Below are 110,421 nucleotides of genomic sequence, written 5' to 3' on the forward strand. Positions count from 1 at the left end.
CGATCGCGCCGATCCTGACGCTGTATGTGCGCGATCTGGCCGGCGCCACCCACAATCTGGCGTTTATCAGCGGGCTTATCGCCTCGGTGCCCGGCGTCGCGGCGTTGATGAGCGCCCCGCGGCTGGGCAAGCTGGGCGATCGCATCGGCCCTGAACGCATACTGGTATTCATGCTGATCGTCTCAGTGCTATTGCTGATCCCGATGGCGTTCGTGCAAACGCCGTGGCAGCTCGGGGTGCTGCGTTTTCTGCTGGGGGCGGCCGACGGCGCGTTGCTGCCGGCGGTACAGACGTTGTTAATTTATAACTGCACCAATCAGGTGGCCGGCCGTATTTTCAGCTATAACCAGTCGTTCCGCGACGTCGGCAACGTCAGCGGTCCGCTGCTCGGCGCCGCAGTCTCCGCCGGTTACGGTTTTCGCGCGGTCTTCGCCGTCACCGCTTTAGTGGTGCTGTTCAACGCGGGTTATTCCTGGTGGTGTCTGCGGCGGCGGCCGAGCTATTTGCGTGAAGACACGCTGCAGGAAGAGCAATAGCTGCATTTATCGCCAGTTGCCTCCGTTGGCCAGATCAATGGCGCATTTCCCCCACTTTTAATAATGCCTCCTTCGGGCTGGCGTATTTTCGCCCCACCCAGAACATTCTTATTCCAACGCTTTGTTTATCAACAATTAATTAACTTTCAGCGCATAAAACCCGCTGTCAATCATATTCCTGTCATAACCAACAGAAAAACCAGAAAAGGAGATGCTTGTCGACTTTTCGTCTAAAAAATGGGATACAGGTACTAGACAAAACCAACGACCAGTTATCAAATGGTTAAATAATATCACGCCAGATGTGAAACATCGGCCAAGTGAAGAAAAGGTCAGCACGCTTTCCACGGTTTATCAGCGTTGCAGCCGCGGTGTTTGTCGGGTAATCCGCATTGGGCGGATCGCCTTCATTAAATACACATACATACCACAGTACGGGCTGCAGCCTTGCAGCGCCTTTTATTGGGAAATCGTTATGCAATCCTCTGTCAATAAGTCAGAAAGCCGGACCTTCTTCGGCCATCCCTATCCGCTGGGTTCTCTGTTCTTCACCGAAATGTGGGAGCGTTTCTCGTTCTACGGCATCCGTCCGCTGCTGATCCTGTTTATGGCCGCCACCGTGTACGATGGCGGTCTGGGTCTCGCGCGCGAGAACGCGTCGGCGATCGTCGGCATCTTCGCCGGCAGCATGTACCTGGCGGCACTGCCGGGCGGCTGGCTGGCGGACAACTGGCTCGGCCAACGCAAGGCCGTCTGGTACGGTTCGATCCTGATCGCGCTCGGCCACCTGTCGATCGCCCTGTCCGCGGTGATGGGCACCAATCTGTTCTTCATCGGCCTGATGTTCATCGTGCTCGGTTCCGGCCTGTTCAAAACCTGTATCTCGGTGATGGTCGGTACGCTGTACAAAAAAGGCGATGCGCGTCGTGACGGCGGTTTCTCGCTGTTCTACATGGGCATCAACATCGGCTCGTTCATTGCCCCGCTGATCTCCGGCTGGTTGATCAAGTCACACGGCTGGCACTGGGGCTTCGGCATCGGCGGTATCGGGATGCTGGTGGCGCTGGTGATCTTCCGGGTATTCGCCGTACCGGCGATGAAACGTTATGACCACGAAGTGGGCCTGGACTCCACCTGGAACAGCCCGGTCGCGAAGAAAGAAGGCGTCGGCGTCTGGTTGCTGGCGCTGGCGGCCATCCTGGTGGCGGTCATCGTGCTGATCGCTCAGGGTACCATCGTCATCAATCCGGTCGAGGTGGCCAGCGTGCTGGTATACGTCATCGCCGCGTCGGTCACCCTGTACTTCATCTATCTGTTCGCCTTTGCCGGCCTGAGCCGCAAAGAGCGTGCGCGCCTGCTGGTGTGCTTCATCCTGCTGATCTCCGCTGCGTTCTTCTGGTCGGCGTTTGAACAGAAACCGACCTCGTTCAACCTGTTCGCCAACGATTACACCAATCGCATGATCGGCGGCTTCGAGATCCCGGCGGTGTGGTTCCAGTCGATCAACGCCCTGTTCATCATCCTGCTGGCGCCAGTGTTCAGCTGGGCCTGGCCTGCGCTGGCACGCAATAACGTGCGTCCGAGCAGCATCACCAAGTTCGTGATCGGTATCCTGTGCGCCGCCGGCGGTTTCGGCCTGATGATGTTGGCCGCGCAGAATGTGCTGAGCAACGGCGGCGCCGGCGTATCGCCGATGTGGCTGGTGGGCAGTATCCTGATGCTGACGCTGGGTGAGCTGTGCCTGAGCCCGATCGGGCTGGCCACCATGACGCTGCTGGCGCCGGAGAGAATGCGCGGGCAAATGATGGGGCTGTGGTTCTGCGCCAGTGCGCTGGGCAACCTGGCGGCCGGTCTGATCGGCGGCCACGTCAAGGCCGACCAACTGGATATGCTGCCGAATCTGTTCGCTCGCTGTTCAGTCGCGTTGCTGATCTGCGCCGCCGTGCTTATCGTGCTGATCGTGCCGATTCGCCGCATGCTGGAAAATACCCAGTCCAAGAGCGCGCAAAAACCGGCGACCAACGTCTGACGGATAACCCGTTTTTCTCTCGCAAACCGGCGCTCGATGCGCCGGTTTTTTTATGCTTGCCAGGCCTGATGTTGTAAGACCACCCGGTAGCCGTCAGGATCTTCAAAGGTTTGCCCCGCGCGATCCCAATAGGGATTATAGGCGGCGACCGCCAAGAACCCCGCCGCCCGCATCCGCTCACACGCGGCCCGCCATTCGTTCTCATCCGGCAGATAAAATACCAGCAGATGATCCTGCGTCGGCGCCTGCCCGACCCGCACCCCGCGGTGCTGCGTGAACTCCAGATGGTAGGCATGCTGCGGATGCCCAATCATCATGCCATCGAACCCCTGATGATCGACAAACTCGCCCAGTTTTTCGAAACCCAGCCCGCGGCAATACAACGCGGCAATTTCCTGCAACCGATCGGTGGGGCGCCCGATGCGCAACACCGCTTTGGCTATCGACATGTACGCCTCCGCCTCATGATAATGTCATACAGCGCCATGCCCGCCAGCATCGCCAGCAGGAACGGCCATACCCGGCCTATCGCCACCCCGGCCAACACCCAGGCCGGGCCGGGGCAAATGCCTGCGATACCCCAGCCGATGCCGAACAGCGCGCTGCCGGCCAGCAAACGGCGATCCACACGCCCGGCGGCCGGGATCTGCAGCGGCTCGCCCAACAGGCTCCGCTCGCGTCGCCGCGCCCACAGGAAGGCCGGCGCTGCCACCGCGATCGCCCCTGCCATCACCAACGCCAGCGAGGGATCCCACATGCCGGTAACGTCGAGAAACGCCAACACCTTGGCCGGATTGGCCATGCCGGCGATAATTAACCCCAGACCGAAAATCACGCCGCTCAGCAGCGCCAACAGCGTTTTAAGCATTTTCAACCTCCCAACGTGTGGCGCATCAGCCACACGGTCATAAAGCCCAGCAGCATAAACACCGCCGTGGCGGCCAGTGAACGCGGCGCCAACCGCGCGACGCCGCACACGCCGTGCCCGCTGGTGCAACCGCTGCCCAATCGAGTGCCCAAGCCCACCAACAGCCCTGCGGCCGCCAGCCAGCCGTTGCCAACCGAGATCTCACCGGGCGGCAACGCCGCAGCGGCAGCATACAGCCAGGGAGAGAGCAGCAACCCGCCAATAAATGCGGCGCGCCAGCCCCCCTCCCGGCCGCCCACGCTCAATAAACCGCCGGTAATGCCGCTGATACCGGCGATCCGGCCATTGAACAGCAGCAGCAGCGCTACCGCGCCGCCGATAATGGCCCCGCCCGCCAACGCGGAATACGGCGTGAAGTGCTGCCAGTCAATGGTCATCGCGGTTCTCCGGCTGTGGGCAATACAGTTGATACAGGGTCGTGAGCAGCGCCAGCGCTTTGGCATCGGCCACCGCATAGTAAATCTGCTTGCCGGCTCGCCGGGTGGAGACCAACCCCTCCTCGCGCAGCACGCCAAGCTGTTGGGACAGCGTCGGCTGGCGGATATCCAGCGCCTGCGCCAGCTCGCTCACCGCCATCTCGCCCTGACTGAGCCTGCACAGTAACAGCAGCCGATCTTCGTTGCCCAAGGTACGCAGCATCGCACCGGCCTGCGCCGCCGCCTTGCGCATCGCATCAATATCCATTGCCTCTCCATCAGTTTATAAAATTATATAATATAATTTTATAAACCATTTTGCCGTGCCGCGCCACAGACTGGTGTGAAACAACGCCGCATGGCATGCTGTCTTCCCCCTTTTGCCGCGCGGAGCCTGCTTACGATGCTGTTGTTTCACGACGTTCTGCCGCCCGATCGGCCTGTACGGCCATTAGCCAGAGATTATCGCCACGGCGACAGCGAGCCGGACCACTACCATAACTGCGCGCAGCTGATTCACAGCCTCAGCGGCGTGGTGCAGGTCACGACCCGGCTCGGCAGTTGGGTGGTGCCGCCCGGCCGCGGCGTCTGGGTGCCGGCGAAAGTGGTGCACAGCCTGCGTATCACCGGCCAGGTGGCCGCCAGGACGTTGTTCGTCGATCCGTTGGCGCGCGCCGATCTGCCGGCCCAATGCCAGGTAGTGCAGGTTTCCCCGCTGCTGCGCGAGTTGATTATCTGTGCGATGGAAATTGCGCCCGGCTATCCAAGCGGCGGGCGCGATGAGCGCGTGATGGAACTGATTCTGGATGAGTTGCGAATGCTGCCGATTCTGCCGCTGCACCTGCCGGAACCTCGCGAAGCCTCGCTGCTCGCCCTGTGCCGCCATATCCAGGCCACGCTGGCGCAACCCTGGACGCTGGAACAGGCTGCCGCTCATCTCAGCGTCAGCGGACGCACTCTGTCGCGGCGCTTCCAGCGAGAAACCGGGCTGCATTTTAGCGATTGGGTGCGACGCGCCCGTTTGCTGGCGGCATTAAACGCGCTGGCGACCGGCCGCTCGGTGTTGGAAGTGGCGCTGGATCTCGGCTATGACAGCCCCAGCGCGTTCAGCGCCATGTTCCGCCGGCTGCTGGGAGTAGCGCCCAGCGACTATTTCAGCCGGACTGCGCCGACGTTGGCGCCAGATAGCGCCCGGCGACGTTGAACAGCGCCTGCAGCGAAGCGCTGGCGGAGTCGGCGTCGATGCCAACGCCGTAAGTCGCCTCACCTTGCGGCAGCGTACAGCGAATATAGGCCACCGCTCGGCTATCGCTCTGATGTCCCAACGTATGCTCGTGATAATCCTCGATCGCCAGCGACAAGCCGAAGCGCTGACGCAGCGCATCCACCGCGCTGGAAAGCAGACCGTTGCCGGCCCCCTGCAGGCGCAGTGGCTCTCCCTCGCAGGCAACTCGCGCGTTGAAGCTGTAGGCCTCTACCCCATGGCTTTCCGTTTGGTAGCTTAACAGCTGCAAACGCGGCTGCTCCACCAGCCCGTAAGTATCGCGGAATAAACGCCACAGCTGCGCGCCGCTCATTTCTTTGCCGCTGCCGTCGGTCGCGCGCTGCACCACTTGGCTGAAATCAATCTGCAAACCGCGCGGCAACGCCAACCCATGATTCTGTTCCAACAACCAGGCGGCGCCGCTTTTGCCGGACTGGCTGTTGACCCGGATCACCGCTTCATAGCTGCAACCGACATCGGCGGGATCGAGCGGCAGGTATGGCACCTGCCAGCGGCCATCTTGCCGCTGCCGTTGCGCGGCGAAACCTTTCTTGATCGCATCCTGATGCGAACCGGAAAAGGCGGTAAACACCAACTCGCCGGCATAAGGATGGCGAGGATGCACCGGCAGCTGATTGCACTGCTCCACCACCTCCACCACCTGCTTCAGGCGGCTGAAGTCCAGACCCGGCGCTACGCCCTGGGTATAGAGATTCAACGCCAGCGTGACCAGATCGACGTTGCCGGTGCGCTCTCCGTTGCCGAACAGGCAGCCTTCGACCCGATCGGCGCCGGCCAGCAAGGCCAGCTCCGCACAGGCCACGCCGGTGCCGCGATCGTTATGCGGATGCACGCTGATCGCCACATCGGCGCGACGGCTGAAGTGCCGGCAAAACCATTCGATCTGATCGGCATACACGTTGGGCGTGCTCACTTCCACCGTCGCCGGCAGGTTGATGATCATCGGCCGCTGCGGCCCCGGCTGCCAAACCTCCGCCACCGCTTCGCAGATCTCCAGCGCGAACTCTAACTCAGTAAAACAGAAGGTTTCCGGTGAATACTCGAAGCACCAGGCGGTATCGGGCTGTGCCTCGCACTGCCGGCGGATGCGCCGCGCGCCGTTCACCGCCAGCGCCACGGTGGCGGCCTTATCCTGGCGGAACACGATATCGCGAAACATCGGCGCCGTGGCGTTATACAGATGCACGATAGCCCGCGGCGCCCCCTGCAGCGCCTCGAAGGTGCGATCGATCAGATCGTCGCGCGACTGCGTCAGCACCTGGATCGTGACGTCGTCCGGGATCAGCCGCTCGTCGATCAGCGCGCGTACAAAGTCGAAATCCGTTTGCGACGCCGAAGGGAAAGCCACCTCGATCTCCTTGAAACCGCACTGCAACAACAATTGATAGAATTCGCGCTTGCGCGCGTTATCCATCGGCTCCGCCAGCGCCTGGTTGCCGTCGCGCAGATCGCTGGAGCACCAGCGCGGCGCCTGCCTCAGCGTACGCGCAGGCCATTGGCGGTCCGGCAACGCCACCGGCGGGAACGGTCGGTATTTGCTTGAAGGGTCGATTAACATGGGCTTCTCCTGACGCCAGAATGAACGATGCGTCATTATTTCCCGCCATCGCCTCCTCTTCTCCCGCTTTGCGGACAACCATCGTCGCAAAGCGGACAACAAAAAAATTTGCATCCTGCGCCAGTGAGACAACAATTAGTTTTGACGTTTCCCCCACCGCACCGGCAGTGCGCCGGACGCTTTACTCTCATTGTCAACGGAGGCGAACATGAGCCTGTATGCAACCCTGGAAGAAGCCATCGAGGCCGCACGCGAAGAGTTTATCGACACCGCCGAAGGCGGCAGCGGTGACGAGCCGCCGGTGCCCCAGCAGTTCAACCTGCAAAAGTACGTGATGCAGGATGGGGACACGATGTGGCAGGCGGAGTTCTTCGAAGAAGAAGGAGAGGCGGTGGAATGCATGACGCTGCGCAGCGGTGCGGCGGCGCAGGCGATCTTCGACGGTGACTACGACGAGGTGGAAATTACCGCCGAGTGGATAGATGAAAACACCCTGTACGAATGGGAAGAAGGCGACTTTCAGCTCGAACCGCCGCTGGATACCGAAGAAGGCCAGGCCGCAGCCGATGAGTGGGATGAACGTTAACCCGCGCCGCGCTTTCATCGCCAAGGAGGCCGCATGATTATTCGCCGGGCCCGCCCTACCGACTACCCCGCCATTTTGCAGCTACAGGGGGAAAACGTGCCGGAAGCGCTCGACGAGAGCCAAAAACGGCAGGGATTTATCGTATCGCGCATGAATGAGGCGCAGCTGGCGACGATCAACCGCGGCATCGGCATATGGGTGGCCGAACAGGAGAACCAACTGGCGGGGTTTGTTTGCCTGATGCCCGCCGACGCGCAACCGCGGCCGCCGGTGGTGGATGCGATGCTGGCGACGCTCGCCACGCAATCCTTCGCCGGACGGCCGCTGAGTGAGCAGCGGGTGTTTCTCTACGGCCCCGTTTGCCTCGCCGCCGCCTGGCGCGGCAAAGGCGTGCTGAAGCGCCTCTACGCCGCGGTCAAAGCGCACACCCGCGATGATTACGACGTGGGCGCGTTGTTTATCGACGACGACAATCCGCATTCGTTGGCCGCTCACGTGCAAGGGCTGGGGATGACGGCGCTGGCGCCTTTCCATTGCGGGCAGAAAGGCTATCAGCTGGTGGTGTTCGCCACCCGCTGAACGAAATTACTCGTAGGGGCCATGCTGCGCATCAAACGGCAGCATAAAGGTGTCCACCACCATCGACAGCGGCACGTCTATCACCGTGACATAGCGCCAGGGCGTATCGCGCAGATCCCACTGCACGCCGGGATAATACTGGTGACCATGCCCGGCGCCGGGCACGGTGCGGCTGATAATGCTGCCGCAGCCGGTGAGTGCCATCACACCGGCCGCCACGCAGGCCAGCCGAAGGTAGGAAGAGAGCTTCACGACATTGACTCTGAGCAAGGGGTTGTTTCGCGAGTGAACAACGCATCGGCCGCAGTCTACCACAGTTCCCGTTCTCCACCGGCGTCGGCGCACGTAAGCAAAAGGTAAAAAAAAAACGGGGAATGCGCCATGCGCATTCCCCGTCTGAGCGTTGCCGTTAAGCGATTAACGCCGGCCCGTAGGGTGCGCCAGCGGGTTGTGCGGCAACTGCTGATAGTGCTCACGCCAGGCGGCGCCTTCCGGCAACAGCCAGACGCGCTGATGCAAACGAGCCAGCGTGACCGGATCGCTCAGCAGCTCCAGACGTTTGCCCTTCACCAGCTTCTCAGGTCCCAACTGCAGCGCTTCGTTCACCCGCTCCTCACGGTTGCGATCGAGCGTCGCGCGCAGATGGTGACGCGCCGTCGCCAACGCCGTCGCCAGCGCGTTGAAGGATGGGTTGACCACCGCATGCATAAAGCCGTTGGTCAGCGCGCGGTTACGGTTGAGATGCAGATATTCTTCCGTCGCCAACAGCTCACGCGGCGGATTGTACTCTTCCGGGATCAGGAACAGCTTGGCGCGTTTGCTTTTCATGCCCAGCGTTGCGCGGCTCGACAGCACCGACACGAACGGCGACAGGATCAGCGAAAACACGATCGGCGCCAACCACCACAGGAAGCGCAGATCCAGCCACGCCATGCCGCCGGCCCACACCAGGCCCAGCAACATCTGCGAGCCATGGCGGCGGAACGCTTCGCCCCACGGCGTATCGTCATCGTCACGCTGCGGCGAATTCCACACCACTTCCCAACCGAGGAAGGCGCTCACCACGAATACGGTATGGAACAGCATGCGCACCGGCGCCAGCAGCACCGAGAACAGCATTTCCATCAGCATCGAAATGAACAGACGGAACGCCCCGCCGTACTCTTTCGCGCCCTTGGCCCAGATCAGCACAATACTGAGCAACTTCGGCAGGAACAGCAGCACCAGCGTGGTGGAGAACAGCGCTATCGCCAGTTCGGGCCGCCACTGCGGCCAGACCGGGAACAGCTGCCGTGGCTGCAGGAAGTATTGCGGCTCCATCAGCGTATGCACCACCTGCAATGCGGTGGAGAGCGCCAGGAACATAAACCACAGCGGCGCCGACAGGTAGGACATGACACCGGTCAGGAACACCGCGCGGTGCACCGGGTGCATGCCTTTCACCAGGAACAGGCGGAAGTTCATCAGGTTGCCGTGACACCAGCGACGGTCGCGCTTCAGCTCGTCCAGCAGGTTTGGCGGCAGCTCTTCATAACTGCCCGGCAGATCGTAAGCGATCCACACGCCCCAGCCGGCGCGGCGCATCAGCGCCGCTTCAACGAAGTCGTGCGACAGGATAGACCCGGCGAAAGAGCCCTCGCCCGGCAGCGGCGCCAGCGCACAGTGCTCGATAAACGGCTTCACGCGGATGATAGCGTTGTGCCCCCAGTAGTGCGACTCGCCCAGCTGCCAGAAATGCAGGCCGGCGGTGAACAACGGTCCGTAAACGCGGGTGGCGAACTGCTGCACGCGCGCATACAGGGTATCCATACCGGACGCCTTCGGCGCCGACTGGATGATGCCGGCGTTCGGGTTGGCTTCCATCAGACGCACCAGCCCGGTGAGGCATTCGCCGCTCATCACGCTGTCGGCATCCAGGATCACCATGTAGCTGTACTCACCGCCCCAGCGACGGCAGAAGTCGTCGATGTTGCCGCTCTTGCGTTTTACGCGGCGACGGCGGCGGCGATAGAAAATGCGGCCGTGGCCATCGACATCGCGGCACAGCTCCATCCACGCCTTTTGCTCGGCCACGCAGATGTCCGGATCGTAGCTGTCGCTCAGCACGTAGATATCGAAGTGTTCCAACTGACCGGTCGCGGCGACGGACTCATAGGTCGCACGCAGGCCGGCGAACACGCGTTCGACGTCTTCGTTGCAGATCGGCATGATCAGCGCAGTGCGGTGCGCCGGGTTGATCGGCTCATCGCCCTTGATGGTGGAGGAAATGCTGTATTTGTCCTTGCCGATCAGCAGCTGCAGGAAGCCCATCAGCGCGGTCCAAAAACCGGCCGAGACCCAGCAGAACAGCACGGCGAACAGGATCAGAATGCCGGTTTGCAACACATACGGCAGCAGCTGCAGCACCGACTGCATCAGATCCTGATCCAGCATGGCGATAGGATCGATCAGCGCCCAGCCCTGATAAGGCAAGATGGTTTTCATATACCAGGTAGCGATGCCGGTTTGCACCAGCATCAGCACCAGCAGCACATAGCGGCGCATGGAGCCGACGGTACGCCAGCGGTTTTCAGCCTCGGCCTCCTCTTTGGTGGCGTGCCGATTGTGCGGCGAACGCCCCAGCAGAGAATCCCAGAAGCGCGCCACCGGGTTGGTGCGCCAGGCTTCCGGGAACATGGTGGTCCGTTTGATCGGCGGCGTCGCCTTCAGAATGGCGCGCCCTTCGGCGTCGGTGTCGAAGTCGTCATCGCTGACCGCATCCGGCCAGGCGTTTTCGATGCGCGGTTTGACCGAGGCCAGCGCCACGTCATCCGCCGACAGGCTATTGACGTTGGCGTCAGCGGCGCCCATCTGCCGATGGAGCGCCTCCAGTGCCTGAGCGTCATCCGCCGTTTGAGGGTTGAGCGCCTCCGACCGCTCGGCGGTCAGAGGCAGCGCCGCAAGATAATCCTGGGCGGGTTGAGTAGGCTTATTCATTGGCAGGTAGCTGATAGCTCCAGGTTTCCGACAGAGTCTTATCGCCATTGACCAGTGCCGCACGCATTTCTACCGGCTTCTTGTCGTCTTTCACTTTCAGACGCACCGTCAGGCGCCAGCCTTTGGTCACTGGGTTATAGCGGACGTTGTTTTCTACCATCTCACCGTTGTCGCCGATGCTGATCTGAGAGGCGACCGGAGTATTGGCATCCAGCCCTTTCAGCACCGGGCCAACGAAGTCGACCAGGAAGGCCACGCTGCCGTCTGGCTCGCGAATCAGGTTGGACTGCTTCACGTCGCCGGTCGAGCGCATGGTACGAGCCACATAGGCGATATCTTGCGAATGCAGTTTGTCTTCATCGCGGGTGAAGTTCAAACGGTAGCTCAGCGTCAGCGGCTTTTTGGCCTCCGGCAAGGTATCCGGCGTCCAGAACGCGACGATGTTGTCGTTGGTTTCATCCGCCGTCGGGATCTCCACCAGCTCGACCTTGCCTTTGCCCCAGTCGCCCTTCGGTTCGATCCAGGCGCTCGGACGCAGATCGTAACGATCGTCCAGATCTTCATATTCTTTGAAGTTGCGACCGCGCTGCAGCAGACCGAAGCCTTTCGGATTCTCGACGGTATAGGTGCTGACGGACAGGTGTTTAGGATTGTTCAGCGGACGCCAGATCCACTCGCCGTTGCCGGCATGGATAGACAGACCGTTGGAATCGTGCAACGCCGGGCGGTAGTTCAGCGTCGGCGACGGCTGGTTCGGCCCGAACAGGTACATGCTGGTCAACGGCGCCAGGCCCAGTTTGCCCACCTTGTCGCGCAGGAACACTTTGGACTCGACGTCCACGGTGGTGTCGCGGCCCGGGATCACCGTAAAACGGTAAGCGCCGGTGGCGCGCGGGGAATCCAGCAGCGCATAGATCACCAGGTGCTTGTCGCCCTGCTTCGGACGCTCAACCCAGAATTCGCGGAAACGCGGGAACTCTTCGCCGGACGGCAAAGCGGTATCGATAGCCAGGCCGCGAGCGGAAAGCCCGTAAACCTGCCCTTTACCCACCACGCGGAAATAGCTCGCGCCCAGCAGGCTCATGATCTCATCGTTTTTGTCGGCGCTGTTGATCGGGTAGAGCACCTTGAAGCCGGCAAAACCGAGATTTTTCACCGATTCAGGGTCGTGTTTGACCGAACCGAAGTTGAAGTAATCCGGGCTGTACTTGATCTGTTTTACGCTGGTGGAGGTGACTTCGTTGATTTTCACCGGCGTGTCGAAGTACATCCCCTGATGATAAAACTCAAGCTTGAAAGGGGTTTTCAGCTTGCTCCAATAGGCTTTATCGTGATTGAACTGAATCTGCTGATAGTCTGCGAACTTCATCTCGCGGAACTGAGAAGGAAGGTTGCTCTTCGGGGCTTCGAAACCTTTCGCCGCCAGATCCTGCGCCTGCTTGGCGACATCATCAATAGAAAAGGCCCAAGCCGGCGAACTGAACAGCGTGAACAATACGGTCGCACCTAACCAACGAACGCTCGCGGCGCGTGGTTGTCCGGATAATATATTAACTAGCACATCCCCCCCTATTCGTGTGCTCAAATCATTTAAATCCATATTAATGGATTACTCAGCTTTCCGACAACATGATAAATGGATGGTTCATGTTTACGGCTCATTGTTTAAGCAGCTGATGGAACACCAGCGTAGCAAGCCGCGCAACAAGACGCTATGGAAAAATGCGGGGGGCTATAGTAGGGTTCCGGATAACAATTTAACGTTTGACGACTTATTAAGCGTGTTAATGAACTCTCGATTAAATCACCAGCGGTAATCTATGACTAAAGGCAGCAAACAGCGCGAGTTTTTCCTCGACTCCATCAGAGCCTATTTGATGTTGCTCGGCATTCCGTTTCACCTCTCCCTGATTTATTCCAGCCACGCCTGGGCGGTGAACAGCGCGTCGCCCTCCTTCTCGCTCACGGTGCTGAACGACTTTATCCACGCCTTCCGCATGCAGGTGTTCTTCGTGATATCCGGCTACTTCTCCTACATGCTTTACGAGCGCTACGAGCGCCACCAGTGGCTGAAGGTCAGGCTGGAGCGGGTGGCGATCCCGCTGTTGAGCTCCATCCCGCTGATCACGGTGCCGCAGTTTTTCATGCTGAAATATTTCACCGATAAATTAAACGGCTGGGATGAATTTTCTCTCTATCAGAAAATAAATGTAACAGTTTGGGAATTGGTTTCTCATCTGTGGTTCTTATTGACGCTGTCATTGTTAACCTGCGCCTGTTTTTATCTGTTCCGTAAAATCAAGCGTCAACCCCGTGAACATATTCCAACGATAATAAACAGAATGCGCGGATTAGGAAACATCTCACTGTATTTCTTTATTTATGCGGTATGCTATTCGGCCGCGCACCGTATTATTTTAATTTTCGCCCCGCAGCTATTATCCAACGGCCTGTTCAATTTCGTGGTGATGGAGACGATGTTCTACCTGCCGTTCTTCCTCCTCGGCGCCTATGCGTTTAAGTACGTGTGGCTTAAGGAGATTTTTCTGCGCCGCTCGCCGCTGGCGCTGCTCGGTTCGCTGCTGCTGTTTATCGCATATATGCTGAACCAAAAGATGTTGGCGCACAGCAGCTATATGTTCGAGCTGGAAGTGGTGATCAAAACCCTAATGGGGATCCTGATGACCAACGTAGTGTTCTCTTTCGGGCATAACCTGCTGAATTATCACTCGCCGCGCATCACCTATCTGGTCAACGCCTCGCTGTTTATATATCTGGTGCACCATCCGTTGACCCTGATATATGGCGCTTTCGTGACGCCGTATATCGGCAACAACCTGTTGGGATTCTTGCTGGGCCTGCTGTTTGTGTTCTCTCTGGCCTTCGCGCTATATGAACTGCACAAGCGCATTCCGGTGCTGCGCTTCCTGTTCTCCGGCAAGCCGCAATAGGCTTCCCACCCCATTTCTGGGTGATGATTTATCATCCAGAAATTAACCTCACCAATGATAAAGCGCCTCACTACCTCGGCGCAGCGATAGCTGCCCTGAGCATTTTCCTAATATTAATCCTAATCCCCGGGATACATTGCAAAACGGCAACTGCCTGTTACGCTCATTATTCATACTTATAAATCAGTTGCGTTACTTTCTGGGCTAGGTACACATATGAGAGAAGCATGGGTCGATTATGCCAAGGGAATCGGCATCATTCTCGTGGTTTTTGGCCACGTCAATCGGGGTCTATACAGCGCGGGCATTCAGCTTTCCGGTTCATCCTATCTACTGACAGACAGCATCCTCTACAGTTTTCATATGCCACTGTTTTTCTTCCTTTCCGGCCTGTTTTTTACGCAGTCCTTGGATAAAAAGGGAAAAACACGCTTTGTGATCAGCAAGATAGACACCATCGTTTATCCCTATGTCATCTGGTCGCTGCTGCAAGGCATGGTGGAAGTGCTGTTGTCGCGCTATACCAATAACCCTGCCAGCCTGGGCGATATCCTGTCGCTGTTTACGCATCCGCGCGCGCAGTTTTGGTTCCTGTATGCCTTGTTCATGGTCTTTATTTTGGCCACCTTGCTGTATAGAAAAGAAACATACCGCTATCTCCTGCCGGTATTGATCGTTATCAGCGCGGGGCTGTATGTCTACCAAGACAGCCTCACCAAAGCCTTCCATTTTGATTACATTACCCGATTCTTGATCTTCTTCCTGCTGGGCGTTTTTGCCATTCGCTACGCTTCGCTCATCGCCCATCTGGGTTTCGGTTCGCTGCTGGCCTCCCTGATCGCGTTTATCGCGTTGCAGTGGGGATTCCACGGCTATTCAGGCTTGCTGTATACCGATACCGGAAGTTTCTCCCTATTACTGGCGATTGAAGCCATCTTCTTGATCGTCAACCTGTCGGTTCTGTTGGCCAAAACAAATCTTTCCTGGCTGCGCCGACTCGGCGAATTGAGCATGGTCATCTATTTGATGCATATCCTCGCGGCCAGCGGCTTACGCATCGTACTGACCAAGTTTATGCATATCAGCCATTGGCCAACACAAGCGATCGCCGGCACGCTGTTCGGGCTAATCGCCCCTGTTGTCGCCTATGCGCTGATACAACGCCTGCATCTTACTTTTCTGTTGGAGCGTCCTCGTTTCAATAGCCGTCTGCGAAAAGAAAAAATCTCCTGAAGGCGGTTCAACCGCCTTCACGTTTTCTCCCCGTCGCTATACTTGATGGCGCAACCTATCGGTTGCGTCATCTCTCTCTTGCCATGCAGAGCACACATTGCTCAGCCTGGCGTCGCCCGTTAGGGCAAAGTGATACGGCTGCATAGATAACCTAGCCGTTATAACTGCAATGCATAAGTAGAAATCCGGATCCCTGCCTTACGGTAGTGATTGGGCTCAACACCCCCGAAGGGCTGCGCGATCGTTTAATTTATTCGATGGCGTTAGCTGCATCTCCCTTCCGTCACGACAGAGAGGATTTTGAATGACCGATAAGACCCCCCCGGCTCAAGAAGCCATAGCGGAAAACGCCACCCTGCTGAAGATCCTCGGCAGGTTGCTGTCCGCGCTGGACGCTTCGATCAGCGGCAAAGAACGCAGCGTTTTGGTCGCTGAGCTTTCCAACTTCAATCTCGACGGTATTTCTGAGGCGGAAAGCAAGCTGGCCACCGAACTGATCAAACGGGCGCTGGAATCGCTCGATCATTAATCCTACCGCGCCTGCAAACCATTAAGCCTGCCTGCGCGGGCTTAATGGTTTTTCCTCCGCCGAATGGGACATTATTGCCGAAACAGAAATACAGCAGCCTGATAATGTTAGATAAAAGGCAGAATTTCCCCTCTTCTCCTCACTTTCGTAGTTCAAACGTGCCAACAGGCAATAATTGATCGGTTGTTTTCACAATCAGCCTTGGCGTTTTACCCACTAAACACGTTATCATCGGCACACGCGCAGTGCCCCCCCTATTCCCAGCCTCAGGAGAGCAATATTTTGGATGCCAGCACCATTAACAGTTTGTTCGTCATCGGTGCCGTGCTGGTGGGGGCAAGCATTCTGCTCAGCTCATTTTCTTCCCGGCTCGGCATTCCGATCCTGGTGATCTTCCTGGCGATCGGCATGCTGGCCGGCGTCGATGGCCCCGGCGGCATCGTCTTCAGCAATTACCCGGTCGCTTATCTGGTCAGCAACCTCGCGTTGGCAGTGATCCTGCTCGACGGCGGCATGCGTACCCGGGTCAGCTCTTTCCGCGTCGCCCTGTGGCCGGCACTCTCTCTCGCCACCGTCGGTGTAGTGATCACCGCCGGTCTGACCGGCATGGCCGCCGCCTGGCTGTTCAATCTCGATCTGCTGCAGGGGCTGCTGATCGGCGCCATCATCGGTTCCACCGACGCCGCCGCGGTCTTCTCCCTTTTGGGGGGCAAAGGTTTGAACGAACGCGTCAGCGCCACGCTGGAGATCGAATCCGGCAGCAACGATCCGATGGCGGTGTTTCTCACCATCACGCTGATTGCGATGATCGCCGCCGGGGAAACCGCACTGAGCTGGACCTTCCCGCTGCATCTGATGCAGCAGTTCGGCATGGGCATCGTCTTCGGTCTGGGCGGCGGCTGGCTGCTACTGACGCTGATCAACCACATCAAACTGGCGGACGGCCTCTATCCGCTGCTGGCGGTAAGCGGCGGTATTCTTATTTTCGCACTGACCACCGCGCTGGACGGCAGCGGCATTCTGGCGGTGTATTTGTGCGGCCTGCTGCTGGGCAACCGGCCGATCCGCAACCGTCACGGCATCGTACAAACCTTCGATGGCCTGGCCTGGCTCAGCCAGATCGGCATGTTCCTGGTGCTCGGGCTGCTGCTCAACCCGCACGAGCTGCTGCCGATCGCCATCCCTGCTCTGCTGCTGTCGCTGTGGATGATCCTGTTCGCCCGCCCGCTGTCGGTGTTTATCGGCCTGCTGCCGTTCCGCAGCTTTACCCTGCGCGAGCGCGGCTTTATTTCCTGGGTCGGCCTGCGCGGCGCGGTGCCGGTGATTCTGGCGGTGTTCCCGATGATGGCCGGGCTGCCCAACGCCCAGCTGTTCTTCAACGTGGCGTTCTTCGTGGTGCTGGTCTCCCTGCTGCTACAGGGCACCACACTGTCGTTCGCCGCTAAAAAAGCCAAGGTGATCGTGCCGCCGGCGCTGACGCCGATCTCCCGCGTTGGGCTGGATGTACACCCGGAAAACCAGTGGGAACAGTTCGTGTATCAGCTTTCGGCGGAAAACTGGTGCGTCGGCGCGGCGCTGCGTGAGCTGAAAATGCCGCCCAATACCCGCATCGCCGCCCTGTTCCGCGGCAAAGAGCTGCTGCATCCTAGCGGCAGTACCCGGCTGCGGGAGAACGATATTCTGTGCGTCATCGGCCATGAGCACGATCTGCCGATCCTCGGCAAGCTGTTCAGCCAGGCGCCGGCCGTGACGCTCGACGAACGCTTCTTCGGCGACTTTATCCTGCAATCCGACGCCCGTTTAAGCGACATCTCGCAGGTTTATGGCCTCAATCTGCAAGACGACGTCGACGAGCAGCAGACGCTGGGGCAGTTCGTCATTCAGCTGATCGGCGGTGAACCGGTGATCGGCGACCAGGTGGAATGGGACGGCCTGACCTGGACCATAGCCGAAATGGACGGCAATCAAGTCAGTAAGATAGGCGTCCGAATCGTAACCGACTGACGCTACCGCGGGCGGCGTTACCCGATGAGGGAACTTCTGGCCTTAAGAACGTTCTTAATCACTATCATGATGCATGAAATAGAGCGTCGCTGAATGATATCCCTTTGATATAAAAACTAACAGCGGCGTCCACAGGGATTAAGGATGTGAACGGCAAGACTCGATTTCTTTCGGTGATGATGCTCATGGCGCTGGGCGTAGCGGCAGCCGATCTCAGCATCGCCGGTTTGGTCCATAGACTTTTAATTGGATAATTTCAACGTGACGCAGCAGGAACAAGAAAAAGACATTCTGGGGAAAATACTGGTGACGGTGTCCGCGCTTTGCCTGATTCTGGTGGCGGCGTTCCTGATCTGGGGATTCGTGCTGGATTGATAATACCCAGCGACGCTCAGACATAAAAAAAACCGCCGCGGCGGTTTTTTTTATGGGGCAGGCGATCAGATCTTGCAACCTTCGCAGTCCGCTTCGTCTTCGAGGAACTCGGGGACCTCTTTTACCTTCTGCGCCGCTTTTTCTTCGGCTTTCGCCAGTTCGGCATCGATATCAAAATCGAAAATATCATCACTCATCGCTTGGTCCTCATTCTGCTTCGCGTTCAAACGCTGAGTATAATCGACAAGCCGCCGGCCGGAAACCTTTCAGTTTGCCGCCGCCAACTGAGGTGTCTCATCCTGCGGCTTTTTTCCGTAGGCCATGTCGTACACGTCGTAGAAGTCGATTTCGCCTTTGTTGCCGATGATCACGCGCATCTTCTGTTTCAGCGCGGCACCGATAGATGGCTCATCCAGCAGCTGCTGCACCGCATAAGGCGACAGCGCGCGGGTGAAGTACCACTCGCCGTTGTAGCAAACTCGCAGATCCAGCACCCCGATGTCCTCGAAGCGGTACACCGGCCGGATCTCGATCAGCAGCATGGCGAACATGAACAGCACGAAAGCGGTGAAGCCCAGGAAGGCATATATCCCCATGTACGGCACCTGATACATCACGGCGATCACCGCGAAATAACCGGCGAACATGGCAAGGCACAGATAGCGGTGAGTGCGGGCGAATTCGCTGTTGAAGCGCGGCTTGCCGTCCCGCCCTTCACGCCGATTGATCTGTTCAATCTCTTTTACCAAGATGCTTTTAATCGCGTCCATCGTTACAACCTTATGCTGGAAACAGCATTGCCATCAAATCTCACCGCTAAAAGTAACACAAGTACAGTTTCGCCAGGTAGATCAGTTAGCCAACTTAATGGCGGCAACTGTTATAGTTCGGCTTCAGCGCGGCTGGGCGGCCTTGCCTTGTGCAAACATGAACATACGCTGGGCCACATCGTCGGCCTGTTTGATCTTCTGCTTTTGCGGTTCGTTGCTGCGTTGAATGGCGCGGGCGTAAGCGATTTCATGAGCCTGATCGATCATCGCGATGATCCGGTCACGTTCGGTCTTCTCCATATTGCCCAACATGGTGGTGATAATCGCCTGATAAGCGTTGGACGCGGCGCTCAGCGCTTTCTCTCTCGCCTCGAGGGCGACGACGCGTTGCAAGAGTTCTTGCAGTTGCTCGGAGTGAGACATATCGACCTCCTGTTGCCGGGCAGCAAGCCTGCCTGATTACAGTTTAGCAAAGGATCGAAAGAGAAAGAGGAAGGAAAGCCAGCGGTTACGGTAAAGCACACCCGAAAATCCCAACGAGGAGCCGATAGTGCAAATCAACCCGGGTGCGCTTTACGATAAGCGCGGTGAGATGAAGGAAAGAAAGCTGGCGCGCTATGCAGGACTCGAACCCGCGTCTATCAATTTTCAAGCCAAAACAAGCCATTATAAAACCAATCACTCTGCCAACTGAGTTAATAGCGCATTCCTTCGCTTCGGGGCGCCATTATCCATAACAACATTATGGACTCAAGCTTTTTTAGCATAATGCCCTGACTTTACGGATAAGTCTTAGGTTATCGATAGCGTTATGGCATTACGGCAGCTCAATAATCCGATAATCGCCGGCCATGAGTGGCTTGCACAAAATCTTGTAGCCATCGCTATCAAAATGGCTGGCCGCGCTCTGGAGCCGCTGCGCCTGCGCCAAGCTGTTGACCGACCCCAGATAAAACCAATTGTGAATCACATGGTACTGACGCAGCGTCTCGCCCTGTTCTTCCAACGCCACTCGCCCGGCGAACGGCCAACAGGCGATGCTCAGCTGTTCAAGCGCCGCGCCGAGCCGCAGCGCATGCTCCTGCGCCGACTCCACGCCACAGCAGGCGCCCGCGCACTTGCGCAGGCTGTAGCGGAAACAGGCTCGCCCCGCCGGCAGCTTGTCGATCCCCAGCTTGCCGTAACATAAACGATGCTCGTCAGCGATGGCGCGCAGCTTTTCCAGCGCGGCGTGGCGATTGGCAAACAGCCCGTAGAGATGGGGCGTAACGGCGAAATCGATCTCTTTGGCGTGAGCAATCGTCACCGTGTCGGCCTGCACGCGCAGCGCGCACAGCTGCTTCGAGCGCCGCAGGCGCTTGTTGAACAGCGGCTGTTGTTGTTTGATCAATTGCGCCTCCAGCAGCAGTGCCCCCAACTCGCCGGCGGTCTCGATAAAGCTGATGCGTCGGGTTTGCCGCAGCATTTTAGCCTCGTCCTGCGCGCGGAAATGCGCCATCACCCGGCTGCGTATATTGACGCTTTTACCGATGTAAAGCGGCAGGCTCTCGCTTTGACCGTGAAACATATACACACCCGGCCCTTTGGGCAACGGCGCCAGGCAGGCGCGCAGGTGCTCCGGGTATTGATAAATGTCGAGTTCCGGCTCGAGGCGGTTTGGCATCATGGCGGCGGTGTTGTCCTGCTGATGAATGAATACTGGTTTTTTAGCCAGTATAACGCGCCCTGCAGCCGGTTGCACACCCGAAAGATAATAACTCGCCGTGATCTTTAGCGGGAAAGCCTTTACCATCCCCTTTCCAGCGGGAAAGCGCCTCACGTTTAGCGCCAGTTCAAGCTGGCGCTGCCATGATGGCAGACTGGAACCGCCGCTTTTATCGTTATGGAAAACCTGGGTATGTCATCACTGAAACTCCCCTCCCGCCGTCTGGCGTTGCTCGCCGCCATCGTTTTCATCGCCGTCGCCGTCGCGCTGGCCATCTTTTGGCAACGCCCGCCGCAGCAGGATTACGTTACCGCGCCGGCCCGCCTGGGCAATATCGAAAACGCCGTGCTGGCCACCGGGCGGCTGGATGCCATCGAACGCGTCAACGTCGGCGCCCGCGTCTCCGGCGAAGTCAAATCGCTGAAGGTCAAGCTGGGCGATCGCGTCACCAAAGGGCAGCCGATCGCCGACATCGACGATCTGCAACAGCGCAACGATCTGCGCAACGCCGAGGCAGCGCTGAACGTCATCAAGGCCGAATTGCAGGCCAAACAGGCGCAGTTGAAGCAGGCGGAATCGCGTTTCAAACGCCAGCGCCGCATGCTGAGCGACGAGGCCAGCTCGCGTGAAGACTTCGAGACCGCCGAGGCCACGCTGGCCACCACCCGCGCCGAACAGCTTTCGCTCAATGCGCGCCTGGTGCAGGCGCAGATTGAAGTCGACAAGAAAAAAATCGATCTGGGCTATACCCGCGTGGTCGCGCCGATGGACGGCATCGTCATCGCCGTGGTGACGCAGCAGGGGCAAACGGTCAACTCCAGCCAAAGCGCGCCGACTATCGTCAAGCTGGCGCGGTTGGATATGATGACCATCAAGGCGCAGATCTCCGAAGCCGACATCACCCGCATTTCACCGGGGCAAAAGGCGTACTTCACTATTTTTTCCGATCCGGATAAACGGTACGACGCCACGCTACGCACCATCGAGCTGGCGCCGGAATCGGTGATGAAAGACGACTCGCTCGCCGGCACCAGCTCCGCGTCCGGTTCCGGCACCTCGAACGCCTCGGTCTATTACAACGCGCTGCTGGACGTGCCCAACCCGGAGAATCGCCTGCGCATCGCCATGACCGCGCAGGTTTCCTTACTGCTCGGCGACGCGAAGAACACCCTGCTGGTGCCGATCCAGGCGGTGCATAAAACCGAAGGAAAAGTGCAGCAGGTGCAGGTGCTGACTCAGGATCAGCGGCTGGAAACGCGCGAAGTGACCACAGGCATCACCAACAACGTCGATATTCAGATCCTCAGCGGCCTGAAAGCCGGTGAAACCGTGGTGCTGTCGCAGCCCGCCGCCAAGTCGGCTGAGGATGGCATTTTCCTGTGAACGCGATCATCGAGCTAAAAGGCATCAGTCGAACCTACACCAACGGCGGTCAGACGCTGACGGTGTTGAAAGACATCGATTTGACCATCGCCGCCGGCGAGCTGGTGGCGATCATCGGCGCCTCCGGTTCCGGCAAATCGACGCTGATGAACATCATGGGCTGCCTCGACGTGCCGGATCGCGGCGACTACTACATCAGCGGCCAGAACGCCGCCCACCTGTCGCCGGACGAACTGGCCCGCCTGCGCCGCGAGCATATCGGCTTTATCTTCCAGCGTTACCACCTGATGCCCGATCTCAGCGCGCTGGGCAACGTCGAAATTCCGGCTATCTACGCCAACGCCCGGCGCGATCAGCGGCGGCGGCGAGCGGCGCAACTGCTGGCGCGGTTGGGCCTTGAGGGACGCGAAGACCACAAGCCCGGCCAGCTTTCCGGCGGCCAGCAGCAGCGCGTCAGCATCGCCCGCTCGCTGATCAACGGCGGCGAAATCATCCTGGCGGACGAACCGACCGGCGCACTGGACACCCAATCCGGCCAGGAAGTGCTGGCGATCCTGAGCGAATTGAATCAGCGCGGCCACACCGTGGTGATCGTGACCCACGATATGAACGTGGCGCAGCATGCGCACCGCGTCATCGAGCTGCGAGACGGCGAGATCATCGCTGACAGCGGCCGCAAGTCGGCGTCCGGCCCATCGCTGCCGCCGCCGAACCGCAGTCGGCAAAGCGGCTGGCAAAGCCTGATTGACCGCACCCGCGAATCGCTACATATGGCGCTGAAAGCGATGAACGCCCATCGCCTGCGCACCGCGCTGACCATGACCGGCATTATCTTCGGCATCGCCGCCGTGGTGACGGTGGTGGCGCTGGGCGAAGGCGCCAAGCAGCGCACGCTGGAGAATATCAAGGGGCTCGGCACCAACGTGGTGAGCATCTATCCGGGGCGCGACTTCTTCGACGACGCCATCGACAGCATCCGCACCCTGGTGCCGGCCGACGCCGACGCGCTGGCGCAGCAAAGCTTCGTCGACAGCGTCAGCCCGGAGGTCAGCGCGTCCGACAGCATCCGTTTTCGCAGCAAATCCGCCACCGCCTCGATCACCGGCGTCGGGCGCGACTATTTCCGCGTCAACGGCATCACGCTGGTGCAAGGCGCCACCTTCCGCGACGATCGCAACGCGCTGCAGGAAGTGATCATCGACGATAACGCGCGCCAGGCGCTGTTCGGCGATTTTGGCGTCGAGCCGCTCGGCCAGATCGTATTTCTCGGCTCGGTGCCGGCGCGGGTAGTCGGCGTCGCCAAAAGCGAACGCAACTATGCGCCTAACCGCATCAGCGTCTGGATGCCCTACAGCACGGTGATGTACCGTATGGTCGGCAAGACCACGCTCAGCGGCATCACCGTGCGCCTGAAGGACGACGTCGCCAGCGAAGCCGCCGTCAGCGCCATCACGCAGTTGCTGACCCAACGCCATGGCGTCAAGGATTTCATGACGTTCAACCGCGATCAGTTCCGTAAATCGATCGAACGCACCTCGATGACGCTCAGCCTGCTGATCCTGATGGTGGCCTCGATCTCGCTGGTGATCGGCAGCCTGGGCGTGATGAACATCATGCTGGTCTCGGTCACCGAGCGCACCCACGAGATCGGCGTGCGCATGGCGGTCGGCGCGCGGCGCGGCGATATCATGCAACAGTTCATGATCGAGGCGGTGCTGGTCTGTCTGATCGGCGGCATTTTGGGCATTGCGCTGTCGTTCGCCGCCGGTTCGCTATTCACCTCGCTGGCGGGCGGCATGTTCACCGCCATCTATTCCTGGCAAGCCGCCGCGACGGCGTTTTTCTGTTCAACCTTAATCGGCATGATCTTCGGTTATCTCCCCGCCCGTAAAGCGGCAAGGATGGATCCGGTCGTTTCATTGGCCAGCGAGTAACCCATGAAAATTCTCTCTCCCCTGGCGTTAAGCCTCGCCGCTCTGCTCACCGCCGGCTGCGGCAACGCCCTGAAAAGCGACTACCGGGCGCCGCAGGTCAACTATCCTGCGGGGTGGCAATACGCCGCCGAAAACGCCACGCCGACGCCGTTCGACTGGCGTGATTTCCACGATCCTGAGCTCGATCGCTGGCTGCAACAGGTGATGGCGAGCAACAACGATCTGGCCGTCGCCGTGCTGCGCGTCTACCGCGCGCGGCTCGAGGCGGAACGCGTCGGCATCAGCACCGCGCCTGACGTCAGCGCCTCGTTAAGCAGCGGCATCAATCGCCCGTTGTCCGAGTCCTCCGCCTGGAATAAAACCAGCGGCGCGACTCTCTCTACGAGCTATGAAGTCGATCTGTGGGGCAAACTGGCGCGCCAGCGCGACGCCGCCGAGTGGGCCAGCCAGGCTTCCGAGCAGGATCTGCGAACGGCTCGGCTGACGCTGCTGGCCGACGCCGCCACCAACTACTGGCGCATCGGTTTTCTCAATCAGCAGATCGGCGTCAGCCAGGCGAGCATCGCGTATGCCAAAACGACGCTGCGGCTGGCCAACGCCCGTTATCAGGCCGGCAGCATCTCAGCGCTGGACGTGGTGAACGCGGAACAAAACCTACTGACGCAGGAAAGCCGGCTGTTGACGCTGCAACACGATCGTCAACAGGCGCTGAATGAACAGGCGGTGCTGCGGGGCGCGCCATCAGGCCAGGCCACTATCGCGCCCGCGCGTCTACCGACGACGGCGATGCCGCAGATCAACACCGGCATTCCCGCCAGCGTCTTGAGCCGTCGTCCGGATCTCAACGCTAAAGAACTGCGGTTGCGCGCCGCCCTGGCCAACGTCGACGAGAAACGTCTGCAATACTATCCCGCGTTCAGCCTGACTGGCTCGCTGGGCGCCAGCAGCAGCGCGCTGCTGGAATTCCTGCGCAACCCGACGGGCAGCCTCGGCGCCGGCCTGACGATGCCGTTCCTGCAATGGCGACAAATGGGCGTGGAGATCAAGATCGCCCGCAACGACTATGAACAGCTGGTGCTGGAGTTCAGGCAGGCGCTGTACAAGGCGATGGGCGATGTGAACAACGCCCTGTCGCTGCGCGCGCAACTGCTGGCGCAAGAGACACAGCTGCAGGCCTCGCTGGCGCTGGCGCGCAAATCGGAACGGCTGAACGAAGTGCGTTACCGGCAGGGCGCCGTCACCATAACCGACTGGTTAAACGCGCAGGAGCAACGCCGTCAGGCGGAACTGGCGGTGGACGAAAACCGCTTCGCGCAGTACCAGAATCTGGCGAAAATCTATCTGGAGTTCGGCGGTTCGTCGGCGCCCTAATCCAAACTGCCTGGCCAGTGGGTCAGGCGTTTTTTTAGCGGCGAACACATCAATTTTTCCGGTTTTATCTCCCGCACTCTCTATACTTGAAACATCACCAATTAGACGAAAAATCGTCAAATCGCACATTTATTAGACCATTCTCGCACCAAATCGGTGCAAATACTTAAGTTAAACTGCTGGATTTGATCGCCGCAAGATATAACGTTAAGCTATAGATGCAAAATAATTAGTCACCTAAATGACATAACCTTGGCATAAATGACGGTATTTTGTGATCCACATCCCAACTTAAATGTGGATAATGAATCGTCTTGAACCGCGATTCGATTAGCCTATTTGATAACTCGAAAACAACAGTGAACGGAGATTACGCTTTCACGAACAACGAATAATTCATTAAGGGATGATTATATGAAGTTAAGAAAAAAACGACATAAACCGATGCACATTAACGACATCACCATCATCGATGACAGCAAACTCAAGAAGGCGATCACCGCAGCGGCCCTGGGCAATGCGATGGAGTGGTTCGACTTCGGCGTATACGGCTTTGTCGCCTACGCACTTGGCCAGGTCTTCTTCCCCGGCGCCTCGCCCGGCGTACAAATGATCGCCGCGCTGGCGACCTTCTCCGTGCCCTTCCTGGTGCGTCCGCTCGGCGGCCTGTTCTTCGGCGCCATGGGCGACAAGTTCGGCCGGCAAAAAGTCCTCTCGGTCACCATTATCATCATGGCGGTCAGCACCTTCTGTATCGGCCTGATCCCGTCCTATGCGTCGATCGGCATCTGGGCCCCGATCCTGCTGCTGCTGGCCAAACTGGCGCAGGGCTTCTCCGTCGGCGGTGAATATTCCGGCGCGGCGATCTTCGTCGCCGAATACTCGCCGGACCGCAAACGCGGCTTTATGGGGAGCTGGCTGGATTTCGGCTCCATTGCCGGCTTTGTGATGGGTGCAGGCGTTGTGGTGCTGATCTCCAGCATCGTCGGCGAAGCTAACTTCCTCGACTGGGGCTGGCGCATTCCGTTCTTCATCGCCGCGCCGCTGGGCCTGATCGGTCTCTATTTGCGCCATGCGCTGGAAGAAACCCCGGCGTTCCAGCAGCACGTGGATAAGATGGAGAAAGAGGATCGCAACGCCATCGAAAATCCGCCGAAAACCTCGTTCAAAGAGATCGCGGCCAAACACTGGAAAAGTTTGCTGGTGTGCGTCGGTATCGTGATTTCCACCAACGTGACCTATTACATGCTGTTGACCTACATGCCGAGTTACCTGTCGCATAACCTGCACTACTCGGAGGATCACGGCGTTCTGATCATCATCGCCATCATGATCGGCATGCTGTTCGTGCAGCCGGTGATCGGCCTGACCAGCGACCGTATCGGCCGTAAGCCGTTCATCATCGGCGGCAGCATCGGCCTGTTGGCGCTGGCGATCCCGTGCTTCATTTTGATCAACAGCAACGTCATCGGCCTGATCTTCGTCGGTCTGCTGGTGCTGGCGGTGCTGCTCAACTCCTTCACCGGGGTGATGGCCTCGATTCTGCCGGCAATGTTCCCGACGCACATTCGCTACAGCGCGCTGGCGATTTCGTTCAACATTTCGGTACTGATCGCCGGTGCGACACCGACCGCCGCTGCCTGGCTGGTCGAAGCGACCGGCAACCTGTACATGCCGGCCTACTACCTGATGGTTGTGGCGGTGATCGGTCTTATCACCGGTCTGTACATGAAAGAGACCGCCAACAAGCCGCTGCGCGGCGCGACGCCGGCCGCTTCTGACCGTACCGAAGCGAAAGAACTGCTGCAGGAGACCTACGACAATATCGAACAGAAAGTCGAGGACATCAACGCGCAGATCGCCGAGCTGGAAAAGAAAAAGCAGATCCTGATAGACCAGCACCCCAAGCTGGACTGATCGCCGCTGAAAGACAAAAGCCACCCGTTTGGGTGGCTTTTTTACTTTGATTTCAAAAGAAATAATGCGCAGCGCATTTTTATGACAATCAGGATTGGTGGTACGCTTTGCCGCACACTCTTTATTGATGAAGAACATAATCATGAGCAAAATGGACCTTCCCATCATCATCGGCATCCTGGTGATGCTGACCCTGTGGCTCGGCGCGCTCTTCAACATTGGCGATATCACCTGCAGCATTTCACGTCTGTTTCACTGGATTGAAAGCCAACGCGGCTAACCCGACGCCGCCGCAGGCGGTGGAAAACTTCGGCTATGATTGATAGACGTTACGCTATTTTCCGAGACTGTCGCTCGCGATAAAGAGGACTGCATCATGACCGACTATGAGTTCTACAATCAGATCCTGACCCGGCTGGCCGCCAATCACCCCGGCACGCTGGATGAAAAAACCTACGAACTGTGGAAGCAGGACGCCACCAGCCCGCACGCCTTCGCCGATCCCTTCGCCTATCTCAAAACCAAGGGGCTGATACAAGCCTACGTGATGAGCGACATCGACGAGAACAACTATGATATCGATCCGCATCAAACGCGGATCACCACCGCCGGTCTTGAGTTCATGCGCAACGGCGGGTTTAAGTAAGCAAAAAAAACCGCCGGACGGCGGTTTTTTATCCTAAAAAGCCTGCGGACCGGTGGTTCAGGCGGGGAAAGGCCGATAAAAAATGCGCAGCACTTCGTTGTCGCCTTGGCGTAAAAAACCGCCTTCCGGCTGCCAGCGCAGATCGCGCGCCAGATTGAGATTTTCCCAACCGACCGCGCCCCCCACGCCGATGCAAAGATTTTTATTGCCCGCGGCAAATCCCGCGCCGGTGCCGATCATGGCATGCAGCAAACGGGGCGCCGCCGCGTCGCGCATGGAAAATATACCGATAAAACATCCCTGCGGCGCGCGCAGCATATCCGCCATGGTGCGGATCTCGGTATCATCAGGGCTGACGAAATGTTTGTATTGCTTATCGAACACCGTCAGCCACAGCTGCTTGTATTTCGCCTTGCTGAGCGCGCCTGAACGATGAGCGCAAAGCACCACCGCATCCCAGCACATCTCCCCGCTCAACGAAAGGTACTCTTCCGTATCGGCTTGCGGCTTGTCAGCGTAATGCCGCGCAAACTCAGCCGCATTCAAATGCGGCGGCACAGCCTGTTTGGCAACGTCACTCTTGTAGCGCTTGAAATTCAACCAATGCATGGGAAGTATCCTCTTCACCCGCGAGATTAATGAATCTGAAGCCGTGGATGAGACGAGCCATCAAATCCAGAGCGTCGTCGGCGATGGCGGTTTCGTCATCATCCAGCCCCTGCTCCACCGACCGCTCAATCGCGTTCATCACCGCCGGAGCGCTGGTTTCTTCCCCCTGCGCCACCACGTCTAATACGGCTTTGCCGATCGCCAGACAAAGCTCATGATCAAACTCAACCTCTTTATACGGCTGCATAATCACCCCGATAAATTTTCACCCAAGAATACTAGACCACAATGGCGTATCGCGCCTGCCATCGTAGCGCAGCAAGGTATGCAGCCAAAGATAAATGCATCAGGCTCCGGGTTGATAGCCCGAAGCCCGATAAAGAGCAGGTTATTGCGGTGCTTGTTCGGCGGGGCGAATAATAAAACAAGTGGCGGTTGCTGAAGCCAGCAGCTTCCCTTCCGCCGTTTTGAGCGTGCCTTCAGCGAAAGCGACGTTCTTCGCCGCATAGACCAAACGCCCCTCGGCGATCAGATCAGTTTCCTTCGGCACAGGGCGCAACATTTTAACCTGCAGATCGACGGTGCCATAGCCAATCCCCGCGCCCAGCGTACTGTGCACCGCGCAACCGGTCACCGAGTCCAAAACCGTGGCGGCGAAACCGCCATGTACGCCCCCCAGTGGATTCAGATGGCGCCCGTCGGCCCGCGCCGCGATGCGGATATACCCCTCTTCCACCGCGACCGGTTTCATGGGCACGGTTTCAGCGATCGAGGCCGGCGGGATCTTGCCAGCCATCGCAGCCTGTAATAACGCCAGCCCGGTCATTTTTGTCGGATCCATTGCTCTCTCCTCTGGTGGCAAACCGGTTATATAGGAGAGGTCTGACCTCTTGGCTTGTTTTTTCGTGCTGATGTCGTCAGCCGCCTGCTCTTCAGATTCTCTGAACGTGACCATCATCACTCTTTAGAGTCAATAACCACAATTTTTAAGAGCCTTTAGATTTAAAACAACTTTCTACTGTAAACACCGCCGGAAACTGAACGCAGTTAAGTTCAACATTTTAAGGCGTATCTATCATGGATTTCTTTCTGCAATTAGCGGTTATATTGGCATGCCTGCTGTATGGGGCGCGTAAGGGCGGCATTGCGCTGGGGTTACTGGGCGGCATCGGTTTGATGATCCTGGTGTTTGGCTTTCACCTGCAGCCCGGCAAACCGCCGGTAGACGTGATGCTGGTGATCATCGCGGTGGTGGCGGCCTCCGCCACCCTGCAGGCTTCAGGCGGGTTGGACGTCATGCTGCAGATCGCCGAGCGGATGCTGCGGCGCAACCCGCGTTATGTCTCGATCATCGCCCCCTTCGTCACCTGCATTCTCACTATCCTGTGCGGCACCGGCCATGTGGTGTACACCATCTTGCCGATCATCTATGACGTGGCGATCAAAAACAATATCCGCCCGGAACGGCCGATGGCGGCCAGTTCGATCGGCGCGCAGATGGGCATTATCGCCAGCCCGGTGTCGGTGGCGGTGGTGTCACTGGTGGCGATGCTCAGCAGCTACACCTTCAATGGCCGCCATCTGGAATTCCTCGATCTGCTGTCTATCACCATCCCTTCGACGCTGTGCGGCATTCTGGCGATCGGCATCTTCAGCTGGTTCCGCGGCAAAGACCTGGACAAAGACCCGGAGTTCCAGAAGTTCATCTCGGTGCCGGAAAACCATCGCTACGTCTACGGCGACGCCGCTACCCTGCTGGACCGGGTATTGCCGCGCAGCAACTGGATCGCCATGTGGATTTTCCTCGCCACCATCGCCCTGGTGGCGGTGCTGGGAGCCTTTTCCGGCCTGCGGCCCAGCTTCGGCGGCAAGCCGCTCTCCATGGTTCTGGTGATCCAGATGTGCATGCTGATGGCCGGGGCGTTGATCGTTATCATCACCCGCACCAACCCGGCGTCTATCTCTAAAAACGAGGTATTCCGTTCCGGCATGATCGCCATCGTGGCGGTGTATGGCGTCGCTTGGATGGCGGAAACCATGTTCGGCGCGCACCTGGCGCAGATCGAGGCCACACTGGGTGTGTTGGTGAAAGAGTACCCTTGGGCCTATGCGCTGATCCTGCTGCTGGTGTCGAAATTCGTCAACTCGCAGGCCGCCGCACTGGCGGCGCTGGTGCCGGTGGCGCTGGCGATCGGGGTTAACCCTGCCTATATCGTCGCTTCGGCGCCGGCCTGTTACGGTTATTACATTCTGCCAACCTACCCCAGCGATCTGGCGGCAATCCAGTTCGATCGCTCCGGCACCACCCGCATCGGCCGCTTCGTGATCAACCACAGCTTTATTCTGCCCGGCCTGATCGGCGTCAGCGTCTCCTGCGTCTTCGGCTGGATCCTCGCTGCGGCGTTCGGTTTCTTATGAGTTGTACTTTGGAGCCCTGCGGGGCTCCCTGCAAGCAGGATGACAATCCATGGGTATAAGGCATGACAAGACAGGGAGGAATGCAGGTGTAATGCGAATGACAGAAACAAAAAAACCGCCTCTGGGCGGTCTACGACATTACTACTTATTGCTTTGATTATTCGGAATTTTCGTTCCCTGGTACCCGGGGCGGGACTTGAACCCGCACAGCCAGAAGCCGAGGGATTTTAAATTCACCTTGTTAATCTTACATATCCATAATAATTCTGTTGTTCCGTTTGGGGCCCCCGCGCCGCTGGTCTGGAACGCGGTTTACGTTTGGATGTATGAGGGGGAGTAGTCCACGGCGACCTCATGATCACCATCTGATGACTGCCAATCTTCCCGCCTCTGAGCTGGTCGGTTTTCCGACCAATTTTCTCCGATGCGCACGGGCGTCTCGCTGTTAGCCCCGTCCCGGAATCGCTGAAGTCGTCCGGCTGGTTGGTTACCACCGGGTTGAAAACGCGCATTTGGTCATAGGCCGACCCGTCTAGCACGTCGCTATGCGCCCACAGAAAACAGGGCAACAGCGGCGCCTCAAATGCGTCGAGAATGCGTTTTTGTCTGTTGGTTATCGTGACTTCACGAACACCGCAACCGGTGCCTTTCAGCGCCTGACGCAGCAACTTGCCGGCGAAACTGCCGGGCCCGTTCACTTCAACCACCACCTGCGGTATCTGGTACCGGATCACCAGTTCGCGGATCTGCACTACCTGGCCGCCGATGATTTTGTCGCGCTCGTTGAACTCGGCCAGATCGCCGATCAGCTCCTGGCACACGTGCCAGTACAGGTGCCCCCGTGCGTCGGTCAGCACCAACGATCTGCTGGCTGCCCCGCCACATCGAGGCGGTGCGGTTCGCGCACCGGGTTTCCTGCTGCACGTTGTACTCGCGGATGCGCCCAGGATCGAGGCGGATTCTGCGTAGCAGTCCACCGTCGTTCTTGGCGGTTCAGCGAAATTGATGCCCGTTGCCGTCAACTGGCAATCGACGCCCTCTGCGAGCAGGCGCGCGCCCTTATGGATGCCAACAAAAACATACTCTGGCCCGAACGTCAGTCTATAGCTGCGCACCGTCGCCTTTTTTCATCGATGCGGTGCTCTTTCTCGAAAAGCTTGATCGTCAGGCAGTCGGCGCCCGGCCAGGTATCCGATTCGGCTTCCTTCAGCACGACGTCGGTTAACTTGTCACTCAACGCATTAAGGCGGGTTTTGTAATCGTTGTGCATAAAAAAGCCCCATGGTTGTCATGGGGCTATGATGTGGCGGGTGGTTGGTTTCCTGGCTATCGTAGAGACATCGAAATGTTAGATGCTCTTATGCCAGTTTTTGTGAAACTCGTTTTCCCAGACTCATCATTGGCTGCTCAATAAACTTAAACGTGCCCATTGATACAATTAGCGAGACAATTATTGATATAGGCACAAGCATTAAATATTCAAACCCAACATTAACTTCCAGCATTACAAAAAGATATAGAGAGAAGTAAATGACCAACATATGAACCATATACACAGAATAAGAAACCTTGCCAACAATCTGCATAATTCTATTATCAAACAATTTTGTTATGAGATTCCCACGTTCACTCTTCATACTTATCAGAACAGCAAAGAATGTCGCAAACCATATTACATAGCCGATGCAATCCTTCTTTAGCAACAACACCGATGACACAACAACAAAGAAAAAAATAACCTTAAGCTTAGCCAGAGTAATAATCGGGAAAATATCACGATAAAAGAAAAATGAAATAAACCCCATCAAGAAAGCAGCCATGCTTCCACCAGCAAACGCTTTATTATGAAGTACCTTACTCAAAAGAATCATGGCGACTAGGAAAGATAACGCAAGTAAAAACGCCCTGTTAGAAGGGGATGTCATTAACTTACTAAAAAAAACAAACAACATAGGAGCAATCAGATAGAACTGCCACTCAACGGAAGCGCTCCAAGCCTGGCCTACGATTGTTGTGCCAGCAAGTGGCAATACCCTCTCAGGAATTATCCCCTGGAGCAGGAAAAGATGCGGAATGAGATGAGAAAACTGGTTACTTAGATAGGTATCCACCTGATAAATTCTATGCTCCGTTGATGGTGAGAACGGAGCAATAGTTAATATATCCCTGTAGAAATACATGCTCGAGATTGATGCAGCCAGAACCACCAGATATATAGGGAAAAGCCTCATCCATCTTTGAGTTATATATTTCTTATAAGACACCTTGCTTTTATTTAATAGGTTAAAAATAACAAACCCGCTGAGAACTATAAAAACGTCAACTGCAAAATCATTCAACAACGTGATGGGTATTACTTTGTTCATTGTGGGAATGGCTTCATACGCGTGTCCTGCAACAACCCACAAAGCCATTAACCCTCTAAGCCCATCCAACTCTTTGATGTGTTTCATTTTTAAAAATGTCAACCGCAACAATCCTAAAGGTTTGCGAATTTTACATTTCTTTTGTAAAGATATCCATCAAAATGTTACTTCATGCCAGGGTCTACCTGATTAATAAGCGAAGCTATTCAGAACAGGTTATTGCCTGGTAAAAACGTGCAGGCATTGTGTATAACACGATCCCCGGCATCGCCGTTCAGCACGCCGGGGATGACGTCAGTCAGCGTACCCAACAGGCCGACCATGCCACCCGATGCCTTTTCCGCCATGTTGTTGTATTCCATCAGTGGCCCGAGAATACCCGACCGATCCAGACCTTCGAGCACCAGGTTTTGAGGCGTCATCTCCACCTCTTTGCCGTTGGCCGCCTGTTTCAATGCATATGTCATGGCGCTGGCTTATCTTTGCAGCCCCGGCAAGGCGAGCTGCTGACTCTGTCGAAATCTCAGCTGTTGCCGGAGGGGATTTTTATCAAGCAGGGAAAAACAGGCAAGAAACAGATCAAGGCATAACAGGCCGGCTTAAAGTGGCGATTGATCTCGCCGCCAGCCTGCCGCTAAAGGATGGTGTAGTGAGCATGTACGTTCTACAGCAGCCTCGGGGGCACCGGTATACGAGTGATGCCGCTGGCAGGCCGCCAGTGAGCGATCTGCCGCCGAGCTCCCAGAGCTGAGTTTTGATTTCACTTTCCATGCTCTTAAAGCCAACGGCATTTCTGATCTGGAAGGCTCACTCACCGAGAAACAGGCGATTTCAGGGCACAAGAGCATCAGCTAAACAGCAAGATACGACAGAAAAACCAAGATTGTGCCGGTGGTCGGCGGGCAGCAATTATTCAGTGCGCGCGCATAGAGTAAAATTGATGTTAGGAATGGGAGTGCAAAAACAAAAAAACCGCCTCTCGGCGGTCTACGACATTACTACTTATTGCTTTGATTATTCGGTATTTTCGTTCCCTGGTACCCGGGGCGGGACTTGAACCCGCACAGCCATAAGCCGAGGGATTTTAAATCCCTTGTGTCTACCGATTTCACCACCCGGGCTCGGGAAAGTTGGAGGCGCGTTCCGGAGTCGAACCGGACTGGACGGATTTGCAATCCGCTACATAACCGCTTTGTTAACGCGCCTTTATTCTGTTTGCCTTTTCAGGCCAAAGCCGGTGATTCACCCACTTCGTTTTGTTCTTTTTAACTGCGATGTTGAAATCGCATATCTTAATCATCTGATTCTTAAGTAATTTATTTCGTTACCGCCGAATCGATGGACTGCATTATGGACTAAACCCCCCACCTTGGCAACCCCCCGAAATAGCAAAAAGTTCTCTAACGCTTTCAACTGCTTATTTTGTGGGCGCACTGTTCACAATGCCAACGGAAAGGCAAGCGGAATGTTGATTTTATATGCATCGGCTCGGGGATTCACGGGCAAATCGGATCTTTTTTCTCGACATGAATCGCTTACGCACCTCTCTCCGGCTTTTCACCTGCTTATGATGATGGGATATCATGCAAAACATCATCATGGGAGACATCGCGCAATCTCCGCCGCCCTGAACGGCCAACGTAACTGCAAAGCTGGAGACTGACGTCAGGTTTTCCAGCGCACGATGGGTCGGCATCAATCCCCCCACAAAGCACCGGCACGATGCCCAATCAAATGTGCCTGTTTTCGCCGTTTAACGGGGCATCCTACGGCAGGAAAACGACAGGAGAGATAGGGACAATAGTCGATGCAGGAAGATGCAGACAGGTTTCGCCGGACGGCAAAGGAATAAAAAACGAAAAAGGGGCCGAAGCCCCTTTCTCTTACCTGCCGAATCGCGGGGATCCAACAGGCCAATATTTGGAGCGGGAAACGAGGCTCGAACTCGCGACCTCAACCTTGGCAAGGTTGCGCTCTACCAACTGAGCTATTCCCGCGTTACCAGAACTGACTGATTTCTTTGCCATCTTTCGGCAATTCATCGTTGTCGTCTGATGCGATGCATTCTACTTACCTGACGTGATGAGTCAATAAAATTGTTGGCTCACCACGATCGTTTGCCGATTTTTGCAGCGTATCGATCACGGTTCCAGCAGATCGTTGCGTGCCGCGTTCAAATATTGGAACATCGACCAGAAAGTCAGCACCGCTGCGATATACAATAAGCCAATCGCCACATACTCTACGGAGCGATCCGGCCGCCACAGCAAGCCCACCAGTGACATCATCTGCGCCATGGTTTTCACTTTGCCGATCCACGACACCGCCACGCTGCTGCGTTTGCCAATTTCCGCCATCCACTCGCGCAGCGACGAAATGATGATTTCACGGGCGATCATGGTGGCCGCCGGCAGCGTGATCCACCAGCTGTGGTAGTGCTCCGCCACCAGCACCAGCGCCACCGCCACCATCACTTTATCCGCGACCGGATCCAAAAACGCTCCGAAGCGCGTCGTTTGTTTCCAGCGACGTGCCAGGAAGCCGTCAAACCAGTCGGTGACGGCGGCAAACACAAAGATAACGGCGCAAACCATCGGAGCCCAGTTGAACGGCAGATAAAACGCCAGCACAAAGAATGGGATCAGAACTACGCGAAACAGGGTAAGCCAAGTCGGTATATTCAATTGCATAATGCTACGGTAACTATCTGGCTAGAGTGGAAATTAAGAGTATGTTGCTACATTGCCCTCAGTGTTTCAATGCATTGTAGATCTTTTCTGCCAATGCTTGTGAAATACCCGGCACTTTTGCAATTTCCTCCACGCTGGCGTTCAACAAAGGTTGCAGTCCGCCCATATACTTCAACAGCACCTGGCGCCGTTTCGGCCCTACGCCTTCAATCAGCTCCAATGCGCTGGTATTTCTGACTTTCGCCCTTCTCTGCCGGTGACCGGTAATGGCATGATTGTGCGAATCGTCGCGGATGTGTTGGATCACATGCAGCGCCGGCGAATCCGGCGGCAGAGAAATCCCTTCACCTTCCGGGACGAAGAACAACGTTTCCAACCCTGCCTTGCGGTCGGCACCTTTGGCGATGCCGATCAGCAGCGGCTTATTCTTGTCCCAGGTAACATTCAGCGATTTGAATACGTCGATCGCCATGCCGAGCTGCCCTTTACCGCCGTCGATAAAGATGACATCCGGGATCTTTTTCTCTTCCAGCGCTTTGCCGTAACGGCGCTTCAGCACCTGCGTCATCGCCGCGTAGTCATCGCCAGGAGTGATGCCGCTGATATTGTAACGCCGATACTCCGCTCGCACGGGGCCGTTTCCGTCGAACACCACGCACGAAGCCACGGTCTGCTCACCCATGGTATGGCTGATATCGAAGCACTCCATACGGTTGATTTCCGTCAGGTTCAGCACTTTGGCCAACTCCGCCAGCCGCTGATGGATCGTCGACTGTTGCGAAAGCTTGGTGGTCAACGCCGTTGCCGCGTTGGTGCGCGCCAGTTTCAGATAACGGGCACGATCGCCGCGCGGTTTGCTTTGGATTTGGATCTTGCGCCCCGCCAACTCGGAAAGCGATTCCGCAAGCAGGTCTTTTTCCGGCAGGCTGAAATCCAGCAGGATCTCGCCGGGCAGCGTACGCGCCTGGCTGCCTTGCAGATAGAACTGGCCGACAAAGGTCTGCACCACCTCGCCCATATCCGTGCCGCCCGGCACTTTAGGGAAATAGCTGCGGCTGCCCAGCACCTTGCCCTGACGGATGAACAGCACGTGCAGGCACGCCATACCGGCATCGAACGCCACGCCGATCACGTCCAGATCGTCGCTGTCGCCCGACACGAACTGCCGTTCGGTGACGCGGCGCACGGCCTGAATTTGATCGCGAATGCGCGCCGCCTCTTCGAAATTAAGCAGTTTGCTGGCTTCTTCCATACGCTCAATCAGCTGGTGCAATACCTGCTGATCTTTGCCAGAAAGAAACAGCCGCACGTAGTCCACCTGCTGCCGGTACTCTTCTTCGCTCACCAGGCCGGCAACACAAGGCCCCAGACAGCGGCCGATCTGATACTGCAGGCAAGGACGCGAACGGTTGCGATACACGCTGTTTTCGCACTGGCGGATTGGGAACAGCTTCTGCAGCAGCGCCAGCGTTTCGCGCACGGCGTAAGAGTTGGGGAAAGGCCCGAAGTATTCGCCTTTGGCGTGTTTGGCGCCGCGATGCACCGCCAAACGGGGATGGGTATCCGCACTGAGAAAAATCAGCGGATAAGATTTATCGTCTCGCAAAAGAACATTATATCGCGGTTGGTACAATTTAATGTAGTTATGTTCCAACAACAGCGCTTCTGTCTCAGTATGGGTAACCGTTACGTCTATTTGCGCGATATTTTTAACCAGCGTCTCGGTTTTACGGCTGCTGACCTGCTGCCGAAAATAGCTGGCGAGACGCTTTTTCAGGTCTTTGGCTTTACCGACGTAGATCACCGTACCCGTGGCGTCGTACATACGGTAGACGCCGGGCTGGCTGGTGACGGTACTCAGGAAGGCTTTGGCATCAAAACGGTCATTCACTGCTTAACAACGTCTCCGCATTGAACAATCCATGTCGGATGGCCAGGTGAGTCAATTCAACGTCGCCGCTGATATTCAGTTTGCTGAACATGCGGTAACGGTAGCTGTTCACCGTTTTCGGGCTGAGACTCAGTTGCTCCGAGATCTCATTCACTTTTTTGCCTTTGGTGATCATCAACATGATCTGTAACTCGCGTTCAGACAAGCAGCTGAACGGCGTTTCAGCCTGCGGTTCCAACTGACTCAGGGCCATCTGCTGGGCGATATCAGACGCGATATAGCGCTGCCCGGCATGCACGGAACGCAAGGCGTTAATCACTTCCTGCGGCGCGGCGCCCTTGCTCAGGTAACCGGCGGCACCCGCCTGCATCACCTTCGCGGGCAAAGGATTTTCAGTATGGATGGTCAACATGATGACTTTGACGTCGGGTGCATAACGCACAATCTTGCGCGTGGCTTCCAGCCCGCCAATGCCCGGCATATTCATGTCCATCAGCACGATATCGACAGCGTTGCCACGGCACCATTTTACGGCGTCTTCACCGCACTGAGCCTCACCGACAACTTTTATACCTTTGATATCTTCAAGAATGCGTCGTATCCCTGCGCGCACCAGTTCGTGGTCATCAACAAGAAGAACGCTAATCAAGGAAAAATCTCCAAAAAAAGGGAGTAACGCAATCGGCCTCTGTTTTCGCCAGAGATATTACTTGTTTTTCAGACAAGAATGAACACAGATTAATACATACTTCCGAATAACTTTGCGGAGCAGAGCTGATTTTTCAATTTTAGCCGTCTATGCCGCCGATAAATCGTCACGTCGGAAAAGATCGGGCGACGAAAATAATTTCGTCGCGCTGCGTCTGACACAGGATAGCGCGACAATCATGCCGCGAGGGAGAAATCTGTGTAAGCAATCACGACATGAATAATATTAACACGGCTGTTGGCTGTTTGTAATCATTTGATATTTAAAGGCGTAACAAAATCCGCGGCTGACGCGGGTCTGGCAACCCACGGTCGAAACTATTATTCCCGGCAAACGTCGGTAAAATCGGCGCCTCCGCCCCCAATAATTATAATAACCCCGATTGTTCAACAATAACGTACCGGAAAAATACTTGTTAACCACCTCGAAATAACTTGCCGAGAGTAGATGATTCAGACAGGCAATGAGCGAACGTTGCCCACCTGCGTGACCTGAGCAAGCCCGGTGCAGATGGCAGACTCATGCTATGCTATACTCCGCGCCCAGTTAAATTCGCCGCCGCGCCAGGGGCTAATTTTTAGCCCGCGCGCGGTGCGCCAAAGCAGCTTGTATCAGGCTACGGCCTCAGAAAATCAGGAGAGAAAATGAGCAACGTTGATTTCACTACGTCTGCAAACCCGGAAATCTTGGCGACCGAAGTTGCCTGCCTCAAAGCTACGCTGACGCTGATCTTGAAGTCGATCGGCCAGGCCGACGCCGGGAAAGTCATCATCAACATGGAACGTTTCATCGCGCAGATTGAAGATCCGACCCAGGCAGAAATCTTCAAGAACAGCATTCAGCAAATCAAGCACGCTTACCGTCAGTAAGCGTTGCGCCCCAGACCCGCACTTCTTGTGGGTCTGCTTTTCACCACGCTACGCCACACCCCATTGATCTTGCACGTGCTTTCGGGCAGTGTGTTGACTTTCTCCCCCACACCCGAGACCGTTATGGGCATCCTTGTCAAAGCGCTGATCGGCGCGCTGGTCGTGGTTCTGATCGGCCTGTTAGCCAAAACGCGCAACTATTATATCGCCGGTTTAGTCCCGCTCTTTCCCACTTTCGCCCTGATTGCGCATTACATTGTCGGCAGCGAACGTTCAATTGCGGCACTGAAAACGACGCTGATTTTCGGCATGTGGGCGGTATTGCCCTACCTGGTGTATTTGATTTCGCTGTATTTCCTGATTAACAGTCTGCGGCTGTCGTTAGCGCTGGGTGCGGCGGTACTGTGCTGGATTGCGGCGGCGTGGCTATTAATTACGCTGTGGGGATGGTGGCAAGGGCATTAACGCCCTTGCCTGAGCTGTTACGGCCGCCCTGCCTGCAACACGAAGCCTCGCTGCCGATCGCCGGCGATGCGCAGATAGCGGCTTTCACCGGCGCGCAGCGTCATCGGCACGCTGCCGCTGGTTTCACGCCAAATACATAGAGAGTTCTCGATCATATCTTGCCCGATACTGACCGAAATATTGCCTGGCGGCACGCGAAACTCTGCTTTTTCTTTCGCCTCGAGTGAAGCGGCAAACTCCCCATTCACATAGACGCCGGTACGGCAGCTGCCCGCCAGCATGCCGCTGTCGCGCACCACGACCACCGTAGCGTAAGGCGTATCCGGGATATTCTGATAGAGCATCAGACGGCTTGGGGGGGGCAACTCAGCCTGTTGCGGCGGTACGGCTTGAGTCGCACACCCCGTCAGCAGTGCAGAGGCAAATAACAACGCGGCGTAATGCTTCATCCTTGGCTCCTGAAGAAAATAATGCTTATCGTAACAAGAGAATAGCTGTCTCCAGTAGCATTCATACCGCAGAGACGAAAAAATCGGATAACTTCCCACTCCTCTCACGAACCTGCAGGGATAAGAAGATTCTGCATTAAAGCCATTGAAATAAAGGCGATTCTTGCAGATTTAAAACTTGATCATGCCACGTTGGATATCTGCCGCAAAAGCACCACTGACGTAACTGAAACCATCCTGCGTGACATAAACCCGGGTATGACCGGTCTCTGATAACACCGCCACCATATATCCCAGGCTGATCATTTCATGGGACGGAACGTTCATCGGGGTTAGAAAACCGCGCCCACGGCACCACTGATAAAAGCGGGTTCGCCCATATCCCAACACGGCGCCAACATCGGAGAGGTGCTTAAAAGTATCATAATCCTCTGATGGTGAAGGTAAACCGTCATGACTTTCAGGCGTTTTCTTTATCCCAGACAAAATAAACTCCTTTTTTGACTCTGTCGCCTACGGTTATCCTTCCTCTAAAATGAATTTAAAAAATCCAAATTTAAAATGCAAATGAATTCCCTGTAACTAAAAAGCCTTCCCCAGAAAAAACCTGAAAACAAAACCCCAATAAAAAACAGAAATAAAAAAATAAGGTATTAATACCGAGAATTAAATCCTTGGCATGGGTAAATATCCTAAATAAAAATAATATTCATACCAGATAAGAAAATGCTTAGCTTGCATATTATTTCCCTCATCAAAACGATGCAATTGCGGTCGGATCATTGCGGCATAAAGAGAATGAATAAAATCAATGCCACATCGTCCAGCCCTCGCCGTGATGTCGCGGATCCTTACAGACTGCCCTCAATGCGCCACATCCTCTCTCAACGCGGCACTTCCTCAATCATACCTAAACAATAACCATTATCATTTCCAATTGTTCCGCCAGTTTATTACACTTTCCTACCTCGTCAGTTAGGAACATTCCTAGGCTGCGAGCCTCAGGATAGAGAAAGAGTTAGGGACACCATGAAGAATTGCCGTTGTTTGATTGTTTTGCCGTTATTGATGTTGACCGCCTGCACCCAATGGGAGAGGCCTGGCGCGGTTGAGAGTACCCGGAACGCCGAATATGCCGAATGCCGCAGCCGCGGATACGATCGCTTCCCCCCGGACGTGGTGCGGGACGTGGAGTTCAGCTACGAAAACAAATACATTCCTTGCGAGAAGAATAAGAAAGACTGTCCATCGGGATACCGCTACGACAAGGAACCGTCGATTAAAACAGTGCAGACCGATCGCAATCAGTCCGCCCGAGACGCCACCATCGAAGCCTGTATGTACGGCAAAGGCTGGCGGGAGAAAACCTACTATTGGCCGCAATGGTGATGTGGCGGCGTTTGCCTGAGGCGAAATGCCCGCAAACCCATTCAACCGTCGTCATCACATCGGCTCAGCCCCAGCGCAACCAGCGTTTCCGTCCTGACCGGCGTTAAAGGCACACGCGGCGACGGTAAAGGCCAGCTCAAAAGCTGCCTCGCCGCCGTTGCGCAGACTTTACCCTGGCATGCCCCCATGCCACAGCGGCTGCTCATCTTTGCCGTGTTCCAATCCGGCTGATGGCGTACCTGTTCCAACGTAACGTCTTCGCAGCGGCACAGTAACGTTTGCGGATTGGCCAGCGAATTCAAGCGCTCATCGAGCGCAAAAGCGGCCGCTGTCGCCGTGGCGAAACGCCGCCACCGCCGCCGCTGCGCCGCCAGGCGCTCTGCCTTTTCCCGCTGCCCGGTGGCGGCATAACCGGCAATGGCGCCTTCGGTGAGCGCCAATTCACTGCCGCCGACGCCGGTACACTCCCCGGCGGCATAAATTTGCGCTTGGCAGGTTTGCTGCCAATGATTCACCGCCACGGCGTCATGTTCTATCCGACACCCCAGCAGCATCGCCAACTCAATGTTCGCCACCAGACCAAAACCGCAGGCCAACCTGTCGCAGGCGATCGTTCTTTCCCGCCCGCCGTTATTGACACGCACCGAGGTTAAACGGTCTTGCCCCAACGCCGCCAGCACCCTGCTGCCGGCACGATAACGATGCGGCATCAAAGAAAACGCCTGACGCAGTTTGGCCGGCCAGCGCCACAAGCCGCCGGCAAACGCCGCCAACCGCCAAAGCGGCGCCTGCTCCGCCAACATGACCACCTCTCCGCCGGCCTGTTTCACGCTGTCGGCCACCGCCAACAGCAGCGGACCACTGCCGGCTATCACCACTCGCTCGCCGCGGATCGCCAATCCCTGCTTGATTTGCGCCTGTAGCCCACCGGCACCGGTCACCCCCGGCAGCGTCCAGCCGGGAAACGGCAACAACAGTTCACGCGCGCCATTGCATAAAATCAGCTTTTGATAGCGAATCACGCCACAGCCTTCAGCGTCTTCATATGCCAATCGGTTAGCGCCACACTGCGCCACCAGCTTGCAGCCGGACTGCCGTGCAATATTTTCCCGCGCCGCCACCGCCTGCCGATAGCGGTTCGCCGTTTCAGGCAACGCCGCCTGCGGTCCATCGCGCCAGATTTGCCCGCCGGGATGCGGATTATCATCAATCATTCGCACCTGGCCACCACTTTCCGCAGCGGCCAGCGCCGCCGCCATGCCGGCCGGCCCAGCGCCGACGATCAGCACCTCACAGTCGAAGTTACTCATCATCGCTCCTCTCTATGCGCATGCCGGCTTGGCACAGCGTTTGGCACGCCAGGCGACGCAGACCGTTAATGGTCACCCGGCACTCCTGACAAACGCCCATGCCGCAAAAGGGAGCGCGCGGTTGGTGTGAAACAGATAACCGACAACGATCGTCGCCGCACAGGCTGAGCGCCGCAGCAACGCTGAGACCAACCGGCACCTGTCGGTGTTCTCCATCGATGCTCAACGCGATCGTATTTTGTCTTTCATTCATACAGGCAACTCCTCGGCGGCAAACGCCCGCGCAGCCAAATACGGGGAATCGTCAATCTCCGGCGTTTGCCGGCCAATCTGCGCAGTAATCAGCGCAGCGCTGCCGAGTGCAGTCGTGACGCCCAATCCCTCATGCCCCAGAGCCAGCCACAACCAGGAATGCCGCGGATGCACGCCCAACAGCGGCAGCCCGTCGGCAGAGGCGGCGCGCAACCCTGTCCAGCAGCGAATGATGTTCATCTGCGCCAGTGCAGGCAAGAAATGCTGCGCACGCGTAAGCATTGCCGCCAACAGCGGCATGTCCAACGCCGAATCGACGGCGTCGAACTGGCGGGAAGAGCCGATCAGCCATTGTCCGGTGGGCCGCGCCTGCACATTGAAAGCCACCGACGTGCCGTTGCTGGCATGCGCGCTGGCGCCATACCCCAGCTCCACCAGTTGATGCCGCACCCGCGGCGGGTAGCGATCGGTGATCGCCAGTTGGCCCTTCTTGGCGTGAAGCAAAGTCTGTGGCAATAGGTTATTGGCCCTAAGGCCGCAGGCCAGGACCACCACCGGCGCGACCAGACGTCTGCCGTCCGTCAGCCGCACGGCTTCCTCCTCCAACGCTGTCGCTTCACCATGCACCACGTCAATTGCCGCACCACCGTCGGCCAACAGCCAGCGAGCCGCGAGCGGCGCATACACAATGCCGTCGCCCGGCACCCGCAGTCCGCCGGCCAGGCCATGCCGCAGCATCGGCTCCATGACGGCGATCTGCTCCGCCGCCAGCAGTTCCGCGGCTACGCCCTGCTCCGCCAGCCGCGCCCGCTTTTGCTCGGCGATGGCCATTTCATCCGCTTGATCCGCCAACCACAGCGTACCGCAACCGCGCCAGGCGCAGGCTTCCGGCATGCGCCCCGTCACTTCGCGCCACAACCGCAGCGAATAAGCGCTTAACGCCAGCTCGGCAGGATTATCGTCCATGCAAACCAGGTGCCCCATACCGGCTGCGGTGGCGCCGGCGCGGCGGTCGTCCACCACCGAGACACGATACCCTTCCCGCGCCAGCCGCCAGGCGCAAGCGGCGCCGATGATACCGGCGCCGACCACGATGACATCGGCTCCCCGCTCGGCGCCCATCAGCGTATTCCCCAGACGAAGGGATCGCGTTCGTCGAGCAACAGTTGGCTATCGGCGCACACATAGGCCTGCCCGCGAATAAAGGGGGCAATGCGATCGCCGTTCCAACGATAATAGGCCTGGAATTCGCTGCCGATCACGCTGGCCTGCCGCCACTGCGTGTCCGGCGGCAGTTTGCCGTCCGCCGCCAGACACGCCAGTTTGGCGCTGGTGCCGGTACCGCACGGGGAACGGTCATAGGCTTTGCCGGGACACAGCACGAAGCTGCGGCTGTCGGCCTGCGGATCGTCACCGAACAGTTCGATATGGTCTATAGCGCCGCCGTCTTCACCGCGGATGCCCGCCTGTTCCAACGTCTGCCGCACCGCCCAGGTGAACGCGGTCAACGCCTCCAGATTGTGTTTATCAATGAGCAACGGTGACTCGCCGATCAGGAAGAACCAGTTGCCCCCCCAGGCGATGTCGCCCGTCACCGGCCCGTGACCGGCAACCTCAATCCGCACCTGGCGGCGGTAACGATAAGCCGCCACATTCTCCACCGTGACGCTGCCGTCATCATGCAGCGTGGCGCTTACCGGGCCGACCGGGGTCTCGATCAGATGGCGCCCGGCGTGGATGCGCCCCAGATGAGCCAGCGAAGCGACCAGCCCGATGGTGCCGTGCCCGCACATGCCCAGATAGCCGCTGTTGTTAAAGAAGATCACCCCGGCGGTGGCCTGTGGCGAGCAGGGGCGGCACAGCAACGCCCCCACCAGCACGTCATTGCCACGCGGTTCGAGCATCACCGCGCAGCGCCAATCGTCATAATGTTGTGCGAAACGCGCCCGCCGTTCCGCCATGTTACCCTCGCCAAGATCGGGAAAACCTTCCACGATCAGGCGGGTCGGCTCTCCGCCGGTATGAGAATCGATCGCCCGCAAAGCGGTGATATGCGCAGAAAGTGCCATCGGCGTCTCCTGGGTTAATGAGATGTTACCAATAGCATTAGCCTGAACGAATGTGAGCATGACGGCTTGATGCGTTTCGGCGCAGCGAATGAAGAAATCAGCACAGTGACAAAAGTCGGGACTGACGCGCCGCGGGTATGAACTTAACGATTGTCATAATAATAACTTATTTATCATATTGTTATTTCCATGCTAAACCCTTGCCTAGCGAGAAACGCCGCAGTTTTCAAGCAACCGCCAAACACCGTCCGGCAAAAGTATGCGGCAATCCGCATATTTGGCAGCCCGCCGGAAATAGCGCTTGCTTCGTTACAAAAAAGTTAATATTGATGCGAAAGCGCCAACCTGGCCCGCCTGTTTTTCCGGCTAACGACCGAAAAGGGACTGCTATGCGATCCACTTCAGACTACCCGCCTCCGGTTTCTCTCTCGCCGCCTTCGCTTGTGGGGCTGCCGGAGCAGGAGGACGTTTTTGCCGTCGAACATCTGTCGCGCCTGTGCGACGGACTGGCGCAGCAGCGCCCGAACAATCTGCGCGATCTGCTGAATACGCTGGCGCTGATCGCGCCGTTGCTGAACGCGATTCCCAACGTCGTGTTCTTTATCAAAGACGCCCAGGCTCGCTACCTGCTGGCCAACCTGACGCTGGCCAGGCGCTGCGGTTTCAAAACCGTCACGCCGCTGCTGGGTAAAACCTCCGCCGACGTTTTTCCCGCTCAGCTCGGATCCGGCTATACCGAGCAGGATCTGCGGGTATTGCGCCACGGCGTGCTGATCCAGGATCAGCTGGAAATGCACCTGTACAACGGCCGAGAAACCGGCTGGTGTCTGACGCAAAAGCTGGCGCTGTATGACGCGCAGGGAAAAATCATCGGTATGGCGGGTATTTCTCACGATCTGCAGGAGGCCAGAGCCAATCACCCGGCCTACCAGCGGCTGGCGGCGATCGACGTGCATATCCGCCGCCACTACGCCCGACCGATCGCGCTTGAAGAGCTGACGGCGCTGACCGGGTTATCGGTGGCGCAGATCGAACGCTACTGCAAACGTATCTTCCACCTCACCCCGCGCCAGATGATCCACAAAGTGCGGCTGGAAAAGGCCACGGAACTCCTGGCCGGCGATCTGCCGATCACGGACATCGCGCTGCAGTGCGGCTATACCGATCACAGCGCCTTCAGCCGTCAGTTCAAAGCGATGACCGGCTCCACGCCACGCGATTTTCGCCTGACGCTTTCCGCTTAACGCGCTGATTTACCCCGTTAACCTTCTCTTCTCACGGCGTACCGACGCCCGATTTTTCACGCCCGTTTTCCGCCGCTATTGTGCCAATTTCGTCGCGGCAATCGGCGAAAAGCGTCAAGCCTCCCTGCGCAATACCGGTCAATCTGTCGGTGAGCCTTACCAAAGATTCACTTTTCATTAACACTTTCGGACGACAGGACAACACGATGAGCCATAAAACCATAAGCTGGAGCGGCGTATTCCCGGCGGTGACGACCCAATTTCGCAACGATTTCTCTCTGGATCTCGACGCCACCCATACGGTGATCAAAAACCTGGTGCGCGACGGCGTCTCCGGCCTGGTGGTGTGCGGCACCGTCGGTGAAAATACTTCGATGACGGTGCAGGAAAAACTGGCGGTGATCGAAGTGGCGAAAGACGCCGCCGACGGTAAAGTGCCGGTGATCGCCGGCATCGCCGAGTTCACCACCGCCTTCGCGCAGAACATGGCGCGTGAAGCGCAAAAGGCTGGCGTCGACGGGATTATGGTGATGCCGGCGCTGGTCTACTCCGCCAAACCGCACGAAACCGCCGCGCACTTCCGCAGCGTCGCTGGCGCGACCGATCTGCCGATAATGGTCTACAACAACCCTCCCATTTACAAAAATGACGTCACGCCCGACATTCTGACCTCGCTGGTCGACTGCGAGAACATCGTGTGCTTCAAAGACTCGTCGGGCGATACCCGCCGCTTTATCGACCTGCGCAATGAAGTCGGCGATCGCTTCGTGCTGTTCGCCGGGTTGGACGATGTGGTGCTGGAAAGCATCGCCGTCGGCGCGCAAGGCTGGATCTCCGGCATGTCCAATGCCTTCCCGCGCGAAGGGGAAACCCTGTTCCGGCTAGCGAAGGAAAAACGCTATGAGGAAGCGTTGGCGCTATACAGCTGGTTTATGCCGCTACTGCACCTCGATGCCCGCCCCGATCTGGTGCAGTGCATCAAACTCTGCGAACAGCGGGTCGGCCGCGGCAGCGCTGTCACTCGCCCTCCACGCCTGGCGCTGCAGGGAGAAACGCTCACCGAGATCAACGCCGTGATCGATAAAGCGCTGGCCACCCGCCCTGCGCTGCCGAACGTCGGCCTGTGACGCCTTCATCGCCCGGCCATGCCGGGCGTCATGCTTTATCTACCGGGGGAAACGATGCCCAACGATCGCTACGCCGCCATCAGCGGCCAACAATTTATCGGCGGCCAGCGCCGCGCCGAAGGGGAAGCGTCGCTGTTTAGCCTGCGCGCCGACGACGGTCAGCCAACCGGCTACCGCTTCCACCAGGCCACGGCGGCAGAAACCGCCGCCGCCGCAGAAGCCGCCGCCGCGGCCTTTGCGCCCTATTCGCAACTCAGTGCAGAACAACGCGCGAACTTTCTCGACGCCATCGCCGAAGAGTTAGACGCATTGGATGATGTTTTCTTCGCCTTCGCCATGCAGGAAACGGCTTTGCCGCCTGCGCGGTTGAGCGGCGAACGCGCCAGAACCAGCGGCCAGATGCGGCTGTTCGCCACGCTGCTGCGGCGCGGCGACGTCGAGGGGGTGCGCATCGACTGCGCGCTGCCGCAGCGTTCCCCCCTGCCGCGCCCCGATCTGCGTCAATACCGCACGGCGCTCGGCCCGGTGGCGGTATTCGGCGCCAGCAACTTCCCGCTGGCGTTTTCCACCGCGGGCGGTGATACCGCCGCCGCGCTCGCCGCCGGCTGCCCGGTCGTGTTCAAGGCGCACAGCGGCCATATGATCACCGCCGAGCTGACCGCTCAGGCGATCGAGCGCGCTCGGGAACGCACAAGGATGCCCGCCGGCGTCTTCAACATGATCTTCGGCAACCGCGTGGGGGCTGATTTGGTACAACATCCGGCGATTCAGGCAGTGGGATTCACCGGCTCGCTGCAAGGCGGCCGAGCGCTGTTCGATCTGGCAATGCAACGCCCTCAACCTATCCCGGTCTTTGCAGAAATGTCGAGCATCAATCCGGTAGTGATCCTGCCCAAGGCGTTGGCGCGGCGCGGACAGCACATTGCGCAGGAGCTGGTCTCTTCCTTCACACTCGGCTGCGGTCAGTTCTGCACCAAGCCCGGCGTGATCGTCGCGCTGCGCGGCGCCGCCTTGGATCGGTTAACCGAAACGATGAGTGCCCTGGTCAACGCCGCCGAGCCGCAGCCGATGCTGAATGCCGGCACCCTGGAGCACTACCGTCACGGGCTGGCGGCCCTTGATGCCCACCCGGGTATGCGGCGGCTGGCAGGCCGAAGCGAAACGCCCGCTCTTCGGGCGGCGGCGCAGCTTTATCAGGCGGAGGAGGCGCTGTTGCTGCAGGCTGACCCGCTGCTGCAACAGGAGGTCTTCGGCCCGGTCAGCATCCTGGTGGCGGTGGATAACGAAACGCAGCTGCATGCGGCGCTAACGGCATTGCAAGGCCAGTTGACCGCCACGCTGCTGGCGGACGACGACGATCTCGATGTGGCCGCCGGTTTGACGACACTGTTGGCGCGCAAAGCCGGTCGGGTGCTGTTCAACGGGTATCCGACCGGGGTGGAAGTGTGCGACGCCATGGTGCACGGCGGCCCTTACCCGGCGACCAGCGACGCACGCGGCACCTCGGTAGGCACTCTGGCCATCGAGCGTTTCCTGCGGCCGGTCTGTTTGCAAAACACCCCTGCGGCGCTGTTGCCGCCGGCGCTGCAGGACGCCAATCCGCTCAACCTGCTGCGACTGGTTAACGGCGTTTACACCCGAGATCCCCTGGTTTCACCTGCCCAACATTAGCTCGGCCGCATCTGCCTGCCACTCAATAACAAAAGGGTAATACCATGACAACCCAAGGCAAATTCAAGAAGCAGCTTACGCTCACCGATCTGACGTTCATCGGTCTGGGCGCCATCTTCGGCTCCGGTTGGCTGTTCGCCGCCAGCCATGTCTCCTCCATCGCCGGCCCGGCCGGTATTTATTCCTGGCTGATCGGCGGCCTGGCGGTGCTGCTGCTCGGCATCGTCTACTGCGAGCTGGGCGCCGCCCTGCCACGCGCCGGCGGCATCATTCGCTATCCGGTATTCTCGCACGGCGAACTGATGGGTTATCTGCTGGGGTTTATCACGCTGATCGCCTTCTCCAGCCTGATCGCCATCGAAGTCGTCGCCGCCCGGCAGTACGCCGCCGCCTGGTTCCCGTTCCTCAGCCAGCCGGGTTCCGGCGATCCAACAGCGATCGGCTGGCTGGTGCAGCTGGCGCTGCTGTGCTTTTTCTTCGCGCTCAACTATTACAGCGTCAAAACCTTCGCCAAATCCAATAACCTGATCAGCGTGCTGAAGTTTCTGGTGCCGCTGTTGGTGATCGTGGTGTTGTTCAGCTTTTTCAAACCGGAAAACCTGCACAGCCAGGGCTTTGCTCCCTTCGGTTCCGCCGGCGTTGAGGCCGCCATTTCCGCCGGCGGCATCATCTTCGCCTACCTCGGCTTGACACCGATCATTTCGGTCGCCAGCGAGGTGCAACGGCCGCAGCGCACCATTCCCATCGCGCTGATCCTGTCAGTAGTGCTGTCCACCATCATCTATGTGCTGCTGCAGATAGCGTTTCTCGGCAGTATCCCCAGCGAGATGCTGAGCGGCGGCTGGGCCGGCATCAGCCAACAGTTCTCCCTGCCGTTCCGCGACATCGCCATCACGCTGGGTATGGGGTGGCTGGCGTTTCTGGTGGTCAGCGACGCGATCGTTTCGCCGAGCGGCACCGGCAATATCTATATGAACGCCACGCCTCGCGTGATCTACGGCTGGGCGCGCGCCGGCACCTTCTTCAAACTGTTCACCCGGGTGGATGGCGAGTCCGGTATTCCCCGCCCGGCGCTGTGGCTGACCTTCGCTCTCTCGGTATTCTGGACGCTGCCGTTCCCATCCTGGGAAAAACTGATCGGCGTGGTATCCGCCGCACTGGTGCTGAGCTACGCCATCGCCCCGGTGACCGCCGCCGGGCTGCGGCGCAATGCGCCCGATATGCCGCGTCCGTTCCGGGTCCGCGGTTTCTGCGTGCTCGGCCCGCTGTCGTTTATCATTTCGGCGCTGATCGTCTTCTGGTCCGGCTGGGATACCGTCTCCTGGCTGCTCGGCTTGCAGATCTTGATGTTCTTCATCTATATCCTGTTCAAGAATCAGGTGCCAACCCACGCCGTTAGCCTCCGACAGCAAATTTGGTCCTCGCTGTGGCTGATCGTCTTCTATGCGCTGGTGATCGGGCTTTCCTACCTCAGCAGCTTCGGCGGCATCGGCGCTATTGCTCATCCATGGGACACCCTCACCATGTCGGTGATTGCGCTGGCGATTTACTACTGGGGCGCCTATACCTGTTTACCCCAGGCCAATTTTATCGGCGATGAAGAAGAATGACCCCAGGGAGGACATCGAAATGACATCCATGCATGTGCTGTCGCTGGAACAGGCTTATCAACTGGCGTTGCATACACTGCGCAACAACGGTTTCAATCAGGCGCATGCCGAAGCGGTGGCGCAAAATGTCACTCAGGGCGAACGCGACGGCTGCGCTTCTCACGGGCTGTACCGGCTGTTGGGCTGCGTGCGATCGCTGCGGGCAGGCAAGGTTTCTGCCGATGCGATGCCCAGGTTGCTCGACCAGGCGCCAGCCATCTTGCGCGCCGACGCCGGCGGCGCGTTCTCCCTGCTGGCCTACCGCACCGCCCTGCCGGCCTTTATCGAGAAAGTGCGCGCCAACGGCCTCGCCGCGCTGGCGATCAACCGCTGCGTGCATTTCTCCGCGCTGTGGGCCGATATCGAACCGCTGACCGAGCAGGGGTTGGTGGCCTTGGCCTGCACGCCCAGCCACGCCTGGGTGACGCCGGCCGGCGGTTCGCGACCGCTCTTCGGCACCAACCCCATCGCCTTCGGCTGGCCACGCCCGGATCGGCCGCCGTTTTTATTCGACATGGCCACCAGCGCGGCGGCGCGCGGCGAAATCGAATTACACCGCCGCGCTGGCACCCCGCTGCCTGAAGGCTGGGGCATTGATAAGGCAGGCAATCCGTCCACCGATGCCGCCAGCGTGTTGGAGGGCGCGATGCTGACCTTCGGCGGGCATAAGGGCTCGGCGCTGGCGGCGATGGTTGAATTGCTGGCAGGGCCGCTGATCGGCGATATGACCAGCAAGGAATCGCTGGCCTATGACGATGGCACCGGTTCGTCGCCTTACGGCGGTGAGCTGGTCATCGCATTGGATCCCGAGCGTTTTCTCGGTGCGGATAAGGCGAAATATTTCGCCGGAGCGGAGGCGATGTTTGCCGATATGCAGGCGCAAGGCGCCCGCATCCCCGGCGAACGCCGTTATCGGCAACGGCGCCAGAGCGAGCAATACGGCGTGGAAATCCCCAAGGCGTTGTACGACGACATAGTGGCGCTGTGCGATTAACGCTGGATTAATGCCCCGCGCCGGCAACCCGGCGCGGGGAGAGGCTTATCCAGCCTGAGCCAGGTCGCTGTGCAGGCGTTTGCGCCACACCGGTTTGGTGTCCCAGCGGGCGAAGTGTTTCGCCTCTTTACCCGGCTGCACCTGATGCCACATGTCTTCTTGCCACCGGATCGGTTCCTTTCCTCGCAACGTTGGGCGGGTCTGTTTAATCGTCCGTTGCAAGACGTCTGCTTCTTCCGCAGTAATGGGCGGCGCCTGTCTGGCGGCGTCCAGCGCACGACTTCCCAGCGGCGCCATCACCTGATACAACACGTTGACCTGCTGCAGCGTCGCTTGCTGATTAGTGCTCATGCCCTTACCCGACCAACCGTCGAAGTTTTCACCGGGATCGTCCCCCTGCGCGCGATACTCATTACCTGGCCCCTCGACGATATTCCATCCTTGCCAGGTCACCAGAGTGTGTAATCCATCGCGATCCTGCAGGTTCTTATTCTGGATCTGTTTGAGCACCGCGGCGCGGTTTGGCACACCGATCAGATTCATAAACTCGTCCAGCGCGTTCCAATGCTGCCCCGCCACCAGACCATTCCAGACATTACGCAAACAGTTCCAGGGAATGGTGTGATGCCAGGTCAGCGTGATAAGCGGTTTGGTTGACGCATGTTGCCAACGGCTCGGTTCACTGCCCCGATCGCCTCTGATAATCCCATCGACTTCTAATGGCATAGCTGCCCCTCTTCTGGCTGAAATGAAAAATATGCGCAAGGCCGGTGGCCCGGTTGGCATAAAAACGTCAGCTAAAATCGTAGCAGTTCAGACTGGGATGGCAATAAAACGCAAAGCACGCTCTGCAGCCGGCTGGTAACCGCAGAGCGTGCCCGAAAATGGTGAGTTTAAGATGGATTATCTGACCACCATCACCGAAATATTGGCATGGCGAACGATAGCGGCGGCGTTGGACCCCAGCAGATAGGTTTTCACGCTCGGGCGACGCGAACCGATGATGATCAGATCGGCGTCGATCTCTTCCGCCAGTTCCAACACCTGATCGCGTGCAGAACCGAAGCTAACGGTGTAATTGAGGCGATCCAGCGGCAGATCGATTTCCGACATGATTTTCTTCAGTCTATCCACCGCCTTCACCTCCGCCTGATTCTCAAACTCCTTGAGACCGAACGAATAGGCAGTAACAAACGCCGAGGCATCCGGCAGCGCATGGAAGAAATGCACTTTAGCGCCGGACATCTTCGCCAAATATTCCACATGCTTCAGCGCATGCTCGGTCAACAGGTCCTCTTCAATATCGATCGGCACTAAAATAGTCTTGTACATATCACGTCCTTTCTATGTAAACCGGGTGCCAACAGAATACTGCCGCGCACGGGCGCGGTGAATCGCTTTATCACGCTTTTGTGATCGGGGGGTAAATACTGATAAGGATAGTTTTTAATTTAACAAAATATAAACATTACACCGATAACGGATAGGCGCTTAATTATTTATTACTCGAGATTAAATCAGCTGTAAATAAACCGCTTTGGCGGTAGCGGCGGTCTTATTGGCGACAGAAAGTTTTTTAATCGAGTTGCCGATGTGGAAATTGACCGTGCGCTCGCTCACCCCCATCAACAACGCGATCTCTTCCGCCGTTTTTCCTTCGCTGCACCAGCGTAAAATGTCTTTTTCGCGCAGCGTCAGCACATCTTTTATCGCGTCATCATTCACCGATATCAAGGCCTCCCGCAGCGTTTTATGGGCGGTTTGCGCCAGCCAAAGGAAAAAAGTTTCATTTGCCGCACGCACTTGCGGCGTTTGCTCGGGTAGCGCTTTACCGGCAAACGTCAGGATCCCCAACCTGCCATAGCAATCCTTGACCGACTGCGACCAACCGGCGCACAGGCCGAATTGCGCCATACGCCGCCAAAGCGTCGGCCGCTCATGATAAAAGCTTTCGTCCCACTGGAACTGCAGCGTGGAATGGTGAGCACGCTCAATAACCGGATCCTGCAAATACACCCGCTGCCGCCGATAATCTTCGAGATAGTTCGTTGAAATATTCCCTTCGATCAGCATCTTGGGGCTGCTGGCCGGATAACAGGAAAACACGATGTAAGAGAAATAATCAAACCCCAACGCCTCGGCGCAGGGTCCCAGTTGCGTCAGAAAGCATTCGCGATCGGCCAGGCTGCCAATTACCTCCGCCATGAGCCGTTGAGTGCGGGTATCCATAACGCAGGTTCTCCAGATAGCGATGTCGATTTATCGATAGGTCAGGTTCACTATAGAATATCGCCGCCCGGCGCCAGTAGCCGTTTCATATAATAAAAAATACCAACGCTATAACGAAAACAGCTATTCCCCTTAAAATAAGCCTTTTTATTGCGCCGAACAGGAAAACTACGCGAATAGCATACTCTCCTCGGCACGTAAACCTGTCATTTCTACCGTTAGACAGCCAGGACACCACCAATTACTTTCCAGACAGGCACCCAGTGCCGCCGTAAATCCAAAGAGATAATAAGCATTTGCGAATTTCGCATGGCATACAGTGACGGGGATTTTCTATGGCAGAAAGTAATGCGGCAATTCAATCGGCTGCGATTATCGGCGCGGGAACGATGGGCAGAGGCATCGCTTATCTTTTCGCGCAAAAAGGCATTCGCACGGTGCTTTATAATCGCAACGGCAATACCCTCAATCAGGCTCGCGAATATATCGCGCAAGACCTGAACAAGAAAGTCGAACAGGGCAAGATCGCGCTGCAGGATAAAGGCGCGGTGCTGGCCAATCTGATGTTCACTTCAGTGTTTGAGGCCATCGCCGACAGCGAGCTGGTGATAGAAACCATCGCCGAGCAAGAACAAACCAAACTTGAGGTGCTGGCGACCATCGCCGCGGTGGTCAAGCCCGACACGCTGATCGCCACCAATACCTCCTCACTGTCGCTTAACAAGCTGGCTACTGCGGTGACGCACAGCGAACGCTTTATCGGTTTGCATTTTTTCAACCCCGCGCCGCTGATGAAGCTGATTGAAATCATTCCGGCCTACTTTACCGCGCACGCCACCACCGAACGCTGCCGCCAACTGGTGGCGGCGTTGGGGAAACACGATGTCGTCTGCCAGGCCACGCCGGGGTTCATCGTCAATCGCATGGCCCGCCCCTACTACCTGGAAGGGTTCCGCCTGTTGGAAGAACACGTGGCGCGCGCGGCGCAGATCGACCGCGCTCTCAAGGCCGGCGGGCGCTTCCGCATGGGGCCGCTCGAGCTGACCGATTTTATCGGCCAAGACATCAACTATCAGGTCAGTCGGCAAATCTGGCAGGACATGCAATACGACCCGCGCTATACCCCCGGTCATCTGCAGCGTTCACTGGTCGATGCCGGTCTGTTGGGGAAAAAGAACGGCCGCTCCTATTTTGCCGCCGAAGAAACCGCCCCGCCGGTGACGGCCGCCAGCAATGCAGACGTCGAGACGCTGCGCGTTTACGGCGAGCACCCTTTTTTTACCCTGTTACAGCAGCGAGCCGCGCTTCAGTGGCCACAGCTGCGCGTGGAACAACGGCCGGCATTACCGGGGCTGGGGTCGGCCGTCCAGATCAATGACGCTTTCACCGTCAGCATCACCGATGGCCGCACGGCGAGCCAACTGGCCGAGCAGACGGCAGCAGATGCCTTTGTGGTCGATGTCGCCCTGAACTACGCCGACACGACGTATCTGGCGGCGGCGCACAGCCGCCACGCCTCTGCGGCCAATAAGGCGCTGTTTTTACGCCTGCTGCACACGGCAATCCCGCAGGTTGAATTTATCAAGGACTCTCCGGCGCTTATCGTCGCCCGCGTCCTCAGCAGCCTGATCAATGAGTCGGTGATCATGGTGGAAAGCGGCGTCTGCAGCCGGGAAGACATCGATGTCGCCGCCGTCGCGGGCGTTAACTACGCCGGCGGCATTTTCGACTGGCTCGGCAAACTGGGGGAGAAAAACGTCAGGACAACGCTGAGCAATCTGGCTCAGCTGCTGCACGCGGCGCGCTATGCGCCGCATTACACCCTTCTGCACGCCGCGCTACCGGCGCTGACGACTACGCCTTAAGGATCCATGATGAGCATTAACGATGATGGCGTTTATCTGATCGACGGCACGCGCACGGCGATCGGCGCCTATGGCGGCAGCCTGGCGCATACCCGTCCCGACGACATGGCGGCGACGATCATTCGCGGCCTGCTGCAGCGCCATCCCGCGGCGGAAGCAGATCTGGACGAAGTGGTTCTGGGCTGCGCCAACCAGTCCGGCGAAGACAACCGCAACGTCGCCCGCATGGCGACGCTGCTTTCCGGGTTGGATCCGTCGGTGCCGGCCATCACCCTCAACCGCCTTTGCGCCTCCGGGTTGGATGCGGTGATCTACGCCGCGGCGAAAATCCGCAGCGGCCTCAGCGAACTGATTCTGGCCGGCGGTGTGGAAAGCATGAGCCGCGCGCCCTATGTGCTGAGCAAAGGCGAAACGCCGTTCGACAAGGGGGTAAAGCTGTACGACACCACGTTGGGGTGGCGCTTTGTTAACCCGCGGCTGGCGCAGCGCTACGGCAGCGATCCGCTGGGCATCACGGCGGAAAACGTGGCCCAACGGCAACATATCTCACGCGAGGAACAGGATCTGTTCGCGCTGGCCTCGCAGCAAAAAGCCCGCCGGGCGATCGACAGCGGCCGGCTGGCGCGGGAAATCACCCCCGTGGACGTGCCGGCGGATCGTAAAACTACCCGCACATTCGCGCAGGACGAATTCCCCCGGCTCAGCACGCTGCAACAGCTGCAGGCGCTGAAACCGGCGTTCTCCGCCAGCGGTTCGGTCACCGCAGGCAACGCTTCCGGCATCAACGACGGCGCCGCCGCGCTGCTATTAGCCTCCGGCCGCTACGTGAAACGCCAGGGGTGGCAACCGCTGGCGGAGATCGGCGACAGCGCGGCCGCCGGCGTTGAACCGGCGCTGATGGGGCTGGGGCCGATCGCCTCCACCGAGCGCTTGCTGCAGCGCGGCGGCTTCACCTTGAACGACTTCGACATCATCGAGATTAACGAAGCGTTCGCCTCACAGGTTCTGGCGGCGCTGAAACACTGGCGTATCGGCGCCAACGACGCGCGGGTCAACCCGAACGGCGGCGCCATCGCACTCGGTCATCCGCTGGGGATGTCCGGCGCGCGCCTGGTGCTGTCGGCGGCGCTGGAATTACGCGACCAACAGGCGAACAACGCATTGGTGACGATGTGCGTCGGCGTCGGTCAGGGGCTGTCATTAAACCTTAAAGCCGTTTAACACAAGGAACATACGATGAGCGTACTGAACATTCTTGAAGAAAAGCTGGCGGAAACCAAAAAACAGGGGCGTTTTCGCGAGTTCCTCAACCTTGAACGCGGCGTGCAGGACAAACCCTGGGCCACCAGCCACGGCCATCACGGTGAGCGCCGTCTCAACGTCTGGTGCTCGAACGACTATCTGGCGATGAGCCACCACCCCAAAGTGCTGCTGGCCACCACCGATGCGGTTAACCGGGTCGGGCTGGGCACCTGCGGCGCCCGCAGCATTTCCGGCACCTCGGTCTACCACAGCGAGCTGGAAACGCTGCTGGCCAGCGCCTACGGCAAAGAGTCGGCGCTGCTGTTCACCACCGGTTTCGGCGCCAACGACGCCACCTTGTCCACCCTGTGCGACGCCATTCCCGATCTGATCGTGTTCTCCGACGAGCTGAATCACGCCTCGATGATTTACGGGATACGCTACAGCAAGGCGGAGAAAAAAATCTTCCGCCATAACGACGTGGCGCACCTCGCCGAGCTGCTGCAGGCCGCCGATCCGGCGCGGCCAAAGCTGATCGCTTTCGAGTCGCTGTATTCCATGGACGGTGACTTCGCCCCTCTGGCGCAGATCGTGGCGCTGGCGGAGCAGTATCAGGCGCTGACCTATCTCGACGAGATCCACTCCGCCGGCGTCTATGGCGAACGGGGGCTGGGCTACGCCGAACAACTGGGCCTGCTGGATAAAATCACCATTATTCAGGGCGGGTTCGGCAAATCTTACGGTGCGGCGGGCGGCTATATCGCCGCGCCCCGCTCGGTGGTGGAGGCCGTGCGCAGTTGGGCCCCGGCATTCGTCTTCAGCACCTCGTCGCCGGCGCCGGTGGTGGCCGCCGCGCTGGCCAGTTTTAAATACAACCTCGAGCATGACACCCAACGCAAACACCTGCTGGCGATCGTCGATCACCTGAAAACCGGCCTGCGCGCCGCCGGCATCCCGCTGGTGTCGGCAGACAGCCATATCCTGCCGCTGCTGGTCGGCGATCCGCACCGCAACAAACACATCAGTAAAGTGCTGCTCGATGAGCACGATATTTACGTGCAACCGGTCAATGCCCCGACGGTGCCCGCAGGCAGCGAGCGGCTGCGGGTGACGCCGACCTCGGCGCACTCCCATGCCGACGTGGAGACCTTCCTGGCGGCGCTGGGGCGAGTCTGGGCGGCGAACGATCTGCGGAGGGCGGGATGAAGTTAGCGGATTATAACGGCCATCTGATCACGCTCTGTCTGATGGCGACCGGTACCTTCGCCATCGGCACCGACGCCTTTATCGTCGCCGGCGTGCTCAGCGACATTTCCGATACCTTTGCCGTCAGCCCCGCGCAAGCGGGGCAATTGATATCGGTATTCGCGCTGGCTTATATGCTGTTCGCCCCCCTCACCGCCTGGCTGCTGGGCAACGTCAACCGCAAGCATATCCTGCAGTTGGCGCTGGTGCTGTTCATCGCCGGCAACCTGGCCTGCGCCTGGGCCACCAGCTACCTGCAGATCTCGTTCGGTAGAGTGCTGGCGGCATTGGGGGCGGCCTGTTACACGCCGCAGGCCGCCGCCGCCGCGGTGGGGCTGGTGGCGGAAAAACGCCGCGGCCTGGCCATTTCCATCGTCTATGGGGGCATGACGTTGGCTATTGCGCTCGGTATTCCGTTCGGCACCTTTCTCGCCAAACTGATCGGCTGGCGTGAAATCTTCCTGTTCATCGCCCTGCTGGGGGCGATTGCGCTGCTGGGCCTGTCGCTGGCGCTGCGGGCCATTGCGCCTCCGGGCAAGCATTCGCTGAAAGAGCGGCTCGCCCCGCTGAGACAAAAGGCGGTGCTGACCACGCTGCTGATCACCTTTTTTGCCGTTTGCTCGGAACACATCGTCTATAGCTACGTCAGCGTGTTGCTGAAAAACACCCAGTTCGGCCCGCAGGCGATCCTGCCCCTCGCGCTGCTGGTGTTCGGCATTGGCGCGGTGATCGGCAATTTTGCCTCCGGCGCGTTAACCGATGCCCTCGGCAGCAAGTTCGTGCTGCTGTTTTCCGTGGCAATCCAGACGCTGTCCCTGTTTCTGCTGGCCTTCTATGTCACTTCCCCCTGGTGGGTGCTGGCCATCTTTCTGGTCTGGGGCATCACCGGCTGGATGTATCTGGTGCCGATCCAGCATCACCTGTTGTCGCTATCGAAACGCTTTGGCGCGCTGACCGTATCGCTCAACAGCTCGGTACTGTACGCCGGCATCGCGGCGGGCGGCATGCTGGGCGGCCTGGCGCTCTACGCGCTGCCGGCCTATTACCTGCCGCTGTTTTCGCTGCCGCTCGGCGCCATCGCCCTGCTGCTGACGCTGATCTTTTTCCGCGGGGAGGCCAGCGATGAGTGAATCACCGCCGGTGCTTTACGAACGTTATGGCGCGCAGGTTGCGGTCATCACCCTCAATCGGCCGGAGAAAAAAAACGCCATCAACCTGCAGATGGCCGAGCTGATCCGCACTTACCTGCGGCAGGCGGATAACGATGACTCGGTGCGAGCGATCGTCCTGGCTGGTCAACCGGCGGTATTTTCCGCTGGCATGGATATCAACGCCTTTCATCAGGGTGAACTGCCCATCGTCACGCCGGAGGGGTTTGGCGGGCTGATCCATGCACAGATCGCCAAGGTGATCATCGCCGCCGTTGACGGCATCGCGTTTGGGGGCGGATTTGAGCTGGCGCTGGCGTGCGATCTGATCGTCGCCGGCCAGAACGCGCGCTTCAGCTTCCCCGAAACCGGGCTCGGGTTAGTCGCCGCACAAGGCGGGTGCGCGCGCTTGCCGGCGCGTATTTCTCCCTATGTCGCGCTCGACTGGCTGCTGACAGGCAGAACCGTCGGCGCACAGGAGGCGTTGTCACACGGCGCCATTTCTCGCATCAGCGAGGGGGCGGCCCGGGAAGAGGCGCTGCGCATCGCCGAACAGATCGCCGGAAAAGATCTTGCCGCCAGCCAGGCGGTTAAGGCCATTGTGCGCCAGGGGCTGGCACGGCAAGAAGCCCCCTCATTCGATTTTCAACAAGGCCCGGTCGAGCGCCTGCGTCAGGCCGCCGCCCGCCGATAATGCCCCTGCCGGTTCGCCTGAACCGGCATTTCCCGTTTGTCCTCCACCGCTCATTTTACGCAGCCCGCCTCTCGGCGCTGGGCTACACTGCCGGTAGCCCTAATGCGCTGATAAGGAAAAACAATGCGCCACTTGCCTCTGCTGACCCCCAGACTGATCCTGCGCCCGTTCACCGCCGACGATCTGCCCCACTTTACCGCCTACCGCAGCCACCCTGACGTGGCGCGCTATCAAAGCTGGAGCGACTACAGCGTCGCCGAGGCACAGGCCTTTTTCGCACAGCAACGGCGGCTCGAATTCAACCGTGACGACAGCTGGTTTCAACTGGCGGTCGAACGCCGCGAGGACGGCGCGTTGCTCGGCGATATCGCGGTGCATTTCTTCGATGAGGGGCGCCAGGCTGAACTGGGCGTGACCTTCGCGCCCAGCCACCAGCGTCAAGGGCTGGCGCGCGAGGCGCTGAACGCCGTCATCGCTCTGCTGTTCGGGCCGCTGGCGAAGCACCGGATTACTGCGGTGGTGGACGCGCGTAATCTTGCCGCCGCCACGCTGTTCGGCAAACTGGGTTTTCGGCGCGAGGCCTATTGGCGGCAAAACGTGTTTTTCAAAGGCGCATGGGGCGACGAATTCGGTTTCGCCCTGCTGCAAAGTGAATGGCGGGAGAATGCAAGGCATGACGTTGCTGAATAAATACCTTGGGCAATACCAGTTCTCGGAACGGCATGCGATCGTCATCGCCGCGCCGCAGGCGCGGATCCTGGCGGCCGTGGCCGCCTACGATCCCAAGCACGATCGTTTCTTCCGCAGCATGATAGCGCTGCGCGAATTGCCTGCGCGGCTGATGCCGCGCCGAACGCCCACCCCGCCGCCGTTTGGCCTGCATAACTTTTGCCTGCTTGAGCAGGATGACAGCGCGTTGGTCTATGGCCTGATCGGCCGCTTTTGGCAGGCTGAATACGGTCTGGAGCAGGTCGCTGACGGGGCGGGCTTTCTGGCCTTCGCTCAGCCCGGCGTCGCCAAACTGGCGCTGGGTTATGTTGTGAGTCCCCCCGAGGGCGGGCGTTGTCGTCTGGTGACGGAAACGCGCATCTTCTGCCCCGACGACGCCAGCCGGCGGCGGTTTACCCCCTATTGGTATGCTATTCGCCTGGTGAGCGGGTTGATACGGCGCCGTATGTTGCGCGCCATTAAAACCGCCAGCGAAAAGCAGGCGGTGAATCATTCACCAGATTGATTAATTTAAGAGCATTCTTAGAGAATGAAAATCATTATCAGCCTATTTTTTAATCACAACAAGATCAAGATAGTGTTGAGAAGCCATTAACCCCGCCCCCTGCGGGGATTTTTTCGCCTATTTATCACCTGTTTCAGGAAATGCCTCCATAAACAGGAAGGTGCAAGGCTTGCGTTGATACTGATTGATCTGCGGCACCAGCCGGGTGAAATGCTCGGTCTGACAATGCACGTCCAGGGCGGCGCGATCCGGCCAGCTTTCGATAAAAATAAAATGCCCGGGATCCTGCTGGTCGATGCACAGTTCATAACTGATGTTCAGCGGCTCTTGACGGGTTTTCTCCACCAGCTCGCGATACCACGGCATAACGGTGTCAATGTGTTCCGGGTGGATAAAATCTTCAGCGATGACCTTCAGCATGTTGCGCTCCTGCATTCTGTTTTGCCGTGCCTCACCTTATCGTCCTCACTCCCGAGATGAAAGCGCCATACTCCAGGTCTATCGCCGGGTTGCCAATTCGGTGATAGCGCACACAGATCTCGATCAAAGCGCTTGAACGCGCCCTGGCCCTGTGTGAACGTCTGATTAACAAAAAAGCAACACGCCATTCACCATGGTGATGTCTGCATCAACCTGCCGACCCGATATGCGGCATTTTTTTCACCCTTAAAGGCCTGACCATTAGACCTTTAAGGCTCGCGAAGAAAGTCCGCTGTTACCGTCGTGTTGAGGGCAACGGCGCCAGGACGGTCCTTATGACCGACGCTTGTCATTCTCAGAAGAGAGGTTACCGCCAGTGAATCACGCCACCTATGCCGTTCCTGCGCTCAACGCCGCCATTCGCAAAACCTGGCGCAGACTGGTGCCCTTGATGTTCGCCATGTACTTCATCGCGTTTATCGATAGGGTTAACGTCGGCTTTGCCAAGGACGCGATGGCCATCGATATCGCGCTGTCGCAATCCGCCTTTGCACTGGGCGCCGGAATATTTTTTGCCGCCTATGCGCTGTTTGGCATCCCGGCCAACCTGCTGATGAACCGCTGGGGAGCCAAACGCTGGCTCAGCGCCACCACCGCGCTGTGGGGGGCGCTGTCGGCCTGCACCGGGCTGGTGACCAATGAACAGCAATTTATCGTTCTGCGGTTTCTGCTGGGGATCGCCGAAGCCGGCTTTTACCCCGGCATCCTGCTGCTGGCGTCGATCTATTTTCCCAATAAGGTGCGCGCCTCGGTTATTGGCATTTTCGTGCTTGGCGTGCCGGCGGCCCTGACGCTCGGCTCACCGCTGTCGGGGGCATTGCTGGAGATGCACGGCGTGTTGGGTAAACCCGGTTGGTTCTGGATGTTCGTGCTGGAAGGGCTGCCGGCCGTCGCACTCGGCGTCTTCGCCTTTTTCTATCTCGACGATAACCCACGGCAGGCCCGCTTTCTGACCGAGGAAGAACGCACGGCGCTGGTGGCACAATTGGCCGATGAACAGCAGCAGACCGAAACCAGCAGCGTCAAAGCGGCGATGAGCAGCGGCACCGTTTGGCATCTGGCGTTGATCTACGGCACCCTGCAGATTGGCGTATACGGCCTGATGTTTTTCCTGCCGTCGCAGGTCGCTTCGCTGATGGGCACCCATCTCGGCTTCAAGGCCTCGCTGGTGGCCGCCATCCCCTGGGCGTTCTCCGCGCTGGGCGTCTATTTCCTGCCGCGCTATGCCGACAGAAACACCGCCAGAAGATTACCGATCGCCGTCGGGTGCATGGTCGCCGCAGCGCTGGGGTTGGTGGTGTCTTCCTATGCCGGCCCTCTGCTCGCCATCGTCGCCCTGAGCTGCTGCGCAGTCAGTTTCCTGGCGGTGCAGCCGATTTTCTGGACGTTTCCCGCTCAGGTGCTCACCGGCCCGGCGCTGGCGGCCGGCATCGGTTTTTGCACCACGCTCGGCGCCGCATTCAGCTTTTTAGCCCCGCTGATCCGCACGGAGGCGGAACAGCGTTTTCACAGCCCGCATGCCGGGCCATTGGTGCTGGCCGCCTTTTCGCTGCTGTGCGCCACGCTGTTGTGGGCGCTCAGAAACCGGCGCGCCGACGTGAGCAAGCAAGACGCGGAGATTGCCGGATAGCGGCGCGTTATTTAACCCTTATTGAACCTGCGGATGGGACACTGGCACTCAGCCCTCTCGCCCGCAGGTGTTAAATGGATGAATTGACGCACATTATCGCCAAATACAGTCCGGAACCGGGGATGTTGCTGCTGCTGATTTTCCTGTTCGCGCTGGGAAAATCCGTGATCGTGGTGTCTTCCGCCCTGCCGCCCGCCTCGGTGACGCTGCTGATGGGCATCGTTGCAGGCAAGCACGCGCTGCCCTTCGGCGCGGTTTGGGCGGCCATCGCCCTCGGCGCCGCGTTGGGCTCGATCCTGTCTTTCCACTGTGGCGCACGGCTGCACGGCCGCGTTCTTGGCCGCCGACTGCCGGCACGCTTTCACGCCCCGCTGCGCAAAGCGCAACGTTCCTTGCAAAAGCGCGGACTACCGCTGCTGTTCGCCTCGCGTTTTCTGGCGGTGATGCGTTACACCGTGCCGCTGATGGCCGGCATGCTGCAACTGCCGGCGCGGCGCGTCTATGCCACCGCCGCGCTCTCGGCCGGCGTCTGGGCGCTGCTTTTGATGTCGGCGGCGCATTTATTCCCCCGCTTCTTGACCTGAAAGATTCTTGGGCAAATGGCTCGCCCCTGCGCCGACATTGCGCCAGCGCACAGCCTCTCTTGCCGTATAAACTGCAGTGCGACACCGCAGTTTGCGCCAGATCACCTTTCTGAACATCAGTCGAAAAATGCGAATTTTTTTGCAAAAAGCGCGCTTAAAACGGCGCAACGAGGGAACAAGCAGAGAAAAGCCTGAGCGTAACACGCTGATTTGGTTGGTGGGTGGTACAGGGTTCGAACCTGTGCCCCATTGATTAAGCTTCAACTGCTCTACCGACTGAGCTAACGACCCAACGCGGTAAGTTGCCCTCCTCGTCAGTGCCGCTGTCAAACGCTTCCACTCATTACTTTTTCTCATGCGAATTTTACAACCCTTTGTTTAATCAACGAGATAAGCCGCATAAGGTCTGTTAATCCCATCTTTTGAAGAGTAATCTTCCGCTCCCTGAACGTCCGATTTGCCTCCTCCGTGTAAAGATTGATCGACTTTTATCCCACGTATAAATGTTGTAAACATGTTGCACAAAGGTGGCGTTATTGCACTACCTTACTAAAGCCGGATCAACCGGATAAATGTATAAAAAAGAGCCACTTCAGAGCTCACGACTTCACTAATGACAGGTAAAACAGGACATCATCAGATGGTAGATCACTCTAAAATAGCGACTGACGCGACGCCCGCTTCAGAAGATCATCTACGGCGAAACCTCACTAACCGACATATTCAACTGATCGCCATCGGCGGCGCCATCGGCACCGGTCTGTTTATGGGCTCCGGTAAAACCATCAGCCTGGCCGGCCCTTCGATCATCTTCGTGTACATGATCATCGGCTTTATGCTGTTCTTCGTGATGCGCGCCATGGGCGAGCTGCTGCTGTCCAATCTGGAATACAAATCGTTCAGCGATTTCGCCGCGGATCTGCTCGGCCCGTGGGCCGGTTTCTTCACCGGCTGGACCTACTGGTTCTGCTGGGTGGTCACCGGCATCGCCGACGTCGTGGCGATCACCGCCTACGCCCAGTTCTGGTTCCCCGAGCTGTCGCAGTGGATCGCTTCACTGCTGTGCGTGCTGTTGCTGCTCGGCCTTAATCTGGCGACGGTGAAAATGTTCGGCGAAATGGAGTTTTGGTTTGCGATGATTAAAATCGTCGCCATCGTCGGGCTGATTGTCGCCGGGCTGGTGATGATCGCCATGCAGTTCCAGTCGCCGACCGGCACCGTGGCCTCATTCACCCATCTGTGGAATGACGGCGGCATGTTCCCGAAAGGCATCAGCGGCTTCTTCGCCGGCTTCCAGATCGCGGTATTCGCCTTCGTCGGCATTGAGCTGGTGGGCACCACCGCCGCGGAAACCAAGGATCCGGAGAAGTCGCTGCCGCGCGCCATCAACTCGATTCCGATCCGCATCATCATGTTCTACGTGTTCGCCCTGATCGTCATCATGTCGGTAACGCCGTGGAACTCCGTGGTGCCTGACAAGAGCCCGTTCGTTGAGCTGTTCGTGCTGATCGGCCTGCCGGCCGCGGCCAGCGTAATCAACTTCGTGGTGCTGACCTCCGCCGCCTCTTCCGCCAACAGCGGCGTGTTCTCCACCAGCCGCATGCTGTTCGGGCTGGCGCAGGAAGGCGACGCGCCGAAATCGTTCGCTAACCTGTCCAAGCGCGCGGTGCCGGCCAACGGCCTCACCTTCTCCTGCATCTGCCTGCTGGGTGGCGTGGTGTTGATTTACCTGATCCCGAACGTGATGACGGTCTTCACTCTGGTGACCACCGTATCGGCGATTCTGTTCATGTTCGTCTGGACCATCATCCTGTGCTCGTACCTGGTCTACCGTAAACGGCGCCCGGCGCTGCACCAGAAATCGATCTACAAGATGCCTGCCGGCAAACTGATGTGCTGGGTGTGCATGGCGTTCTTCGTGTTCGTGCTGGTGCTGCTGTCGCTGCGCGAAGACACCCGCCAGGCGTTGATCGTTACCCCGCTGTGGTTCATCGTGCTCGGCCTGTCTTACGTGTTCCTGCGCAAGAAGAAAACCGCGTGATGCAAAAAGGGGCGGATCTCTCCGCCCCTTTCTTTTTACGCCTCTGCGCTAATCCGCTTCCGTCGCCACCGCCGCTTTATCCTTGCGCCGCACGCGCAGCTCGCTGACCACCACCCCAATCACGATCAACGCGCCCCCCAATAACGCCACGCCCGGTAAACGCTCACCGGCGAGCCGCCCGACGATGCCCGCCCAGACCGGTTCACCGGCGTAGATCACCGTAGCGCGCGTGGGTGAAACGCTGCGCTGCGCCCAGTTCATGGTCAGTTGAATCAACGCGCTGGCCAGCCCCAGCCCTATGGCGCTGTACAGCAGGTAATCCGAATACGGCGGCGGCGGCTCGCCGGTCGGCACCATCATCAAAAACGAGGCCAGCGAGGCGGTCGCCAGCTGTACTATAGTCACGCGGCGGATATTCACCTTGCCGGCGAAAGCGCCGATGAGGATGATCTCTGCCGCCATGCCCAGCGTGCCGGCCAGCGTCAGCATTTCGCCGAGGCTCAGCGTCATGTCGGTGCTGCTCGGCGCCGCCAGCAGCATCAGGCCGGTAAAGGCCAGCAGAATGCCGATCCACGACATGATGCCGGGGAAGCGCCCCAGCACCAGCCATTGCAACAGCGGCACGATCGGCACGTACATGGCGGTGATGAACGCCGATTGGCTGCTGCTAATCGTCTGCAGACCGACGGTTTGCATGCTGTAGCCGAACATGATCGCCAGCCCGATCAGGACGCCCGCCTTCAGTTCATACAGGGTCAGGCCGCGCAGCACGCGCAGCGAAAACAACGTCAACGCCAGCGTGGCGGTGGCGAAACGCAGGCCGACAAAAAAGAACGGCCCGCTGACTTGCATCGCGTGATGCACCGCCAAAAAGGTGCCGCCCCAGATCATCGTGATGAAAATCAACACCGCTTCCGGCAGCCTGATCTGCGGAACCACGGCGGAAATAAAGGATTTTTTTGCTGCTGACACCGGCTTGCCCTTCCTGCTGAGTGCAATATAATGCACAGATCCTGCCAGTATGAGATAAAGTCCGGCGATGAGCAATACGGCGCATAACGCGAAAACCGATCCCCCCAAAGTGCTGCAGTACCTGAGCAGCAATCTGCGCGGCTACCGCCAGCAGGCGGGCCTGAGCCAGATGGCGCTGGCCGAGCTTTCCGGCGTCAGCCGCCGCATGCTGGCGGGCATCGAGGCCGGCGATCGCAACGTCAGCCTGGCGGTACTCGACAAGATCGCCGCCGCCCTGGCGATTTCCTTTACCGATCTGATTCAAGCACCGGAGGCTCGCGGCAACCATCTGGTGGGCGAGTTGGCCTGGCAAGGCGCACAGCCGGGCAGCCAGGCGCTGTTCGCCGCCAGCGTGCCGGCGCGCCAACGGGCCGAGCTGTGGGAATGGACGCTGATGCCGGGTGAGCGCTATGACTCGGCGCCGGACGCCGAAGGCTGGAGTGAAATGATCTACGTGATTGCCGGCACCCTGACATTGGAACTGGAACAAGGCACGCTGACGCTCAGCGCCGGCGCCGCGCAAACCTTCAACAGCGATCAACGTTACGCTTACGCCAACCACGGCGACCTCCCGCTGCGCTTTATCCGCAACGTCGCCTTCTGACTGCCCGCCGGCCCGCGCCGGCGGCGGATGTCGTGTCGCTGTCGTGCCGCTGTCGTGGCGCCGCCACCCCGCGCCTCCTACACTGGATGACAGTGACAGCGAACTCGGGAGTGCATCATGCAAAAGTACCGCATCAGGCCGTTACGTCTGGAGAAAGGCTGGTCGCAGGAACAGTTGGCGACCATCGCCGGCCTCAGCACCCGCACCGTACAGCGGATTGAAAACGGCGAACAGGCCAGCCTGGAAACCTTGACCGCGATCGCCGCCGCGCTGGGCGTGCAGGTCCGCGATCTCAACGCACAGCCGCAACAGACAATAGAGGAGGAGGCGCCTGACGAACAGCGCCTTCGTCGCCAGGTCGCGGCAGAAGGCAAACTGCTGAGCATGGCGGTGCGTTTCGCCGTGATTGGCGTGATGTTGTTCGCCATCAATTGGTTTACCCACCCGCACTATCTCTGGTCGCTGTGGGCGATCGGCGGCATGAGCCTCGCGCTGGTCATGCGGGCGGTGCGCACTCTGCTGCTGCGCAACGTCTTCAGCCGCTGGCAGGAACAGCGGCTGGCGCAAAAACTCAGGCGTCTGCCGTGAGCGTTAGCCACTCGGCCAGCCGGGCCAACGCGCTGCCCGGCACGATCGCCTGCGGCGACAGCAGGTAATAGCCGCTGCCGTCGGGCGTAAAACCGAACGGCGCACTCAACAAACCGGCGGCCAGATCGTCTCGCACTTGCAACCACGGGCCGATCGCGATGCCAAGACCGGCGACCGCCGCCTGCAGGCTGAAATAGAAATGATCAAAGCGCTGCTCCGAATGCCCTGCCAACGTCATCCCCTGCTGCTGCGCCCAGTGCCGCCAGGCATCCGGCCGGGTGGCAGAATGCAGCAGTTTAGTGCCGGGCCGCAAACTCCGCAGGCTGCCCTCGGCGCTCGTCATCCTTGCCAATGCCTCGGGTTGGCACACCGGCCCAACCTTTTCACTGAACAGCGCCAGGCTATGCACCTGCTTTCCCCAATCGAAGTCATTGCGCCTGATCGCCGCCGTAATGCCGTCATGGAACGAAAACGGCCCGCCACCGGCCACCAGTTGTAAGTTGATATCCGGGTGCGCCTGCTGAAAAGCCGGCAGACGCGGGATCAGCCAACGCATCAATAAGGTCGGTTCGCAGGACAAGACCAGCGGCGCGTCGAGCGCCTGCTGACGCAGTTCCAGCGCGGTATGATCCAGAATGCCGAAGGCCTGCTGTGTCGCCTGAAACAGCTTGCGGCCCGCCGCCGTGAGCAGTACCCGCCGATGGCGGCGCTCAAACAACGCCACGCCCAGTTCCTCTTCCAGCGCCCGCACCGCCCGGCTGACGGCGCCATGCGTCAAATTCAGCCCCTGCGCCGCCTGCGTAAAACTTTCCAATCGCGCGGCAGCCTCGAAGCAGCGCAGCCCGCCCAACGGCAACGGCCTGCCGATATTGCGTGAGTTTTTCTCACCGATATTGTCACTATTCATCGTTTGTCACCGAGAAAAATTACTCTTATAAATCAGTCACTCTATTGATAAACACCGCAAGGATAACTATGACTGAACTCATCGCTGTCGTCACCATTACTTTACTCGCCGTGATAAGCCCGGGGCCGGACTTCGCCATGGTTTCGCGCAATAGCCTGTTGCTTTCGCGCCGCGCCGGCGTCTTGACCGCCTGCGGCATCGGCGCCGGGGTGCTGGTCCATGTCAGCTATACGCTGATTGGCGTCGGCGTGTTGATTCAACAGTCGCCCTGGTTGTTTAACCTGCTTAAAGCCATCGGCGCCGCCTACCTGATCTACCTCGGCGTTACGCTGCTGCGCAACGCGGCGCATCATGACGCAGCCCCCAGCACAGCGCCGGCCGCCATTAGCGATTTCGCCGCCTTGAAAACCGGTTTTTTCACCAACGCGTTAAACCCGAAAACCACCATCTTCATCGTCAGCCTGTTCATGCAGGTGGTTTCTCCACACACCCCGCTCGGCGTGCAAATCGGCTATGGTCTTTTTATCGCCGCCGTCCATATCTTCTGGTTTGCCGCCGTCGCGCTGCTATTTTCCGCACCGGGCGTCAATGCGCGCTTTTTGCGTTTGCGCCGCGGCATCGACCGCACCTTTGGCGGGCTGCTGATCGCCTTTGGCGCCCTGCTGGCGATCGCCGGCATCAAGTAACGCCGTAACGCCAAGTTCGCCATTCGCTTCTATGCTTATCAGGGGTTTTTGTTAATCATCTGAGCGGGAGTACGGAACATGACGAAACTGTTGGTGCTTTATTACTCAATGTACGGCCACATCGAACGCCTGGCGCAGGCGGTGGCCGAAGGGGCGAATCGGGTCGATAACGTGGACGTGACGATTAAACGCGTGCCGGAAACCATGACGCCGGAGGCCTTCGCCAAGGCCGGGGGCAAACAACATCAACAGGCGCCGGTCGCCACCCCGCAAGAGCTGGCGGACTATGACGGCATCATCTTCGGTACGCCGACCCGCTTCGGCAATATGGCCGGGCAAATGCGCACCTTCCTCGATCAGACCGGCGGCCTGTGGGCTTCCGGCGCGCTGTACGGCAAGGTAGGCAGCGTCTTCTCCTCCACCGGCACCGGCGGTGGCCAGGAACAGACCATCAGTTCGACCTGGACCACGCTGGCGCACCACGGTTTCATCATCGTGCCGATCGGCTATGCGACGCAGGAGCTGTTTGACGTTTCACAGGTGCGCGGCGGCACCCCGTATGGCGCCACCACCATCGCCGGCGCCGACGGTTCGCGGCAGCCGAGCAACGAAGAGCTGACCATTGCCCGTTATCAGGGCGAACACGTGGCCAAAATCACCGCCAAGCTGAAAAGTTAAGCGCCCTCCAGCCTCGTGATCCAAAGGGCCGCGCATTCGCACGGCCCCATCTTGTTGCCGACCCGCCGCAAGGTTAGAATGCCCCTCCCCCGGCCATTCAGCGTCTGAAGGCCAGGCCCGAATTCGTTCTGCCCGTCGCTCATCCGCTTTCAGCCTGAGGACGGGCGTTCTGTTTTTTGCGCACAGCGAAGGGAATAAGTCAGTGTCTAAAGATTTTGATGAACTAATAAGAGACATGGATCTTATTATTGAAAATGTAGACAGCTTCAAGGCTCTGGCTCCGCGCGCGCCCGAGCCGGCTCCGGCCCCGCCGCCGCCGGTTCATCACTACGACTCGTTCTGCGAAAACATCGCGCTGAAAGTCGTCTTGAAGGTGCTGCTGTCTTCGGTGGACAAGATAGTCAAAGTGCAGATCGCCAACAAGGTCGAGCAAGAAATCGCCCAGATCGAACAGCAGGTGGTGCGCGCCGGCGGCGGCCCGGTATCACCGGACGATCTGGCGCAGATGACGCATTACGTTCGCCGCACGGTCAACGACCTGCTGGAATAATCCCCCCTTTGAAACGGCGTCTGTTGGACGCCGTTTTTATTTCCGCCGCATTTCACGTGCGGCGTGGCTGTACCATGACTGACACATTCACAACATGAATATGTTGCATTGTTGTATTCGTTTCACTGCGATAAGTTTAATTTACTGTAAATATATACAGTACTTTTTTAACTTATTGAGGATATGAATATGCGCTTTAACAACAAGATGTTGGCCCTGGTCGCCCTGCTGTTCGCCGCACAGGCGTCGGCCGACACGCTCGAATCCATCGACAACTGCGCGGTCGGCTGCCCGACCGGCGGCAGCAGCAACGTGTCTATCGTGCGTCATGCTTATACGTTGAACAACAACAGCACCACCAAGTTCGCCAACTGGGTGGCTTATCACATCACCAAAGACACACCGGCCAGCGGCAAGACGCGCAACTGGAAAACCGATCCGGCGCTCAACCCGGCGGACACGTTGGCGCCCGCCGATTACACTGGCGCCAACGCGGCGCTGAAGGTCGATCGCGGTCATCAGGCGCCGCTGGCCTCGCTGGCGGGCGTCTCCGACTGGGAATCGCTGAATTACCTGTCCAACATCACGCCGCAAAAGTCCGATCTTAACCAGGGCGCCTGGGCGCGGCTGGAAGATCAGGAACGCAAGCTGATCGATCGCGCCGATATCTCCTCGGTCTATACCGTGACCGGGCCGCTGTATGAACGCGATATGGGCAAACTGCCGGGCACCCAGAAAGCGCACACCATCCCCAGTGCCTACTGGAAGGTGATTTTCATCAACAACAGCCCGGCGGTGAACCACTATGCCGCTTTCCTGTTCGATCAGAACACGCCGAAGGGCGCCGATTTCTGCCAATTCCGCGTGACGGTGGACGAGATCGAGAAACGCACCGGCCTGATCATCTGGGCCGGTCTGCCGGACGACGTGCAGGCTTCGCTGAAGAGCAAACCCGGCGTCCTGCCGGAGTTGATGGGCTGCAAAAACTGACGAAAAAACCCGCCGAAGCGGGTTTATTTTTCACGCGGGCGCCGGCGGATTATTCCGTCAGCGCTTTTTGCGCGGCGGCCAACTCACGCTGACGGGGTGAGGCTACCGCGTGATCGCGCGCCAACAGCGTATACACCGTCGGCAACACAAACAGGGTAAACAGCGTGCCCACCAGCATGCCGGAGACGATCACCAGCCCCAGGCCGAAGCGGCTGGCAGCCCCGGCGCCGCTGGCGAACAGCAGCGGGATCAAACCGAACACCATCGCCCCGGTGGTCATCAGCACCGGCCGCAGACGAATTTGCGCCGCCTGCAAAATCGCGCCGCGCCGCGTCAGCCCCTGATGCATCTGCAGCTCATTGGCGAACTCCACCATCAGAATGCCGTGCTTGCTGATGAGCCCGATCAGGGTCACCAGCCCGACCTGGGTGTAGATATTCATCGTGGCGTAGCCCAGCGCCAGCGGCAGCAAGGCGCCGCAGATCGACAGCGGCACGGTGATGAGGATAATCAGCGGATCTTTCAGGCTCTCGTACTGCGCCGCCAGCACCAGGTAAATGATCACCAAGGCCGCCAGGAACGCGAACGCCAGCGCGCTGCCCTCTTGGGTGTATTGGCGCGAATCCCCCTGCCAGTCGTGGCTAAATTCGGCCGGCAGCGCATTGGCCTGCCGTTCGAGGAAAGCCACCGCTTCGCCCATCGAAACGCCGGGCGCGGGAATGGCCTGCAGGGTGGCGGCGTTCTGCTGGTTGAACTGGGTCAGCTTGTTCGGTTCGACCTTAACAGCCACCGATACCACGGTGGAGAGCGGCACCAGCGTATTGTCCTGGGTGCGGACATATTGCCGCGCCAGCGCCTGCGGCGTCAGCCGTTGTTCGCGCAGGCTTTGCGGGATGACGTCATAAGCGCGCCCGTCCATGCCGAAGCGGTTGAGGTAGTTCTCTCCCACCAGCACCGCCAACGATTCACCGATGTCGCTCATGCGTATCCCCAGACTGTTGGCCTTGGCGCGATCGATGCGCACCTCCGCCAGCGGGTTGTTGTAGTCCAAATCGCTGTCCACCACCATAAACAGGCCGCTGTTTCTGGCGTTCTGCTTCACCTCCTCCAGGGTGCGGTACAGCTGCGGGTAGTCCTGCGGCGTACGCAGCACCATTTGCACCGGCAGCCCCCCGGTGGAGCCTGGCAAGGCGGGCAGCTGGAAGGCGAAAATGCTGGTGCCTTCAACATCGTTCACCGCCCGTTGCAGCTCGGCCTGCACCGCCGACGCCGAGCGCTGGCGCGCCTGCCACAGCGTCAGGTTGATGCCGCCGATGCCGGACGCCGTGCCGTCGCTGCCGTTGATGATCCAGCGGCTTTCGGTTTCCGACATGCGGTTGTAAACCTCATCCAGCTTGTAGGCAAAGCGTTCGACATAGTTCAGGTTGGCGTGCTGCGGCGCCTTGATGGCGGTCAGTACAATGGCCTGATCCTCGGTCGGCGCCAGCTCGCGCTGCGGCATCAGGTACAATAGCGGCAGACTGATCATCACCAGCAACGCCAGCGTGCCGGTCACCCAACGGTGGTGCAGCGAGAAATCCAGCGCGCGCGCATAGCGCCGCGTCAGGCCGCCGAAGAACCACTCGGCGGCGTGCGCCACGCGCCCTTCGCTCTGTTTGGCCGGCAGCAGGAGCGAGCTCATCACCGGCGACAGCGTCAGCGCCACCACGCCGGACACCACTACCGCCCCGGCCAGCGTCAGTGCGAATTCGCGAAACAGCGCGCCGGTCAGCCCGCCCATCAGGCCGATCGGCGCATAGACCGCGGCCAGCGTCAGAGTCATGGCGATCACTGGCCCGGCCACCTCGCGTGCGCCGATCATCGCCGCCGCCAGCGGCGTTTTCCCCTCTTCGATATGGCGATGCACGTTCTCCACCACCACGATGGCGTCGTCCACCACCAAACCGATCGCCAGGACCATCGCCAGCAGCGTCAGCAAATTGACGCTGAAGCCAAAGGCCAACATCAGCCCGGCAGCGCCAAGTATCGACAGCGGAATGGTCACCACCGGAATCAACACGGTGCGCAGCGACCCCAGACACAGGTAGATCACCGCCACAACGATCGCCAGCGCTTCGAGCAGGGTATGCACCACTTCATCGATCGAGGCCTGAATAAAGCGCGCGGTTTCGAACGCCAGCGCCATCTTCACGCCCGGCGGCTGCATCTTGTCGATCGCCGGCATCAGGTGGCGAATGCCGTCGACGATCACCAGCGGGTTGCCGGTCGGCGTAGGGAAGACGCCGAGGAACACCGCCGGTTCGCCATCCATCAAGGCGCTGGTTTCCGTGGCTGCGGCGCCCAGCTCCACGGTGCCGACGTCTTTCAGGCGCACCAGACCGTTGCCGTCGTTGCGCACCACCAGATTGCGAAACTCCTCTACGCTGGTGAGATCGGTATTCACCCGCACGTTGGCAACCACATACTGCCCTTTCACCTTGCCCGGCGCCGCCTGGTAGTTGTTGCGCCGCACCGCATCGGCCACATCGGCAGCGGTCAGACCGCGGCCGGCCAGCCGATCGCTGTCCAGCCACAGGCGCATCGCCATTTTTTGCCCGCCGAACACTTCAACCTTGGCGACGCCGTCGATGGTGGTGAACATCGGTTCCACCACCCGCGTCAGGTATTCGCTCAGCGCCGGCGTGGACAGCGTTTTACTGGAAAAACCGACATAGGCCACAGCGGTGGCTTCACCGGCTGAGCGCTCAATCACCGGATCGTAAGCCTGTTCCGGCAGCTTATAGCGCACCTGGTTGACCTTGGCCATCACTTCGGTCAGCGCCTGGGTGGAGTCGCGGTTCAGCGCCATGCGCACCGTCACCACGCTGCGCCCCTGCACCGAGGAGGAAGAAAGGTAGTCAACGCCCTCGACGGAGGACACTGCCTGGGCGATCGGCTGCGTAACAAAGCCCTGCATCAGCTCGGACGACGCGCCGGGATAGTCGGTGCTGATGGTGATGGTAGAGTTTTCCAGCAGCGGGTATTGGCGGATCGGCAGTTTGCTGAGCGCCAGCGCGCCGAACAGCAGAATCAGGGTGCTGACCACCAGCGCCAGCACCGGCCGGCGCACGAACAGATCGGTAAATGTCATCGGCCTCTCCTCAGGAACCGGCCTGGGCGGCGTTCAGAGTATCCTGCGCCACCGGCTCGGCCGCCGTGCCGTCGCTCAGCTTGAGCTGGCCCGAAGTCACCACCCGGTCGCCTTCCTGCAGACCGCTGACGATCTCGACGCGCCCGTCGTTGCGCTCACCCACGGTGACTGAGACGCGCTTGACCGTCATGCCCTTTTCACCCTGCTGGGCCAGAAACACGGTATCGCCGTACGCCGTATAGGTCAGCGCCGTTTCCGGCACCGTCAGCACCGCCACGCGCTGCTGCTGCGTGACGCGAATGCCCGCGTACATACCGGCTTTCAGCAATCCTTGACGGTTGGCCAACGTCGCCTGCACCTGCACGGTGCGGGATTTGCCGATCATCGGGTCGATAGCGGTAATGGCGGCGGGGAAAGCGCGCTCGGGATAGGCCCCGACCTGCACCGACACCGCCTGCCCCAACGCCAGCCCGGCGCTGCTTTGTTCGTCCAGCGAGAAGTTGACGCGCAGCGTATCGGCGTCCACCAGGTTCGCCACCGCCTCGGCGGCGTTGAGGTATTGCCCTTCATGCACGCGACGAATGCCGATGGTGCCGGAGAACGGCGCGCGGATCGCCTTTTTTGCGATTTTGGCCTGCGTTTCCTGCACCGCCCCGAACGCCATATCCCGTTCGGCCAGCGCATCGTCCAGCTGTTGTCGCGCGGTGGCGTTGAAGTTCATCAGCTTGCGCATGCGCGCCAACAGCAGATCGGCATTGCGCAATTGTGCCTGCAGGCGCACCAGCTCAGCCTGCTCGACCGCATCGTTGAGCTGCACCAGTAGTTGCCCCTGCCGCACCGTTTGGCCGGATTCGAACAGGATGCGCGTGATGCGGCCGCTGGTCTCTGCCGCCACTTCCACCTGGCTGGCCGCCTCCAGCTCGCCCACGCCGGCGTAACTGCGCGCCGCCTGTTCACGCAGTGCGGGCGCCAGCGCCACTTTCACCGGCGGATAGGCCGGCGCACCTTCGCTTTGCCGCGCGGTGGATCGCATCGCGACCGCAGCGACGGCGAGCGCCGCCAGCAGCGCGGCAATAATGAGGTATCGTTTCATCATGTAACGGTTTCTTCCTGATTTTACAGCCAAAGCCATCCTTGCCCCGACGCAGCGCAGGCAGGTGACGAGAGATGCCGGTTGCCAAGCCCGGCTGGCTGCACTATAAAACCTCAGGTTAACTTGAGGTCAAGCTGAGGAACGTGGAATGGCAAGAAATGAACCGATTAACACCTATCGGCTATTGACCGTTGGAGAAGTGGCGAAGCGCAGCGGCGTGGCGGTATCCGCGTTGCACTTTTACGAAAGCAAGGGGCTGATTCAGGCAACGCGCAACGCCGGTAACCAGCGCCGCTACACGCCGGTGGTGTTGCGCTACATCGCGGTGATCAAGATCGCGCAAAGCGCGGGCATTCCACTGGAGGAGATCCGCGCCACGCTGGGCCGCTTTCCCAGCGGCAGCAAACTGACCTCAGAACAATGGGGGCTTTTGTCCTCCGCCTGGCGCAAAACGCTGGATGAACGTATTCAACGGCTAACGGTGCTGCGCGACCATCTCGACAGCTGCATCGGCTGCGGCTGCCTGTCGCTCGCCGACTGCCCGCTGCGCAACCCAAACGATATTTTGGGCCAACAGGGCGCCGGCGCGCATATTTTCGAACACCCGACGGAACACCGGTGAGCGAAACAGGTTGCGCACCGGTTCTCCCGGGCCTCTCAAGGATAGATGATGTTCAACGTGGCCGAGGTGTTGATTTCCCCCTGCGTCACGCCATCGCGCTGATAAGGGTAATAATAAGCGCCCATGCCGATGATGAAGTGACTGTTCAGGCTGCCGCCGGCGGCGACATGAAACAGTGAAGTGGCGCTGCCGCGATCGACGTTGGAAGGCGACAATACCACCGGCGAGCTCGGCATGTCGCGCTTGACCAGGCGCAGCCCCACTCCTTGCGCGCCGCCCGCATTGGCATTGGTCAACACGCTGGCGTCGGAGGCCAGCAGGTTATTGCTGGACAGGAACATCTCAACGGCGCGATCGGCGATGCCTTCCTGCTGCATGTTCTGGCAGTTGATGTTCAGCGAGAACGGCGTGTAGCCGGGTTGATTGTTATTCAGCACCTGCGCCATGCCCATTTTGGGCAACCTGACCGTCAGGCCGGCGTTGAGGGAGGAGTAGAAAGACAGCGAAGAAACACAAGGGGGCGTGCTCTTGGCAAACACGCCCCAGATAGCGGTTGGGGAGGCGGGAGGATTATTTTACCGACATATCCGTGCGGACGATGCCATGGTTTTTCATCACCTCTTCCATGGTGAGGTTCTCATCGTACGGCGTATCATCCACCACGACGTCTTGCGGGCGGACATAAGGTTTGGTCGCGCGTTTGAACATCCACCACCATACGAACACCAGAAAAGCGCCGGACTTCAAAAAGATCATCGTCCATAAGGCGACTTGATACCAGTTCATCTCTGTCTCCATAAGAGCATTAAGCGAAATTGATAAGGCGGCGTTGCTTGTCACACCGGTAACGCCTGGCAACAGCAGGCATCCGAGCGGCCGACCTTGATGGATGCATAATCTCACCGACGCATGGCCCTTATCAATAGCCGATCGCGTTTCCTGCAGAAGCGTCCCGGTTTATCCGCACGCAAAAGCAAAAAACCCCGTGCTCAGAGAGCACGGGGTCAGAATGTATGGCGGAGGAGCAGAGATTCGAACTCTGGAACGGTTTCCCGTCGACGGTTTTCAAGACCGTTGCCTTCAGCCACTCGGCCACCCCTCCGCAACGACGCGCACTATAAACAGACCTTATTCGCTTGTAAAGCCCAAACGCGTTCAACCGCGCGAAAAATCGCCGCAGGCAAAGCAAGCGGCGATCAAACGAACACCTTCCCCGTTGTTGCCATAATGATAACTAAGGGTAAAGATTGGTAAACAAACTTTAATCAAGCGCTTGCGCTGCCTATCATCGGGATTATTTTGTGATGGCCTGATAAGAGAGAGCATCATTATGGACCGCATTGTCGTCTCATCTTCTTCGCGCGACTCGCTGCTCAGCACGCATAAAGTCCTGCGCAACACCTATTTCCTGTTATCCCTGACCCTGGCTTTCTCGGCCTTGACCGCGACCGCCAGTACGATGTTGGGTCTGCCTGCGCCAGGCTTGCTGCTGATGCTGGTCGGTTTCTACGGCCTGATGTTCCTGACCCATAAACTGGCCAACAGCCCGGCGGGCATTCTGGCGGCTTTCGCGCTGACCGGTTTCATGGGATACGCCCTCGGCCCGATCCTCAGTTCGTTCCTGAACGCCGGCGCGGGCGATCTGATCATGCTGGCGCTGGGCGGCACCGCCGCGGTGTTCTTCTGCTGCTCGGCGTATGTGCTGACCACCCGTAAAGACATGTCGTTCCTGTCCGGCATGATGATGGCCGGTTTTGTGGTGCTGCTGGTGGCGGTGATCGCCAACCTGTTCCTGCAGATCCCTGCTCTGCACCTGGCTATCAGCGCGCTGTTCATCCTGTTCTCCGCCGGCGCGATCCTGTGGGAAACCAGCAACATCATTCACGGCGGCGAGACCAACTACATTCGCGCCACCGTTAGCCTGTACGTGTCGCTCTACAACATGTTCATCAGCCTGTTGAGCATTCTGGGCTTCGCCCGCAGCAACTGATCGCGCGTTACGCATGCCTTCCAGGCCCCGCTCCGGCGGGGCTTTGTTTTTTGCGGCCGAAAAAATTTGCTAAACTGGCGGCCGTTCCGAATTATCCGTTATCGAGGCAGTATGTTGGAGTTTGAAGGTCAGGTTATCGACACTGACGCGCAGGGCTATCTGAAAAACAGCGCCGACTGGCATGAGGGCCTGGCGCCGCTGCTGGCCGCGCAGGAAGAGATCGTGCTCACCGAAGCACACTGGGAAGTGGTGCGCTTCGTGCGCGACTTCTATCAGGAATTCAATACTTCGCCGGCTATTCGCATGCTGGTCAAAGCCATGGCGCAGAAATACGGCGAAGAAAAAGGCAACAGCCGCTATCTGTATCGCCTGTTTCCGAAAGGGCCGGCCAAACAAGCCACCAAAATCGCCGGCTTGCCGAAACCGGTGAAATGCATCTGACCGCTCAGCCCGCAGCGCCGCTGCAGGCGAGCATTCAGTAGCGAATGCCAAACCCGGCGTAATCGGCCACCCCCTGCGGCTCCACCAGCACGCGTTCGACGCGCGCGCTGCGCGGGCCGCCCTGTTTCAACCACTCCACCAGCTTATCCACCTGCGCCTGTGTGCCGCAGGCCACCACCTGAACGCTGCCGTCATCGAGATTGCGCGCATAGCCGGTCACCCCCAACGCCTCGGCCTGCCGCTGAGTGGAATAGCGGAACCCTACCCCCTGCACCACGCCATACACATACGCAGCAATGCAAACTTGTGACATAATCGCCCCCTGTTGTCTTGTCTAAAGAATAAGGATGTATTGAGTATAGAAACTCAATCAAAAGATAAAGAGACAGGGAGCCATAGGACAACAATTTGTCTAATGGAGGCTTACGTAAAAAGTAGACGGCCGAGTCCCCTCGGCCGGGACAGACGTTCTATTTTTCGGCGGGTAGCCAGTTGGCCCTTTCCCCGTAAAAGAAAGAGTCGATAAATCTGCTTTTGCCACGCAAGCGGATAAATATGATGACCAGGGCGAAAATAATGGCCGTTACGCTGAGATAAAAACCTGACGAATCCTTATCGACCATTGCTCCGACAAGCAAAATGGGTAACACATGCCAAAGATAAATAGGCAGAGATACCTGCCCCATTTTGACCACTAAGCCCTCAATTCTTAGCTTCAGGCGCTTACACAAACTCAGCATCAACAACAACAGCGCAGCATTAAATGCAAACCATGAGGCGGCATCCAGCAGTGCCCCGCTCGGTTCATAATACCCTAATATACCTACGGCCAACGCGATAGCGAACAATGCCAGCGGATTACCGTAAAAATTCTTATCCCCCACCAGGAAGCCTAATAAAAAGAAGGAGTAGTAATAATAGAAACGCTTATCACCAATGAATTTCAGCCAGGCATATTGGTTTTCCAGCGTGTCGGCGTAACAGTACCAGACAATAGACAATATGGCGGAAGTGAACAGAAAGAAACCGAGTAAGAAATTACTCTTGTAAATGACCATAGTATATAGCACAAATATGACCACTGCTGGGATATACCAAAGATGATAGTAGGGGTAGAGAAATAGACCGATGAGTTGCTTTAAGCCTACTTCTTCTGAGAAGTAAAGAGAATAAACACTGTAAACAACGAACGCCAACACATAAGGAATTATCATTCGCCACTGATACTTTTTCAGCACGCTAATCACGCCGCCATCAAGAAAATAGCGCCGAACAAAGTAGCCCGTCACCCCTAGAAAAAGCGGCATATGGAAATAATATATTGCCCCACGTAAACCAACATCAGCACTGCCAGGCAATACATGTCCCACAATGACGAGCAAGATAAGCAACCCTTTCAAAAAATCAAACGATAAGCTTCTTTCTTTAGCCATTTAAGAAAAATCCTAACATCTAAATAATAAATATCAGGTGCTCAATAACAGATTAAGTTAAGATTTTTGTCAATGCGAAAAAACCTAAAAATCACAAAAAACTTACAAAGAACTTACAAACCGTCGCCCGGAGGATAGGCCTTCCTCCGTGAGGCAAACGACAGTCTGAAGTCAATTACTACGACAACAAAATGATAGTAATCAATTAATTAAAAAAATAACCCCCAACCCTCATTGAATGATAGGCTCTGCTTGCTCACAAGAAAGCGCACCGTCGACACGCCGTCGTTGTTACACTTACCGTCGGACAACCAAGCGGCAGCGCTATTCCTATTTCGAGTAAAGCCATCTGCTCCATTGACGATTATGTGAGAGGCGTCAATGATTTTTTTTCAAGTTATCGATGGATGATGTAATATCAGAGAAATCAACCAACTTGCGAACGACTTTCGTTTTAAAACGATCATCATATTCAACCTGAGCATTTTTTACCTTTAATAACCTATCAATCATTCTGTCCGCTTGCTCGCCGTCGAATCCAAAATAACGGTTGCCGTAAAATCGCTCGCCGTTAATCAACACAGCACCTGAGTTTGGGTTCGCAGTGGGTGGAAATGAAATTTTATAATGCCCGGCCTGAACCGAAATCTTTAATACTCCATCACTTATAGTGTTTTCATCACCATGAAAAACCCACTCGTTAGCTAATACTGTGTTAGTCGTCATAAAAAAAATTAAAAACAAAAACATCCTCACTGGTGCACTCCCTTCAATTCATATCTTAAAAACAATCAGCAACACTCTTAATTAAAATAAAACATTACTATTCAGCCTTATTTCCTATAAAGCATAATGCCTCAGACGAATATCGGCGCCTACAGGTAACGAGGCGCCTTCACACGCTGATCGACGTGCGTTCATCTCTACCTCGCTATAATACACCTATTTAAGCTGTCATTTCTTCAGTTTGAAGGCTGCACTTTCTCTCTCTTCGGTGTGACGTCAGCAGAGATAACGCGATACAATCCGAGCCAACGCGGTAGTGAACACCGTAAGATTCAGCTATGATGACGAACTTATTTTGGCAATTCTTCAAACCCGCCAATTAACCCATTGAATAAAAAGTAGTTTAACCATGCGCTTACATCTCGCCAAAGGACGTGAAAAGTCCTTACTCCGTCGCCACCCTTGGGTGTTCTCCGGCGCCGTTCAACGCGTTGAGGGTAAAGCCCTCTCCGGTGAAACCATCGATATCCTCGACAGCCAGGGCAAGTGGCTGGCGCGCGGCGCCTATTCGCCCGAGTCGCAGATCCGCGCACGCGTCTGGACTTTCCAACAGGATGAAGAGATTAACATCGATTTCTTCATTCGCCGCCTGCAGCAAGCGCAAAGCTGGCGTGATTGGGTTGCGCAGCGTGACGGTCTGGACGGATACCGCCTGATCGCCGGCGAGTCCGACGGCCTGCCGGGCATCACTATCGATCGCTTCCAGAATTTCCTGGTGCTGCAGTTGCTGTCCGCCGGTGCCGAATACCAGCGCCCGGCCCTGCTTTCCGCCCTGCAGCATTGCTACCCGGAATGTTCGATTTACGATCGCTCCGACGTTGCGGTGCGTAAAAAAGAAGGCCTGCCGCTGGCGCAGGGCCCGGTGCTGGGCGATCTGCCGCCGGAACTGCTGCCTATTACCGAGCACGGCATGAAGCTGCTGGTGGACATTCAGCAAGGGCACAAGACCGGTTTCTACCTCGACCAGCGCGACAGTCGCCTGGCAGCGCGGAACTACTCTGCCGGCCGCCGGGTGCTGAACTGCTTCTCCTACACCGGCGCCTTCGCCGTTTCCGCTCTGATGGGCGGCTGCGAGCAAGTGATCAGCGTGGATACCTCACAGGCGGCGCTGGACATCGCAAAACAGAATGTCGAGCTCAACAAGCTGGACCTGAGCAAGGCGGAGTTCGTTCGCGATGACGTGTTCCAACTGCTGCGCAACTACCGCGCTCAAGGCGAAAAATTCGATCTGATCATCATGGATCCGCCTAAGTTCGTCGAGAACAAGAATCAGTTGGCCAGCGCCTGCCGCGGCTACAAAGACATCAACATGCTGGCGCTGCAGTTGCTGAATCCAGGCGGCATTCTGCTCAGCTTCTCCTGCTCCGGCCTGATGCCGACCGACCTGTTCCAGAAAATTTTGGCCGATGCCGCTGTAGATGCCGGACGTGATGTACAATTTATAGAGCAGTTCCGCCAGGCTGCCGATCACCCGGTGATCGCCACGTATCCTGAGGGGCTGTATCTGAAAGGCTTCGCTTGTCGGGTGATGTAACTTGAAATGCGCTGCCTTGCCCCCATATATGAGCAAGGCATTGTTTCTCAGGAGGTCATCATGATTGCCAGCAAATTCGGTATCGGACAACAGGTTAGGCATAAACTGCTGGGGTATTTGGGCGTCGTGATCGATATCGACCCGGAATACTCTTTAGAACAACCCAAAGCTGACGAGATAGCGGCGAACGACGAACTGCGTTCCGCCCCTTGGTACCACGTGGTGATGGAAGACGAGGAAGGCCAACCGGTGCACACCTATCTGGCGGAAGCGCAGCTGGATGGCGAGCCCCAGGAAGCGCACCCCGAGCAACCATCGCTGGATGAACTGGCGGAATCCATCCGTCACCAGTTACAGGCGCCACGTTTGCGCAATTGACCGCGCCAAGACCTGAGAAACCCCGAGAGGGCCCGGCATCGCGCCAGGCCCTTTTTTATTTAGCGCTCCAGCCCTAAACGCGGTATTTCTATTTTCGGGCAGCGATCCATCACCACGCGCAGCCCAGCCTGTTGCGCCAGCGCCGCCGCCTGATCGTTAATCACCCCTATCTGCAGCCACAGCGCCCTGGCGCCGATCGCTATCGCCTCTTGCGCCACGCCGTAAGCCGCCTCTGAATTGCGAAACACGTCAACCATATCCACCGGCTGTGGGATAGCGGCCAGCGTAGGGTAAACCGGCTGCCCCAGCAGCGTCTGCCCCGCCAGTTTTGGGCTGACCGGTATCACCTGATACCCTTGTGCCAACAGATACGCCATCACCCCATAGCTGGGCCGCGACGGGTTATCGCTGGCGCCGACCAGCGCGATAGTTTTCACTTGCTGCAACAGCTCAACAATCTCTTGATCTTGCATCTTCAACTCCCGTTTATCACTGCGTCACTTTCCATTTCGAGTGTAACCGATCGGCATTCGCTCGGTTAAACGCAACGCGAGGGAAACTTCACCGCAATCTTATGGTCTGAGGCTGTCGCGGTTCAGCTGCGCACGGTCGTGTCTAATCGCGATAAAATATGTAAAAATGTAAACAAAATGCCCGATTGAAAAATTTTGACACAACCTATGCCGTGTTCAACACTTAGAGCTACGTCACTTTATAAGGAGATAATGATGAAATTTGGTCTGGTGGTTGCGGCGTTGCTCAGCATCAGTATGCCTGCCGCGGCTACGACCCTGAAACTCTCCCCGGACATCGACCTGCTGGTGGTCGACGGCAAGAAAATGACAGGTTCGTTGTTAAAAGGTGCCGACAGCCTTGAACTGGACGGCGGGCAGCACCAGTTGCTGTTCAAAGTGACCAAAACCGTACGCTCCGGCCAGCATACACAGGCCTATACGTCCCTGCCGCTGGTTGCCACCTTCAATACGCAAAAGATCAGCCAAGTGGCGATCGAACTGCCGCGCATCGAGAACGATCGTGATGCGCAACGCTTTGACAGAACGTTAAATTATCTGGTGGTCGATAAAGACGGCAACGCCTTGCCATTCCGGCATGATGCGCTGCATCCCGACAGCGTCACCTTCAATACCGATTTGGAAAAGGTGATGACTGATTACAACCGCCAGAACCGACCGGCCTCCGTTCCGGCCTTTGTGCAGGCGAACGCAGGCAATCCCTCAACCCTCGCGTTGGCCGGCGCGCCGCTGAATGCCCCGACGGTGACGTTGAAAGGTGAGAACGTGTCGGAACAGATGTTGCAATACTGGTTCCAACAGGCCGACAAGGAAACACAGAAGCGCTTTCTGCGCTGGGCCAATAAACAACCGATTCGCTGATCCCTCCCGGCGTCTTTCCCCACAAAGGCGCCTTTTCTTCGCATTTTCAGGCGCAAACGCTAGGCAGTGAAAAACAGTTTCAGTAATCTGTCGCACATCCCCTGATTAGCGAAGGACACCGAGATGGAATTGACTACCCGCACTATCGCCGCGCGCAAACATATTGCGCTGGTGGCACACGATCACCGCAAACAGGCCCTGTTGGAGTGGGTAGAAAGCCACAAGACCATTCTTGCGCAGCATCAGCTTTACGCCACCGGCACGACCGGTAATCTGATCCAGCGCGCCAGCGGCATTCCCGTCACCAGCATGCTGAGTGGCCCGATGGGCGGCGATCAGCAGGTTGGCGCACTGATTGCGGAAGGCAAAATAGACATGCTGATCTTCTTCTGGGATCCGCTGAACGCGGTGCCGCACGATCCGGACGTGAAGGCGCTGCTACGGCTGGCGACCGTATGGAATATTCCGGTGGCCACCAACCGCTCGACCGCAGACTTTCTGATCGACTCTCCGCTGTTCAAAAACGAGGTGGAGATCGCTATTCCCGACTATCAGCGCTACCTGCAAGACCGCCTGAAATAGTCCTCACGGCCTGGCTGCCGCCAGGCCCGAGCTTACGGTTTTTTCTGCACCGGTACGCCAAGATCCTGCAGATGTTCAACGAATACCGAAGGGCGTTCACGATCCTGCAACAGCCATACCTGATGTTTAGCTCGAGTTAACGCGACATACAGCAGACGGCGTTCTTCGGCATCCGGGAAATCCTCCGGCTGCGGCAGTAGCACCTCTTCCAACACCGACTCGCGCGCCACGGCGGGGAAGCCGTCACGCCCCTCATGCAAACCGGCAATGATGACGTATTCCGCCTGCTGCCCCTTGCTGGCATGGATGGTCATAAACTCCAGATTCAGTTTAGGCCAACGGGTGGCCGCTTTCGCCAACGCTTCCGGTTTCAGATGGTGATAACGCGCCAGCACCAGGATGCGCTCATCCGGCTTGGCATAGCCGCTCAGTTTATCCAGCAAGGGCTCCAGTTGTTCGTGCGGCAGGATCGCCACCGACTTTTTATTGCCCTTGCTCAGGCTGTTGAGCGGTTTTTTCAGCTGGTGCGGGTTTTGCTGCACGAACCGGTTGGCCACCTCGCCGATACGTTCATTGAAGCGATAGGTGGTATCCAGCGCGCACTGCGCGCCTTCGCCAAAGTTCGTGGCGAAGGCCGTGGTTAACGTCAATTCTGCGCCGCTGAAGCGATAAATCGCCTGCCAGTCATCCCCCACCGCAAACAGGCAGGTCTGCTTGTTCTGTCGGCGCAATGCCGCCAGCAACAGTGCACGCTGCGGTGAGATATCCTGAAACTCGTCGACCAGAATATGTTTCCACGGGCTGACGAAGCGCCCCTTGTCGAGAATGTTGACTGCCTGATGGATCAGGCCGGAGAAGTCCACCGCCCCTTCCTCTTTCAAGGCGCTTTTCCAGGCTTTCAGCAGCGGCGCCATCAGCCGGATGCGTTTTGAAAACAGATCGCGGATTTCTTCATCCGCCTGCTCAATCATTTCCGCCTGGCTGCCGCCGTGCATGCGCATCAGCCCCAACCAGCGTTCCAACCGGCTTGCCAGGCGATCCGCCAGGCGCTTATCCTGCCAGAAGTCGCCTTCCGGCACTTCCCACTCCAGCTCTTCGGTCAACCATTGACGCCACCCCTTGGCCTGCGCTTTCTTCTCTGCGCACTGTTGGCGCCAATGGGTAATCAGCAGCTCTTTGCGCGCTTTGGCATCGGTTTCCAACCGGCTGATGGCCGGCGCTTTGCGGCTGCCTTGTTGAATGATTTGCAGCGCCAAGGCATGGAAGGTCTTGGCCTGAATGCCGACATCGCCCAAACGTTCTTTGATGCGGTCGTTCATCTCGCCGGCGGCCTGACGGCCGAACGCCAACAGCAAGATTTGCCCCGGTTCTGCCTCCTGACGGCGCAGCAGCCAGCCGGCGCGCGCCACCAGCACCGACGTTTTGCCGCTGCCGGCGCCGGCCAACACCAGCACGGAATCCTCGCCGTTGACCACCGCGCGGCTCTGGGCGTCGTTGAGCGGTGAGCTTTCGACGGTCTGGAAGAAGTCGTGATGTTGCTCCAGCATGCGATCGGTCCACTGCCGGTTGCGTTGTTCAACGCTGCGTTGCCCCTGCTGCAGCCATTGCAGACACAGATGGTAATCGGCCCGGCAGTTATCGAATTCATCCAGGCGCGCTACCGGCATCGGCAGCGCGGAGAAAGCCTCACGGATTTGCTGTTGCAGCTTGCCCAGCTCAGACTTTTTGAACCATTTATCTTGCTGTTCTATGCGCTGAATCTGTGCCACCTGCTGTTGCAACACGCCGGCGCTGACCTCACTCATTTCGGCGCTCCACTGCTGCCACGCCTGCTGCAGATAGTGATAAAAACGCTGCGTTTCCTGCCATTCGGTGCCGTGCAGCCGCACCACTTTTTCGTCCGGCAATTCAAATTCCAGCTCGCCCCAGACGATGCCGCGCTTGCACCTGACCTGAATCAGTTGATTGAAGGGGATCAGGTATTCATGTTTTTCCCCGCTCACCTCAACGCCGGCGTGCAGCAACCGCACGCGGTTATAAGGGTGCTGAGCCAGGTGTTTCCCCAGCGATGTCGCTTTAAGTTCCATATCGTCGCGCCATGACTATGTTGAGAGTAAATAACGGATATCTGCCAGTTTACCTGCGATAAGCAGTGGCACTCTAGCGCTAAAAAAAGGGTAGAATAGATTTTGCGTTTTTATCGTGAATACGCCCGCATCGCGGTTTGGCTATCATTAGAGCAGAATGACGTCTATGCGTACTGTACTGAATATTCTTAATTTTGTGTTGGGCGGTTTCTTCACCACGCTAGGCTGGCTTATTGCTACGGTGTTCAGCGTGCTGCTGGTCATCACACTGCCGCTTACCCGCTCCTGTTGGGAAATCACCAAGCTGTCGCTGGTGCCGTTCGGCAACGAAGCGATACACGTCGATGAACTGTATCCGGAAAAAAGCAATGCGCTGCTCTCCGCCGGCGGCTCGCTGCTCAACATTATTTGGCTGGTGCTGTTCGGCTGGTGGCTGTGCCTGTCGCACATCGCCGCCGGTATCGTGCAATGCGTTTCAATCATCGGCATTCCGGTCGGTATCGCCAATTTCAAAATAGCCGCCATCGCGCTGTGGCCGGTGGGGCGCCGCGTCGTCTCGGTCGAAATGGCTCAGCAAGCGCGTATTGAGAATGCTCGCCGCCACTATCATCAGCGTTAATTTTTTCTCCGTTTGAGGAGTTTTTCGTGCGCTCTTTTGCACCCGCAGTACGTCGTTATACCTACAACAGCAATCTGCTGTATCACCTGCGCATTCTTATTGCGCTGATCGGCACCACCGCCGTTCCCTGGTGGCTGGGCATTCCCAAGCTGACTATCCCGCTGACGCTGGGCGTGGTGGCAGCGGCACTGACCGATTTGGACGACCGCCTGGCCGGCAGGTTACGCAACCTGCTGATCACGCTGGTGTGCTTCTTTGTTGCCTCCGCGTCGATCGAGCTGCTGTTCCCTTATCCCTGGTTGTTCGCCCTCGGCTTAACCACGTCGACCTGCGGTTTTATCTTGCTGGGCGCCTTGGGGCAGCGTTACGCCACCATCGCCTTCGGCGCACTGCTGATCGCGGTTTACACCATGCTCGGCACCTCGATGTACGATGCCTGGTATCAGCAACCGCTGCTGCTGGTGATCGGCGCGCTGTGGTACAACTTGCTGACGCTGGCGGGCCACCTGCTGTTCCCTATCCGGCCGCTGCAAGAGAACCTGGCGCGCTGTTACGATCAACTGGCCAACTATCTGGATGCCAAGGCCAATCTGTTCGATCCCGACGCCGAACGCGCCGCCGACCTGCCATGGATGGATGTCGCGATGGCCAACAGCGCGTTGGTCGCGTTGCTGAACCAGACCAAAGCCTCGCTGCTGACGCGCCTGAAAGGCGACCGCGGCCAGCGCGGCACCCGCCGCACCTTGCACTACTATTTTGTCGCGCAGGATATCCACGAGCGCGCCAGCTCTTCCCACGTTCAGTACCACGCGCTCAGCCGGCAATTCCGTCACAGCGATATTTTATTCCGCTTCCAGCGTTTGCTGAGCATGCAGGCGCGCGCCTGCCGCCAGTTGGCACAATCGATCCTGCTGCGGCAAAAATACCAGCACAACCCGCGTTTTGAGCCAGCCTTCAGCCGCATTCAGGAGGCCTTGGCGCGCATAGCCGAAACCCAGGGCAATTCAGAGCAAACCAAAGCGCTGGCGCACCTGCTGAAAAACCTGCATGCGATCGATGCGCAGCTGGCCAATATCGAGTCAGAGCAGACGCTGGCCAGCGGGCAGGCGGAAGAGAACAGCCTGGCCGACGATCGCTTAACCGGCTGGAGCGACATCCGACTGCGCATCAGCCGCCATTTGACGCCGCAGTCGGCCCTGTTCCGCCATGCGATCCGCATGTCGGTAGTGCTGTGCGTGGGTTACGCCTTCATCCAGCTCACCGGCATGCAGCACGGTTACTGGATCCTGTTGACCAGCCTGTTTGTCTGCCAACCGAACTACAACGCGACCCGCCGGCGCCTGGCGCTGCGCATCATCGGCACCCTGGCCGGTATCCTGATCGGCCTGCCAATCCTCTATTTCGTGCCTTCAGTGGAAGGACAACTGGTGTTGATCGTCATCACCGGTGTCTTGTTCTTCGCTTTTCGCACCGTACAGTATGCCCATGCAACGATGTTCATCACGCTGCTTGTGTTGCTGTGCTTTAACCTGTTGGGTGAAGGTTTCGAAGTAGCAGCCCCGCGCGTTTACGATACCTTATTGGGTTGCGCCATCGCCTGGGCGGCGGTCAGCTTTATCTGGCCGGACTGGAAGTTCCGCCAACTGCCGGCGGTGGTGGATAAAACGCTGAATGCCAACTGTCGCTATCTGGACGCCATTCTGGTGCAATATCATCAGGGTAAGGATAACGGGCTCGCTTACCGCATCGCGCGGCGAGATGCCCACAACAGCGATGCCGAACTGGCTTCGGTCATCTCCAACATGTCCGCCGATCCCAAGGCCGACAAGGCGTTGCAGGAAGCCGCCTTCCGTCTGCTCTGCCTGAACCATACTCTCCTGAGTTATATCTCGGCGTTGGGGGCGCACCGCGAGCGGTTGAATACCCCTGCCACACTCGATCTGCTCAATGATGCCGTGTGTTACGTGGACGGCGCCTTGCATCAGGAAGAACGGAACAGCCAGCGCATTGCGCAAGCGCTGGAACAGCTGGCGGAGCGTATTCGCAAAGCCGTTCCAGAACCTGAAAGCAAAGAACAGTTGGTCTTGCAGCAGGTGGGGCTAATGCTCGAGCTGCTGCCGGAACTCACCGCACTCCATACCCAAATCAATAAGGCAACCTAATTATTCAGGGCCCGCTTGATGGGCCCTGAACTACTGGCTCATGGCCATGACGACGCATAGCCATCGTATGATCGAACCAGCGCACCAGTTCGTTGCGCAATTCGGTCGGCAACGCCGCCTGATGATAACCGGCTATCGCGCCGCCCAGCGACAGCAGCACGCGCAGACCCAGATTGGTCTGCTGTTGCAGCAGGCGAAGATAGCTACGTTTAGCGCCATGCAGCCGCAGGTCATAGGCATTGCGAATACCCGCTCGCCATAGCAAGCGCTCCATGTTGACATCTATATTTGGCAACGCCTTCAATCTGCCGTGATCGCCGGCCTTGAGCCGCTGTTCTCGGCGCGCTTCCCTGATAGCCTGCCAGGCCAGCCCTACCAGCTCATTGCGTTCCCGCCACAGCGACTCGTCAACCCAGTAATAGCGCAAGGTGATGGGCACACCGCGCTTGGAATAGACCATATTGACCATGCCCCGGGCGCGAAAGGCCGGTTCCATGCTCGCCGTAGCCCGCAAGTACAATTCACCTTCTGCTACCACCGCAAACATTACCCCTTCAGCCAGCAGCCCATAGCCGCCAAACTGTGATCGTGTGGTGATGGCGCCCAGCGCCGCAAAGCAATTTTTAGCCTGCGCGATTCTTCTCGTCGACATCCTTTTCATAGCGTTCCTCCTTTTTAGGTTCTGGCCGTATTATTTCTCTCATCAATGAAAAAAGTAACGTGAACAACTAATTAGGAAAATACGCACTATCCGCCCGCCTGCCAATCACAAAAATCGTCGGTACAAAAAATGATCGCAATTATGCGAGCCGCTACGAAAATTTGGGTTGATCTTATCCTAAATCAGGGATACTGTATAAACATACAGCAACACGACGGGCGGGAACTTTATGCGTACTCAATCACTCTACCAACCTCATTTCGGCCATGGCTCTTATACAACGCGCAATGTTGCGAAGAACACGGATATCGGCAAAGAGAATGGCTTGATCAGTGAACTTGTTTACAACGAGCGCCAGCCCGCAGTGGCTCAATTACTGTTGCCCCTGCTGCTGCAATTGGGCAAGCAGTCTCGCTGGCTTCTGTGGCTGACGCCGCAGCAAAAATTAAGCAAGCAATGGCTGCAGCAATCCGGCCTGCCTGTAGATAAAATGGTGCAATTGAGCCAGATCAGCCCGGTGAATACGGTTGAGGCGATGGAAAAAGCGCTGCAAACGGGAAATTACAGCGTGGTTCTCGGCTGGTTGCCCGAGCTAACGGAGGAGGATCGTCTAAAATTAAGACGTGCGGCAGAATTGGGTAATGCCTATGGGTTTATCATGCGCCCTCAACGTGACATTAGCCCGACTCACGGACACTGTTCCACCCTAAAAATTCACTCTTCTTTGTATCATTAAGTAAATTTAGGATTTTTCCCATCATTTTCGCACCCCCTAAGCGGAACCTTTGCGGGGGAAGGCAAAAAGCTAGTCCGGCTGCGGTTTGGCAGGCAAAAACGCGCGATGAATCGCCGTTTTTTTAGGCTAAGAATGTTAGCAAATATGTACGATTCCGCGTTTTTTTTTAGAGCCTTATCACATCACACTTGTAACTTTCGCGCCACGTTGTAGACTTTACATCGCCAAGGTTGCTCTATAACGTCAGAAAAACTGGCGAGTAACAAACGAGGGCTTAAACCTTGGCGAAGGAATTTAACCAAGGGCTTAAACAGCTTTAAAGCTCATTGCCTATTTGGATGATAACGAGGCGCAAAATGAAAAAGACAGCTATCGCATTAGCAGTGGCACTGGCAGGTTTCGCTACCGTAGCGCAAGCCGCTCCAAAAGATAACACCTGGTACACCGGTGCTAAACTGGGCTGGTCCCAGTACCATGACGTTGGCTTCTACGGCAACGGTTACCAGAACGGTATCGGCAACGGCCCAACCCATAAAGATCAGCTGGGTGCCGGCGCGTTCCTGGGCTACCAGGCAAACCAATACCTGGGCTTCGAGCTGGGCTATGACTGGCTCGGCCGCATGCCTTACAAAGGCAGCGTGAACAACGGTGCTTTCAAAGCGCAGGGCGTTCAACTGGCTGCTAAACTGAGCTACCCAATTGCTGACGATCTGGACATCTACACTCGTCTGGGTGGTATGGTATGGCGTGCAGACTCCAAAGCTAACTACGGCCGTACTGGTCAGCGTCTGAGCGACCACGACACCGGCGTTTCTCCGCTGGCTGCTGTTGGTGTTGAATACGCACTGACCAAAAACTGGGCTACCCGTCTGGATTACCAGTTCGTAAGCAACATCGGTGACGCAGGTACCGTTGGCGCACGTCCAGACAACACCATGCTGAGCCTGGGCGTTTCTTACCGCTTCGGTCAGGATGACGTAGTTGCTCCAGCACCAGCTCCGGCTCCAGCTCCAGTTGTTGAAACCAAGCGTTTCACTCTGAAGTCTGACGTGCTGTTCAACTTCAACAAATCTACTCTGAAAGCAGAAGGCCAGCAGGCTCTGGATCAGCTGTACACCCAGCTGAGCTCCATGGATCCTAAAGACGGCTCCGTAGTTGTTCTGGGTTACACCGACGCCGTTGGTTCTGACCAGTACAACCAGAAACTGTCTGAACAACGCGCACAGAGCGTTGTTGACTACCTGGTCTCCAAAGGCATCCCGTCAGACAAAATCTCTGCACGTGGTATGGGTGAAGCAGATGCAGTTACAGGCAACACCTGTGGCTACAAATCTGGCCGCGCTACCAAAGCTCAGATCGCTTGCCTGGCACCAGATCGTCGCGTAGAGATCGAAGTTAAAGGTATCAAAGACGTTGTAACTCAGCCTCAGGGCTAAGTTTACTCGCCTAATAAAAAACCCCGCCAGTGCGGGGTTTTTTTTCGTCCTCTTGTTGCCAGAACATTCAATGCCTGGCGCCATAGAGGCGTTCTCACGCGCTTACTTGGGATCTTTGCCCAGAATCGCCTTCAAGTCTTCTTTCAACGACGACATCTGGTTCGCATACTTTTCTTTGCGTTCAGCGTCTTCGATAAGCTGCACGACGGTTTCCGACAGCGTAACGCCACGGCGGCGCGCCAGGGCAGCCAATCGTTGCCAAACCAAAAACTCCAGATCGATAGATTTTTTACGCGTATGCTGATGTTCTGCGTTAAAATGACGTTTGCGGCGGGCGCGGATCGTTTGTTTCATCCGGTTATCCAATTCCGGATTCATATGAGCGGCAATCCATGCAAGTACCTTGACCGGCTCATTTTCCAGCTTCAGCAGCTCGTTAACCGCCTCTTGAGCAGCGCTGTTTTCAATGTAGCGGGTAATGAGTTCCCCTTCTCGGTGCTTCTTCACCAGGTACTTCCATTTCCAACCGCTCTCCAGATTTTCCAGTTGCTGATATTTCATCTTGAGCTCTTCAGTGACCGCGTAACTTCAAATAAGCATAACAGCTTTGCGCCGAATTTCCCCGGCAATTAAACCGTCTTTTAGACTGTTTTTTGCACAGTCACCGCGCGATGTCAAACTCCCTGATGCCAACTGGCACTCCGCATGTATCAAGCCGCCGTTATTCTTGTATAATCGCCCTTTCCCTTTTTAACGATTGCATCTAACACTTTGACCAATAACCGACTTGAATGGCAATCTTTATTGCCGGACGTAACGCCTTATCAGGCGATATTTGATACCGCCGCTCAGTTGGCACCCGTGCCCTTTTCCGCCATTCAGCCTCGGCTGGAAAATGCCCTGACGCTATTTTGCCACCCCCAATCGCCACCGCGTTTCATGCTGTTGAAAGCGCAAGAAACGCGTGAGTATCTGGAACTGATCGCGCACGCCGTCAAACCACTGCTGCCGAAAAATACGGCATGCCGCGGCAGCCACTATGTCATTCAGGATGGCAAGGTCAGCGTCGAGCCTGCCAGCCGTGGCGATGAACCTTTTGCCGCCGGCGGCGCTTGTCTGTTCCAGGAGTGGATTGAGCCGGAACAGCTGTTTGGCTGCGTACGGATCCACAATGGCGACATTACCCTGCAACCGGGTCTGGTGCACCAGGCCAACGGCGGCATTCTGATTCTGTCGGCGCGGGCGCTGCTTGCTCAGCCGTTGCTGTGGCTGCGGCTGAAACAGATGATCGGCCAGCGTCAGTTCCACTGGGTATCGCCAGACGAAACCCGCCCGCTGCCGGTAGCCATTCCACCGATGCCGCTGGATCTGCGGCTGATTGTAGTCGGCGACCGTCACGGCCTGGCCGATTTTCACGATATCGAGCCGGAACTGAGCGAACAAGCGATCTACGGTGAATTCGAAGACGATCTGCAGCTGACTGAAGTTGATGATATGGCGCAGTGGTGCGGTTACGTCAACGGCGTGATTGCCGACCAGCAGTTGCCGATGCTGGCGACCGACGCCTGGCCGCCGCTGATCGTCCAGGCTGTGCGTTACAGTGGCGATCAGGGCATTCTGCCACTCTCGCCGGTTTGGATTGGCCAGCAGCTATCCGAAGCCGCACTGTATGCCGAAGAGGATCGCATTACGGCCAAAGCGTTCGAGGCGGCGTTAAATGCCCGAGAATGGCGTGAAAGCTATCTGGCCGAGCGTATGCAGGATGAGATTGAGTTGGGTCAGATCCTGATTGAGACCGAGGGTGAAGTGGTCGGACAGATCAACGGTCTGTCAGTCCTGGATTATCCCGGTCATCCACGCAGCTTTGGCGAACCGTCGCGCATCAGTTGCGTTGTGCATCTCGGCGACGGCGAGTTCACCGACGTCGAGCGCAAAGCCGAACTGGGCGGCAACCTGCATGCTAAAGGCATGATGATCATGCAGGCGTTCCTGATCGCCGAACTGGATCTTGATCAGCAACTGCCCTTCTCCGCTTCCATCGTCTTTGAGCAATCTTACGGTGAAGTGGACGGTGACAGCGCCTCGCTGGCTGAGCTGTGCGCATTGGTCAGCGCCCTGTCACAGCAACCGATCACCCAGCAGATCGCCGTCACCGGCTCCGTCGACCAATTCGGCAACGTACAGCCGATAGGTGGCGTTAACGAAAAGATCGAAGGTTTCTTCGAGGTTTGTGTACGCCGCGGTCTGACAGGCAAACAGGGCGTCGTATTGCCCGCGACCAACGTGCGCCACCTGTGCCTGCGCCAGGATATCGTCGACGCGGTACGCGAAGGGCAATTCCATCTGTGGGCGGTAGAGAGCGCGGCGGAAGCCTTGCCTTTGCTCACAGGTTGCCTCTACTCTGACGAACAACAGCCGAATTTGTTGGCGGCCATTCAGGAACGGATTGCGCAGGTGAGCCTGCAGGAACGCCGTCGTCCGTGGCCGCTGCGCTGGCTCAACTGGTTCAACCACGGCTGATCGGACTTGTTCAGCGTACACGTGTTAGCTAACCTGCGTCCTTCATTAAAATAAGGCTTACTGAGAACATGGTAGATAAACGCGATTCCTATACGAAAGAAGACCTCGAAGCATCCGGCCGTGGCGAGCTGTTCGGCGCCGGTGGCCCACCGTTGCCGGCAGGTAACATGTTGATGATGGACCGCGTGGTCAAGATGACCGAAGACGGCGGGACTCACAACAAAGGTTATGTGGAAGCGGAGCTGGATATTAATCCGGACCTATGGTTCTTCGGTTGCCACTTTATCGGCGATCCGGTCATGCCAGGCTGTCTGGGCCTGGATGCGATGTGGCAGTTGGTCGGTTTCTACCTCGGTTGGCTGGGTGGCGAAGGCAAAGGCCGCGCGCTGGGCGTTGGTGAAGTCAAGTTTACCGGCCAGGTGCTGCCAACCGCGAAAAAAGTGACCTACCGTATTAACTTCAAACGCGTCATCACCCGTAAGCTGATCATGGGCGTCGCCGATGGCGAAGTGCTGGTTGACGGTGAAGTGATCTATACCGCCACCGATCTGAAAGTGGGTCTGTTCAAGGATACCACAGCGTTCTAATCACGCAGAAAAGAGGGCGGCCATCGTCTTCTTTGCTAATGCTCTTCGCATGCATGCCATCACGCCCAGCGTGATGGCATTTCTTTCTCTTACCGTTTAAAGACTACCCACCTCCTTTAATCGCCCGCTACCGAACCGGTTTATCCCGCATGTCTCTACCGAAACGGTCAAAGCCACCGGCCGGTTGAGCGCCCCCTCCCCACAGCCAGCTATCGACACGATAGCGGTTTTTGCGTCCGGTTATTTTCTTGCCCCTTAAAATCACCTAGTATAGGCCCTCCATGTAACTACAATAAATGTACCGACAAAGGGACGATATGCAAAAAACCCGCTTTAGCGATGCACCTTGCCCCGTCGCACGTTCATTAGATCGTGTCGGAGAATGGTGGAGCATCCTGATCCTGCGTGATGCCTTTCAGGGGTTGTCCAAGTTCGACGAATTCCAACAAAGCCTGGGGATGTCACCGACTCTCCTGGCCCGACGCCTGAAGGACTTGGTGGCCCACGGCATTCTGCATAAGCAACGTTATCAAACGCGGCCGGTCCGCTATCAGTATCTGCTCACCGAACGCGGCAACGATTTTCTCCCCGTGCTGGCAGCTCTCTCAGAATGGGGCAATCGCCATTTGATCGACGGTGACATTAGCGCCTTGTTAGTCGACAGCCGCACCGATCGGCCGATCCAGGTCCAGTTGGTCAATATCGATAGCCAACAGCCGGTGCCGCCGCAGTTTATTACGCTGGCGCCAGGGCCTGCGGCAAATGAAGGCATACATCAACGCGCCGTACTGATGCGGCAACGGCGCCTCGCCGATTTATCTGAACTTACCAAGGAGTCGTCATGAGCAATCGTCGTATCGTTATTACCGGCATGGGTGCCGTTTCACCGTTAGGGTGCGGCGTGGAGACCATCTGGCAACGTTTGTTAAAAGGAGAGTCAGGCATTCGGGCTTTGCCTGACGAGATCGTTGCAGATTTACCGATCAAGGTCGGAGGTCAGGTTCCGGCGCTGGCGCAGGATGCTGAAGCGGGCTTCAACCCCGACGCTTCCGTCGCTCCCAAAGACCAAAAGAAAATGGATCGCTTTATCCTGTTTGCCATGGCGGCGGCGGATGAAGCCGTTCGTCAGGCCGGCTGGATAGCCGATACGGAGGAAAAACAAGAGCGCACCGCCACCGTCATCGCCTCGGGCATTGGCGGCTTTCCGGCGATTGCCCAGGCGGTACGCACCACCGACAACCGCGGCGCCAAGCGCCTGTCGCCGTTCACCATCCCCTCTTTCCTGGTCAATCTGGCGGCCGGCCATGTTTCCATCAAGCATCGCTTCAAAGGCCCGATTGGCGCACCGGTCACCGCCTGTGCGGCCGGCGTGCAAGCCATTGGCGACGCCGTGCGTCTGATCCGCAATGATGAGGCCGATATCGCGCTGTGCGGCGGTACCGAAGCCGCTATCGACACCGTCAGCCTGGGCGGCTTCGCCGCCGCGCGCGCTATGTCCACCGCACCGGCCGAGTTGGCAAGGCAGGCTTCTCGGCCTTTTGACAGCGCGCGAGACGGATTTGTCATGGGGGAAGGTGCCGGCATGCTGGTGATTGAAACGCTGGAACACGCGCGGGCGCGCGGCGCCACACCGCTCGCGGAAATCGTCGGTTATGGCACCAGCGCCGACGCCTACCACATGACCTCCGGTGCCGAAGACGGCAACGGTGCTTATCGGGCGATGAAAACCGCGTTGAAGCAGGCGAACGTCGCCCCAGAAGAGGTTCAGCATTTAAACGCACACGCGACGTCGACACCCGTAGGGGATTTGGGTGAAATCAATGCCATCAAACACCTGTTTGGCACGACAGGGAGCGTCGCGGTAACCTCGACAAAATCCGCCACCGGGCACCTGCTCGGCGCCGCCGGCGGGCTGGAAACCATCTTTACCGCCTTGGCTCTGCGCGACCAGATCGCCCCGGCGACGCTGAATCTGGACAATCCCGATCCGGCGGCGGCAGGTTTGCACCTGGTCGCGAAACGGGCTGAATCGATGAGCATAACCTACGCCTTATCGAACGGCTTCGGCTTTGGCGGCGTGAATGCGAGTATTCTACTGAAACGCTGGCAGGACGAATAAACGGCACAAACAAAAACCTCCGCCAAAGGGCGGAGGTTATTCCTTTTATTTGACAGGGAGCCGCTTAAGCGGTCACAGCCCTGTCTTCCATGGCTTCTCGCCAACCTCCCAGCCATTGAGACCGGGCGTCCACTGATGATTGGTAGGGACAATGTTCCCTGGAACGCCCTAAAATACCTGCCTGATACCCTCTCGAATGCGCCCTTTCCAGACGATCGCGTTTCTGTCTCTTCATGCCTCGTTTCCCTCATTTTGGTCTGGTGGAAAGAAAACAATGGCTGCTTTTTGCGCAGCCACGAGTAATCAATAGCGCTAAAAGAAGAGAAGATCAATGCGCAAAATTCACGCCAATGTCATATTTGTGAGCTACGCCCGAGGAAAAAGCTAAGTGGCTGATCTGCCGGGAAAGGGTTTAACTGTTTGAAATGAAATATAAATCCCTGCCAGCGAGAAAAAATGGATTTTCACGCCGACAGGGATTAGATGATTTTAGACCAAATTATGACTAAATGCCGCCCATCTGTGCTGCGATAGCCTGAGCTTCCTGCTGCCATCCCTGCGCCAGGGTGCGCACCAGGGCATCATAGCCGTCTTCACCCTGTTTCAATTCCAGGCTGAAAGGCCGTTTGATCAGGCGCCCCTGGCGATTCAGCACCCACTCGCCGCGAATGATCGCCTTGCCGTCAAAACGGCCGTGGAAGCCGCTGATGGTCACGTTCAGTACATCCTGATCGCTGCTCATCGGCTGCGAAGAGACCACCCAGCCCGGCAGCGCGCTGCTCAGGTTGGTGACCAGCGTTTGCTGCAGCTGCTGGTCGAGCGGGCTGGCCCACAGGTTGTTCTGGGCTATCACATACTGTACGTCGTTGGTCTGATACACCACGCCGTTCTGCGCCAGATAATCCGCCACGCTCACGTGTTCCAGCCACAGCTGGCGCGTGGAAGCGCCGCTGCTGCTGGCTGCAGCAGGCGCACCCAGCGCCGGCAACTGATAGTAAGTCTTCTGTGGCGAACTGCTGCAGGCGCTGAGTAACAGCGCCAGGGCTACCGGGATCCATTTCATCATTTCGTGGCCTTCTTCGGCTGAGGGTCAGTGCTGCCGGCGGCTTCAAACACCAGCGCGTTGCTCTTCTCATTCAGGGTGCGCAGCACCGGTTGCAGCTCACGCAATACCTGATCGAGGCGCTGCATGTCGCCCACCATCTTGTTGTAAGCCGGTGAACCAGGCTGGAGCCCTTTCATGCTGCGGTTCAGCTCCAGCAGCGTTTTCTGCATGTCCTGCGGCAGCGCCTGCATCTCTTTGCTGGCGATGATGTCGTTCAGCGACTTCATGGTCTGCTGCGTCGACTTCATGGTTTTCTGACTTTCCGCCAGCGTCTTGGTCGCTTCGTTGATCATCGGATTGATCGGCATCGAATTAATCTTATCCAACGTCTGCATCAGTTTCTGCTGGATCTGCGCCAGACCGCCGCTGGTGGTCGGCATCAGCGGATAACCGAACAGCTCGCGCGGCCCTTTCCACGGTTTTTCCTGCGGATAGAAGTCAAGATCGATGTACAGCGAACCGGTCAGCAGGTTGGCGGACTTCATCGAGGCGCGCATGCCGCGAGACTCCGCATCTTTCAGGTGCCCTTCAATATCGAAGTTGCCGCCCAGCTGTTTCTGGAAGCGATCCGGCTCGATGCGGATCAGCACCGGAATGCGGTAATCGTTATCCAGACGCTGCGCCATGCCGTCTTTATAGAACGGCACCTGCGCCACCGTACCCAGACGGATGCCGCGGAACTCGACCGGCGCGCCCGGCTGCAGGCCGCGTACCGAGTCGGAGAAGAACAGCAGGTAATCCTTATGCACGGTATACAGTGAATCCTGAGTGCTGCGCTGGTTGTCGAACAGCTGGTACTCCGCCTTCTCTTTCGCCTGTTCGCCGCGATCCCAGCCGTCCGGCACGTCAAAACTGACCCCGCCGCTGAACAGCGTGGTCAACGAGCCCATCTCCACCCGCATGCCCTGCGCCGACATGTCAAACGCCACGCCGCTGTCTTTCCAGAAACGCACGTTGGTGGTGACCAACTGATCGTAAGGCGCGGTGATGAACAGCTGATAGCGCATAGCGCGTTCTTTAGGATCGAAGTAGCTGGTTTCCACCGACCCGACGCGATAACCGCGGAACAGCACCGGATCGCCGGCGTTGAGCTGGCCTGACTTCTCGCTGTCCAGCACGATGCGCAACCCTTTGGCATCCGGGGAGGCCAGCGGCGGCGCATCGAGCAGCTGATAGTTGTCTTTGCCGTCTTTGCCTTTGTTGCCCGGCTGCAGTTCGATATAGGCGCCGGAGAGCAGCGTGCCCAGCCCGGAGACGCCTTCACGACCGATCTGCGGCTTCACCACCCAGAAAGCGGAATCCTGGCGCAGCAATTTTTCCATGCCGGAATTGAGGCGAGCCTGCACCATCACCTTGCTCAGGTCATCGCTCAACGTGACGGTTTCCACCACACCGACGTCAACGCTGCGGCTTTTGATTTTGGTTTTACCCGCTTCCAGCCCTTCCGCCGTCGAGGTCACCAGCGTCACCACCGGCCCCTGATGGCTGAAGTGGTAAAACAGGATCCAGGCGCCGATCAGTGCGGTCACGATGGGAATGATCCACACCGGCGACCAGCGTTTGATCTTCTCGACGTCCGCGACGCTATGATTATTTTCCGTCACCTTGCGGCTCCTTGTTGATTGTTTCACTTGCGCGATCCCAGGTCAGCCGGGGATCAAATGTCATGGCGGCGAACATGGTGAGGATCACCACCAGCGCGAACAGCACGGCGCCCGTCGCGGGATAAATGCTCATCAACTGCCCCATTCGCACCAGCGCCGACAACACGGCGATCACAAACACGTCGATCATTGACCAACGGCCAACGAATTCGACCACTTCATAAATCAGATGCATACGCTCGCTGTCGGCGCGCGGTTTCTTCCTGCCGTTCGCATCCCAGCACAGCCAGCCGATCGCCAACATTTTCAGCGACGGCACCATGATACTGGCGATGAAAATCACCATCGCCACCGGATAAGAGCCGTCCCCCCACAGCAGGATCACCCCCGCCATGATGGTGGAGTTCATCTTGTTGCCCAACGCCTCGGTCACCATGATCGGCATCAGGTTGGCCGGAATATACAGCATGACAGAGGTCACCAGCAGCGCCAGCGTCCACTGCAGGCTGTGACGACGTCGCACGTAGCCCTTGGTGTGGCAGCGCGGACAGCGCACCTGATCGGCCGGCAAGATCGCCGTGCAGCACGCGCAAGAGCGCACGCCCTGGCGCATGCCGGTGCGCCCCACCGTCAGCGGGCGATTAAGTCGCGGTGCCGGTTCGATATCCTGCCACAACCAGCGCCGATCCACGCACTGGAAGGCGCGCACCTGCAGCAGGCAGAACAGGCAGTAAGGCACGAAGCTGCTGCCGATGCCGATATCGCCGTAGGCCATCAGCTTGACGAAGCTGACCAGCACCCCGGCGAGGAAAATCTCCACCATGCACCAAGTCTTGAACTGGAACAGCACCCGGGCCATCCATTCTTTGAGGCCCAGTGGCAAACGCACTCTGGCGCACAGCAGGATGATCGCCACCATGCAAAACGCCGGGATCAGCTGCACGAACACCATAAACAAGGTGGCCATGCTGGCGTAGTCTTCCGCCACCATGACTTCCGGGATTTGGATCAGCCGGATTTCGTTGCCGAGGCCGGCGACGCGCATGTTGATAAACGGGAAAATGTTGGCCAGCACCAGCATGAACAAGGCGCTGAGCGCGTAACCGATCGGCCGCTTGCGCGGCTCGTCCCAGCGGGCGCTGAGCGTGGTTTTGCAGCGCGGGCATACCGCTTTGCTGCCATAGGCCAGCGGCGGCAGCGCCACCAGCATGTCGCACTGCGGACACAGCATCAGGTTATCCTGTTGCGCCGCCGAGGGTGCGGAATGACTATGCTGCTGATGATTGTTGTGGGAACACACCATATTCCTCCTAAATAACGTTGCTCACCGGCACGTCGATGCCGCCCGCAGCAGCGCGCGGGCGGCATCTCAACGGTCAGCCGTTTTTCATCGCTTCCAGCTCTTCCCAACGGGCGAAAGCCTGTTCCAGCGCTTGCTCGGCATCAGCCAGCGCCGTCAGCACTTCTTGCGTTTCGCTGTGCGGCCGCGTGAAGAAATCCGCGTCACTCATCTGCGCCTGCAGCGCTTCGATTTCCGCTTCCAGCTGTTCGAGCCGCTGCGGCAACTGTTCCAGCTCACGCAGCAGGTTGTAACTCAGCTTGGCCGCCGTTTTCTTCGGCTGTTCGGCCTTTTTCTCCGCCGCCGGTTTGCTCGCGCTCGGCGCCGCCTGACGAATCGGTTTCGCCGTCGCGCGCTGGTGATGCGCATCGTAGTAACCGCCAACGAAGGCATTGATCACGCCGTTGCCTTCGAAGATCCAGCACTCGGTCACCGAGTTGTCGACGAACTGACGATCGTGGCTGACCAGCAGTACGGTGCCCTGATAGCCGTCGATCAGCTCTTCCAGCAACTCCAGCGTTTCGACGTCGAGATCGTTGGTTGGTTCATCGAGGATCAGCAGATTGCTCGGTTTAAGAAACAGCTTAGCCAACAGCAGGCGGTTACGCTCACCGCCCGACAGCGCCTTCACCGGCGTCATCGCGCGTTTCGGGTGGAACAGGAAGTCCTGCAGATAGCCTAATACGTGGCGAGGACGGCCGTTGACCATCACTTCCTGCTTGCCTTCCGCCAGATTGTCCATCACCGTGCGTTCCGGATCGAGATCGGCGCGGTGCTGGTCGAAATAGGCCACTTCCAGCTTGGTGCCGCAGTGCACACGGCCGCTGTCGGCTTTCAGCTGACCGAGCATCAGTTTCAGCAGCGTGGTTTTGCCGCAGCCGTTCGGCCCCACCAGCGCAATCTTGTCGCCGCGCTGCACCTGGGCGGAGAAACCGCGCACCAGCACTTTTTCGCCAACCTGATAATTGACGTCTTCCAGCTCGAATACGATTTTGCCGGAGCGGGTCGCCTCTTCCACTTGCATCTTGGCGGTGCCCATCACTTCGCGGCGCTGCGAGCGCTCGACGCGCAGCGCCTTCAGCGCGCGCACGCGGCCCTCATTGCGGGTGCGGCGCGCCTTGATGCCCTGACGGATCCAGACCTCTTCCTGCGCCAGCTTGCGGTCGAACTCGGCGTTTTGCAGCTCTTCCACCCGCAGCGCTTCTTCTTTGCTCTGCAGATACAGATCGTAGTTGCCCGGCCAGGAAACCAGCTTGCCGCGATCCAGATCGACGATGCGCGTCGCCATGTTGCGGATAAACGAACGGTCGTGCGAGATGAAGACGATGCTGCCGTCGAACTCTTTCAGGAAGCCCTCGAGCCAATCGATGGTTTCAATGTCCAGGTGGTTGGTCGGTTCGTCGAGCAACAACACGCGCGGTGAGCTCACCAGCGCGCGGCCCAGCGCCGCTTTACGCAGCCAACCGCCGGACAGTGAGGAAAGCTCGGCGTCGCCGTTCAGCCCCAGCTGCAGCAGCACTTCGCTGATGCGGCTGTCGAGCTGCCACAGCCCCTGGTGATCGAGGATCTCCATGATTTGCGCCATGCGCGCCAGGTTTTTCTCGCTTGGATCGCTTTCCACCAGGTGAGAGATCGCGTGATAGGCCTTCAGGTGTTCCGCCTGCTCCGCAACGCCTTCCGCTACGAAGTCGAATACGCTGCCACCGATATTGCGCGGCGGATCCTGTTGCAGACGTGCCACGATCAGATCTTGTTCGTAGATCACCCGGCCATCGTCCAGCGGGATCTCTTTGCCGAGGATCTTCAGCAGCGTGGATTTGCCGGCGCCGTTGCGCCCGACCAGACACACGCGCTCGTTGTCTTCAATATGAATTTCGGTGTTGTCTAACAGTGGCGCATCGCTGAAAGAGAGCCAGGCGCCGGACATGCTGATTAACGACATAGTAATTATTTTCCTTCGCCGGCGTGAGTCACCAGCCAGCAGTTGTGGATCTGACGGTTACGGGCAAAATCCTGCGACAGCGTCTTGGCGGTGATCTCTTTCGCCTCCAGACCCAACGCGCTCAGCCCTGCCATATCCATTTGGAAACCGCGCTTGTTGTTCGAGAACATGATGGTTCCGTTGCGGCGCAGCAACCGTTTCAAATCTTTCATCAGCGCCAAATGATCGCGCTGCACGTCAAAGGTGTTCTCCATCCGCTTGGAGTTGGAGAACGTCGGCGGATCGATGAAAATCACGTCGAACTGTTCATTGGCGTTGCTCAGCCACGACAGGCAATCGGCCTGGATCAGCCGATGCTGGCGGCCGGTCAGGCCGTTGGCGCGCAGGTTCTTCTCCGCCCATTCCAGGTAAGTACGCGACATGTCCACCGTGGTGGTGCTGCGCGCGCCGCCCAGCCCGGCGTGCACGCTGGCGGTGCCGGTGTAGGCGAACAGGTTGAGGAAATCCTTGCCGCCGCTCATCTCACCCAGCATACGGCGCGCGATGCGGTGATCGAGGAACAGACCGGTATCGAGATAGTCGGTCAGGTTGACCCACAGTTTGGCGTTATACTCTTCCACCAGCAGGAACTCGCCCTTCTGCGCCAGCTTCTCGTACTGGTTTTTGCCCTTCTGCCGCTCGCGGGTTTTCAGGATCAGCTGATTCGACGGCAGCTCCAGCACCGCCAGCGTCGCGTTGATCACATCGAACAGACGCTGACGTGCTTTCTGCGCATCGACGGTTTTCGGCGGCGCATATTCCTGCACCACCACCTTGCTGCCGTAGCGATCCACCGCAACGTTGTATTCTGGCAGATCGGCATCGTACAGGCGGTAGCATTCAATGCCCTGCTGTTTCGCCCACTTGTCGAGCTTCTTCAAATTCTTGCGCAGACGGTTGGCGAAATCTTCCGCCACCTGCACGCCGCCGGTGGCGCTACCGGCCGGGCTTGCCGCCAGCTGATAATTTTTCTGCACGCACTCCAGCGGGCCGTTCTTCGCCTTGAACTGGCGCTCGGCGCGCAGCTGCAGGCAGCTCAACAGCTCCGGCGAGGCGCTGAACAGCGACAGTTGCCAACCGCCGAAGGCGCTTTTCATCACGCGGCCCAGCATGTTGTGCAGCGCGATAAGCGCCGGTTCGCTTTCCAGGCGTTCGCCGTACGGCGGGTTGCTGATCACCGTGCCTTGCGGGCCTTCCGGCAGCGGGTTGGTCAAGCGCGCGACGTCGCCGACGTTGAAGGTGATCAGCTCGGCGACGCCGGCGCGGCGGGCGTTGCCGCGCGCCATTTCAATCACCCGGCGATCGATATCGGAACCGAAGAAGCGAGAGGCGGTTTCCTGCAGGCCGCGGCGCGCGCGCACCTGCGCTTCGGTGGTGACTTCACGCCACAGTTCGGCGTTGTGGCCATTCCAGGCGCTGAAGCCCCAGTGTTGACGGTGCAGGCCTGGCGCGCGATCGGCAGCGATCATCGCCGCTTCGATCAACAGCGTGCCGGAGCCGCACATCGGATCAAGCATCGGCGTGCCCGGCTGCCAGCCGGAACGCAGCACGATGGCGGCCGCCAGATTTTCCTTCAGCGGCGCCTGGCCGGTGAGATCGCGGTAGCCGCGCTGATGCAGACCTTCGCCGCTCAGATCGAGCGCCACGCTGGCCATATCGCGCTGCAGGAAGACGTTAACGCGAATGTCCGGCTGCTGTTTGGCGACCGTCGGGCGTTGGTCGAGTTTGCGGGTGAAGCTGTCGACGATGGCGTCTTTCACCTTCAGCGCGCCATATTGGCTGTTACGGATCTCTTCGTTCACGCCGCTGAAATGCACGGCAAAGGTTTTATCCACGCCAAAAATGCTCGGCCAGTCGATCGCCTGCACCCCGAGGTACAGATCCAGATCGCTGTGCACGCGGAATTCGTTCAGCGGCAACAGAATGCGCGAAGCCAGGCGGCTCCACAGCAAGCTTTGGTACAGAAGACGATCGTCACCCTGAAAATGTACCCCGCCCTGCACCACTTTGCAGTCGTGAGCGCCAAGCGCTTCCAGCTCGCTTTTTAACAGTTCTTCCAATCCACGCGCCGTGCTGGCAAACAGAGAGTTCATATCGTACTTATCACCAAAAAGAAAATTGTTGCGCATTATAGCTAATCCGCACCGCTTGTCATAAAGTTGCTCCCTTCTATTTAATCATCGCACGGAGATAAGGGTGATCACGCTTTCCAAACTCTACGTCCATCCGGTTAAATCACTGCGCGGCCTGCAGCTTTCTTACGCCCAGGTCGGCAGCAGCGGTCTGGCCTTCGACCGCAACTTTATGATCACCGAGCCGGACGGCACCTTTATTACCGCGCGCCAATATCCGCAGATGGTGCTGTTCACACCGGCGCTGCTGCCGGACGGGCTGTTCCTGACCGCGCCGGACGGCGAAAGCGCCGCCATTCGCTTCAGCGACTTCGCCGCCGCGCCGCAGCCGACCGAGGTATGGGGCAACCATTTCACCGCGCTGACTGCGCCAGATGAGATCAACCGTTGGCTGAGCGGCTATTTCCAGCGCGACGTGCAGCTGCGCTGGCTGGGGCCGGAGCTGACCCGCCGGGTCAAGAAGCACCCTGAAATCCCGCTGACGTTTGCCGACGGCTACCCTTATCTGCTGATTAACCAGGCTTCGTTCAACGATCTGCAGCAGCGTTGCCCCGGCAGCATCAAGCTGGAACAGTTCCGCCCCAATCTGGTGGTGAGCGGCGCTACCGCCTGGGCTGAAGACGGCTGGCAGGTGATCCGCGTCGGCGACGTCATGTTCGATCTGGTGAAACCCTGCAGCCGCTGCGTGCTCACCACCGTCAGCACCGAGCGTGGCCGCAAGCACCCGAGCGGCGAACCGCTCAGCACGCTGCAAAAATTCCGCTCCGCCGACAACGGCGATATCGATTTCGGCCAGAATATGATCGCGCGCAACAGCGGCATCATCCGCGTGGGCGATACGGTGGAAGTGCTGTCGACCAAGCCGCCGCGCCCTTATGGCGCAGGCAAAGTGGTGGAGAGCGTGCAAGCGCCGCAAGACAGCGCGCACAGCGTCACGATCGAATATGAAGGAAAGGTGTTTACCGGCAACAACCAGCAGATTTTGCTCGAACAGCTGGAGCAGCAAGGCATCCGCGTGCCTTACTCGTGCCGCGCCGGGATTTGCGGCAGTTGCCGCATTACGTTGCTGAGCGGTGAAGTCGCGCCCCTGAAGAAAAGCGCGCTGGGCGACAACGGCACCATCCTGTGCTGCAGCTGCATCCCGAAAAGTGATTTGACCCTGGCGTAATCCGCCTTATACCGCCCTGTCGTAAGCCGGGGCGGCGCTTTCATCCTGCGCGCAGGGTTTCAGCCGATCGTGCATCACCTTGATGGCGTCGCCCAATACCATGGTACGGCCAGCGACCGTCAGCTGATTTTGCGCCAGCAGGCACAGGCTGGCGTTATCCCCGGCCTCCACCACCAGCAAGCGCGCTTCCGCGCCGCTCTCCATCACTTTCACCGCCGCCAGCTCGCCGTTTTTCGGCTGCAGCGGGTAGTGCTGCTGCGAGAAATGCCAGCTCTTCGGCATCAGCGGTTTCAGGAAGCGGTAGGCGACCAGCGCATTCAACACCAGCTCGGCGCGCTGTTCATGGCTCAGCTTGACCTGCTTGCACTGTTCTTCATAGGTGAAATAAAGGGCGGCGTCATCTACGCAAAAAGCGCATTCATCGAAGGCGTCCGGCGTTAACATTTTGGCCGGGAAACGTGAACGAAAGATCATACCATTAGCTAAATCCAGCATTAGCCGATCGTGTTCGGCATCAAAATACCAACGCCAATTATCGTCAGGTTTTATCTTCATTTCGTATCCTTCTCGCTGCCTATGCCAACGCCGCACTCACCCTAAAAGGCGATTTTATCACCGATAAAATAGCTTAAACATCGGATAATTCCGCGAACGATATTTATGCTAACGAACAAAATATAGACGAGCCGGGGGCAGAAATAAACCCCCGGAATAAAATGAGAGGAAAAATATTAGATATGGGTAACGATATCTTTAATCAAACGCGGGCCGTGATAGATAAATCCGGAATAAATTTGCAGCAGGCTCGCGCCGGCCTCCATTTTTTCGCGCGCCGCCGTCAGCGAATCGATGCCGCCTACGCCGATAATCGGCAGGCGCCCCTGCAGTTCGGTGGAGAGACGACGGATCACTTCGGTGCTGCGTGATTGCAACGGACGCCCGCTTAACCCGCCCGCTTGTTCGCAATAATTCAACCCCTGGATCAATTTTCGATCCAACGTGGTATTGGTGGCGATCACGCCATCGATATTATGCCGCACCAGGCTATCGGCAATTTGGATCAATTCTTCTTCTGAAAGATCCGGCGCGATCTTTACCGCCACCGGCACATATTTGTGATGACGCGCATGTAATTCCTGCTGCTTATTTTTAATCACAGCCAAAAGATCGTCCAGCGCTTCGCCATACTGTAAGGATCGTAACCCCGGCGTATTCGGTGAAGAGATGTTAATCGCGATATATCCGGCATACGGATAAACTTTATCCATGCAGATCAAATAATCGTCTTTGCCCTGCTCGACCGGCGTGTCTTTATTCTTGCCGATATTGATCCCAAGAATGCCGCCGAAATGGGATTTCTTAACGTTTTCAACCAGATTGTCCACGCCATGGTTATTGAACCCCATGCGGTTAATCAGGCCTTCCGCCTCAACCACGCGGAACAAGCGCGGCTTGTCATTGCCCGGTTGCGGACGCGGCGTCACGGTGCCGACCTCCACATGGCCGAAGCCCATCGCGCCGAACGCATCGATGCATTCGCCGTTTTTATCCAGACCGGCGGCCAATCCCAGCGGGTTTTTAAACGACAGCCCCATGCAGTTGACCGGTTTGGTCGGCACGGACTGACGGACAAGAAACGCTAATGGGGTGCCGGTAATACGGCTGAGCTGACGAAAGGTCACTTCGTGCGCGCGCTCCGGATCGAGCTGGAACAACGCTTTCCTGATGAGGGGGTAGTACATGGACTCTCCTGATTTCCCGGTTGCAAACCGGGGGCGTATTATCCGGTATCCCCCGCCTAATTGGAATTGATTAAAGGCAAAAAAAGCCGTTTTTACGCAATCGTTTTCCCTCTTCGCCGCCAAATCGCTGCCAATCCGCTTTTGCGCATATCCAAATCAAAAAATGAGATTTAAAAAACGCGCCCGGTTGCTGGTAGGTTTAAAACACTTCCCATTGATTTTCTAATTAAACCTAACTTTTAGTTATAAGGAGTGGCAATGCGCGTTATATCACTGGCCGGTAGCCCACGCATCCCATCACGTTCCGCCGCGCTGCTCTCGCTGAGTCAGAACTGGCTGCGGCAGCAAGGGGTGGAAGTGACGGCCTATACCCTGCACGACTTTGACGCCGAAGATCTGCTGTACGCCAACTTCAACAGTCCGGCGATCAAGGCGTTTGCCGAGCAGCTGGCGCAGGCCGACGGCCTGCTGATTTCCACGCCGGTTTATAAAGCGTCGTTCTCCGGCGCGCTGAAAACCCTGCTGGATCTGCTGCCGGAACGCGCTCTGGATCATAAGGTGGTGTTGCCGCTGGCGACCGGGGGATCTGTCGGCCACATGCTGGCGGTGGACTATGCGTTGAAACCGGTGCTGGCGGCGCTGAAAGCGCAAGAGGTGCTGCACGGCGTGTTCGCCGACGACAGCCAGATCCAGTTGACCGAAGAAAGCGCCACGCTCACCGACGCCGTGGCCGCCCGGCTGGAAGAGGCACT

Annotated in this window: 111 protein-coding genes, 6 tRNA genes and 1 pseudogene (2 of these 118 running past the window's edge); 58 read left to right on the top strand and 60 right to left on the bottom strand. The window is 58.0% G+C overall.

Annotated features, from left to right (window positions below; translation table 11 throughout):
- Together mdtG and ACJ8KE_RS08780 are read left to right on the top strand one after the other, a co-directional pair.
- Positions 1 to 536, top strand: the end of a protein-coding gene (mdtG, locus tag ACJ8KE_RS08775) for a multidrug efflux MFS transporter MdtG (protein WP_016928213.1). It extends 703 nt beyond the left edge of the window; 536 of the gene's 1,239 nt are visible here — the last part of the coding sequence; the start codon falls outside the window, past its left edge; it ends in the stop codon at positions 534 to 536.
- A 475-nt stretch (positions 537 to 1,011) separates the two neighbouring features.
- The gene (locus tag ACJ8KE_RS08780; protein WP_016928214.1) at positions 1,012 to 2,565 is read left to right on the top strand and encodes a peptide MFS transporter; all 1,554 of its coding nucleotides are present in this window, start codon (positions 1,012 to 1,014) and stop codon (positions 2,563 to 2,565) included.
- A 50-nt stretch (positions 2,566 to 2,615) separates the two neighbouring features.
- Here ACJ8KE_RS08780 and ACJ8KE_RS08785 read toward each other — a convergent pair whose 3' ends face one another.
- The 4 genes from ACJ8KE_RS08785 to ACJ8KE_RS08800 are packed head-to-tail and all read right to left on the bottom strand — an operon-like array spanning position 2,616 to position 4,177.
- Entirely contained in the window at positions 2,616 to 3,014 is a 399-nt protein-coding gene (locus tag ACJ8KE_RS08785; protein WP_016928215.1) for a VOC family protein, read from the bottom strand.
- Positions 3,005 to 3,433: a DUF6691 family protein gene (locus ACJ8KE_RS08790; RefSeq protein WP_079451369.1), complete on the bottom strand. Its 429-nt coding sequence runs from the start codon at positions 3,431 to 3,433 to the stop codon at positions 3,005 to 3,007. The genes ACJ8KE_RS08785 and ACJ8KE_RS08790 overlap by 10 nt, the downstream gene beginning before the upstream one ends.
- 2 nt (positions 3,434 to 3,435) lie before the next feature.
- On the bottom strand, positions 3,436 to 3,870 hold the full coding sequence (locus ACJ8KE_RS08795; RefSeq protein WP_117286900.1) for a YeeE/YedE family protein: 435 nt from the start codon (positions 3,868 to 3,870) through the stop codon (positions 3,436 to 3,438).
- Positions 3,860 to 4,177: an ArsR/SmtB family transcription factor gene (locus ACJ8KE_RS08800; protein WP_016928218.1), complete on the bottom strand. Its 318-nt coding sequence runs from the start codon at positions 4,175 to 4,177 to the stop codon at positions 3,860 to 3,862. The genes ACJ8KE_RS08795 and ACJ8KE_RS08800 overlap by 11 nt, the downstream gene beginning before the upstream one ends.
- 135 nt (positions 4,178 to 4,312) lie before the next feature.
- On the opposite strand from ACJ8KE_RS08800, the gene ACJ8KE_RS08805 reads away from it, so the two are divergent.
- Positions 4,313 to 5,113, top strand: a complete 801-nt coding sequence (locus ACJ8KE_RS08805; protein WP_016928219.1) for an AraC family transcriptional regulator — start codon at positions 4,313 to 4,315, stop codon at positions 5,111 to 5,113.
- On the opposite strand, the gene leuA is transcribed toward ACJ8KE_RS08805, so the two are convergent.
- Positions 5,064 to 6,752: a 2-isopropylmalate synthase gene (gene leuA, locus ACJ8KE_RS08810; protein WP_033640758.1), complete on the bottom strand. Its 1,689-nt coding sequence runs from the start codon at positions 6,750 to 6,752 to the stop codon at positions 5,064 to 5,066. The genes ACJ8KE_RS08805 and leuA overlap by 50 nt on opposite strands.
- Positions 6,753 to 6,960: 208 nt before the next feature.
- Here leuA and ACJ8KE_RS08815 point away from each other — a divergent pair, with 208 nt between their 5' ends.
- Entirely contained in the window at positions 6,961 to 7,338 is a 378-nt protein-coding gene (locus ACJ8KE_RS08815; RefSeq protein ID WP_306376717.1) for a MysB family protein, read from the top strand.
- A gap of 33 nt (positions 7,339 to 7,371) precedes the next feature.
- A complete protein-coding gene (locus tag ACJ8KE_RS08820) occupies positions 7,372 to 7,917 on the top strand; it encodes a GNAT family N-acetyltransferase (protein WP_079451372.1) in 546 nt (181 codons plus the stop codon).
- Between the two features lie 6 nt (positions 7,918 to 7,923).
- Here the strand turns inward: ACJ8KE_RS08820 and ACJ8KE_RS08825 are convergent, their stop codons facing one another.
- From ACJ8KE_RS08825 to mdoG, 3 genes are all read right to left on the bottom strand, one after another.
- On the bottom strand, positions 7,924 to 8,169 hold the full coding sequence (locus tag ACJ8KE_RS08825) for a YceK/YidQ family lipoprotein (RefSeq protein ID WP_015377417.1): 246 nt from the start codon (positions 8,167 to 8,169) through the stop codon (positions 7,924 to 7,926).
- A gap of 165 nt (positions 8,170 to 8,334) precedes the next feature.
- On the bottom strand, positions 8,335 to 10,893 hold the full coding sequence (gene mdoH / locus ACJ8KE_RS08830; RefSeq protein WP_016928223.1) for a glucans biosynthesis glucosyltransferase MdoH: 2,559 nt from the start codon (positions 10,891 to 10,893) through the stop codon (positions 8,335 to 8,337).
- Positions 10,886 to 12,454: a glucans biosynthesis protein MdoG gene (gene mdoG / locus ACJ8KE_RS08835; protein WP_025302384.1), complete on the bottom strand. Its 1,569-nt coding sequence runs from the start codon at positions 12,452 to 12,454 to the stop codon at positions 10,886 to 10,888. Before mdoG ends, mdoH begins: the two co-directional genes overlap by 8 nt.
- 259 nt (positions 12,455 to 12,713) lie before the next feature.
- Between mdoG and mdoC the strand changes: the two genes are divergently transcribed.
- From mdoC to ACJ8KE_RS08860, 5 genes are all read left to right on the top strand, one after another.
- Positions 12,714 to 13,844 (top strand): glucans biosynthesis protein MdoC, encoded by a 1,131-nt coding sequence (gene mdoC, locus ACJ8KE_RS08840; RefSeq protein WP_117286902.1) that lies wholly within the window; start codon positions 12,714 to 12,716, stop codon positions 13,842 to 13,844.
- 216 nt (positions 13,845 to 14,060) lie between these two features.
- Positions 14,061 to 15,077 carry an acyltransferase family protein gene (locus tag ACJ8KE_RS08845; RefSeq protein ID WP_097102371.1) on the top strand — a complete coding sequence of 339 codons (1,017 nt, stop codon included), beginning with the start codon at positions 14,061 to 14,063 and terminating at the stop codon, positions 15,075 to 15,077.
- 304 nt (positions 15,078 to 15,381) lie between these two features.
- Complete coding sequence (locus ACJ8KE_RS08850) at positions 15,382 to 15,606, top strand: hypothetical protein (RefSeq protein WP_016928227.1); 225 nt, start codon at positions 15,382 to 15,384, stop codon at positions 15,604 to 15,606.
- Between the two features lie 282 nt (positions 15,607 to 15,888).
- Positions 15,889 to 17,610, top strand: a complete 1,722-nt coding sequence (locus tag ACJ8KE_RS08855; RefSeq protein ID WP_015377414.1) for a potassium/proton antiporter — start codon at positions 15,889 to 15,891, stop codon at positions 17,608 to 17,610.
- A gap of 246 nt (positions 17,611 to 17,856) precedes the next feature.
- The gene (locus ACJ8KE_RS08860; RefSeq protein WP_016928228.1) at positions 17,857 to 17,985 is read left to right on the top strand and encodes a hypothetical protein; all 129 of its coding nucleotides are present in this window, start codon (positions 17,857 to 17,859) and stop codon (positions 17,983 to 17,985) included.
- Positions 17,986 to 18,050: 65 nt separating this feature from the next.
- On the opposite strand, the gene ACJ8KE_RS08865 is transcribed toward ACJ8KE_RS08860, so the two are convergent.
- The 5 genes from ACJ8KE_RS08865 to cho all read right to left on the bottom strand — a co-directional run bounded on the left by ACJ8KE_RS08865 (position 18,051) and on the right by cho (position 20,421).
- Complete coding sequence (locus ACJ8KE_RS08865) at positions 18,051 to 18,182, bottom strand: hypothetical protein (RefSeq protein ID WP_015377413.1); 132 nt, start codon at positions 18,180 to 18,182, stop codon at positions 18,051 to 18,053.
- Between the two features lie 69 nt (positions 18,183 to 18,251).
- Complete coding sequence (locus tag ACJ8KE_RS08870) at positions 18,252 to 18,755, bottom strand: YlaC family protein (protein WP_016928229.1); 504 nt, start codon at positions 18,753 to 18,755, stop codon at positions 18,252 to 18,254.
- Between the two features lie 123 nt (positions 18,756 to 18,878).
- A complete protein-coding gene (locus ACJ8KE_RS08875; protein WP_306376716.1) occupies positions 18,879 to 19,178 on the bottom strand; it encodes a hypothetical protein in 300 nt (99 codons plus the stop codon).
- A gap of 185 nt (positions 19,179 to 19,363) precedes the next feature.
- Positions 19,364 to 19,460 (bottom strand) — tRNA-OTHER (locus tag ACJ8KE_RS08880).
- A gap of 112 nt (positions 19,461 to 19,572) precedes the next feature.
- Positions 19,573 to 20,421: an excinuclease Cho gene (gene cho / locus ACJ8KE_RS08885; protein ID WP_079449677.1), complete on the bottom strand. Its 849-nt coding sequence runs from the start codon at positions 20,419 to 20,421 to the stop codon at positions 19,573 to 19,575.
- Positions 20,422 to 20,637: 216 nt separating this feature from the next.
- Between cho and ACJ8KE_RS08890 the strand changes: the two genes are divergently transcribed.
- From ACJ8KE_RS08890 to ACJ8KE_RS08915, 6 genes are all read left to right on the top strand, one after another.
- The gene (locus tag ACJ8KE_RS08890; RefSeq protein ID WP_079449414.1) at positions 20,638 to 21,843 is read left to right on the top strand and encodes an efflux RND transporter periplasmic adaptor subunit; all 1,206 of its coding nucleotides are present in this window, start codon (positions 20,638 to 20,640) and stop codon (positions 21,841 to 21,843) included.
- Entirely contained in the window at positions 21,840 to 23,777 is a 1,938-nt protein-coding gene (locus ACJ8KE_RS08895) for a MacB family efflux pump subunit (RefSeq protein WP_016928233.1), read from the top strand. Before ACJ8KE_RS08890 ends, ACJ8KE_RS08895 begins: the two co-directional genes overlap by 4 nt.
- 3 nt (positions 23,778 to 23,780) lie before the next feature.
- Positions 23,781 to 25,148, top strand: coding sequence for a TolC family protein (locus ACJ8KE_RS08900; protein WP_079449415.1), 1,368 nt, complete (start codon positions 23,781 to 23,783; stop codon positions 25,146 to 25,148).
- A 414-nt stretch (positions 25,149 to 25,562) separates the two neighbouring features.
- Positions 25,563 to 27,065 carry a glycine betaine/L-proline transporter ProP gene (gene proP / locus ACJ8KE_RS08905; RefSeq protein ID WP_004927916.1) on the top strand — a complete coding sequence of 501 codons (1,503 nt, stop codon included), beginning with the start codon at positions 25,563 to 25,565 and terminating at the stop codon, positions 27,063 to 27,065.
- Positions 27,066 to 27,207: 142 nt separating this feature from the next.
- The gene (locus tag ACJ8KE_RS08910) at positions 27,208 to 27,345 is read left to right on the top strand and encodes a hypothetical protein (protein WP_162531381.1); all 138 of its coding nucleotides are present in this window, start codon (positions 27,208 to 27,210) and stop codon (positions 27,343 to 27,345) included.
- A 96-nt stretch (positions 27,346 to 27,441) separates the two neighbouring features.
- Positions 27,442 to 27,711 carry a hypothetical protein gene (locus tag ACJ8KE_RS08915; protein WP_016928237.1) on the top strand — a complete coding sequence of 90 codons (270 nt, stop codon included), beginning with the start codon at positions 27,442 to 27,444 and terminating at the stop codon, positions 27,709 to 27,711.
- Positions 27,712 to 27,768: 57 nt separating this feature from the next.
- On the opposite strand, the gene ACJ8KE_RS08920 is transcribed toward ACJ8KE_RS08915, so the two are convergent.
- The 3 genes from ACJ8KE_RS08920 to ACJ8KE_RS08930 form a co-directional block, all read right to left on the bottom strand.
- Complete coding sequence (locus tag ACJ8KE_RS08920) at positions 27,769 to 28,320, bottom strand: hypothetical protein (protein WP_004927924.1); 552 nt, start codon at positions 28,318 to 28,320, stop codon at positions 27,769 to 27,771.
- Positions 28,286 to 28,567, bottom strand: coding sequence for a hypothetical protein (locus ACJ8KE_RS08925; protein WP_016928239.1), 282 nt, complete (start codon positions 28,565 to 28,567; stop codon positions 28,286 to 28,288). The genes ACJ8KE_RS08920 and ACJ8KE_RS08925 overlap by 35 nt, the downstream gene beginning before the upstream one ends.
- A gap of 141 nt (positions 28,568 to 28,708) precedes the next feature.
- Entirely contained in the window at positions 28,709 to 29,278 is a 570-nt protein-coding gene (locus ACJ8KE_RS08930; RefSeq protein WP_232036920.1) for a PaaI family thioesterase, read from the bottom strand.
- 119 nt (positions 29,279 to 29,397) lie between these two features.
- Between ACJ8KE_RS08930 and ACJ8KE_RS08935 the strand changes: the two genes are divergently transcribed.
- Entirely contained in the window at positions 29,398 to 30,738 is a 1,341-nt protein-coding gene (locus ACJ8KE_RS08935) for an anaerobic C4-dicarboxylate transporter (protein WP_004927934.1), read from the top strand.
- A gap of 233 nt (positions 30,739 to 30,971) precedes the next feature.
- Here the strand turns inward: ACJ8KE_RS08935 and ACJ8KE_RS08940 are convergent, their stop codons facing one another.
- The 10 genes and pseudogenes from ACJ8KE_RS08940 to uvrY all read right to left on the bottom strand — a co-directional run bounded on the left by ACJ8KE_RS08940 (position 30,972) and on the right by uvrY (position 38,334).
- On the bottom strand, positions 30,972 to 31,595 hold the full coding sequence (locus ACJ8KE_RS08940) for a hypothetical protein (RefSeq protein ID WP_397609478.1): 624 nt from the start codon (positions 31,593 to 31,595) through the stop codon (positions 30,972 to 30,974).
- A gap of 239 nt (positions 31,596 to 31,834) precedes the next feature.
- The gene (locus ACJ8KE_RS08945) at positions 31,835 to 32,008 is read right to left on the bottom strand and encodes a hypothetical protein (protein ID WP_240323826.1); all 174 of its coding nucleotides are present in this window, start codon (positions 32,006 to 32,008) and stop codon (positions 31,835 to 31,837) included.
- 88 nt (positions 32,009 to 32,096) lie between these two features.
- Positions 32,097 to 33,206 carry an acyltransferase family protein gene (locus ACJ8KE_RS08950; protein ID WP_442517220.1) on the bottom strand — a complete coding sequence of 370 codons (1,110 nt, stop codon included), beginning with the start codon at positions 33,204 to 33,206 and terminating at the stop codon, positions 32,097 to 32,099.
- 104 nt (positions 33,207 to 33,310) lie between these two features.
- Positions 33,311 to 33,574: pseudogene (locus tag ACJ8KE_RS08955) on the bottom strand (hypothetical protein); the annotation flags it as partial.
- 565 nt (positions 33,575 to 34,139) lie between these two features.
- Positions 34,140 to 34,225, bottom strand: a tRNA-Leu gene (locus tag ACJ8KE_RS08960).
- Between the two features lie 10 nt (positions 34,226 to 34,235).
- Positions 34,236 to 34,309 (bottom strand) — tRNA-Cys (locus ACJ8KE_RS08965).
- A gap of 716 nt (positions 34,310 to 35,025) precedes the next feature.
- Positions 35,026 to 35,101, bottom strand: a tRNA-Gly gene (locus ACJ8KE_RS08970).
- Between the two features lie 144 nt (positions 35,102 to 35,245).
- Positions 35,246 to 35,794: a CDP-diacylglycerol--glycerol-3-phosphate 3-phosphatidyltransferase gene (gene pgsA, locus ACJ8KE_RS08975; RefSeq protein ID WP_004927937.1), complete on the bottom strand. Its 549-nt coding sequence runs from the start codon at positions 35,792 to 35,794 to the stop codon at positions 35,246 to 35,248.
- Between the two features lie 58 nt (positions 35,795 to 35,852).
- Positions 35,853 to 37,685, bottom strand: a complete 1,833-nt coding sequence (gene uvrC, locus ACJ8KE_RS08980) for an excinuclease ABC subunit UvrC (RefSeq protein ID WP_004927940.1) — start codon at positions 37,683 to 37,685, stop codon at positions 35,853 to 35,855.
- Positions 37,678 to 38,334 carry a UvrY/SirA/GacA family response regulator transcription factor gene (gene uvrY / locus ACJ8KE_RS08985; protein ID WP_004927947.1) on the bottom strand — a complete coding sequence of 219 codons (657 nt, stop codon included), beginning with the start codon at positions 38,332 to 38,334 and terminating at the stop codon, positions 37,678 to 37,680. Before uvrY ends, uvrC begins: the two co-directional genes overlap by 8 nt.
- Before the next feature lie 704 nt (positions 38,335 to 39,038).
- Between uvrY and ACJ8KE_RS08990 the strand changes: the two genes are divergently transcribed.
- Positions 39,039 to 39,263 (top strand): DUF2594 family protein, encoded by a 225-nt coding sequence (locus tag ACJ8KE_RS08990; protein ID WP_004927950.1) that lies wholly within the window; start codon positions 39,039 to 39,041, stop codon positions 39,261 to 39,263.
- A 123-nt stretch (positions 39,264 to 39,386) separates the two neighbouring features.
- Entirely contained in the window at positions 39,387 to 39,728 is a 342-nt protein-coding gene (locus ACJ8KE_RS08995) for a GlpM family protein (RefSeq protein WP_016928244.1), read from the top strand.
- Between the two features lie 17 nt (positions 39,729 to 39,745).
- On the opposite strand, the gene ACJ8KE_RS09000 is transcribed toward ACJ8KE_RS08995, so the two are convergent.
- On the bottom strand, positions 39,746 to 40,177 hold the full coding sequence (locus ACJ8KE_RS09000; protein ID WP_028128013.1) for a hypothetical protein: 432 nt from the start codon (positions 40,175 to 40,177) through the stop codon (positions 39,746 to 39,748).
- 171 nt (positions 40,178 to 40,348) lie between these two features.
- Complete coding sequence (locus ACJ8KE_RS09005) at positions 40,349 to 40,663, bottom strand: hypothetical protein (RefSeq protein WP_033633390.1); 315 nt, start codon at positions 40,661 to 40,663, stop codon at positions 40,349 to 40,351.
- Between the two features lie 543 nt (positions 40,664 to 41,206).
- Between ACJ8KE_RS09005 and ACJ8KE_RS09010 the strand changes: the two genes are divergently transcribed.
- Complete coding sequence (locus tag ACJ8KE_RS09010) at positions 41,207 to 41,566, top strand: hypothetical protein (protein ID WP_004927961.1); 360 nt, start codon at positions 41,207 to 41,209, stop codon at positions 41,564 to 41,566.
- A 41-nt stretch (positions 41,567 to 41,607) separates the two neighbouring features.
- Here the strand turns inward: ACJ8KE_RS09010 and ACJ8KE_RS09015 are convergent, their stop codons facing one another.
- Genes ACJ8KE_RS09015 through ACJ8KE_RS09030 form a run of 4 tightly spaced genes read right to left on the bottom strand, consistent with a single transcriptional unit; the run spans position 41,608 to position 45,197 of the window.
- A complete protein-coding gene (locus tag ACJ8KE_RS09015; protein WP_016928247.1) occupies positions 41,608 to 42,876 on the bottom strand; it encodes an FAD-dependent oxidoreductase in 1,269 nt (422 codons plus the stop codon).
- Positions 42,869 to 43,129 carry a (2Fe-2S)-binding protein gene (locus ACJ8KE_RS09020; protein WP_071525942.1) on the bottom strand — a complete coding sequence of 87 codons (261 nt, stop codon included), beginning with the start codon at positions 43,127 to 43,129 and terminating at the stop codon, positions 42,869 to 42,871. The genes ACJ8KE_RS09015 and ACJ8KE_RS09020 overlap by 8 nt, the downstream gene beginning before the upstream one ends.
- The gene (locus tag ACJ8KE_RS09025; protein ID WP_097102379.1) at positions 43,126 to 44,250 is read right to left on the bottom strand and encodes an NAD(P)/FAD-dependent oxidoreductase; all 1,125 of its coding nucleotides are present in this window, start codon (positions 44,248 to 44,250) and stop codon (positions 43,126 to 43,128) included. Before ACJ8KE_RS09025 ends, ACJ8KE_RS09020 begins: the two co-directional genes overlap by 4 nt.
- The gene (locus tag ACJ8KE_RS09030) at positions 44,250 to 45,197 is read right to left on the bottom strand and encodes a 4-hydroxyproline epimerase (RefSeq protein ID WP_049300482.1); all 948 of its coding nucleotides are present in this window, start codon (positions 45,195 to 45,197) and stop codon (positions 44,250 to 44,252) included. The genes ACJ8KE_RS09025 and ACJ8KE_RS09030 overlap by 1 nt, the downstream gene beginning before the upstream one ends.
- A 389-nt stretch (positions 45,198 to 45,586) precedes the next feature.
- On the opposite strand from ACJ8KE_RS09030, the gene ACJ8KE_RS09035 reads away from it, so the two are divergent.
- Positions 45,587 to 46,441 carry an AraC family transcriptional regulator gene (locus ACJ8KE_RS09035; protein WP_031300114.1) on the top strand — a complete coding sequence of 285 codons (855 nt, stop codon included), beginning with the start codon at positions 45,587 to 45,589 and terminating at the stop codon, positions 46,439 to 46,441.
- Positions 46,442 to 46,472: 31 nt separating this feature from the next.
- On the opposite strand, the gene ACJ8KE_RS09040 is transcribed toward ACJ8KE_RS09035, so the two are convergent.
- Positions 46,473 to 46,619 (bottom strand): hypothetical protein, encoded by a 147-nt coding sequence (locus ACJ8KE_RS09040; RefSeq protein WP_153303148.1) that lies wholly within the window; start codon positions 46,617 to 46,619, stop codon positions 46,473 to 46,475.
- 28 nt (positions 46,620 to 46,647) lie between these two features.
- Between ACJ8KE_RS09040 and ACJ8KE_RS09045 the strand changes: the two genes are divergently transcribed.
- Genes ACJ8KE_RS09045 through ACJ8KE_RS09060 form a run of 4 tightly spaced genes read left to right on the top strand, consistent with a single transcriptional unit; the run spans position 46,648 to position 51,882 of the window.
- Positions 46,648 to 47,568: a dihydrodipicolinate synthase family protein gene (locus tag ACJ8KE_RS09045; RefSeq protein ID WP_016928251.1), complete on the top strand. Its 921-nt coding sequence runs from the start codon at positions 46,648 to 46,650 to the stop codon at positions 47,566 to 47,568.
- Positions 47,569 to 47,622: 54 nt separating this feature from the next.
- On the top strand, positions 47,623 to 49,239 hold the full coding sequence (locus ACJ8KE_RS09050; RefSeq protein ID WP_079449420.1) for an aldehyde dehydrogenase (NADP(+)): 1,617 nt from the start codon (positions 47,623 to 47,625) through the stop codon (positions 49,237 to 49,239).
- Positions 49,240 to 49,283: 44 nt separating this feature from the next.
- Positions 49,284 to 50,849 carry an APC family permease gene (locus ACJ8KE_RS09055; protein WP_079449421.1) on the top strand — a complete coding sequence of 522 codons (1,566 nt, stop codon included), beginning with the start codon at positions 49,284 to 49,286 and terminating at the stop codon, positions 50,847 to 50,849.
- Between the two features lie 19 nt (positions 50,850 to 50,868).
- Positions 50,869 to 51,882 carry an Ldh family oxidoreductase gene (locus ACJ8KE_RS09060; RefSeq protein WP_306376715.1) on the top strand — a complete coding sequence of 338 codons (1,014 nt, stop codon included), beginning with the start codon at positions 50,869 to 50,871 and terminating at the stop codon, positions 51,880 to 51,882.
- 45 nt (positions 51,883 to 51,927) lie between these two features.
- Here ACJ8KE_RS09060 and ACJ8KE_RS09065 read toward each other — a convergent pair whose 3' ends face one another.
- The 3 genes from ACJ8KE_RS09065 to ACJ8KE_RS09075 all read right to left on the bottom strand — a co-directional run bounded on the left by ACJ8KE_RS09065 (position 51,928) and on the right by ACJ8KE_RS09075 (position 54,111).
- Complete coding sequence (locus ACJ8KE_RS09065) at positions 51,928 to 52,608, bottom strand: hypothetical protein (protein ID WP_033640771.1); 681 nt, start codon at positions 52,606 to 52,608, stop codon at positions 51,928 to 51,930.
- 177 nt (positions 52,609 to 52,785) lie between these two features.
- Positions 52,786 to 53,214, bottom strand: coding sequence for a universal stress protein (locus ACJ8KE_RS09070; protein ID WP_004927993.1), 429 nt, complete (start codon positions 53,212 to 53,214; stop codon positions 52,786 to 52,788).
- Positions 53,215 to 53,394: 180 nt separating this feature from the next.
- Complete coding sequence (locus ACJ8KE_RS09075; RefSeq protein ID WP_028128010.1) at positions 53,395 to 54,111, bottom strand: LuxR family transcriptional regulator; 717 nt, start codon at positions 54,109 to 54,111, stop codon at positions 53,395 to 53,397.
- A 335-nt stretch (positions 54,112 to 54,446) separates the two neighbouring features.
- Here ACJ8KE_RS09075 and ACJ8KE_RS09080 point away from each other — a divergent pair, with 335 nt between their 5' ends.
- The 7 genes from ACJ8KE_RS09080 to ACJ8KE_RS09110 all read left to right on the top strand — a co-directional run bounded on the left by ACJ8KE_RS09080 (position 54,447) and on the right by ACJ8KE_RS09110 (position 61,539).
- On the top strand, positions 54,447 to 55,976 hold the full coding sequence (locus ACJ8KE_RS09080) for a 3-hydroxyacyl-CoA dehydrogenase NAD-binding domain-containing protein (protein WP_306376714.1): 1,530 nt from the start codon (positions 54,447 to 54,449) through the stop codon (positions 55,974 to 55,976).
- Positions 55,977 to 55,985: 9 nt separating this feature from the next.
- Positions 55,986 to 57,197: an acetyl-CoA C-acyltransferase gene (locus ACJ8KE_RS09085; RefSeq protein WP_306376713.1), complete on the top strand. Its 1,212-nt coding sequence runs from the start codon at positions 55,986 to 55,988 to the stop codon at positions 57,195 to 57,197.
- A gap of 15 nt (positions 57,198 to 57,212) precedes the next feature.
- Positions 57,213 to 58,424 carry a 5-aminolevulinate synthase gene (hemA, locus tag ACJ8KE_RS09090; protein ID WP_015377390.1) on the top strand — a complete coding sequence of 404 codons (1,212 nt, stop codon included), beginning with the start codon at positions 57,213 to 57,215 and terminating at the stop codon, positions 58,422 to 58,424.
- Complete coding sequence (locus ACJ8KE_RS09095) at positions 58,421 to 59,593, top strand: MFS transporter (RefSeq protein WP_015377389.1); 1,173 nt, start codon at positions 58,421 to 58,423, stop codon at positions 59,591 to 59,593. The genes hemA and ACJ8KE_RS09095 overlap by 4 nt, the downstream gene beginning before the upstream one ends.
- Positions 59,586 to 60,305 carry an enoyl-CoA hydratase-related protein gene (locus ACJ8KE_RS09100; protein ID WP_016928259.1) on the top strand — a complete coding sequence of 240 codons (720 nt, stop codon included), beginning with the start codon at positions 59,586 to 59,588 and terminating at the stop codon, positions 60,303 to 60,305. The genes ACJ8KE_RS09095 and ACJ8KE_RS09100 overlap by 8 nt, the downstream gene beginning before the upstream one ends.
- A 123-nt stretch (positions 60,306 to 60,428) precedes the next feature.
- The gene (locus tag ACJ8KE_RS09105; protein ID WP_016928260.1) at positions 60,429 to 60,995 is read left to right on the top strand and encodes a GNAT family N-acetyltransferase; all 567 of its coding nucleotides are present in this window, start codon (positions 60,429 to 60,431) and stop codon (positions 60,993 to 60,995) included.
- A complete protein-coding gene (locus ACJ8KE_RS09110) occupies positions 60,979 to 61,539 on the top strand; it encodes a hypothetical protein (protein WP_116403780.1) in 561 nt (186 codons plus the stop codon). Before ACJ8KE_RS09105 ends, ACJ8KE_RS09110 begins: the two co-directional genes overlap by 17 nt.
- Positions 61,540 to 61,656: 117 nt before the next feature.
- Here the strand turns inward: ACJ8KE_RS09110 and ACJ8KE_RS09115 are convergent, their stop codons facing one another.
- Complete coding sequence (locus tag ACJ8KE_RS09115) at positions 61,657 to 61,959, bottom strand: putative quinol monooxygenase (RefSeq protein WP_028128007.1); 303 nt, start codon at positions 61,957 to 61,959, stop codon at positions 61,657 to 61,659.
- 451 nt (positions 61,960 to 62,410) lie between these two features.
- Here ACJ8KE_RS09115 and ACJ8KE_RS09120 point away from each other — a divergent pair, with 451 nt between their 5' ends.
- Together ACJ8KE_RS09120 and ACJ8KE_RS09125 are read left to right on the top strand one after the other, a co-directional pair.
- A complete protein-coding gene (locus tag ACJ8KE_RS09120; protein WP_250648469.1) occupies positions 62,411 to 63,649 on the top strand; it encodes an MFS transporter in 1,239 nt (412 codons plus the stop codon).
- A gap of 74 nt (positions 63,650 to 63,723) precedes the next feature.
- Positions 63,724 to 64,233, top strand: a complete 510-nt coding sequence (locus ACJ8KE_RS09125) for a DedA family protein (RefSeq protein ID WP_116403764.1) — start codon at positions 63,724 to 63,726, stop codon at positions 64,231 to 64,233.
- A gap of 215 nt (positions 64,234 to 64,448) precedes the next feature.
- On the opposite strand, the gene ACJ8KE_RS09130 is transcribed toward ACJ8KE_RS09125, so the two are convergent.
- Positions 64,449 to 64,524 (bottom strand) — tRNA-Lys (locus ACJ8KE_RS09130).
- A 349-nt stretch (positions 64,525 to 64,873) separates the two neighbouring features.
- Here ACJ8KE_RS09130 and cycA point away from each other — a divergent pair.
- Positions 64,874 to 66,274 carry a D-serine/D-alanine/glycine transporter gene (cycA, locus tag ACJ8KE_RS09135; RefSeq protein WP_028128006.1) on the top strand — a complete coding sequence of 467 codons (1,401 nt, stop codon included), beginning with the start codon at positions 64,874 to 64,876 and terminating at the stop codon, positions 66,272 to 66,274.
- 48 nt (positions 66,275 to 66,322) lie between these two features.
- Here the strand turns inward: cycA and ACJ8KE_RS09140 are convergent, their stop codons facing one another.
- On the bottom strand, positions 66,323 to 67,246 hold the full coding sequence (locus ACJ8KE_RS09140) for a DMT family transporter (RefSeq protein WP_033640779.1): 924 nt from the start codon (positions 67,244 to 67,246) through the stop codon (positions 66,323 to 66,325).
- Positions 67,247 to 67,313: 67 nt separating this feature from the next.
- Here ACJ8KE_RS09140 and ACJ8KE_RS09145 point away from each other — a divergent pair, with 67 nt between their 5' ends.
- Both ACJ8KE_RS09145 and ACJ8KE_RS09150 read left to right on the top strand, forming a co-directional pair.
- Complete coding sequence (locus tag ACJ8KE_RS09145; protein WP_049300489.1) at positions 67,314 to 67,889, top strand: helix-turn-helix domain-containing protein; 576 nt, start codon at positions 67,314 to 67,316, stop codon at positions 67,887 to 67,889.
- Between the two features lie 117 nt (positions 67,890 to 68,006).
- Complete coding sequence (locus ACJ8KE_RS09150; RefSeq protein ID WP_016928267.1) at positions 68,007 to 68,477, top strand: helix-turn-helix domain-containing protein; 471 nt, start codon at positions 68,007 to 68,009, stop codon at positions 68,475 to 68,477.
- Here ACJ8KE_RS09150 and ACJ8KE_RS09155 read toward each other — a convergent pair.
- Entirely contained in the window at positions 68,461 to 69,384 is a 924-nt protein-coding gene (locus ACJ8KE_RS09155) for a LysR family transcriptional regulator (protein WP_318669937.1), read from the bottom strand. The two genes, ACJ8KE_RS09150 and ACJ8KE_RS09155, sit on opposite strands and share 17 nt — an antisense overlap.
- Positions 69,385 to 69,452: 68 nt before the next feature.
- Here ACJ8KE_RS09155 and ACJ8KE_RS09160 point away from each other — a divergent pair, with 68 nt between their 5' ends.
- From ACJ8KE_RS09160 to ACJ8KE_RS09175, 4 genes are all read left to right on the top strand, one after another.
- Positions 69,453 to 70,070: a LysE family translocator gene (locus ACJ8KE_RS09160; protein WP_033640782.1), complete on the top strand. Its 618-nt coding sequence runs from the start codon at positions 69,453 to 69,455 to the stop codon at positions 70,068 to 70,070.
- A gap of 78 nt (positions 70,071 to 70,148) precedes the next feature.
- The gene (wrbA, locus tag ACJ8KE_RS09165; protein WP_004928045.1) at positions 70,149 to 70,748 is read left to right on the top strand and encodes an NAD(P)H:quinone oxidoreductase; all 600 of its coding nucleotides are present in this window, start codon (positions 70,149 to 70,151) and stop codon (positions 70,746 to 70,748) included.
- 235 nt (positions 70,749 to 70,983) lie between these two features.
- Positions 70,984 to 71,298 carry a hypothetical protein gene (locus tag ACJ8KE_RS09170; RefSeq protein ID WP_016928271.1) on the top strand — a complete coding sequence of 105 codons (315 nt, stop codon included), beginning with the start codon at positions 70,984 to 70,986 and terminating at the stop codon, positions 71,296 to 71,298.
- 189 nt (positions 71,299 to 71,487) lie between these two features.
- Complete coding sequence (locus tag ACJ8KE_RS09175) at positions 71,488 to 72,288, top strand: DNA/RNA non-specific endonuclease (protein WP_060387549.1); 801 nt, start codon at positions 71,488 to 71,490, stop codon at positions 72,286 to 72,288.
- 49 nt (positions 72,289 to 72,337) lie between these two features.
- On the opposite strand, the gene ACJ8KE_RS09180 is transcribed toward ACJ8KE_RS09175, so the two are convergent.
- Positions 72,338 to 75,418: a MexW/MexI family multidrug efflux RND transporter permease subunit gene (locus tag ACJ8KE_RS09180; protein WP_016928273.1), complete on the bottom strand. Its 3,081-nt coding sequence runs from the start codon at positions 75,416 to 75,418 to the stop codon at positions 72,338 to 72,340.
- A gap of 10 nt (positions 75,419 to 75,428) precedes the next feature.
- Positions 75,429 to 76,514: an efflux RND transporter periplasmic adaptor subunit gene (locus tag ACJ8KE_RS09185; RefSeq protein WP_442517221.1), complete on the bottom strand. Its 1,086-nt coding sequence runs from the start codon at positions 76,512 to 76,514 to the stop codon at positions 75,429 to 75,431.
- 145 nt (positions 76,515 to 76,659) lie between these two features.
- Between ACJ8KE_RS09185 and soxR the strand changes: the two genes are divergently transcribed.
- Entirely contained in the window at positions 76,660 to 77,133 is a 474-nt protein-coding gene (gene soxR / locus ACJ8KE_RS09190; protein WP_016928275.1) for a redox-sensitive transcriptional activator SoxR, read from the top strand.
- A gap of 35 nt (positions 77,134 to 77,168) precedes the next feature.
- On the opposite strand, the gene ACJ8KE_RS09195 is transcribed toward soxR, so the two are convergent.
- The 3 genes from ACJ8KE_RS09195 to ACJ8KE_RS09205 form a co-directional block, all read right to left on the bottom strand.
- Entirely contained in the window at positions 77,169 to 77,672 is a 504-nt protein-coding gene (locus ACJ8KE_RS09195) for a fimbrial protein (protein ID WP_282676659.1), read from the bottom strand.
- 31 nt (positions 77,673 to 77,703) lie between these two features.
- A complete protein-coding gene (locus ACJ8KE_RS09200) occupies positions 77,704 to 77,919 on the bottom strand; it encodes a hypothetical protein (protein ID WP_016928277.1) in 216 nt (71 codons plus the stop codon).
- A 228-nt stretch (positions 77,920 to 78,147) separates the two neighbouring features.
- Positions 78,148 to 78,235, bottom strand: a tRNA-Ser gene (locus tag ACJ8KE_RS09205).
- A gap of 228 nt (positions 78,236 to 78,463) precedes the next feature.
- Here ACJ8KE_RS09205 and yccA point away from each other — a divergent pair.
- Together yccA and tusE are read left to right on the top strand one after the other, a co-directional pair.
- Positions 78,464 to 79,123: an FtsH protease modulator YccA gene (gene yccA / locus ACJ8KE_RS09210; RefSeq protein ID WP_004928091.1), complete on the top strand. Its 660-nt coding sequence runs from the start codon at positions 78,464 to 78,466 to the stop codon at positions 79,121 to 79,123.
- 111 nt (positions 79,124 to 79,234) lie between these two features.
- Entirely contained in the window at positions 79,235 to 79,564 is a 330-nt protein-coding gene (gene tusE, locus ACJ8KE_RS09215; protein ID WP_004928095.1) for a sulfurtransferase TusE, read from the top strand.
- Positions 79,565 to 79,598: 34 nt separating this feature from the next.
- Here tusE and yccX read toward each other — a convergent pair whose 3' ends face one another.
- From yccX to ACJ8KE_RS09230, 3 genes are all read right to left on the bottom strand, one after another.
- Complete coding sequence (gene yccX, locus ACJ8KE_RS09220; protein ID WP_049300496.1) at positions 79,599 to 79,877, bottom strand: acylphosphatase; 279 nt, start codon at positions 79,875 to 79,877, stop codon at positions 79,599 to 79,601.
- Positions 79,878 to 80,034: 157 nt separating this feature from the next.
- Positions 80,035 to 80,997, bottom strand: a complete 963-nt coding sequence (locus ACJ8KE_RS09225; RefSeq protein ID WP_240293990.1) for an acyltransferase family protein — start codon at positions 80,995 to 80,997, stop codon at positions 80,035 to 80,037.
- A gap of 378 nt (positions 80,998 to 81,375) precedes the next feature.
- Entirely contained in the window at positions 81,376 to 81,723 is a 348-nt protein-coding gene (locus ACJ8KE_RS09230; protein ID WP_397609473.1) for a hypothetical protein, read from the bottom strand.
- 409 nt (positions 81,724 to 82,132) lie between these two features.
- On the opposite strand from ACJ8KE_RS09230, the gene rlmI reads away from it, so the two are divergent.
- Both rlmI and hspQ read left to right on the top strand, forming a co-directional pair.
- Positions 82,133 to 83,317 carry a 23S rRNA (cytosine(1962)-C(5))-methyltransferase RlmI gene (gene rlmI, locus ACJ8KE_RS09235; RefSeq protein ID WP_028128002.1) on the top strand — a complete coding sequence of 395 codons (1,185 nt, stop codon included), beginning with the start codon at positions 82,133 to 82,135 and terminating at the stop codon, positions 83,315 to 83,317.
- 60 nt (positions 83,318 to 83,377) lie between these two features.
- On the top strand, positions 83,378 to 83,695 hold the full coding sequence (gene hspQ, locus ACJ8KE_RS09240) for a heat shock protein HspQ (RefSeq protein WP_004928104.1): 318 nt from the start codon (positions 83,378 to 83,380) through the stop codon (positions 83,693 to 83,695).
- A 59-nt stretch (positions 83,696 to 83,754) separates the two neighbouring features.
- Here hspQ and ACJ8KE_RS09245 read toward each other — a convergent pair whose 3' ends face one another.
- Positions 83,755 to 84,168, bottom strand: coding sequence for a CoA-binding protein (locus ACJ8KE_RS09245; RefSeq protein ID WP_033640793.1), 414 nt, complete (start codon positions 84,166 to 84,168; stop codon positions 83,755 to 83,757).
- Positions 84,169 to 84,423: 255 nt separating this feature from the next.
- On the opposite strand from ACJ8KE_RS09245, the gene ACJ8KE_RS09250 reads away from it, so the two are divergent.
- Positions 84,424 to 85,089 carry a DUF2057 family protein gene (locus ACJ8KE_RS09250; protein WP_016928283.1) on the top strand — a complete coding sequence of 222 codons (666 nt, stop codon included), beginning with the start codon at positions 84,424 to 84,426 and terminating at the stop codon, positions 85,087 to 85,089.
- A gap of 123 nt (positions 85,090 to 85,212) precedes the next feature.
- A complete protein-coding gene (locus ACJ8KE_RS09255; RefSeq protein WP_016928284.1) occupies positions 85,213 to 85,671 on the top strand; it encodes a methylglyoxal synthase in 459 nt (152 codons plus the stop codon).
- A 32-nt stretch (positions 85,672 to 85,703) separates the two neighbouring features.
- On the opposite strand, the gene helD is transcribed toward ACJ8KE_RS09255, so the two are convergent.
- Positions 85,704 to 87,758: a DNA helicase IV gene (helD, locus tag ACJ8KE_RS09260; RefSeq protein ID WP_016928285.1), complete on the bottom strand. Its 2,055-nt coding sequence runs from the start codon at positions 87,756 to 87,758 to the stop codon at positions 85,704 to 85,706.
- Positions 87,759 to 87,924: 166 nt separating this feature from the next.
- On the opposite strand from helD, the gene ACJ8KE_RS09265 reads away from it, so the two are divergent.
- Together ACJ8KE_RS09265 and yccS are read left to right on the top strand one after the other, a co-directional pair.
- Positions 87,925 to 88,377, top strand: a complete 453-nt coding sequence (locus ACJ8KE_RS09265; RefSeq protein ID WP_004928120.1) for a YccF domain-containing protein — start codon at positions 87,925 to 87,927, stop codon at positions 88,375 to 88,377.
- Between the two features lie 26 nt (positions 88,378 to 88,403).
- Positions 88,404 to 90,539, top strand: coding sequence for a YccS family putative transporter (gene yccS, locus ACJ8KE_RS09270; RefSeq protein WP_079449429.1), 2,136 nt, complete (start codon positions 88,404 to 88,406; stop codon positions 90,537 to 90,539).
- 4 nt (positions 90,540 to 90,543) lie between these two features.
- Here the strand turns inward: yccS and ACJ8KE_RS09275 are convergent, their stop codons facing one another.
- The gene (locus ACJ8KE_RS09275) at positions 90,544 to 91,200 is read right to left on the bottom strand and encodes a TfoX/Sxy family DNA transformation protein (RefSeq protein WP_028128001.1); all 657 of its coding nucleotides are present in this window, start codon (positions 91,198 to 91,200) and stop codon (positions 90,544 to 90,546) included.
- 229 nt (positions 91,201 to 91,429) lie between these two features.
- On the opposite strand from ACJ8KE_RS09275, the gene sulA reads away from it, so the two are divergent.
- Entirely contained in the window at positions 91,430 to 91,936 is a 507-nt protein-coding gene (gene sulA / locus ACJ8KE_RS09280) for an SOS-induced cell division inhibitor SulA (protein WP_015377359.1), read from the top strand.
- Positions 91,937 to 92,292: 356 nt separating this feature from the next.
- Complete coding sequence (gene ompA / locus ACJ8KE_RS09285; RefSeq protein ID WP_004928134.1) at positions 92,293 to 93,372, top strand: porin OmpA; 1,080 nt, start codon at positions 92,293 to 92,295, stop codon at positions 93,370 to 93,372.
- 102 nt (positions 93,373 to 93,474) lie between these two features.
- Here ompA and matP read toward each other — a convergent pair whose 3' ends face one another.
- Positions 93,475 to 93,933 carry a macrodomain Ter protein MatP gene (gene matP, locus ACJ8KE_RS09290; RefSeq protein ID WP_004928138.1) on the bottom strand — a complete coding sequence of 153 codons (459 nt, stop codon included), beginning with the start codon at positions 93,931 to 93,933 and terminating at the stop codon, positions 93,475 to 93,477.
- 210 nt (positions 93,934 to 94,143) lie between these two features.
- On the opposite strand from matP, the gene ACJ8KE_RS09295 reads away from it, so the two are divergent.
- From ACJ8KE_RS09295 to fabF, 4 genes are all read left to right on the top strand, one after another.
- Positions 94,144 to 95,892 (top strand): AAA family ATPase, encoded by a 1,749-nt coding sequence (locus ACJ8KE_RS09295; protein WP_079449430.1) that lies wholly within the window; start codon positions 94,144 to 94,146, stop codon positions 95,890 to 95,892.
- A 68-nt stretch (positions 95,893 to 95,960) separates the two neighbouring features.
- Positions 95,961 to 96,479, top strand: coding sequence for a bifunctional 3-hydroxydecanoyl-ACP dehydratase/trans-2-decenoyl-ACP isomerase (fabA, locus tag ACJ8KE_RS09300; protein WP_004928144.1), 519 nt, complete (start codon positions 95,961 to 95,963; stop codon positions 96,477 to 96,479).
- Positions 96,480 to 96,796: 317 nt separating this feature from the next.
- Complete coding sequence (locus ACJ8KE_RS09305; RefSeq protein WP_442517222.1) at positions 96,797 to 97,324, top strand: winged helix-turn-helix transcriptional regulator; 528 nt, start codon at positions 96,797 to 96,799, stop codon at positions 97,322 to 97,324.
- Positions 97,321 to 98,598: a beta-ketoacyl-ACP synthase II gene (fabF, locus tag ACJ8KE_RS09310; protein WP_097102396.1), complete on the top strand. Its 1,278-nt coding sequence runs from the start codon at positions 97,321 to 97,323 to the stop codon at positions 98,596 to 98,598. Before ACJ8KE_RS09305 ends, fabF begins: the two co-directional genes overlap by 4 nt.
- Before the next feature lie 64 nt (positions 98,599 to 98,662).
- Here the strand turns inward: fabF and rmf are convergent, their stop codons facing one another.
- The 6 genes from rmf to rlmKL all read right to left on the bottom strand — a co-directional run bounded on the left by rmf (position 98,663) and on the right by rlmKL (position 106,720).
- Positions 98,663 to 98,833, bottom strand: a complete 171-nt coding sequence (rmf, locus tag ACJ8KE_RS09315; RefSeq protein WP_004928150.1) for a ribosome modulation factor — start codon at positions 98,831 to 98,833, stop codon at positions 98,663 to 98,665.
- A gap of 270 nt (positions 98,834 to 99,103) precedes the next feature.
- Positions 99,104 to 99,664 carry a membrane integrity-associated transporter subunit PqiC gene (pqiC, locus tag ACJ8KE_RS09320; RefSeq protein WP_016928294.1) on the bottom strand — a complete coding sequence of 187 codons (561 nt, stop codon included), beginning with the start codon at positions 99,662 to 99,664 and terminating at the stop codon, positions 99,104 to 99,106.
- Complete coding sequence (gene pqiB, locus ACJ8KE_RS09325) at positions 99,661 to 101,307, bottom strand: intermembrane transport protein PqiB (protein WP_016928295.1); 1,647 nt, start codon at positions 101,305 to 101,307, stop codon at positions 99,661 to 99,663. The genes pqiC and pqiB overlap by 4 nt, the downstream gene beginning before the upstream one ends.
- Positions 101,294 to 102,607, bottom strand: coding sequence for a membrane integrity-associated transporter subunit PqiA (gene pqiA / locus ACJ8KE_RS09330; protein WP_369825817.1), 1,314 nt, complete (start codon positions 102,605 to 102,607; stop codon positions 101,294 to 101,296). Before pqiA ends, pqiB begins: the two co-directional genes overlap by 14 nt.
- A 76-nt stretch (positions 102,608 to 102,683) precedes the next feature.
- Complete coding sequence (locus tag ACJ8KE_RS09335; protein WP_015377351.1) at positions 102,684 to 104,588, bottom strand: ABC transporter ATP-binding protein; 1,905 nt, start codon at positions 104,586 to 104,588, stop codon at positions 102,684 to 102,686.
- Positions 104,589 to 104,593: 5 nt separating this feature from the next.
- Entirely contained in the window at positions 104,594 to 106,720 is a 2,127-nt protein-coding gene (gene rlmKL / locus ACJ8KE_RS09340) for a bifunctional 23S rRNA (guanine(2069)-N(7))-methyltransferase RlmK/23S rRNA (guanine(2445)-N(2))-methyltransferase RlmL (RefSeq protein WP_028127997.1), read from the bottom strand.
- A 103-nt stretch (positions 106,721 to 106,823) separates the two neighbouring features.
- Between rlmKL and ACJ8KE_RS09345 the strand changes: the two genes are divergently transcribed.
- A complete protein-coding gene (locus ACJ8KE_RS09345; RefSeq protein WP_016928298.1) occupies positions 106,824 to 107,927 on the top strand; it encodes a YcbX family protein in 1,104 nt (367 codons plus the stop codon).
- Between the two features lie 6 nt (positions 107,928 to 107,933).
- On the opposite strand, the gene ACJ8KE_RS09350 is transcribed toward ACJ8KE_RS09345, so the two are convergent.
- Both ACJ8KE_RS09350 and pyrD read right to left on the bottom strand, forming a co-directional pair.
- Positions 107,934 to 108,482: a cell division protein ZapC gene (locus ACJ8KE_RS09350; protein ID WP_004928171.1), complete on the bottom strand. Its 549-nt coding sequence runs from the start codon at positions 108,480 to 108,482 to the stop codon at positions 107,934 to 107,936.
- A gap of 176 nt (positions 108,483 to 108,658) precedes the next feature.
- A complete protein-coding gene (gene pyrD, locus ACJ8KE_RS09355) occupies positions 108,659 to 109,669 on the bottom strand; it encodes a quinone-dependent dihydroorotate dehydrogenase (RefSeq protein WP_442517223.1) in 1,011 nt (336 codons plus the stop codon).
- A 258-nt stretch (positions 109,670 to 109,927) separates the two neighbouring features.
- Here pyrD and ssuE point away from each other — a divergent pair, with 258 nt between their 5' ends.
- On the top strand, positions 109,928 to 110,421 hold the 5' portion of the coding sequence (gene ssuE, locus ACJ8KE_RS09360) for an NADPH-dependent FMN reductase (protein ID WP_016928300.1). It continues 85 nt past the right edge of the window; the window shows 494 of its 579 coding nt (coding positions 1-494); its start codon is at positions 109,928 to 109,930; its stop codon lies off the right edge, out of view.

The sequence above is a fragment of the Serratia sp. CY56464 genome (assembly GCF_052168435.1).
GTDB classification, from domain to species: Bacteria; Pseudomonadota; Gammaproteobacteria; order Enterobacterales; family Enterobacteriaceae; genus Serratia; species Serratia marcescens.

What these genes read in the sequence shown, in the direction of transcription:
- ACJ8KE_RS09070 (WP_004927993.1), bottom strand. Translation starts at nt 53,214, where the DNA reads ATGTACAAGACTATTTTAGTGCCGATCGATATTGAAGAGGACCTGTTG.
- yccX (WP_049300496.1), bottom strand. Translation starts at nt 79,877, where the DNA reads ATGTCACAAGTTTGCATTGCTGCGTATGTGTATGGCGTGGTGCAGGGG.
- ACJ8KE_RS08945 (WP_240323826.1), bottom strand. Translation starts at nt 32,008, where the DNA reads ATGCACAACGATTACAAAACCCGCCTTAATGCGTTGAGTGACAAGTTA.
- ACJ8KE_RS09030 (WP_049300482.1), bottom strand. Translation starts at nt 45,197, where the DNA reads ATGGCACTTTCTGCGCATATCACCGCTTTGCGGGCGATCGATTCTCAT.
- ACJ8KE_RS09100 (WP_016928259.1), top strand. Translation starts at nt 59,586, where the DNA reads ATGAGTGAATCACCGCCGGTGCTTTACGAACGTTATGGCGCGCAGGTT.
- ompA (WP_004928134.1), top strand. Translation starts at nt 92,293, where the DNA reads ATGAAAAAGACAGCTATCGCATTAGCAGTGGCACTGGCAGGTTTCGCT.
- pyrD (WP_442517223.1), bottom strand. Translation starts at nt 109,669, where the DNA reads ATGTACTACCCCCTCATCAGGAAAGCGTTGTTCCAGCTCGATCCGGAG.
- ACJ8KE_RS09145 (WP_049300489.1), top strand. Translation starts at nt 67,314, where the DNA reads ATGAGCAATACGGCGCATAACGCGAAAACCGATCCCCCCAAAGTGCTG.
- pqiC (WP_016928294.1), bottom strand. Translation starts at nt 99,664, where the DNA reads ATGATGAAATGGATCCCGGTAGCCCTGGCGCTGTTACTCAGCGCCTGC.
- ACJ8KE_RS09035 (WP_031300114.1), top strand. Translation starts at nt 45,587, where the DNA reads ATGCGATCCACTTCAGACTACCCGCCTCCGGTTTCTCTCTCGCCGCCT.
- ACJ8KE_RS08800 (WP_016928218.1), bottom strand. Translation starts at nt 4,177, where the DNA reads ATGGATATTGATGCGATGCGCAAGGCGGCGGCGCAGGCCGGTGCGATG.
- hspQ (WP_004928104.1), top strand. Translation starts at nt 83,378, where the DNA reads ATGATTGCCAGCAAATTCGGTATCGGACAACAGGTTAGGCATAAACTG.
- ACJ8KE_RS08850 (WP_016928227.1), top strand. Translation starts at nt 15,382, where the DNA reads ATGACCGATAAGACCCCCCCGGCTCAAGAAGCCATAGCGGAAAACGCC.
- ACJ8KE_RS09085 (WP_306376713.1), top strand. Translation starts at nt 55,986, where the DNA reads ATGAGCATTAACGATGATGGCGTTTATCTGATCGACGGCACGCGCACG.
- ACJ8KE_RS09015 (WP_016928247.1), bottom strand. Translation starts at nt 42,876, where the DNA reads ATGAGTAACTTCGACTGTGAGGTGCTGATCGTCGGCGCTGGGCCGGCC.
- ACJ8KE_RS09155 (WP_318669937.1), bottom strand. Translation starts at nt 69,384, where the DNA reads ATGAATAGTGACAATATCGGTGAGAAAAACTCACGCAATATCGGCAGG.
- ACJ8KE_RS08805 (WP_016928219.1), top strand. Translation starts at nt 4,313, where the DNA reads ATGCTGTTGTTTCACGACGTTCTGCCGCCCGATCGGCCTGTACGGCCA.
- ACJ8KE_RS08875 (WP_306376716.1), bottom strand. Translation starts at nt 19,178, where the DNA reads ATGTCTCACTCCGAGCAACTGCAAGAACTCTTGCAACGCGTCGTCGCC.
- ACJ8KE_RS08925 (WP_016928239.1), bottom strand. Translation starts at nt 28,567, where the DNA reads ATGCAGCCGTATAAAGAGGTTGAGTTTGATCATGAGCTTTGTCTGGCG.
- ACJ8KE_RS09000 (WP_028128013.1), bottom strand. Translation starts at nt 40,177, where the DNA reads ATGAAGCATTACGCCGCGTTGTTATTTGCCTCTGCACTGCTGACGGGG.
- ACJ8KE_RS09160 (WP_033640782.1), top strand. Translation starts at nt 69,453, where the DNA reads ATGACTGAACTCATCGCTGTCGTCACCATTACTTTACTCGCCGTGATA.
- ACJ8KE_RS09250 (WP_016928283.1), top strand. Translation starts at nt 84,424, where the DNA reads ATGAAATTTGGTCTGGTGGTTGCGGCGTTGCTCAGCATCAGTATGCCT.
- ACJ8KE_RS09335 (WP_015377351.1), bottom strand. Translation starts at nt 104,588, where the DNA reads ATGTCGTTAATCAGCATGTCCGGCGCCTGGCTCTCTTTCAGCGATGCG.
- leuA (WP_033640758.1), bottom strand. Translation starts at nt 6,752, where the DNA reads ATGTTAATCGACCCTTCAAGCAAATACCGACCGTTCCCGCCGGTGGCG.
- ACJ8KE_RS09080 (WP_306376714.1), top strand. Translation starts at nt 54,447, where the DNA reads ATGGCAGAAAGTAATGCGGCAATTCAATCGGCTGCGATTATCGGCGCG.
- ACJ8KE_RS08790 (WP_079451369.1), bottom strand. Translation starts at nt 3,433, where the DNA reads ATGCTTAAAACGCTGTTGGCGCTGCTGAGCGGCGTGATTTTCGGTCTG.
- ACJ8KE_RS09230 (WP_397609473.1), bottom strand. Translation starts at nt 81,723, where the DNA reads ATGACGACTAACACAGTATTAGCTAACGAGTGGGTTTTTCATGGTGAT.
- ACJ8KE_RS08920 (WP_004927924.1), bottom strand. Translation starts at nt 28,320, where the DNA reads ATGCATTGGTTGAATTTCAAGCGCTACAAGAGTGACGTTGCCAAACAG.
- pgsA (WP_004927937.1), bottom strand. Translation starts at nt 35,794, where the DNA reads ATGCAATTGAATATACCGACTTGGCTTACCCTGTTTCGCGTAGTTCTG.
- ACJ8KE_RS09110 (WP_116403780.1), top strand. Translation starts at nt 60,979, where the DNA reads ATGACGTTGCTGAATAAATACCTTGGGCAATACCAGTTCTCGGAACGG.
- sulA (WP_015377359.1), top strand. Translation starts at nt 91,430, where the DNA reads ATGCGTACTCAATCACTCTACCAACCTCATTTCGGCCATGGCTCTTAT.
- yccA (WP_004928091.1), top strand. Translation starts at nt 78,464, where the DNA reads ATGGACCGCATTGTCGTCTCATCTTCTTCGCGCGACTCGCTGCTCAGC.
- fabF (WP_097102396.1), top strand. Translation starts at nt 97,321, where the DNA reads ATGAGCAATCGTCGTATCGTTATTACCGGCATGGGTGCCGTTTCACCG.
- hemA (WP_015377390.1), top strand. Translation starts at nt 57,213, where the DNA reads ATGAGCGTACTGAACATTCTTGAAGAAAAGCTGGCGGAAACCAAAAAA.
- ACJ8KE_RS08935 (WP_004927934.1), top strand. Translation starts at nt 29,398, where the DNA reads ATGGATTTCTTTCTGCAATTAGCGGTTATATTGGCATGCCTGCTGTAT.
- fabA (WP_004928144.1), top strand. Translation starts at nt 95,961, where the DNA reads ATGGTAGATAAACGCGATTCCTATACGAAAGAAGACCTCGAAGCATCC.
- ACJ8KE_RS09170 (WP_016928271.1), top strand. Translation starts at nt 70,984, where the DNA reads ATGGATCTTATTATTGAAAATGTAGACAGCTTCAAGGCTCTGGCTCCG.
- ACJ8KE_RS09010 (WP_004927961.1), top strand. Translation starts at nt 41,207, where the DNA reads ATGAAGAATTGCCGTTGTTTGATTGTTTTGCCGTTATTGATGTTGACC.
- ACJ8KE_RS09150 (WP_016928267.1), top strand. Translation starts at nt 68,007, where the DNA reads ATGCAAAAGTACCGCATCAGGCCGTTACGTCTGGAGAAAGGCTGGTCG.
- ACJ8KE_RS08815 (WP_306376717.1), top strand. Translation starts at nt 6,961, where the DNA reads ATGAGCCTGTATGCAACCCTGGAAGAAGCCATCGAGGCCGCACGCGAA.
- ACJ8KE_RS09275 (WP_028128001.1), bottom strand. Translation starts at nt 91,200, where the DNA reads ATGAAAAGGATGTCGACGAGAAGAATCGCGCAGGCTAAAAATTGCTTT.
- ACJ8KE_RS08845 (WP_097102371.1), top strand. Translation starts at nt 14,061, where the DNA reads ATGAGAGAAGCATGGGTCGATTATGCCAAGGGAATCGGCATCATTCTC.
- ACJ8KE_RS08915 (WP_016928237.1), top strand. Translation starts at nt 27,442, where the DNA reads ATGACCGACTATGAGTTCTACAATCAGATCCTGACCCGGCTGGCCGCC.
- ACJ8KE_RS08870 (WP_016928229.1), bottom strand. Translation starts at nt 18,755, where the DNA reads ATGGACGCGATTAAAAGCATCTTGGTAAAAGAGATTGAACAGATCAAT.
- ACJ8KE_RS09125 (WP_116403764.1), top strand. Translation starts at nt 63,724, where the DNA reads ATGGATGAATTGACGCACATTATCGCCAAATACAGTCCGGAACCGGGG.
- ACJ8KE_RS08910 (WP_162531381.1), top strand. Translation starts at nt 27,208, where the DNA reads ATGAGCAAAATGGACCTTCCCATCATCATCGGCATCCTGGTGATGCTG.
- ACJ8KE_RS09105 (WP_016928260.1), top strand. Translation starts at nt 60,429, where the DNA reads ATGCGCCACTTGCCTCTGCTGACCCCCAGACTGATCCTGCGCCCGTTC.
- ACJ8KE_RS09025 (WP_097102379.1), bottom strand. Translation starts at nt 44,250, where the DNA reads ATGGGCGCCGAGCGGGGAGCCGATGTCATCGTGGTCGGCGCCGGTATC.
- ACJ8KE_RS09050 (WP_079449420.1), top strand. Translation starts at nt 47,623, where the DNA reads ATGCCCAACGATCGCTACGCCGCCATCAGCGGCCAACAATTTATCGGC.
- ACJ8KE_RS09045 (WP_016928251.1), top strand. Translation starts at nt 46,648, where the DNA reads ATGAGCCATAAAACCATAAGCTGGAGCGGCGTATTCCCGGCGGTGACG.
- ACJ8KE_RS09060 (WP_306376715.1), top strand. Translation starts at nt 50,869, where the DNA reads ATGACATCCATGCATGTGCTGTCGCTGGAACAGGCTTATCAACTGGCG.
- ACJ8KE_RS08820 (WP_079451372.1), top strand. Translation starts at nt 7,372, where the DNA reads ATGATTATTCGCCGGGCCCGCCCTACCGACTACCCCGCCATTTTGCAG.
- ACJ8KE_RS08990 (WP_004927950.1), top strand. Translation starts at nt 39,039, where the DNA reads ATGAGCAACGTTGATTTCACTACGTCTGCAAACCCGGAAATCTTGGCG.
- ACJ8KE_RS09305 (WP_442517222.1), top strand. Translation starts at nt 96,797, where the DNA reads ATGCAAAAAACCCGCTTTAGCGATGCACCTTGCCCCGTCGCACGTTCA.
- ACJ8KE_RS09225 (WP_240293990.1), bottom strand. Translation starts at nt 80,997, where the DNA reads ATGGCTAAAGAAAGAAGCTTATCGTTTGATTTTTTGAAAGGGTTGCTT.
- ACJ8KE_RS08890 (WP_079449414.1), top strand. Translation starts at nt 20,638, where the DNA reads ATGGAAAACCTGGGTATGTCATCACTGAAACTCCCCTCCCGCCGTCTG.
- helD (WP_016928285.1), bottom strand. Translation starts at nt 87,758, where the DNA reads ATGGAACTTAAAGCGACATCGCTGGGGAAACACCTGGCTCAGCACCCT.
- mdoH (WP_016928223.1), bottom strand. Translation starts at nt 10,893, where the DNA reads ATGAATAAGCCTACTCAACCCGCCCAGGATTATCTTGCGGCGCTGCCT.
- ACJ8KE_RS09065 (WP_033640771.1), bottom strand. Translation starts at nt 52,608, where the DNA reads ATGCCATTAGAAGTCGATGGGATTATCAGAGGCGATCGGGGCAGTGAA.
- ACJ8KE_RS08795 (WP_117286900.1), bottom strand. Translation starts at nt 3,870, where the DNA reads ATGACCATTGACTGGCAGCACTTCACGCCGTATTCCGCGTTGGCGGGC.
- ACJ8KE_RS08865 (WP_015377413.1), bottom strand. Translation starts at nt 18,182, where the DNA reads ATGAGTGATGATATTTTCGATTTTGATATCGATGCCGAACTGGCGAAA.
- ACJ8KE_RS09020 (WP_071525942.1), bottom strand. Translation starts at nt 43,129, where the DNA reads ATGAATGAAAGACAAAATACGATCGCGTTGAGCATCGATGGAGAACAC.
- wrbA (WP_004928045.1), top strand. Translation starts at nt 70,149, where the DNA reads ATGACGAAACTGTTGGTGCTTTATTACTCAATGTACGGCCACATCGAA.
- ACJ8KE_RS08900 (WP_079449415.1), top strand. Translation starts at nt 23,781, where the DNA reads ATGAAAATTCTCTCTCCCCTGGCGTTAAGCCTCGCCGCTCTGCTCACC.
- ACJ8KE_RS08995 (WP_016928244.1), top strand. Translation starts at nt 39,387, where the DNA reads ATGGGCATCCTTGTCAAAGCGCTGATCGGCGCGCTGGTCGTGGTTCTG.
- rmf (WP_004928150.1), bottom strand. Translation starts at nt 98,833, where the DNA reads ATGAAGAGACAGAAACGCGATCGTCTGGAAAGGGCGCATTCGAGAGGG.
- cycA (WP_028128006.1), top strand. Translation starts at nt 64,874, where the DNA reads ATGGTAGATCACTCTAAAATAGCGACTGACGCGACGCCCGCTTCAGAA.
- ACJ8KE_RS08930 (WP_232036920.1), bottom strand. Translation starts at nt 29,278, where the DNA reads ATGATGGTCACGTTCAGAGAATCTGAAGAGCAGGCGGCTGACGACATC.
- ACJ8KE_RS09245 (WP_033640793.1), bottom strand. Translation starts at nt 84,168, where the DNA reads ATGCAAGATCAAGAGATTGTTGAGCTGTTGCAGCAAGTGAAAACTATC.
- matP (WP_004928138.1), bottom strand. Translation starts at nt 93,933, where the DNA reads ATGAAATATCAGCAACTGGAAAATCTGGAGAGCGGTTGGAAATGGAAG.
- ACJ8KE_RS09180 (WP_016928273.1), bottom strand. Translation starts at nt 75,418, where the DNA reads ATGACATTTACCGATCTGTTCGTGCGCCGGCCGGTGCTGGCGCTGGTG.
- ACJ8KE_RS09055 (WP_079449421.1), top strand. Translation starts at nt 49,284, where the DNA reads ATGACAACCCAAGGCAAATTCAAGAAGCAGCTTACGCTCACCGATCTG.
- ACJ8KE_RS09040 (WP_153303148.1), bottom strand. Translation starts at nt 46,619, where the DNA reads ATGAAAAGTGAATCTTTGGTAAGGCTCACCGACAGATTGACCGGTATT.
- ACJ8KE_RS09350 (WP_004928171.1), bottom strand. Translation starts at nt 108,482, where the DNA reads ATGAAGATAAAACCTGACGATAATTGGCGTTGGTATTTTGATGCCGAA.
- ACJ8KE_RS09255 (WP_016928284.1), top strand. Translation starts at nt 85,213, where the DNA reads ATGGAATTGACTACCCGCACTATCGCCGCGCGCAAACATATTGCGCTG.
- cho (WP_079449677.1), bottom strand. Translation starts at nt 20,421, where the DNA reads ATGATGCCAAACCGCCTCGAGCCGGAACTCGACATTTATCAATACCCG.
- ACJ8KE_RS09115 (WP_028128007.1), bottom strand. Translation starts at nt 61,959, where the DNA reads ATGCTGAAGGTCATCGCTGAAGATTTTATCCACCCGGAACACATTGAC.
- soxR (WP_016928275.1), top strand. Translation starts at nt 76,660, where the DNA reads ATGGCAAGAAATGAACCGATTAACACCTATCGGCTATTGACCGTTGGA.
- ACJ8KE_RS09120 (WP_250648469.1), top strand. Translation starts at nt 62,411, where the DNA reads ATGTTCGCCATGTACTTCATCGCGTTTATCGATAGGGTTAACGTCGGC.
- mdoC (WP_117286902.1), top strand. Translation starts at nt 12,714, where the DNA reads ATGACTAAAGGCAGCAAACAGCGCGAGTTTTTCCTCGACTCCATCAGA.
- ACJ8KE_RS09200 (WP_016928277.1), bottom strand. Translation starts at nt 77,919, where the DNA reads ATGAACTGGTATCAAGTCGCCTTATGGACGATGATCTTTTTGAAGTCC.
- ACJ8KE_RS08785 (WP_016928215.1), bottom strand. Translation starts at nt 3,014, where the DNA reads ATGTCGATAGCCAAAGCGGTGTTGCGCATCGGGCGCCCCACCGATCGG.
- proP (WP_004927916.1), top strand. Translation starts at nt 25,563, where the DNA reads ATGAAGTTAAGAAAAAAACGACATAAACCGATGCACATTAACGACATC.
- ACJ8KE_RS09185 (WP_442517221.1), bottom strand. Translation starts at nt 76,514, where the DNA reads ATGATGAAACGATACCTCATTATTGCCGCGCTGCTGGCGGCGCTCGCC.
- tusE (WP_004928095.1), top strand. Translation starts at nt 79,235, where the DNA reads ATGTTGGAGTTTGAAGGTCAGGTTATCGACACTGACGCGCAGGGCTAT.
- ACJ8KE_RS09265 (WP_004928120.1), top strand. Translation starts at nt 87,925, where the DNA reads ATGCGTACTGTACTGAATATTCTTAATTTTGTGTTGGGCGGTTTCTTC.
- ACJ8KE_RS09075 (WP_028128010.1), bottom strand. Translation starts at nt 54,111, where the DNA reads ATGGATACCCGCACTCAACGGCTCATGGCGGAGGTAATTGGCAGCCTG.
- ACJ8KE_RS08780 (WP_016928214.1), top strand. Translation starts at nt 1,012, where the DNA reads ATGCAATCCTCTGTCAATAAGTCAGAAAGCCGGACCTTCTTCGGCCAT.
- ACJ8KE_RS09095 (WP_015377389.1), top strand. Translation starts at nt 58,421, where the DNA reads ATGAAGTTAGCGGATTATAACGGCCATCTGATCACGCTCTGTCTGATG.
- rlmKL (WP_028127997.1), bottom strand. Translation starts at nt 106,720, where the DNA reads ATGAACTCTCTGTTTGCCAGCACGGCGCGTGGATTGGAAGAACTGTTA.
- ACJ8KE_RS09175 (WP_060387549.1), top strand. Translation starts at nt 71,488, where the DNA reads ATGCGCTTTAACAACAAGATGTTGGCCCTGGTCGCCCTGCTGTTCGCC.
- rlmI (WP_028128002.1), top strand. Translation starts at nt 82,133, where the DNA reads ATGCGCTTACATCTCGCCAAAGGACGTGAAAAGTCCTTACTCCGTCGC.